The sequence below is a fragment of the Nostoc sp. genome (assembly GCF_036919815.1).
GTDB lineage: Bacteria > Cyanobacteriota > Cyanobacteriia > Cyanobacteriales > Nostocaceae > Nostoc.
The window spans coordinates 1-115,343 of the sequence record NZ_JBALCE010000084.1; the positions used below are offsets into that span (position 1 = coordinate 1).

The following is a 115,343-nucleotide window of genomic DNA, read 5'->3' on the forward strand; positions in this document are numbered from 1 at the left end:
GACCAACCTACGAATACGAAGCGATCGCGCTTGAGCCAGTCGTCTAGAACGTCAAACCACCCTCTACTGGGTGCGCGTCCAACTGCGATGGTCATGAGAGCAAATCTCCAAATGGTTATAAGTACAGGTTGTATCTGTATTATAGATGGCTAGATAAAAGCCTTCTATAAGCAGAAAGTTAACCGGGTTGTTAACCAAGTTTACAATTTTTTACATACCTTTAATCATATTAGGTGCAAATCGCTAATTTTTGTAGGGGATTTCTCATAAAAATTAATTTTTGATCTAGATGAGGTCAAATAAACAAACCGGGGGCTGGGGAGTAGGCTTTCAAGGGTAGGTATGTCAAAATCACCTAGAGTTCAGGAGTCAATACGCTTGGGTTAACGATAATAGTAGGTTGGGTTGAACGAACGCGAACAGCGTCCCCTAGGGAAGTGAAACCCAACAAATGCCCGAAAATGTTGGGTTACCCTGCGGGAGGAAAGCTACGTTCCTCAACCCAACCTACGCAGTCTAGACGCTCAGGGGCAATTCATGTAGCTTTAGCTGACCGCAGGGTATTGCCCCTACCTAAAAATCATTCTTTTTTTTGGGCTATTGTTTGCCTAAGTCCTCGATATGACGAAATAGTTCTTTCCAGTGAGGTTTCCAACATCCTGGTTTGGTTGCTTTGACTATTTTCCCAGCAATCGGAATTCCACAACCTCGGTAAACGATACTTATTGCTATTACTGGAAAGCGATCGCTGCAAGTTGATGCATCTGCCGCTAATGGAAGTAGTCGACTAAAACATTCTGCTCCTTTTTTAAATATTTACCCTTGAAAGCTGCTTCCCCTACTCCCCCTGCTCCCCTGGTTCCAATTTTTCCAGTAGATCAGGGCGGCGATCGCTTGTTCTTTGAATTTGTTGTTCGTAACGCCACCGCGCGATCGCGGCGTGATTCCCACTGAGCAAGACATCAGGCACTTTCAAGCCGCGAAAATTCGCCGGACGAGTATATTGGGGATAGTCCAATAAGCCTTCCTCAAAACTTTCTGCTGTCAGGGACTCAGTTTTGGCCACAGTTCCAGGTAAGAGCCGCACGACGCCATTAATCAAAGCCATTGCTGGAATTTCTCCCCCAGTCAGAATAAAATCCCCTAAAGATACTTCACGAGTTACCAAATGCAGCACCCTCTCATCCACTCCTTCGTAATGTCCGCAAATAATTACTAACTGGTCATAATTTGTCGCCAATTCTTTCAAAAGAGCTTGATTGATTGTTTGACCCTGTGGACTCATCAAAATTACTTCTCTTCGGGGTAGAATCGGCCGCGACTCCACAGCCGTAAAAATAGGTTCTGGCTTCATTAGCATTCCAACGCCGCCGCCGTAGGGTTCATCATCTACCTTTCGGTGCTTGTCAGTGGTAAAGTCCCGTGGGTTAACCAGATGCACTTCGGCAATCTGTTTGGCTAAGGCTTTACCGAGTAGCCCGGAATTGAGAACAGAGTTAAAACAGTCAGGAAAAAGCGTAACTATATCAAAGCGCACAGTTATTCGTATTCGAGGACACTAATCTTAAATTTGAATGTCTAGCAAACACCATCAAGCCGAGGTGGGGTCAAACTCCAGTTAAACTTTATCAATAGTATCTAAAACTACCAGACCTCTTGGATTTTAGATGGAATCAAAAGTTTTTCTAATTACTTAATTTATGTTTAAATGTTGTCACAAGTACATTTAAATTAATAATCATATCAAGTTAACAACTTCCAGGATGCATCGAGCCAGCCTCACGAAAAAGCATAGTCTGATCTGCTCGTCCCCAACCCTAGAGGGGGAATCTAGCCCCTTAAAGACTATTTTGCCCTGCTGCAAGTGGACAGATGAAAAACAAGGCGCTGGCTTTGAGGAAGGGGAACGAACACGTTTAGACTCAGGCAACGCGAGCGTTAAACGAGAATTTGGAGAGTGCCTGACCCTGTTCCAAACTTCTAAAAAGTGTCCTCTCAAAGAAGCCAAGCGCAAAAATCATGGCTGCTACTGATCCTTGTTAAATTCACCTGAAGTTGTTGACAGGAGAAACCAAATGCCGCAATTACAAGCTAAATCGCTAGAAATGAGGACACCTCAAGCAACTAAAACCGCCGTTCTGGTTATCGGAGGCGCAGAAGATAAAGTTCATGGGCGCGAAATCCTACGAACTTTTTTTGGACGTGCTGGTGCTAGTAAGGCTTATATTACAATTATTCCATCTGCCTCACGCGAACCCGCCATCATCGGTGGTCGGTATATTCGCATTTTTGAAGAAATGGGTGCCCAAAAGGTAGAAATTTTAGACATCCGCGAACGAGAACAGTGTGAAGCTTCCCAGATCAAAGCATCCTTAGAAGCCTGTAGTGGGGTGTTTTTGACAGGAGGAGACCAGCTGCGTCTGTGTGGCGTATTGGCAGATACCCCAGCAATGGAAATTATTCGACAGCGTGTCAGGGCGGGGGAACTTACCTTAGCAGGCACCAGTGCAGGAGCGGCAGTGATGGGGCATCATATGATTGCTGGCGGTGGTAGTGGAGAGTCGCCAAATCGTTCCTTAATCGATATGGCAACTGGTTTAGGATTTATTCCCGAAGTAATCGTTGACCAACATTTTCACAACCGGAATCGCATGGGGCGACTGATTAGTGCGATCGCAGCTCACCCCGATCGCTTAGGTATTGGTATTGACGAAGATACTTGTGCAGTATTTGAACGTGATGGTTGGCTACAAGTTATGGGCAAAGGCAGTGTTACAATTGTCGATCCCACTGAACTCACTCACACCAACGAACCCTATGTTGGTGCTAATGAACCGTTAACCGTGCATAATTTACGTCTCCATATCCTCAGCTACGGCGATCGCTTCCACTTGTATCAGCGCACTGTATTGCCTGCTGTACACCGAATCTCCATCTGACGGGATAGAGTATCTGAGGTTACACTGAGTTGACCGCACATTATTATTTCTTGTTGCAGAAAAATGATCAGAATACGATGTAAAAAGAAAAAACTGTTCATTGTAAACAGTTTAGCGGTCAATTTCAGTAAGAAACTAGAATTTTGGTTCCGAATCTCCATCTACCTATTCCCATGAGAATCCTCAAGATCCAGACCTTACGCGGCCCAAACTATTGGAGCATTCGACGCCACAAGCTGATCGTCATGCGCCTCGATTTAGAAACCCTTGGCGAGACACCCTCGAATGAAATCCCCGGCTTTTATGAAGGATTAGTTGAGGCGCTGCCGAGTCTGGAGGGTCATTATTGTTCGCCTGGCTGTCGTGGTGGTTTTCTGATGCGAGTCAAAGAAGGCACTATGATCGGCCATATCGTGGAACACGTAGCCTTAGAACTCCAGGAATTAGCTGGGATGCATGTCGGCTTTGGTCGCACCCGCGAAACTGCCACACCCGGAATTTATCAAGTCGTGATCGAGTACCTGAATGAGGAAGCGGGACGCTACGCTGGACGAGCAGCAGTGCGCCTGTGCCAGAGTATCGTTGATCGAGGCCGTTATCCCAAGGCAGAACTAGAGCAAGATATCCAAGACCTGAAAGACTTCACCCGTGATGCTTCCTTAGGCCCTTCCACAGAAGCGATCATCAAAGAAGCAGAAAAAAGAGGTATTCCCTGGATGTCTCTGGAAGCCCGCTTTTTGATTCAGCTAGGCTACGGCGTGAATCAGAAGCGGATGCAGGCCACAATGACCGACAACACCAGCATTCTGGGCGTAGAGCTAGCTTGCGACAAAGAAGCCACTAAACGCATCCTCGCGGCGGCTGGTGCGCCAGTCCCCAAAGGTACAGTGATCAACTTCTTAGACGATTTGGAGCAAGCCCTGGAATTAGTTGGCGGCTATCCCATCGTCATCAAGCCCCTGGATGGCAATCATGGACGTGGGATCACTATTGATATCAGAACTTGGGAAGAAGCTGAAGCCGGATACGAAGCTGCCAGACAGGTTTCCCGGTCAATTATTGTTGAAAGATATTACGTTGGGCGCGACCACAGAGTACTGGTGGTAAATGGCAAATTAGTAGCAGTAGCCGAACGCGTCCCGGCTCATGTGATTGGCAACGGCAGATCCACGATCGCCGAACTGATTGAGGAAACAAACCTTGACCCAAATCGCGGTGAAGGACATGATAACGTCCTGACCAAGATTGAACTAGACCGCACTAGCTACCAGCTGCTAGAAAGGCAAGGCTATACCCTAAATAGCGTGCCACCCAAAGGGACTATTTGTTATCTCAGGGCAACGGCAAACTTGAGTACAGGTGGTAGTGCTGTAGACCGTACCGATGAAATTCACCCAGAAAATCTCTGGTTGGCACAACGGGTAGTCAAAATTATCGGTTTGGATATCGCTGGACTCGATATTGTCACCACGGATATTAGCCGTCCTCTGCGGGAAGTGGATGGCGTGATTGTGGAAGTTAACGCCGCTCCCGGCTTCCGAATGCACGTCGCCCCAAGCGTGGGTATTCCCCGCAACGTCGCTGGCGCAGTGATGGATATGCTGTTTCCTAACGAGCAATCTAGCCAAATTCCAATCGTCAGCGTCACGGGTACTAATGGCAAAACCACTACTACCCGACTACTAGCACATATTTATAAGCAGACTGGTAAGGTAGTAGGGTATACGACTACCGATGGGACATACATCGGTGATTACTTAGTAGAAGCTGGCGATAACACAGGCCCTCAAAGTGCCCAGGTCATCCTCCAAGATCCCACAGTGGAAGTAGCAGTACTGGAAACGGCTCGCGGTGGCATTCTCAGGTCTGGATTGGGCTTTGAAGCAGCAAATGTTGGTGTAGTATTAAATGTAGCCTCCGACCACTTAGGAATAGGCGATATAGATACGATTGAGCAGTTAGCTAACCTCAAGAGTGTAGTAGCGGAAGCTGTATTCCCTGATGGCTATGCGGTACTCAATGCCGACGATCGCCGCGTCGCCGCCATGTCAGAAAAAACTAAGGCCAATATTGCTTACTTCACCATGAACCCCGACTCGGAATTGGTGCGAAAGCACATCCAAAAGGGTGGAGTCGCGGCAGTATATGAAAATGGCTATTTGTCAATTGTTAAAGGTGATTGGACACACCGGATAGAAAGAGCAGAAAATATACCTTTAACAATGGGTGGACGTGCGCCGTTTATGATTGCCAACGCTTTAGCTGCAAGTTTGGCAGCATTCGTGCAAAACGTCACAATTGAGCAGATTCGGGCTGGTTTGAAGACCTTCCGGGCTTCAGTTAGTCAAACGCCAGGACGGATGAATCTATTTAATTTAGGCAACTACCACGCTTTGGTAGACTATGCCCACAACGCAGCCAGTTACGAAGCTGTAGGTTCCTTTGTGCGGAACTGGACTACAGGACAACGGATTGGCGTAATTGGTGGCCCTGGCGATCGCCGCGACGAAGACTTTGTGACTTTGGGCAAATTAGCAGCACAAATTTTTGATTACATCATCATCAAAGAAGACGATGACACACGGGGACGTTTACGGGGATCAGCCGCCCAGTTGATTATTCAGGGCATCACCCAAGTTAAGCCTGATAGCCGCTATGAAGCAATTCTGGATGAAACTCAAGCGATAAATAAAGGCTTAGACATGGCTCCTGATAACAGTCTGGTGGTAATTTTGCCAGAAAGCGTTACTCGCGCTATTAAGTTAATTAAGCTGCGTGGTTTAGCGAAGGAAGAGACTCACCTACAAAATCCCGGCACAACTATTGTCGATTCCCAAAATGGGATCACACCTTCTTCTGTTGTTAATACCTTGCTGTAGTCAGGAATCAGGAGGAGCCAACGCACTGACTCCTGTATTCTGACTCCTTTTATCATTGTTTTTCTTCTTCCTGATTGGTTTCCTCACTGGGGGTTTTTATCTCCTCCTTAAAACCTCGTAGGGTTTTGCCCAGTGCAGTTCCCAGTTCGGGAATTTTTTTCGGCCCAAAAATTAGAACAGCGACTATGCTAATTACAGCGATTTCTGGCCATCCCAGTCCAAACATATAAATTTCCTCTAAGGCATCTGTAATTAAATATAGACATTCATGGCTCAAATCCGATGAGTTTATCTGTGATAAGCGCTCAACCCTCTTGCAGAAACAGGGTATAAATCAATATAAATATAAAAAAGTCTTTTGTCGTCTTAATTTGAGAAAGCCTTTTTTAAAACAGTCCTAACTGTACTGACTGGTTCTTATCTGCATTTTCTGTCGCTATTGGTGGTAAATCTGCTGGAGGTTCAACAACCAAAGGAGCATTTTCTTCAAATCTCAGTTTTGAGCTTTTGATGTAGTCTTCATCAATTTCAAAAGCTAACCAGCGCCTTTGTAAAGTTTCTGCAACTCGACCTGTCATATTAGAACCAGCAAAAGGTTCTAAAACAATATCACCTAGTTCTGTACAAAGGTTGATGACAAACTCTGGTAAAGCTTGAGGAAATCTTGCAGGGTGTGGCTTAAAACCTTCTTCTTTGCAACGCCTTTGGTAATAATCGTTGGAAGCAGTATTCGAGGCAGAAATTACATTTACGGACTGAATTAAATCTTCAAATAAAGTTTCTTGTATAAGAGTCTGTTGCCCTATTTCTTCTTTGTCTGTACTACAACGTCCATCAATAATATTCGGGGGGATAGCTCCTCCCCTGTCCTTTCCAAATTTATCGGAAATATCATGACCCGATGGCCTAATTTTGGGTTTATAGCCATTCTTCAGAAGGTTTTTCATTGCATCACTATAAGGCTTTAAAACCCTTCTGTTATTAGCTTTAGGATGCGGTTCTTTTGATAGCCACCAAATTGTATTTACCGAATCTTTAACTCTTTCCCTGCGAACTGTTACCCATTCGGCAGGGGTGGGTAGCTTTGCTGGATTATACCAATACAATTCTTGTGCCAGATAAAATCCAAGTCCGCCTTTTTCTTTTGCTTTGCACAAAGCAATAACCAGTTCAAAATGATAAAGAGAACGAACTGGCATCCCCTTAATCCAACTGCCACCTATATCAATAACCAGTGAGCCTGTTGGTTTAAGAATCCGGTAAAAGTGTGCCGCATAATCTTTAAACCATTCAACATATTCATCGGCATCAACATTTCCGTATTCTTTTTTACGAACCAGTGCAAATGGTGGAGAGGTACAAATTAAATCGATACTTTCGTCGGGAATACCTAGCATTAATTCTAGGCTGTTTCCCAAATAAGCAGCACCAAATTTTGTTTCGTAGTAAGGGTTACAATTAAGTCTCATCTAAATTTTGCTAGTACATTTGTACGTATAAAGACAGTATTATCCATAAAAGCATAAGTTTTCCAACTGTTAGCTATTTTTTTTGATCAATTTGCTGGATGAATATAGCGGTTCTCGGCCCTTGTGAGGTACAAGAACCCCACCCCCAACCCCCTAAGAGCAAGCGATGAGGGGGCTATGATGTACCTTATATGATTAGGAAATGCTATAGGGTAATGTGCCAAGTATCTGCACTAATAATAGTACATAAGTTTTATATAGTACATAAGTTCTATATTGAGGATGGTAGAGACAGAACTGAACATTTTGAACAAAGCAATGATCAGCGCAACTAATTTCTAATTGGATTGGTAATTGGCAAACCTAACCAATCGCTTAATTCATTAGCTAGCCATTCCAGTTCCGCTTCAGATTTGATAGCACCACTAATACCACCAAGTTGATATTTTTTTACTCCTACCCAAATATCCAATTGTGCTGGAACGGCAATTCTAGTGCCTTCAGAGTCTTTAGAAAAATGTTTTGGAATGTAAACCAACTTAGTAATACTTTTTCTTGGCGAGGCACGGGGACGATAAAATTTCCAAGCAAACAACTTCCAGGTTAGGGTAATTTGTTCTGGATTCAGGCGTAAACAGATGCGTCCAAATAAATGAAAGAGAAATTTATACACCATGAAAAAGCCAGCACCCCAAAAAGGAAGTGAAAACAAGGCAAAGGGAATGTTGACAGGAAAAGGTGCCGAGAGTGCGCCAATTGTCCAAAATAAGATAAATGAATTCCAGATGATCGCAAATAAACCTGTGAGTACTATTGATGAATCAAAACCAGTCGGTGGAACGATAATTTCTAGAGAATTCCCATTTTTGGTTAGTTGAATCTTACTCCCATCTGGTTTGCCAACACTCAAAGCAGGTGAGTTTGTCAGTTGTGGTTTCTCTAAGGCGGCGATCGCTTGAGCAGCAGAACTCAAACGCCGTTCTAAACTGGGTTCAATCATCCATCTCAACCAATTGCTAAAGCTGGGACTGAGATTAGCCGCTTGTTCAAACTGAATCCGAAAATCCTTTTGGGGTAAATCGGCAGGGTAAGTACCCGTCACTAAATAAATTAAAGTTGCACCTAAACTATAAAGGTCAGATGCTGCAACAGTGCGTCCGCCAAATTGTTCGGGTGGCATATATCCGTAAGTTCCTACCACAGTTCTTGTACCGCTTTCCGTGGCGAGGACAGTCTGCACTGAACCAAAATCTACTAGGTAAACTTGACCGATACTATTACCAGAGCGATCGCCCAATAAAATATTGCTAGGCTTAATATCACGGTGAATTACAGGCGGATACAGCCCATGTAAGTAAATGAGAATCTCTAAAAGTGCTTTGGCTATCTGTTTGACTTCTGCTTCTGTAAAAGTTCGCCCACTTTGTAAGTATTGCTCTAAAGTTTGTGCAGGAATATAAGTTTGTACTAGGGCAAATCCTTTAATGGTTGGTAAATTTACCTCAAAATAGTTTAAATAGCGAGGAATTAAGGGATGTGTTAAGTTTTTTAAAGTTTCGGCTTCCCGCTCAAACAGCTTGAGTGAATCCCACTCAAAGTCACCACCAAAAGAGAGTAACTTAATGACAACTAATTCCTGAGTTTTCAAATCACAAGCTAACAGCGTCCGCCGCCCTGCTTTTTTTCCTAATAGCTGCTGAACTTTGTAGCGATCGCCTAATATTTCGTCAATCATCATGGTTTCTGATAATGCTAGGGTTGAAAAGTTTTTATAGCTTATGGCTTTTCAATTTGGCAAACCGATATCTTTAGTATAATTGCGTAGTTCTATGCCCTCCCAACTTTGGCCTTATATTTCCCCTGGTATTCCCGATGAATTGTTTGAACATTTGCCAGGGATTCCCCTGAGCCAGCGAGAAGTCCGACTACTATTAATTGCCCAACTGCGGCTAAAATCAGATTCTGTGTTGTGGGATATTGGCGCAGGGACGGGTACAATTCCGGTAGAGGTGGGGCTATTGTGTCCAGGCGGACAGATTATTGCCATAGAAAGGGATGAAGAAGTAGCTAATCTAATTAAGCGAAACTGCGATCGCTTTGAAGTCAAGAATGTCGAAGTTATTGAAGGTAGTGCCCCAGAGTGTTTGCATGACCTCAAAGTTGCTCCTCACCGCGTTTGTATTGAGGGAGGACGCCCTATTCAAGAAATTCTGCAAGCTGCTTGGCAGTATTTGCCACCATCCGGTCGGGTTGTAGCCACAGCTGCTAATCTAGAAAGTCTGTATGCTATTTCCCAGAGCTTTTCCCTGTTAAGGGCTAGAAATATCGAAGTCGTCCAGTCTGCGGTTAACCGCCTAGAGACGCGCGGCTTTTCTCAAACCTTTACCGCCGTTGATCCGATTTTTATCCTCAGTGGTGAGAAACTGGATTAGAGAATAGGGCATAGGGCATGGGGCATTGGAAGAGGGGGCAAAGCAAGGGGGAAAACGGAGATGAGGAAGTAGGGGGAGTAGGGAAAACACGGAAGCAGGGGAAGAAAAAATAATTAATTAATGTCCAATGCCCAATGTCCAATGCCCAATGTCCAATGCCCAATGCCCAATGCCCAATGCCCAATGCCCAATGCCCAATGCTCAATGCCCAATATTTAATACTTCTATGCCTTGGTCTCGGATTATTAGTGGAATTGTTGCGATCGCTCTTGCTCTTTCTGTTACCCTTTTGGGGGGTTGGTACTTTACCATCATGTTTGCGGTTATCGTCTTTTTGGGTCAACAGGAATATTTTAATTTGGTGCGAGCCAGAGGCATTACTCCTGCTGCTAAAACCACAATGATTGCTAGCCAAGTCTTGCTGGTGATTTGTACCCTAAATGGCAGTTTAGCTGATGCTGTGATGCCAATAGCTGGCACACTTATTTGTTTTTACCTGCTGTTTCAACCCAAATTTGCCACGATCGCTGATGTTTCCGCTTCTATTATGGGGCTATTTTACGTAGGTTATTTACCGAGTTATTGGGTGCGGTTACGAGCAATTGATAGTGCAGCTTTTAGCAATCTCCCTTTCGGAGGTTACTGGCCTACAACCTGGACAGATTTCTGGGAAAAAGCAAATTCCACTTCTTTACCACAAGGTTTTACAGCAACACTGCTGACTTTTTTGTGTATTTGGGCAGCCGATATCGGTGCTTACACCATTGGCAAATTCTTTGGTAAAACCCGTCTGTCTGAGATTAGCCCGAAAAAAACTGTAGAAGGTGCTGTCTTTGGCATCATCTCCAGTGTTGCCGTAGCCATAGCAGGAGCCGATTATCTACATTTGCCTAAATCCCCCTTCACTGGTTTAGCATTGGGTTTGCTGATTGGCATTGCTAGTATTTTAGGGGATCTTACCGAATCTATGCTCAAGCGGGATGCTGGAGTCAAAGATTCTGGACAATTAATCCCCGGTCACGGTGGTATTTTAGACCGTACCGATAGTTATATTTTCACAGCTCCCTTGGTTTACTATTTTGTGACACTATTATTGCCACTACTTAGCAAATAGGTGAGCTGAGCATTGGGCACTTGTACTGACTTGTACTGACTTGTGCCGAGCGAAGTCGTTCGCGGAGCGTCTCGTAGAGAGGTAGCGACGTCGTTGGCGTGGTCACTGAGCCTTGCCGAAGTGCAGCCTCTCGTAGAGAAGTATTGGGCATTGGTTATTTCTCCCTCATCCCCCTTATCTTCCCCACTCCCATTCGGCTACGCTCACGGCAAGCCCACTCCCCACTCTTGTTTCGAGAGGCACCAGATCATTTAAAATAGGTTATTAGTATTTTTTAATCCGTAATCATCAAGGATTAACGTTAATCCGTCCACGGCACACCAGCTTGCCTGGGATCAGCGTTAGTTCTTGGATATCGACATCTGAGCCAAGATCCAGATTGTACTCATGATTGTCCTCTAATATATCTCCCTGGTCGGGCTTGATTGGGATATGTGTTACTTGCAACTCATGCCCACTGATTAACCGTAAGCCCAGACAAATCTCTAAAGGTGTGGTTTCACTATTGGTTCCTCTCATGCCTCGGAGTATAATTTGATTATTCTCAAGGATAATTTCTTGCCAATTAATTGGTTGTAACTGTGGGCAATCTGTTGGTAAAACCTTAACCAATAGATCACTCAAAGCAGTAGATAATAAGTCAGATGAGAGAGAAGCATTCAGATCCTTCTCGTCTACGATCAAATCGCCAACTACTGGTACTGTTTCTAACAGTCGCAAAGGTTGTCCCTTGAGTACCGAGCCGATATTTATCCGAATATTTTCTGCCATTAATTGAATTTGTGTAATCAGGAGACCTTGATAAACTGCATGAGTAGCAAAAATAGATACCGAAGGGATGCGCCCAGAGATAATTTGGCGATCGCTCGCTTTCATCTCCACTTTTAATTCCGATATTTGGCTGACTTGCGCTCTTAACCACAGCTTTAATGCTGTTGTGAGTACCTGCGTAATTATGCGGATTTTACTTGGATTTGTTGGTGGAAAATTTCGCTCTGGCATTTAACCAATTTAATTAAACAAGCTTTAAATGTAACATTTATGCCTACTCACTACAAAATGCAAATATCATTTAATTGTTAACAGTAAATAAGCAATTTCCACATGGAGGCACGGTTACAAAAAATTCTCGCTCAATGGGGTATTGCCTCACGTCGGGAAGCCGAAGAAATGATTAGGCACTCACGGGTACGGATCAATGGAGAATTGGCACATTTAGGTCAAAAAGTTGATCCCCAAAAAGATGCGATCGCAATCGATGGTAAACCCATATCCGTAAAGCACCGTCCGGCTTTAATATATTTATTGCTACACAAACCTGCGGGAGTAGTTTCGACTTGCGACGACCCCCAGAGCAGACCGACAGTTCTGGATCTACTACCTAAAGAATTACGAGAAGGTTCCGGTATTCACCCAGTTGGACGTTTAGATGCAGACTCTACAGGAGCATTAATCCTGACAAATGACGGAGAACTGACATTTGGACTAACCCATCCACGTCACAGTATTTCCAAGACATATCGTGTTTTGGTCAAAGGACATCCTCCAGAAGCAGTACTACAAATGTGGCGCCAGGGTGTGATGTTGGAGGGTAGAAAAACTAGGGCTGCTAAGGTACAGCTAATAGAACATTGTGCCGAGCAAAGCTTTTTAGAAATAGTGTTGCAGGAGGGAAGAAATCGCCAAATTCGCCGTATAGCCCAACAGTTAGGATACCCAGTAATCAAACTGCATCGGACTGCGATCGGTTCAATTCAATTACAAACTTCAAAAGAACCCTTTTTAGAGGAGGGTAAATATCGTTTCCTCAAAGATGATGAGATTCACTTTTTGCAAGAGCAAATAATACAACCTAATTATTGATTCAGTGGAATTAAGGAGCGTCAGCAGGCATGAAATGGCCAAGAAAGAAAAATAATCACCAGCCACCACTTTCATTAGAGCAACAACGATCTGAAAAGTTGGCAGAATTAGGCGCTAGACTTTTGGCATTGCGTCAAGCACAAGGCTTATCTTTAGAGCAAGTGGTTGTATTGACCAGGATTCCCCGGCGATTATTGCAGGCGATCGAAGAAGGTAATTTAAAGGAACTGCCAGAACCAATTTATATTCAGGGTTTGATCAGGCAATTTTCCGAAGCACTCGGCTTGAATGGAGTAGAATTTTCTGGCACTTTTCCGATCACTTCTACACCAGTAAACTCCCAAGGTATAGGGAATATTTCACCCCTGAGTCAATTACGTCCAATTCATCTTTACTTTCTTTACATATTGCTAATTTTCTGCTCTGTAAATGGCTTATCTCAGTTATTAAATAATGCTGTACTACAAGCAAGTAATAGCCAAAACCAGCCGTACCAAAAACAAAAGTCCGGTGTTAAACCAGAAATAGCCCAACGAAAAGAGCCAGTTGAGGTTGAACCGATCAGCGATCGCCTTAGCAAAGTCCACCAGGGACAGGCTGTACAGATTGGTGTCACCTTGAAAGCGTCATCTTGGATTCGCGTAGTAGTCGATGGCAAAACCGAGTTTGAAGGTATTCTGCCAGAGGGAACTCACCGAACTTGGAAAGCCCAACAGCAACTGACAGTGAAAACTGATAATGCTGGTGGTGTATTGATGAGCGTCAATCAAGAGAAAGCTAAGGAAATGGGAGAGCCGGGGAAAGAGGAAGAAATTAGGATTGCTGCTAAACCTAAGTTTTGAGATGAGGAGGACAAGGAGGACAAGGAGGCATTTACTCCTCCCTCTTCCTTGTCTTCCTTGTCTCCCTTGTCTCCCTTATCTCCCTTGTCTCCCTTATCTCCTCACTGGGCTTGTGGGGCGCGTCCATTAAGTCTGGTAAGAACTTTTAAGCGATCGCCTAATTCCTCTGTCAACCCTGCTGTTTGATAGCGCCACTCCCAGTTCCCCTCAGCAACACTGGGAAAATTCATCCGCGCTTCGTTTCCTAATCCCAAAATATCTTGCAAAGGAATAATCGCTTGGTTGGCTATGGAACTCAAAGCTAGGCGAATTAAATCCCAGTGGATGCCTTCAGGACTAATAGAACCTAAATAAAGCAAGAGGTTTTGCTTTTCGTTGTCGTTAGCGGAATTGAACCAGCCTACAGTTGTGTCATTATCGTGAGTGCCGGTGTAGACTACAGCATTTCTGGGGTAATTGAATGGTAAAAAGGGATTAGCGGGATCAGAACCAAAGGCAAACTGCAAAATTTTCATCCCTGGAAATTCATACTTGTCTCGCAGCGCTTCTACCTCTGGTGTAATTACTCCCAAATCCTCGGCTAAAACGGGTAGTTTGCCCAACTTCTGCCTAATCACTTCAAAAAAAGCATCTCCAGGCGCTTGGACCCATTTGCCATTCATAGCAGTTTCTTCACCTTGGGCTACTGACCAATAAGCCTCGAAGCCCCGAAAGTGGTCAATGCGAATTATATCTACATAATCCAGCATTGCTTCAAAGCGCTGTACCCACCATTTAAAATCTTGTTTTTGCAATTCCTCCCAGTTATAAACGGGGTTTCCCCACAATTGACCGGTGGCGCTAAAGTAATCTGGTGGAACTCCTGCCATTTGGGCAGCAGCTCCTGTCTCTTTGTCTAAGCAAAAGATGTCGGGATGCGCCCACACGTCAGCGCTATCATGAGCTACATAAATGGGGATATCGCCGATAATGTCAATGCCGCGCATATTGGCGTAGCTTTTCAATTCTGACCACTGGCGGAAAAACTCAAATTGGATGAACTTGTAATAAAAAATCTCTTCCTTGAGCCGATCCTGTACTTGATCCAATGCTTGGGGATCACGCTTGACAATTTCTGGCTCCCATGTATACCAGTTTCCATTGTCGTTGGCATCTTTGAGCGCCATAAATAAGGCGTAATTATCTAGCCAATAGGCTTTACTGTCGCAAAAACCCTCAAACTCTTTATGCTGGATAGGCGTAGCATTGACTCTAAAGTTTTCACAGGCTTTTTTGAGTAGCCCAATCTTAATCGGCACAACCTGCTCGAAATCTACCTTTTCTACCGGAAATCCTGGTAAATTTGCAAAGTCTTCTTCAGATAGCAAACCGTCTTCTAAGAGTTTTTCGGGGCTAATTAGCAGGGGATTTCCCGCCATTGCGGAGTAGCACATATACGGAGAATTGCCGTAGCCAGTCGGACCTAACGGTAAAACTTGCCAATATTGTTGATGGCTCTCTTTGAGAAAATCGATGAAGCGATAGGCTTCTAAGCCTAAATCTCCAACGCCAAATCGACTGGGAAAGGAGGTAGGATGCAGCAAAATGCCACTGGATCTAGGAAAAGGCATATTTAACCTGAATTATGGGAAGAAGCGATCGCATCAATCTATCACGGAACAGTATTTGCAGGGTAAATCAAGTAAACTCATGTTGATTGTCATTTGTCTTTGGTTGATTAACTAATGACTAATACTTCTCTACGAGAGGCTGCGCCAACGGCTTCTCGTAGAGACGCTACGCGTAGCTTGCTTCCCCGAAGGGGTACGCTCAGTACAAGTGACCAATGACTAATGACTAATAACTATGACTTACCGAAATCCTACACCGACAGTTGATATCATCATTGAATTAGTAGACCGACCTCATCGGCCAATAGTGTTAATTGAAAGACATAATCTACCTTTAGGTTGGGCTATTCCTGGTGGTTTTGTGGATTATGGGGAATCTGTAGAAGTGGCGGCGCGGCGAGAAGCTGAGGAAGAAACGGGTTTGCAGGTGGAGTTGGTTGAACAATTACTGGTGTATTCTGACCCCGATCGCGATCCCCGTCAGCATACTATTAGTATTGTGTTTTTAGCGACAGCTACGGGAGAAGTTGTGGCTGGGGATGATGCTAAGGGTGTAGGAGTTTTTGAGTCTTGGCGTGTGCCTGGTAATTTATGTTTTGACCACGATCGCATTTTGCGCGATTATTGGCGATATCGACATTATGGGATACGTCCGAGGTTGGGGTAAGAGGAACGAACCGCCAAGACGCCAAGGACGCCAAGGAAGAGGGGAGAGGAATACCTGTGACACAAAGTTTTTGTGATTATACTGTGTCAATGGTATTTAAAGGTGCATTATGGATGCTGAAACACTTTTGGAGAAATATGCCGCAGGGGAACGGAAATTTCATTCTGCAAATCTTAGAGGAGTTGACTTTAAAGGTGCAGATTTAACTCAGATAGAGCTACACAAAGCAAATTTAAATGGGGCAGATTTGAGTGATGCAACGTTAATAAAAGCTAACCTTTGGCAAACAGGCTTTTCCAGGGCATCCCTAAGAAGTTCAAATTTGATGTGGGTGCAAGGTGAATCAATTAATTTAAGTTGGGCAGACCTTAACCATTCAGACCTAAGTTATGCAAATTTGACTGGAGCAAATTTGACTGGAGCAGACTTGACTGGAGCGAACTTTACTCAGGTAAAACTAACTGGAGTAAATTTTCAAGGTGCAAATCTCCATAAAGCTATACTCCGGGGAGTTAGTTTAGAAAAATCTAATTTGTCAGGAATAAATTTAGCTGAGGCCGATTTAGTTGGGGTATTCCTAGAACAAGCAAATCTCAGAAACACCTGTCTAAAAGGAGCAAATCTAGAAAGAGCCTGTCTTTCAAATGCAAACTTGATGATGGCAAATTTTAATGGTGCAAACCTGAAGAAGGCAAATCTAACGGGGGCAAATATCTATGGCGCAACTTTTAAAGATGCAGACCTGACGGGTGCGATAATGCCAGATGGAGAGGTTTACAAACCGATCGCTTCTGAGGGTGAAATCGGTAAACAGGAAACATCGTTAGAGAAAGTAATATCTATGACCCGTAAAGTAATTAATACTGATAACGCACCCGCACCAGTTGGCCCTTATAATCAAGCGATCGCAGCTTCTGGTCAATTTCTATTCATAGCTGGACAAATTGCCATCGATCCCCGCCTTGGTGATGTCGTCTACACTGATGATGTCAAAAAGCAAACTGAGCAGGTATTAGCTAATCTGGAAGCCATTCTCACAGCATCTGGTGCGACTTTTCAAGATGTAGTGAAAACCACAGTATTTCTCGCTGATATGAATGATTTCGCGGCAGTTAATGCCGTCTATGCTAAATATTTCCCGGAAGACACAGCCCCAGCACGGGCTTGTGTCCAGGTATCGCGCTTACCTAAAGATGTCTTAGTAGAAATTGATGCGATCGCGGTGATTAGCGGTTAGGAAAAATAGAACAATGAGCAAAATTTTAACGGTTACATTTGATGGTTCTGTTTGGCGATGCAAATTCCATATTCCTACTCTAAAAACTCCATCACTTCTTCTAGCACATCCGCTATATGTGGCTTTTCGCAAGCAATTACGTTGTTGAAAAGATGTTTATGGTGCGGAAAGCTAGGCAAGTTAGGAAAGTGTGGTGTACTGTCAAGAAAAATCAGACTATTTTGCTCTTCTTGAAAGTGATAGCGGTAATCGATATATGTAATCTGATTATCTACAATCACAACCCGGATTTCTCAGAGGTGAGAAAAAATCATGGGTGTGAACAAAATTTTACAGGCTTTAATTGATACATCCTAAAATTAGATTCAAAAACCTTTAAAAACCCAGATATGAGAGGCATCGTACCTTGAAAACTGTTCGCGTAGCGTCTCCCCTTCTCTACGAGACGCTACGCGAAGGGAGAAGATAGGGGTTCTGTGCAGGCATGCTTGCACAGGTAAAATCTTTAAGCATCAAGAAAGAAGAAAGCCAAAGTTTTTGGTCTAAACAGTACGGTAGGGCATACCAGTTCTGGCTTGTGTAATCAAGCAAAAAGCTTGCGGACAGAACTACCTCTGGCACGATTGGGCAACGAATCTTGGGTTTGTAGACTTGATAAACCAAGAATCCCACGGCTTAAAGCCGTGGGAGTGTCAAAACATATTATTCCTCAAAAACCTCGGCACTTATCAGTTGGCGACACGATTTTTTGACCGATAAAAGGGACGTTTAACTACAACTGCTGGATAAGCTTTGCCGCGAATTTCGACTTCTAGCTGCTGAGTGACAGTTGCTAACTGGGTGGGAACGTAGGCTAAGGCAATGGGATAACCCAGTGTAGGCGACAGAGTGCCACTGGTAACTTCACCTACAATTTTACCTGTGGATAACACTTGATAGCCGTGACGGGCAATGTTGCGTCCTTGGGTTTGCAAACCTACCAATCGGCGCTGCACTCCAATGGCTTTTTGCTGTACTAAAACTTCCCGACCAATAAAATCGCCTTTGGTATCTAAGTGAACTAGCCACCCCAAACCTGCTTCTAAGGGTGTGATGGTGTCATCGATATCTTGTCCGTAAAGTGCCATCGCCGCTTCTAGCCGCAGGGTATCTCTGGCACCGAGTCCACAGGGGATAACACCAGCATTATGGAGACTTCGCCACAATTCTACTCCCACATCTGGATCTACCATCACTTCAAAGCCATCTTCTCCGGTGTAACCTGTGCGGGCTAGGAAGGCAGGTTTACCTAGTAATGTTGCTTCTAAATGTCCGAAGGCTTTGATTGGTTGTAAGGCTTCTTGCACTAATGGCTGGAGATATTTAATCGCTTTTGGCCCTTGCACGGCAATTAAGACTTTATCTGGTGAAAGGTCTTGGAATTGCACCTTATCCAAGTCAAGGTGTTGCAATAGCCATGCTTTATCTTTACTGGAGGTTGCGGCATTGACTATGATAAATGCTCTCTGTGTCCCAGTGGCATCTTCACCTTGATAATAAACAATGATGTCATCAATAATTCCGGCTTGGGGATTTAACAATACGGTGTATTGTGCTTGACCGGGTTGCAAACGACTCAAGTCTGAAGGCACTAGAGGCTGGAGTTGGGAAATCAGGTTTTTACCTTGGAGGGTAAATTTGCCCATGTGGGAAATATCGAACATTCCGGCTGTATTTCTGACAGCCTCGTGTTCGCGGCTAATGCCACTAAATTGCACGGGCATTTCCCAGCCGCCAAAGCTGGTAAGGCGGGCTTTGAGTTCTACACCCAATTGATATAAGGGGGTTCGCGCCACAGTTTGGGCGTTGTCTTCTTGATTAGCCACGGGTAATTATTTTGCGATCGCACCTCAACATCTATCATCCTACGAGATGCCTTCTAGTTTTACAGACTTGTGTATCGAATTTGGGTATTGGGCACTTGTACTGAGCGTACCACTTCCCTGCGGGACGCTGCGCGTAGCTTGTCCTCCGCAGGAGTACGTGGAAGCAAGCTACGCGTAGCGTCTCGTAGAGAAGTCGTTGGCGCAGCCTCTCGTAGAGAAGTATTGGGCATTAGTTATTCTCCCTCATCCCCCACTCCCTTATCCCCTTGTCCCCTTCTGTAAGCTTTAATAGTTAATGGTACAAGTGTTGAGATTTATTAAGAAGAGATTATGAAATATTGGCAACTGTTAGCTAGCTTTATCTTAGCTATGGTTCTTTTTTTCTTTCCCCTATCGGCGCAAGCTGCAAGTTCTTCGAGTATTACCCGTTCTGTGGGGAATGATGAACTTAAGGGCAAGGATTACTCTGGTCAAAGTTTAATTGGCACTGAGTTTACCAATCTCAAGTTAGAGAATGCTAATTTTAGCAATGCTAACTTACGTGGTAGCGTGTTTAACGGTAGCGTATTGCAGCAAGTAAATTTGCATGGTGCTGATTTTAGTGAAGGCATAGCCTATCTAACAAGATTTAAGAATGCTGATTTAAGTGATGCTGTGTTGACTGATGCAATGATGCTGCGTTCTACTTTTGATGGCGTGGATATCACAGGTGCTGATTTTACGAATGCGATTTTAGATGGCATACAAGTGAAAAAACTTTGTGTGAAGGCAAGGGGTGTAAATTCTAAAACTGGTGTGGATACTCGTAAATCTTTAGGATGTAAGTAAAATCTCACCCCTACTTCTTTAGTGGAGAGCAGGGTGGTTTCATAGAAGCAGAGAAAAACTAAAACTGGGTTTCAAAACCTCTGCCCCCGTGGGGGAGAGGAATGGAAGCGGGCTAAAAAGCCATAACACAAAATCAGAAATCAAGACTTATGTATTTTTCTTTTTTCGTATGAAACCACCCTGCTTCTTCGTTGGTGGAGAGGGGGATATTTTTTTGAACCGCTAAGGACGCAAAGGGCGATCGCGTTTATAATAAAACATTTCCACTCATTTTTAATACTTATAATTCCACTATACTATTATGACGTTTTGATTTATTTATTAGTTTTCGCAATTGAGTAATAATGACTCCAGCAATACCTATTCCAAAAAGCGCAGCAGTCGGTGTTTATTCAGGAATACGTTCACTAATTACTGTAATATTGGGGTCAGTAGCATCACCTGTGAAATACACATAATTAAAAGCGTCTTTATCATTAAGAATACTCGCACGTAAAAACAATCCACTCCACCGAGCTAAAGTTTCAATTGCGATATCTTGAGGGATTGTAGGTGTATTTCTGTCTAGTAATGATCCAGGTGGGTTGTTGGTATTTGTGATACCGTAATGATTAGTACCTGCTAAAGTTATCAAAGTTTTTGGAGGATTTTGTATATTCTCATAAGTTCTATAAGTAATAAAAGGAGGTACTATACCATCCAGTGTTCCTTTTAATAAAGCAATAGCTATTCCCGAATTATTAATAGGAATGTACTCCACGGGTAAAACGTTTGGAGTAGGTGCTAAACCTGTGGCATAAAAGACGCCAGCTACGACTTCACTAGGCAAGCTTGTAGGTGAAGAGCAAAAACGAGGCAGGCAAACATCCGCAATTACAGATAATCCGACACCACCACCAAAGGAATGTCCTAGCAATCCAAGTTTTTGAGTGTTAACAATACCTGCAACAGGTGAATTAGAATTAGAATTTTCTGTTCGCATTTGTGCAAGAACAGCATTGATTTGCTCTGTTTGAGAAAAAAGTCCTTTGCCTAATGGTGGCAGCGTCCGCTCGTTATTGGGTACAACTACAACAAATCCATAGCCAGCTACCGTACTAGCATAATTTGAATAATCTGATTTATCTACATTGGCACCTTGTAGTAACAGTGCAACAGGAAATGAGTAATTATCAGTTTTTAAGTTAGATAGGTTAGGAAAATAAATATCAGCGAGATCATTAGTTGTAGATATATTTGTTGTATAGCTTGTAATATCTGTAAATATAGGAGAGGGATTGAACGTTGTAGCAGTGGCTGTTTTACTCATACTTAATACCACTAATAATGTACCTGGAACTACTGACAAAATTTTAAGTTTCAGCACACTCAGACTCCATCCACACTTGCACATTTATTCTCATTCTAGTAACAAGTATTTTTCTTTTAATAAATAATTTTGAATTACTTTTATGGTGGAATCTTCCTTGAGAGGTGCGTTCGCGTAGCGTGCCGGAGGCGTTCGCTAGTGATATGCTTCTCTTAAAAAGCTGGCATAATTTGCCCGAACCGTCATAGTAGTAGGATGACTTACACCTAAAGTCCGTTCACAAATTCTCAAAGCTTGCTCAAACAGGGGTTTGGCTTTCTTGTAGCGTTTTGTATTACGGTAGAGTGCTGCGAGATTGTTCAGACTAATGGCAACATCGGGATGCTTGTCTCCCAGCAGGCGTTTACTCAGTTCTAAAGCTTGCTGATACAAGGGTTCGGCTTTGTTGTAACGTCCTGTAGATTCGTAGAGTTGTGCTAAATTGTTCAGGCTAGTGCCAACATCGATATGTTCTTTTCCCAGCAGGCGTTTTCTCAGTTCTAAAGCTTGCTCAAGCAAGGGTTCGGCTTCGCTGTAGCGTCCTGTATAACAGTAGAATGCTGCTAAATTGTTCAGGCTAGTGGCGACATGGGGATGTTCATCTCCCACTAGGCGTTTCCACAGTTCCAAAGCTTGCTGATACAAAGGTTCGGCTTCGCTGTAGCGTCCTGTAGATTCGTAGAGTAATGCTAAATAGCTGACATTAGTAGCGACATCAGGATGTTCTTCTCCCAGTAGGCGTTTTCTTAGTTCTAAAGCTTGCTCAAGTAAGGGTTCGGCTTCGCTGTAATGTCCTGTAGATTCGTAGAGCAATGCTAAATTGTTCAGGCTAGTGGCGACATCAAGATGGTTGTCTCCCAGGAAACGTTTTCTCAGTTCTAAAGCTTGCTGATATAAAGGTTCAGCTTCGCTGTAGCGTCCTGTAGATTCGTAGAGTCCTGCTAAATTGTTTAGATTAGCAACGACATCGGAATGTTCTAAACCAAGACGATTTTGAGTCAGTTCTACACACTGTTGTAACCAAAGTTCTGCTTGCTGATAAAGTCCTTGACCTTGATAAAACCAAGTTAATTTAGTAAACAGAGTGATTAAATTTTTATCACCTAAATACTGGGATAGGTGGGTTGCAACTTCTGTAATGTGCGGGATATGTGGAGTGAGGTTGAGAATATCTTCAGGGTTAGGCTGTTGCGGAATTAGCTTTGCTACTTGTAACATCATCACTGCAAATTTAGTTTTTGCTTCATCCGCCTCACTTGACTTATCCAACTTCATTTGGAAAAGTTGCCGAATTAGTGGATTTAGACGATAAATTTCTTTACTTTTCCGTTGTAGCAAATGCAATTCCAGTAAATCAGCTATGGCTTTTTGATTGAGTTGTTGTTTGTCATTTTCTATCGTCTCAACAGATAAGGGAATGTCAGCTAAGGCACACAAACTTAGCAAATAGCCAAAGCTTTGTGCATTCTCATCCAACTGTTCCCAACTCAATTCAAAAGCTTCAGCTAGACCGAATTCATAATCTATCAATGAGTTAACATTGACTACTGTTTCATGTTCCAGTCGCTTTTTCTCTAGCCGCTTCAGCAGTGTTTCCAGAGACAAATCTGGCATTTTATCCAGATATCGCCCCACTAACTCTAACGCTAAAGGCAAATATCCCAAAAATTTACAAATTCTTCTCGCAACCCAAGCTTCTTGTTGCAGTCGTTCCCGAACCACCAGCGATTTTAATAATTTTATCGCCGCCAAGGGTTTAAAGACATCTAATTCACTATTATGTTTCGCCTTCAGGTAAGCTTGTAACTTTTCTAGTTTGCCCCGACTGTTGGAAATAGCTAATTCAGGATAATTCTGGGCGAACTTTTCATATACTTCACCCATCCAGTTTCTAAAAGTAGCAACATCAACGTTTAATTCGCTGGCAAGTTTAGCTTCACTTTTACCTAAGTTTTCAGTCTTAAAATATTTTATAAAAGCTACTGTTTGCTTTAGAGATAAACCATGAGTAGCAGCTTCTTTGGCTAGAAAATTACCCCATTGCATAAACAGCTTGTGAAGTTTATTTTTAATTCTACTTTGTCTACATTTGGAAAGCACCTCTCTTTGGGGTAGAAATACCATTTGCATAGAAACATTTAAAAGCAGTGGTTGCCATTAAACATCGCTACTTGAGCCTTTGAACCTCGAAGTTGAGCCTTTGAACCTCAAGTTTGGCGTTTTGAACTCAAAACAGCTACGCAATGTCTACGACGGGCTACGCCGGAGCAGTATTATTGACTTGACTATTGGGTGTGTGAAGGCGATCGCTGCTAAAATTTAAACTACAACTGTTTTGTAGCATCAATTTGGTGTGATTTGTTTGAAAGGTGCGATCGTTAGCGATATCCTTTTCTTAAAAATATTGCATAATTTCCCCGAACCCTCATTGTATCGGGATGACCTACACCTAAAGCCTGCTCACAAATTTCCAAAGCTTGCTGAAACAAGGGTTCGGCTTCGCTGTAGCGTCCTGTAGAATCGTAGAGTAATGCGAGATTGTTCAAGCTATCGGCGACATTGGGATGGTTGTCTCCCAGTAAGCGTTTGCTTAGTTCCAAAGCTTGCTGATACAGGGGTTCGGCTTCGCTGTAGCGTCCTGTAGAATCATAGAGTGCTGCGAGATTGTTCAGACTAGTGGCGATATGGGGATGGTTGTCTCCCAGTAAACGTTTTCTCAGTTCCAAAGCTTGCTGATACAGGGGTTCGGCTTCGCTGTAGCGTCCTGTAGATTGGTAGAGTACTGCGAGATTGTTGAAGCTATTGGCAACATGGGGATGGTTGTCTCCCAGTAAGCGTTTTATTAATTCCAAAGCTTGCTGATATTGGGGTTCGGCTTCCCTGTACCGTCCTGTAGAACAATAGAGTGCCGCGAGATTGTTCAGGCTAGTAGCGACAGTGGAATGGTTGTCTCCCAGTAAACGTTTTCTCAGTTCCAAAGCTTGCAGATACAGAGGTTCAGCCTCGCTGTAGCGTCCTGTAGATTCGTAGAGTCCTGCGAGATTGTTTAAGCTAGTGGCGACATCGGGGTGGTTGTCTCCTTGTAGGCGTTTTGTCAGTTCCAAAGCTTGCAGATACAGAGGTTCAGCTTCGCTGTAGCGTCCTGTAGATTCGTAGAGTCCTGCGAGATTGTTCAAGCTAGTGGCGACATCGAGATGGTTGTCTCCTTGTAGGCGTTTTGTCAGTTCCAAAGCTTGCAGATACAGAGGTTCAGCCTCGCTGTAGCGTCCTGTAGATTTGTAGAGTCCTGCTAGATTGTTCAGGGTAGCGGCGACATTGGGATGTTCTAAACCAAGACGATTTTCAGCTACCTCTTTACATAGTTTGTACCAAGGTTCTGCTTGCTGATAAAGTCCTTGACCTTTATAAAACCAGCCTAAGCGTGTGAAAGGCCAAATTAAATCCTCGTCGCTGAGATATTGGGATAGGTGGGTTGCAACTTCTGCAAGGTGGGAGATAAAAGGAGTGAGGTTGAAAATATCTTCACGGTTAGGCTGTGGAGGAATTTGCTTTGCGACCTCTAGCATAAGCGCTGCAAAGATTGTTTTCACCTTATCTGCCTCACTTGACTCATCCAACTTCATTTGGAAAAATTGCCGAATTAGTGGATGTAGACGATAAATTCCTTTACTTTGCCATTGTATTAAATGTAGTTTCCGCAACTGGGCTATAGCTTTCTCCCAAAGTTCTTGTTCATCGTCATCTTTTATCCACTCAACAGAAAAAGGAATATCAGCCAAGGCATACAAACTCAGCCAACAGCCTAAGCCTTGTGCTTTCTCATCCAACTGTTCCCAACTCAATGCAAAAGCTTCAGCCACACCATATTCATAACGCATCAATGGGTTAGCCTTGGCGATTGCTTCGTGTTCCAGTCGCTTTTTTTCTAGCCGCTTCCGCAGTGTTTCCAGAGACAAATCTGGCATTATATCCAGATATCGCCCCACTAACTCTAATGCCAAAGGCAAATATCCCAAGAATTTACAAATTTCTCTCGCAACCCAAGGTTCGCTTTTTAGTCGTTCTCTGTCAACCAGCGATTTTAATAATTTCATCGCCGCCAATGGTTTGAGAACACCCAAAGATAATTGCGGCAAAGTTCTATCAAATTTCTCCCGCGTTGTCAGCAATACTTTAAACCGAGGTGATTCTGGGGGTAGATAAGGCTGAACCTGTGTTTTGTAGTCAGTGACATTATCAAACACCAGTAGCACTTCACCTTTTTGCCAATTTTCCCAGCAGTATTTCAGCCTATCTGCTAATTCCCAATCGTCAGGTGCAATTTTGTTGAACTTTAATTCAACAAATCTGAAAATCTGAATTATGACATCTATTCCCTGTGCAGATAACCAGCAAACCCCACCTTGATAATTCTGCAAATGCTGTTTAGCGTATTGGATAGCAATTTCAGTTTTGCCTACTCCACCCATACCCGCCACAGCGACAATTGCAACTTGCCGAGATGTTTGTAATTGCTGGTGCAGTTTTTCTAGTTCCGTTTCACGCCCTACAAATTTTTCAAATGGGACAGCAGGGGGAATATTGTGATGAATTTCTTTAATTGTGGGGTGGGCATCTTGCCCGCCATTATATTTCCTTGTCAGGCAAGCCCGTAACTTTTTTAGTTTGCCCCGACTGTTAGAGGTGGCTAATTCAGGATAACTCTGGGCAAACTTGTCATACACCTCAGCCATCCGCTTTTTGAAAGCAAGAATACCGATTTTCAGTTCTGTGGCAACTTCGGTTTGACTCTTAACTGAGTTTTCAGTCTTTAAACATTCTACAAAAGCTGCCGTTTGCTCTGGGGATAAGCCATCACGAGCAGCTTCGTTGGCTAGAAATTCAGCCCATTGCATAGACAGCTTGTGAGATTTCTTCTCGATTCTACTTAATTTCTACCTTCTCTCTACTTTGTCTCCATTTCTAGGGAATCTCCCCTCTTCAACGCAGAAATATTATTTGTATAGAAACATTTATAAGAGGTTCAGCCGTGAAAATTGTCCTAACAACTCCAGTCAACTCCAATCAAACCACCCAAACTTCGCAATTAATCCCCGCCTCGCCAACATCACTAGACAATCCATCTACCTGGATGCGAGACGGATACAGCCCCACTGAAATTATTCTCGCGGCGGCAATTTTAACTTCATTGTCGATTGGGGGAATTGCCTCTGTGATTGTGGCGATTACGGGTTTAGTTAAAACTTTAGTGCCTGTAATTGTAAGCCCGACAAGGGAAAAAAAGAAGTAGTCAATTTAGAACCAGGGCAATGGAATTCGCGGCTACACATAAGGAAAAATTGAAGGTTTGAAACCTACGTAGGTGGGTTTTGCCTATGTAGACGCGCTTTCTAACCGCCAATTTAATTTACTGTATTCCTTCTGTTTTCTTAGGCTAAGTACAGCATTTCCAAAATTAGTAGCTTTTTTAAACGCAAAGGGACGCAAAGGGGCGCTGAGTTTTGCCAATTTTAATTCGCTATGAAGTTATGAAATTCTGTACTAAGGTGAGTGATTTAATGAGTAGGTGCAAGCAAGTATTTAGAAAAAACTTCAATAAGCTTTATTTCGCCGAGGCTAATTTATCCGCAATGCGTGTAGTTTCTGGCAGGCGATATTTTGTCGTGCAGCGTAATACATAGTCAATCGCTGTCGGTAAACTAATACGATGACCACTGGAGATGTAGAGAGGTTTTACTCCTGTGCGCGATCGCAAAACTGCCCCAATCGTTTCACCCTTATATATCAATGGTTGCTGGCTGCCTTTTGTTTCTGGCAATTCCCCATACTTACCTACCAACAACGATTTGGCTACACCAATTGTCGGCATATCTATAAGTAACCCTAAATGGCTAGCTATACCTAATCTGCGGGGATGGGCAATTCCCTGACCATCACACAGGATGATATCTGGTATTGTTTTAATTTTTTCCAGGGCATCAAGGACAGCTGGGATTTCTCGAAAAGAGAGGAAACCAGGAATGTAGGGAAAGGAAGTAGGACGGCGTGCTAGGCTTGTCTCGATTACTTGCAAATCAGGAAAACTCAATACTGCGACAGCTGCACGGCTAATTGTTCCATCAGCTTCAAAACCCATATCGACTCCAGCAACGTACTGGATAGGTTCTTGGAGTTGATCTTCAGTAATTACCTGATCTTGCAAATTTTCTTGGATAACTATGGCTTCTTCCAGCGTCGAAGGCCAAGCATGATCTCGATAAAACTTCATATTTAAATTTGGAATTAAACTGATTAATATCAATCCTGTTAATTTTGCAATCACAAAACAAGAGTTTTTGATGTTGATACAGGGAAAATTTATTTATTGCAAGAGTCTAGGAAAGACTATCTTTATACTAGATATTTTAGCCCAGGTTAGCTGATATCTTACATCATAATGTTACTTAAGGCTGTGAAGAGGGAATCATGAGGATATAAGTTTATTTTCCTAGATTTTGCCTTTTACTGGTTATGACACAGCCGAATATTCTAAAACTTGCAAAACAGGGAGATGTACAGGCGATCGCATCTCTGATGAACCGCCACCTACACCCCAAAGCTATGACTGCAAAAGTTGCCTTCAAAGATGGTTACTTAGAGGTAATCCTAGAATCTGCTGAAGTCCCAAATCAGCAAATTTTAGTTGCATTTATTCACAAAGGCTTAACGGCTTTAGGGGCTGCATCTGTTGAAATAGTCAAAGTTTATGGACAACAAACGGGTAATCAGTTTCCAGCTTGGAGTCAAGAGTTTGATTTAGGCATAGCAGAAGCTGAACTAGAAGTAGTAGATAATCAACAATTTTCTAGTAATCCTCAAACCCTAACTATTTGTATTAATTTAAGTGGCGATACTGCACGAGGATTAACAAACCAAGATTTTGAAATTATTGCTAATCAAATAGGTACTGATATTTTATCATCTTGCACTGAGGTTTCTATTCAAAAAGTAAGTATTAGTAATGGTAGCTCTGTGATTACAAAAGAACGTTAGTATTTAATTTTGATCATGGATAGGTGCAGAAAAAGAGTCTAAAATTGGGGCTTTTGTAATAAGTTTAATAAATATATGTAAATTTTAAACAGAGGGCTGGAAATATTCTGAAAATGTTGCTTTTACTTGTAAATGGGGAATCCTGAGATAGAAGATATTATCTCAGATTTTGGGATTTATTGGTTATGACACAGCCGAATCTTTTAGAACTTGCTAAACAGGGAGATGCATCGGCGATCGTCAAACCTAGCGGTGTAGTAGAAATCTGTTCTGGAGTTCATTGTTGTGTAATTGCGGCAGGGACTGTCCCACAATTAGAGAATAATGTCAAGATAGCGCGGGCTTTTGTGCCTATTAAGAAGGAAGAATTGACAGCGATCGCTCAACAGACTGCTAATATTTGGGAAGATAGTACATTCTTCCGTAGCTGGACTTAGCCCAACCTTGCACATATTACAGAGTAGATTTTTATCAATCACACTGATAATATTGTGCCGCTTGCGACATATTAAATTGTAATAGCTTCTCCTCTGGCAACTTGTATCGTAAACTAGGCTTAAAAGGCGAAATATTCAAACTGCGAATAATTTCAGCCGCCACAGCCTTTGCTAGTAGCGGTGGTACAGAGTTACCAACTTGCCGAAATCCGTGCCATTTAGTTACATGAAATCTAAACCAATCTGGGTAAGAATGCAATCTCGCCGCTTCCCTAACTGTGATACAGCGCGGCGTAATTGGATGAATCGGTCTAGGAGATGTAAAAGAACCTCTATACTTGTCTGTTCCGGCTCTTAAAGTATTGCAGACACCAGCAGGATGCAGCTTATAAAAACGACTAATTTTTTCTCTCTCGCCTTGTTGAGTGTCCTGAAAACGTTTAATAGTTTCCGCAGAATGTTTTGTTCTTAAACTTGAAGAAAGTATTCGCAAATCATATTCACGTTTGTAAGAATAATCATCGTCCAGGCATTTGATACCGCGAAGTACAAGAGCATAATTACTAGGTTTTCCGTATTCTGCTACAACCCAATTTCTTGTTAGTAAATCTGGATAATTTTCTATTTCCGGTAAATCTCCAATTGCATCCCATACTGTAGGACTCAATGGAATGTCAGATATTTTTTTAGAATTTAAATTATTTGGTAATGCTCGTTTAGTAATCGGTTGAGGGTATTTTGGTAACTCTACATCCTCCCTTGTACCGATGAGAAATAATCTCTCACGAAACTGTGGTACTCCGTAATTTGCAGCGTTGAGAACTTGGTAATTTTCTTCTACTTGATAGCCGTAAATTCTAAACTCGCTAATTAACGTTTGGAGGATTTGTTTATGTTCGCCAACTGTGATCCCCCGGACATTTTCCATCACAAAGAATTTCGGTTTTAGCTCAAAAACCAGCCGATGAAAGTGAAACACCAAAGAGTTTCGCGGATCATCAACAATCCGTTTACCAATTAGGGAAAATCCTTGACATGGTGAGCCACAAATTACCACATCGATTTCGCGAGCGCCAATCTTAGACCGATTCCTAATTTCTTCCCCGGTTGTATCCACAACGCTTTTACATAACACTGAGCAATAAGGGAAGTTAAACTCATGTGTTGCACAGTGGATCGGGTCGATTTCCACAGAAGCCAGCACATCAAAACCAGCTTGCTCAAAGCCAAGAGTCATACCGCCCGCACCGGCGAATAAGTCAACTGCGATCGCTCGTTGTTTTCTCATCTCATGAGCCATAACACCTCAATCTAATTCGTAATTTATAATTCGTAATTCGTAATTACCCTATGGATAAATGCGGCTTCTGGCAAAAACAGATGCTTCGCACTTAATTTTACTCATAAATAAACTGATTGATTCGCTATTTTTAATTACGAATTACGAATTACGAATTACGAATTACGAATTACGAATTATTTGGTCGCATTTGCAAAATTTCTATAGCAGCGCGATCGCACACTCCAATTTCTCCTAAACACTGCCGCATTTCTTCATAATCTAGCAAAGTTTGTTCTCTGCGACTGGGATTGAGTAGCAGTTCCATCGCCGCTTGGATAATATTCTCTGGTGTGGCTTGCTCTTGTAAAAATTCTGGCACAATCGGCTTCATCACTACTAAATTAGGTGGCGATGCGAAGGTTAAAGAACCTTTGAGGATTTTACGAGCTATCCAAGCAGTCAGGGAACTTAGACGGTAAACTACAACTTGCGGCACATTTAACAAAGCAAGTTCTAAGTTCACAGTACCAGATTTGCTAATGGCTAAATCAGCAGCTGCAAAAACTTCCTTTTGTTGACCTAATAAAACTGTAGCCCGCAAACCGTAACGCTTAACTGCCTCCTCAATTGGCTGTCTATAGACTTCCAGCGACAGGGGAATCCAGAAATGAACTTCAGGTAATTTAGCTTGAATAGTTTGGGCAGCTTGAAAAATAATTGGTAAAAGATATTTTAGCTCTTGGTGGCGAGAGACGGGGAGGAGTGCGATCGCAATTTGTTCTGGTGCAATCCCCAATCTTCCACGAGCGACTTGGCGATTAGGAGCGTCTTGCATTCGGTCAACCAAAGGATGCCCTACCCAAATAACTTTTGCGCCTTGTTCCCGAAAATAACGCGCTTCTTGTGGGAAGATTGCCAACAGCTTGTCTGTAAAGCCAACAATCCGGTTAGTCCTACGCAAATTGACTGACCAAGCCCACTCTTGAGGAGCAATGTAATACACCACAGGCACATGTGGTAAGTGCCGTTTCATATAAGTCCCGATTTCCAGATTGGGAGTCATATAATCGATCAGCACCACTAAATCCGGTGGATCTTGCTTTAAAGAAGCGATCGCCTGACGTTGCACCTGGAGAGTCGATAAAATATAAGGCAGCCCTTCTAGAATACCCATTGAGCCAATACTGCTGGTATTGCCCAGTAAAATTGCCCCAGCCTCTACCATTTTTTCGCCACCCAGCGCCACAATCTCTAATTCCAACCTAATCGCCACAGCTTGACGCTTCAGTGCCGCAATTAGCAGCGATCCTTGTAAATCGCCAGATACTTCGCCAGTGCTGATAAATATCCGCATTTGATAATTAGTAATTAGTAAAAATTAGGAGTGAGGAGTTAGGAGTTAAAAATTTAATTCATCAACTCATAACTCATAATTTATGATGTCTAAGCAATTAACCACAATTTCTCAGAACCCCTCCCCGCCAGCTACGCTCTTACTCCCCTCCTCGCTTGCGGGGAGGGGTGCTTTGATTATGGCTAATTCGACAGACATGATATATCTAACATCTCACTATTCATCACTGGCGCCTTTTTTCCCTTTACCGGGAATCAAGCCACGCCTTCCTGACATCTGAGAAAGTAACAAAAAGCGTCGCAGATGCTGCAATTTTTCGCTATCCCCTAACAATTCCAGTTCTTCCAAGGCATCCTTAAAAGACAAATTAGAACGGTAGAGAATGCGGAAGGCTTTTTTCAGCATTTGCAAATCTGCTGAGTCCATACCAGACCGTTTAAGTCCCACAAGGTTGAGGGTTCGTACCCGTGCCGGATTTCCCTCCACTAGCATATATGGGGCTACATCTCGGTCAATACGTGCCATACCTCCCACCATTGCCTGTCTACCAATATGCACAAATTGATGGACACCTAAAACCCCACTCAGCCTAGCGCGTGACTCTATATGGACATGACCTGCCAACGCCACAGAGTTAGCAATCACTACTTGGTCTTCAATCACGCAGTTATGAGCCACATGGACATAAGCCATCAGCAAGTTACCATCACCAATTACCGTCGCTTCACCGGCACCGGTAGCGCGGTTAATCGTAACGTACTCCCGAATCAAATTGTTATCACCAATTTTGACCCAAGTTGGCTCTCCCACAAACTTCAGATCCTGGGGTTCCATGCCGATGGCTGCACCTGTAAAAATCTGGTTTTGCGCCCCAATTTCACAAGGTCCCTCTAGCACTGCATGAGCGCCGATTATTGTTTCGGGACCCACTTTGACATGCGCTCCAATCACAGCATAGGCACCGACTTGCACTGTATGGTGGAGTTCCGATTTTGGATGAATTACAGCAGTTGGATGAATTAGCGTTTTCAAGGGTGAATCTCCAGAACTGTCTTGATAATCCAGCGCCGGACGGGGTTTATGAGGCAGCGTGTTACCCTGGTTAAGAGAGTTATACCGACTGCTGTCCCATCAAGGCAACTGGCGTTGTTGAGCGTGAAGTATTTCAGTGAACGAAAGTGTCGGGCAAAGCAAGTTAAATGTGTTTGTGAGTGCGTCTCGTAGAGAGGGCGTCCAAAATCAAGAAATTATCAGATGCTATAGTGGATTTTTTTTACTGTTATCCTTTTTCAGGATTCAATATGGGCATTTCACGGCTATGCCCATACCACCAAAGCAAACTTTTAGCTAACTAGAGAAAACATTAATTCCCCTTCACAAGCAAGTTGACCGTCAACTTCGGCACGACCTTGCATCTTACCGAAACGACGTTGTTTTACCCATAACAGTTCCACCGTCATTACTAGTTGATCTCCCGGTACGACTTGGCGGCGAAAGCGGACTTTATCGATACCAGCAAAGACGAATAGCCCGCCTTCTCCGGGAGACATTTGAGTTAGAACAATGCCCCCAACTTGTGCCATTGCTTCGACAATTAGCACCCCTGGCATCAGTGGACGTCCAGGGAAATGTCCTAGGAAATGGGGTTCGTTGATAGTGACATTTTTAACGCCAACAGCTCGTTTTCCTGGAACGTAGTCAATTATTTTGTCTACAAGTAAAAATGGGTAGCGGTGGGGTAGTAATTTCTGAATTTCTTCAGATGTGAAAGTTGTTTTAATCTCAGAACTGATTTTAGTCTCATTTATAGCCTGTGGTTCGATAGATGTAGGTGTAGTCGGATCGATGATATTTACTTCAGTGATAATTGACATTGGCCGTGTAGTTGATTTTTCGTCTGAAAGTTGAGTAGGCAGGTGTATATCCAAAGCCTTAATAATCTTAGATTTTAGGCTTTAGATCCAATCCCAAATCTAAAATTTTTTGAGCCAGTTGAATGTGTAAATTGTGACTGGCTTTATATGCTAAGAAATGAGCAGTAGGAAAAGTTCCTAGTAAACTTAAATCTCCCACTAAATCTAAGATTTTATGACGGACTGGCTCATTTGCAAATCTCAATGGTGGATTTAGCCAGCCTTCTGATCCACAAACGAGTGCATTATCCAAACTGCCACCTTTAATTAACCCTGTTTTTTGTAAGTGTTCAATTTGATCCAGTAACCCAAAAGTCCGGGCAGGAGCGATTTCCGCAGCAAAGCTAGCAGAAGCTTTTTCTAGTTCAGCAGTTAGTGACCAACTATGCCATTGATTACCAATGGCCGGAAGGTCAAAATCAATACCGTAACTAAAACGGGTTTCTGGTGCTGGGAGGGCACATACAAAGGCATCCCCTTGATATACCCATATTGGTTCTGTAATAGCCAACGGAACTTGGTTGTTAAGGGGTTGTGATACTAGGCCAACTTGGGTAATGTTGGCTGTCCACAGACTTGCCGAACCATCCAAAAGTGGAACTTCTGGCCCATCAATTTCAATCCGGGCATTATCCACGCCCATACCCGAAAGCGCTGCCAACAAATGCTCTACCGTGCGAACATATACCTCACCCTTGCCCAACTGGGTTGAGAGAACAGTGTGACTAACTGCGGCAACCTGGGCTGGAATGATCGGCAAATCCGGTAAATCCACCCGCACAAAGTAGCGTCCACTTCCCGCCTCAGCTGGTAGTATCCGCACCTGGGTACTCACACCGCTATGCAATCCCACCCCAGTTTGAGTAATTTGGGCTGCTAGAGTGTGTTGTTGCATAACCGAAAAGTCAATATATTTCTTTTAGTATTGTTCATCGTCTGTTTTGGTAAAATCCCTGATATTTCCCTAAAAATGTCATTAATCCCTTTATCGGAACAGTATTGAGGTAAATGTAAAAATTAGCAAGCTAATCCAGAAAAGTTATGAGTTAAGAGTGAGGAGTGAGGAATTAAAACTCATAACTCCTAACTTCTAACTGGTTAAAATCTTTCGCCAATACCAAAATTAATCCGGCTATCACCGTCATTGTTGATACCATAGTCAATCCGAATTGGTCCTAGTGGAGACTGGACGCGAACGCCGAGACCATAGCCGTAGCCGCTCCCGTTCTTATTCAGCACATCAGCTGCTAGGGTACTAGTACCCAGATCACTACCGACATCAAAAAATAGTGCGCCACTGACTACTGAAAAAACTGGGAACCGATACTCAACTGATGCTTGCACATAACTGCGTCCACTACCTAATGCTCCTTCTTCATAACCCCGGACGGAGTTGCTACCCCCAAGGGTAAATGCTTCGTAGGGAGGCAAGTCACCGAAAACTGTTCCGGCTTGGAAGTTAAATGCTAGAGTTTGTGCGCCTTTGGAGAAGCTAATCAACTTGATGGGTAAATATTGGCTGTAGCTACCCCGTAATCTGGTGAGGAAAATGCTGCCTAGTCCCACGGGGATTGACTGATCGATTCCAAGGCGGAGATAAGAACCCTTGGTAGGTTGCAAGGGGTTATTACGGAGATCGCGCTGTACGCCTAGTTGCAATAGCACCAAGTCGTCTTCACCTGAACCAGACAAGGTAAGTGGAATTTCTTGGCTGATGCGGGTACCATTATTATCATCAAATATCGCTCCTGTTTTTCTGAGATTGCCATCAGCATCACGGGCGGAAACTCGTTGATACTGTAAACCGGCTGAGGCACTCCAGACGGAAGTTTTGTAGGGATTGGAGGACAGGGGACGGCTAAAGGTGACACCACCACCTAGACGGAGAATCCGGGGGGTATCCTGAGAATCTGTATTAGTGGGATTCTTTGGGTCAAATGTTCTAATGTCCTGATCTTTGCCATCAAAAATCAAGGAAATGGAACTGCGGCGAAAAAGATTGACCGTGTAGGAAGTCCGATAGGGATCTCCGGCGATCCAGGGGTCTGTATACCGCAGGTCAAACAGCAGTTCCCGCTCTCCCACCTGTACCTCTGCACCCAGTTTTTGGTTCCTACCGTTCAGGTTTTGCTGTTGATAGCTAACCGTGCCAAATAGTCCACTAGCAGAACTAATCCCTGCCCCAGCAGCAACAGAACCACTACCGCGTTCAGCTACATTCACTACTACATCTACCTTGCTGGGGTCACTACCAGGGTCAAGGGAGACATTCACATCTTCAAACAGTCCCAGTCCATACACGCGCTGTAGGTCTTTTTGCACTGTGTTGCGGTTGAATACTTGTCCTGGCTTTAATTCCAATTCTCGTGTAATGATGTAATTTTGCGTCCGTCCGCGAATTGGTTGTCCCTTCTCGTCTGTCTCCTGACCATCTTTATTGCGGAACCGGACTCTAATATTTTCTACTACCCCTTCTGCTATTTGCAAGGTGACAATTCCGTTTTCAGAGACTTGGGGCGCTCCAATTACGTTGGCTAGCACGTAACCTTGGTCTTGATATCGCTTGTTTAACTGCTTGATGCCTTCCTGCAAGTCGCGCAAGTTGAGGATTTTGCCATATTGCTGGCGAAAGACTTCATCTACAGTATTAAGTGGTAGTACGGAAGCAACACCAGTGCCAGGATTGGCTTGTACTTGTACCTTGGTGAGGACGGGGTTAGGCTGTACAACAAAGCTGACTCGCACTCCCAAGGGGGTATCTTCTGGCGCCGCTTGGACGTTGGAGAAGAAGCCAGTACCAAAGATGGCGTTAATATCTTCTTGCAGTTGGCTGCGGGTTGTCGTTCTTCCTGGTTGGGTACGAATTACTTTGTAAACTTGGTCTTCTAGTTCTGGTGATAGTTGCCCAGCCTGGGATTTAACTACTACTTCCGATACCAGTACGCGGGGGTCATTGGCTTCTGGGGCTGGGTTGGGTTGAGTATTTCCCGGAGTTGTCGGTGGGTTAACGTTCTGCGGATTTGGAGTCGCGCCTGGGTTTGGGGTAGGTGTTCGTTGTTGACTAGCTGGGGGTGGAATGTCTGGAGCGGCTGATGGTTCGGGAGTTGTGGGTAATAAAGGTTGCGTTGTCGGTGGATTGACATTTTCTGGGACTGGAGTAGTCTCAGGAGTTTGGAAAGGTGTTAGTTGTTGACTACTTGGGAGTGGAATGTCTGGAGCGGCTGATGGTTCGGGAGTTGTGGGTAATAAAGGTTGCGTTGTCGGTGGATTGACATTTTCTGGAACTGGAGTAGTGTCAAGAGTTGGCGAAGGTGTTTGTTGTTGACTAGCTGGGGGTGGAATGACTGGAGCGGGAGATAGCTGTTGAGTAGGGTTGGGATTTATTATTTGAGGAGTTTGTGCAGTTGTTGGCGTTGTGGAGGTTGGTACTATTACCTTTGGTGTCGCTCCGGCGTAGCCCAGAGCAGGCATCGTGGCTCGATTGGCAGGGTAAATTGTGACAACGGGGGATTGTAGATGTTCCGCCTCTGTAACCCCTGTAAGATTAGGTCGAGATTTTAAACTCTCACTAGTGTAACGCTGACCAGTGTCCTTTTCTGGCTGCTGATTTGTTCCTAGTGTCAAAACTTCTGTTGTCTGTTTTGAACTGTTGGCGGTTTCTGCATTTGCACTCAGTGAGCCGCCCAAAGGGACTGTAATTGCTACTGCTGCCAGCAATACGGGAGATAAACGCATTTTACTTATGATTCCTATTCACGACCACACACACCATCACAAATTTGTCATTTGTCATTTGTCATTTGTTATTGACTATTAGTGACAAAGGACAATCCACACGAGTTTAATTGATTTTTACCCACTTAACTATTACTCTCTACTGCTTTTAGCACTCTTTGTAAAACTTCCTGGTAGGCATCCTCTACATTTCCTAAGTCTCGGCGAAAGCGGTCTTTGTCCATTACCCGGCGGTTTGAGTCTTCTTCTGCGGTATCCCACAAACGGCAGGTGTCGGGGCTAATTTCGTCTGCCAAGAGCAACTGCTGTTGTGAGTCCAAACCAAACTCTAGTTTGAAGTCTACTAGGGTAATGCCGCACCGTTGCCAAAAGTTACGGAGAAATTCGTTGATTTGCAATGCTAGATGGATAATTGCGTCTACTTGTTCCGCAGTAGCTAGTTCTAGCAGGTATAGGCGATCGCGTGTCAACAAAGGATCTCCTAACTGATCGTTTTTGTAATAAAACTCAACCAAAGGCTGTTTCAGAATTGTACCCACTGCTAACCCTGTCTGTTGACACAGACTGCCAGCAGCAATATTTCTAATCACTACCTCTAAGGGTAAAATCTTTACTGCCTTCACCCGCATCTGATTCGGGGCAGGGCTGTCGATAAAGTGAGTCTTTATACCATAAGCCTCCAACTGTTTAAAAAGCTGGCTGGAAATGCTACAATTAATTTTTCCTTTCCCTTGGATGCTGCCACGCTTTTGGGCGTTAAACGCCGTGGCATCGTCTTTAAAATCAGCCAACAAGACTTCCGGATCGTCCGTTGTATAGAGAATTTTCGCTTTGCCTTCGTATAACTTGGAATTAACAGACATGGTGGCAGGTAAAGTTCTAGGCGATGAACCAAAGGTTGTCCTTTGAGGCTTCACCATTTTATCTTTAGTTATTAACTATTAGCCATTGGTGATTATTTAAGAGGACGTCGGGCTGACGATAATTGGCCAAAGACGCCTAATGACTGAGTGGGGAATCTCACTTCTTTACTCAGAACTGGGACGGGCTAAACGCCCCGCTAGCGCTAACGGAACTGTTTTACCCAATGCCCTCTTGTTGGTAACTGAATCAGTAACCTGTTGCCAAAGATTGAGAACTTAATCTCTAACTTTTAACAGAGGACAATTGGCTTTGGTTTATAGTATGTTTGCCTAAGTGCTTTGAACTAAAGTATTGTAATAGTTATTACTAAATATTTGTAGCAACTACGATTATATTTTGTATAGTTTGTCACTCACGGTTTCCATTGAAGTTAATTACAATCCGAACTTCATAATTTAAGATGAGATAAATTGACAACCGGGAGGAAAATCAAATATTCTCTCTAGTTACTTTAGGAGGAAGTTTTTTTTGTAACATTTATAATATAAGTATTTCAAGCTTGATCCTTTAGTCTCAAAATCTGAATTAACCAATTCCCGCATCAGCGATTGGAAAAGGAGTTGGATGATTTGATTTCCCCCAGTCTGACAAAAGAAAGATTAGGTTAGCTAGTAATTCAGCTTTAGAGATTTAAACAGAAGATGAGTTGAATAAATTGGAGAACAAAATGGTAAATAAGGATGATTTTCTGTTTCCTCGTGGTCGCTACTACGGTCAGGTAAAGCCAGAAAACTTGGTTTTTAATGCAAATCTACAGGAATTTGCCCAACGAGTCAGCTACATTTGCAACTTAGAAACAGGTGGAAAACTGCCTCCAGGTCAAGCTTACGAACAAATAAAGGATTTATGGAAACAGTTGAAACGCTCAAAAAAAGAGCTAAGAATTGGCGAAGACCCGTTTCAGGATGACCAGGGGGAGGTTGAACCTAATTCATAATTATTAATTCATAATTAAAAAGGGTTTGTACTCAGTGCAACTACCAAGAAGTCCTATTTTAGTTGGGGTTTAAAAGATACCATCCCAGGGATCTGGGGGCGGCGCTTTTTGATAATTATGCGCCCGTTCTCGGTGGATATCAACAGCTTGGTCTTGGGGCTGGATGCATTTGGCGGCTTCAAAACAGGCGATCGCTCGTGAGAAGTTGCGCGATAAATAAGCCGAGTCTCCAGTATGATAGTGAAACAAAAACTCTTGGATTTTGGCATCTAAGGGAATAGTGCGATCGCTAATTAAGGGACTGACAAATAAAAAAATACTCAACTACTGATTGTGGGGTGGGCGATACGAGCGCCCTAGCCAAAGCAGGGCTTTTGGGACCACTCCCCTATTTTGTCAACTGTTCAGAAAATATCACCTTTTGATAGTAATCTTGTAGCTGCTTAGTGGCAGCTGCCCAACCCCAATTTTCTGCTTCCTGGCGAGCATTTTGACGGATGATGTCTCGTTGTTGTTTTTGTTCTAAGAGGCGAACAGTGGCAGCTAACGCTCCTTGAACATCTGCTGTTGGCTCAAAAAGATATCCATTTACCCCATCTGTGACAATATCGGGAATTCCCCCCGAACGGGCTGCTACCACTGGACAGCCAGCAGCCATCGCTTCTAGTAGTACTAAGCCTAATGTTTCTGTACGGGAAGGAAACATAAAGGCATCAGCACTTGCAAAGGCAGAGCCTAACTCTTGCCCCATAAGATACCCAACAAAATAAGTGTTTGTGTCAGCAAAGTGTTTTTGCAATGCTTGACGGTGTGGACCATCCCCAACCAATGCCAACCGCGCTTGGGGAATTGCCTCTAAAATTGGTTTGATGCGCTCAATTTCTTTTTCAGCAGAAAGCCGCCCAACGTAAAGTAGCAATGGACTTTCTGGATGATTTTGCGATAAGCGCGATCGCATCTCTACACTAGCTAAATCTGGGTGAAATAATTCGGTATCCACCCCACGCTGCCATAAATCTACACGTTCAATACCGTGTGCTGTCAGTTCCTCAATCATTACTGTTGAGGTACACAGATTCAAAGCTGCTTGATTATGAGCGCCTTTCAGCAATTCCCAAAGAAGCCCTTCCAGCATCCCCAAGCCGTAATGCTGGAGATATTGGGGTAAATGCGTATGGTAAGACTCCACTAAGGGTATTTTGAGAATTTTGCTATAAAATATCCCAGCTAAACCCAAAACTGCTGGATTCACGACATGAATAACATCTGGCTTAAACTCTTCTAAAACATAACCAATGGCTGGGCGGGGTAATGCCATTTGCAATTCTGGATACAATGGCAGAGGAAAGCCACTAACGCCATAAACTTTAGCGCCTTTGTATTCTGTGATGCCTCCATCAGGTGCAATCACCAGCACTTGATTACCACTGCGCTGTAAATGATCAACAGTATGGCGTAGGCGCGTTACAATGCCGTCAACCTTGGGTAAAAAGGTTTCGGTAAATAGAGCAATTCTCATATAAAACTATTCAGTACAGGCAAATAATCCCAGCTTAAGAGTGCATTTTGCTCTTAAACACAGAGTAAACTGTCTCGTGTGCTGTAATCAATTCTGCACAATCAAAATAACTGTAATAAAGGGCAAATTTAGTAATAGCTGGACGATAGACCTGATAAATAATAATTGATTGGTCGTCATATTGTGCTAAGAGATGACGACCAGTTTTAGACCTGCGATTTAGCGGGGTTTACCCTAATTTCTGTGCCAAGAGACTTTCGGCATAATTTGTTTGTGATCAACTCGTTTCTGATACTTGATGGCAAAGTTTAACAGAGAATCGAGCAAAGAATCAGAGAGCAAGTGAGGCTGTAAACCTAAATCGAGCAATTTAGTGTTTTTAGCGTTGAAATAATGTTCTTCTTTCTCGACTCTGGGATTATCTAGGTGATTGATTTCTACATTCAATCCCATAGCGTTACCAGCTTTTTTCACCATCAATGCCAATTCGCCGACGCTGAATTGTTCGGTAAATTGGTTAAATACCCGGAATTCACCAGCCTCGGCAGGGTTAGCGATCGCTAATTCCACACATCGGACTGTATCCCGAATATCCAAAAATCCCCGAGTTTGTCCACCTTTACCATAGACGGTTAGGGGGTGTGCGATCGCTGCTTGAATACAAAAGCGGTTCAGTGCTGTACCAAACACACCATCGTAATCCAGCCGATTAATCAATAATTCGTCCATCCCCGTTTCTTCGGTTAAGACGCCATAAACTACACCCTGATTTAAATCCGTTGCCCGCAATCCCCAAATCCGGCAAGCAAAGTGGATGTTATGACTATCATGGACTTTGCTTAAATGGTACATTGAACCGGGCTGCTTGGGATAAGGTAGGGTATCCTTGCGTCCATTGTGTTCAATGGTGATATACCCTTCTTCTATGTCGATATTGGGTGTACCGTATTCACCCATCGTTCCCAACTTCACCAAATGACAGTCTGGGAAATCTTCCCGCATGGCGTACAACAAGTTCAACGTACCAACTACATTATTGACCTGGGTAAGAACTGCATGTTCACGGTCAATCATCGAAAATGGAGCCGAACGCTGTTCACCAAAATGCACTAGGGCATTTGGCTGAAATTGATGTAACGTTTTATGAAGAAATTCGTAGTTAGTAATATCGCCGATGAACAAGTCAATAGATTTGCTAGTCAAATCTTGCCAGCGCTGGAGACGTTGCTGAATTAGTGCGATCGGCGTGAGAGTTTCGACACCCAATTCATTATCCCAGTGCCGCCGCACCAAACTATCTAAAATTCCAACTTCATAACCTCGATTGGAAAGGTAAAGAGCAGTTGCCCAACCGCAATACCCATCGCCACCAATAACCAGGACTTTCATCTTAACCAGTTTTTACTCGCTGATAGCTAAATCTATCAGGTTTCTGTCCCATCTCACTCATCATTCTGGGGGAGATGAGAGAAATTCTCCTAACTCCTAACTCAAGATTTGGAAATCCGATACTGCTGGGCAATGTAATAAAACAAACGATAGTAATCTTGAAATTCTTGGCTCTTGCTTCGTCCTTGCCAGTAGTATTTTACTTGACTCTGAGTTAGCGTTAGTGTCATCGAACCTACTCGTTGATCAACTTCTACAACCATTACCCCAGATACTCCTTGGGTAGTCTGAAAGTTAGATTTTATCTTTTTCATAGACTCTTGGTCTGTAGAAATCGAATTTGGTAGCTGATGACTTGCCCACCCTCGAATTTCCACCGAGTTATCCTGTAGCGCAATGAACGCAATTCCATCATCGTTTTCTGGGGCTGCTAAAGAAGTCCAGTTACTCGGATATGGAAATTCAAAGCCATAACGGGAGTTGCTATAAGTTTTCCAGGCGATCGCTCCGGCGTTAAAATCATTTGCAGTACAACCCCACAGAATTATAAACAGGGCAATGGCTCCGCTAACGCTGGCGGCAAACCGATAAATTCTTCGCCCCAAACTACAGATTTTATTAGCAGTAGCCATTTACGTTACACATTTTGTCAAAGTCACTGATTTTATAGAAATACCAGAAACTCAGATCGATACCTTCCTTAATTTACGAGTTATTCCCAAATCGGGAAATTGCACCAAAAGAGCGCTCACTAAAAATTCAATATTCTTTTCAGCATATTTACCATTCTCTTTTGAGTTAGCAGTAGAGGAAGCTGAGAGTAAGTGCTTTATCACACAACTCATGTACAGTGCATCTCAGACAGGCGAACTAACTTTGGAGCTTTTTCACTTCCAAACGAACACATCTTTGCAATTTCCACCAAATCTTTCTGTAATTTGCATCGGTAAGCCAAATGACCAAAAACCACCAGATATTGATGTTTCCGGCTTACCAGATTCGGATGTGGCTTCTCGCATCCACGCGCAAATTTGGGTGAATGGGGATGAATACCATATCACCGATTTGAGCAGTTCTAATGGTACATATATTAATGGTGTAAAACTTCAGCCTCAAGTTTTTTCTCCCCTGCAACCGGGAGACAGAGTTTCCCTTGGGCAGGGAGACAAAATAACTTTTATGTTTAGAGTGCAGGAACACTCTGCATCTCCCACAAAAAATCCTCCACCAAACTCCGCACCAACAAAAATTACAAATCCTGCGATCGCTAAACAAGAGGAAGATCAAGTAGTCCTTGCCAGTAAGCTTATTGGCTTAGGGCTAATCCTAGCAGGGATTACATTTTTAAGTACAAGCATTTATATCAGTGTTTATTTACGCAGCACACCTGGAATTTTGCTGTGTATGGGAGGTGTAGTAGCTCTGAATTGGGGTGGGCGCGATCATCGGAAACTGCTGGGATGGGTGTTGATTGGGATCGGAATTGCTCTGTTTATTGGCAGTGGTGTTGTAATCGGCTCAGTTTCCCTTTTTTCTATGCTAGTGTCATTCGCTGGCATCTCCTGTGGATATCAATTGTTTACAACCGGCAAGGTGTTCAACTTTAATCCACTGACGCTCCAAATAATGAAAAAATAAGCCAAGTCAGGCAATCATTGCTTCATGGTTAATTGGCGATCGCTAATTCCAATCAAGGTTTCAGGCTTAGAATCCGTAAGTCCTGATTAATTCTCAGAGGTTGGTAGTCAGCGATTTTTCACTCAATTAAACAGCATTCCAGCCCCAAGTGTAAACAAATGTAACAAAAATGGCGTTAAAACGCTTTGCCGTCTTGACAAGCAAGAAAAGAACCGATAACTTATATACATACCCGGGTAAGACCGTTAAAGAGTTATATGCAAACGCAAACTAAGCAAAAGGTCACTTTGTATTTATCGCCAGAGTTGCACAGAAAACTGAAGATTCGTTCAGCAGTCGATTCTGAACCAATGTCAGAGCTTGCCGAACGTGCCCTCGTGTTTTACCTGTCTAATGCAGAATTGGTTGACGAGGTAGAAGATTCTTCTTATGGGCGGACTCATAGAGTTTATTCATGTCCAACTTGTGATAGCTCACTAGTCTTACGTGATGGGGAACTGGTTGCTTTGGGCAATCAACCAGGAGTAATTGGTCAAAAACATCTTTCTATTGATGAGGAAGATGCAACCAATCCTAAGGGTGAGGAAGAATTAGTTCCTTGCTAAATAGATAGATAGGAATTATTCATGATTCGGTTGTCTTTACCAGAAGCAATGTCTCTACTGTCTCTATAAGGTCTCAAGTAGGTCGAAGTATGAAAGAAGAGCTCAATATCCTAATTCAAGCTCAATACCCTTTAATCTACCTTGTTACCTCCGAGGAAGAGCGGGCCGAGCAAGCAATATCTACGATCGCCCAGTTGTTAAAGCCCCAGCGCCGAGTATTTATTTGGACAGTAACACACGGGATTGTGGAGTATGGTCAACCCCGGAATGTCACCCAACATAATACGGTGTCTCCAGAGGCGGCAATTGAGTGGATCATCCGGCAGAAAGAACCAAGTATATTTATTCTTAAAGATTTACATCCATTTATAGATGCGCCTGCAACCAATAGATCGTTGCGTGATGCGATCGCTAGCTTCAAAGGTACGCAAAAGAATATCATTTTGATGTCGCCGATGCAGCAAGTACCTATAGAACTGGAAAAAGAAGTTGTCGTTCTCGATTTTACATTGCCAGATATGGCTGAGTTGAATAAGGTATTAACTCTGCATATAGAGCAAAATCGTGGTCGGCGGGTGACAACAGAAGCCAGAGAAAAACTTCTCAGAGCCGCTTTGGGTCTAACTAAAGATGAAGCTGAGAAAGTCTACCGTAAGGCACAGGTAACTACAGGGCGTTTGACCGAAGATGAAGTAGATATCGTTTTATCTGAGAAAAAGCAACTAATTCGGCGCAATGGGATCTTAGAATATATTGAAGAAGATGAAACCATTGATGCTGTAGGTGGCTTAGAAGAGTTAAAAAGATGGCTCAAGCAACGCTCTAACGCCTTTACAGAAAGAGCGAGAGAGTATGGTTTGCCTCAACCAAAGGGGATGTTAATTCTCGGAGTTCCCGGTTGCGGTAAGTCATTAATTGCCAAAACTACTTCCCGGCTGTGGGGTTTACCACTGTTGCGGTTGGATATGGGGCGAGTCTACGACGGCTCAATGGTGGGACGAAGTGAGGCAAATCTGCGAAACGCCCTGAAAACAGCAGAATCTATTTCCCCAGCGATTTTGTTTATCGATGAATTGGATAAATCCTTTGCTGGTAGTGGAGGTTCCTCTGATTCTGATGGGGGGACTTCCAGTAGAATCTTTGGTTCTTTCCTCACATGGATGCAAGATAAGAAATCACCAGTGTTTGTGATGGCAACTGCCAACAGAGTAGAACGCTTACCTGGCGAATTCTTGAGGAAAGGACGCTTTGATGAGATTTTCTTTGTGGATCTGCCAACACCGGAAGAAAGGCAGCAGATTTTCAATATTCACCTGACGAAACGCCGTGAAGACATCTCTCGATTCGATCTTGAGCAACTAGCTAAGATGTCTGATGGCTTTTCTGGGGCAGAAGTTGAGCAAGCGATCGTTGCGGCAATGTATGAAGCTTTTGCCCAAGATCGGGAGTTCACCCAACTAGATATTATTGCTGCACTGAAGGCAACATTGCCGCTGTCTCGAACGATGCAAGAACAAGTAACGGCTCTGAGAGATTGGGCCAGACAGCGCGCACGCCCCGCAGCATCCTCCGTAGCTGAATATCAGCGAATGGAGTTTTAAAAGCTTTCCTCTGCCATCCCAGGGGGAAAGGCTAGCTCCCAATGCTAGCAGTTATAAGAAAAGCCGCATCCTGTTAAGCGCGGCTTCGCCGAAAACAAACCGTTGTCGTTTTTCTCAATCTTCTCATTGGAGGAAACCCAAATGTCTCACTTTAGCACCCTGCGTACCAAGATCACCGATGCCGAAATCCTCAAGGCTTCCTTGCGCGACTTAGGTATCAGCGTAAAGACTGAAGCTGATGTCCGTGGTTATAACGGTCAGCGCGTCCGTTCTGACATCGTAGCTATGTTGGATGGCGAATATGACCTCGGCTGGTCTCGCAACAGCGATGGTTCCTTTGACCTAATTGCTGACTTGTGGGGAGTTGCTAAGAAGCACAACCAAACCGAGTTGATCAACTCAATCAACCAAAAGTATGCCGTTAACAAAACTTTGGCTGAAGTAAAACAACGCGGTCTGCAAAACGCCAATGTGAAGTTGGTATTGCAATAACAATTTCTCTGCGCGTTCCCAAAGCTGCACGGGTTAACTACATAAATAGCGGTTAACCCGCTTTTTTATCGGGACTGAGATTTATTTCTCAGTCCCGATTTTATATGAAAATCTCATATTCACGTTTTAGAAAAATTTAAGGATAACAAAATGGCACAACTTCAATTAATACATATTAAAAATAAACTGAATAAAAAATTAATAAACTTAATTGATATGTCAGATTATGTTAAAAAAACTGAAGAAGAAAGAAAAAAAGCTTGTTTATCAAGAAGTTATGCTGCTTACAGCTTAGTAAGTCTTGCTTGTGCTACAGAAGAAGAAGCTGCACAAACTATTGTTGATGGTTATAAGGATAATGGAATTGATGCAATTTATTATGAAGAACAAAAAAATACTCTTTGGTTAGTTCAATCGAAATGGATTGAGTCAGGGAAAGGAGAACCTGACACAGGAGAGGTAGGGAAATTTATACAAGGAGTAAAATATGTTATTGGGTTTAAATTTAGCAAATTTAATCAAAAAATTAAAAACAAGCAAGTTGAATTAGAAAAAAATCTTAATAATTATGATGTGAAAATAAAAATATGTCTTTCTTATACTGGTTCAAAACTAGGAGAAAACAATTTGGATTTATTATCAGAATTTATAACTCAAGAAAATAAAGCAGGTGAACTGTTTTTTTTGGAAATATTTTCTTTAGCAGAAGCTCACGGTGCTTTATCAAAAAGCCTCAATAAGTCTATTAACCATGAACTAAGATTAACAAATTGGGGTTTGAATGAAGAACCATATAAAACATGGTATGGACAAATTGATGCTGAACAATTAGCAAAGTTGTGGATTGAAAATAAAGAAAATTTATTTTCTAAAAATATCCGAAGCTTTGTTGGTTTAACAGATGTAAATGATGGTATTCAAGATACTCTTTTACATTCTCCAGAAACATTTTTATATTTAAATAATGGAGTTACTGTTTTATGTACTAAAATCCAAAAAACTGCTAAGGGTGGTTCTTCTGATAAATCTGTCGGAGATTTTTATTGTGAAGGAATATCTATTATTAATGGCGCTCAAACAGTAGGAAGTATGGGAACTGCTTATCAAACAAATTCAGAAGAAGTTAAGAAGGCAAAAGTTTTTATAAAGTTAATTTCGTTAGAAAATTGTCCTCCAGACTTTGCTTTAAAGGTTACTAAATCTACAAATACTCAAAATAAAGTTGAAAATCGTGATTTTATTTCATTAGATAGTTTACATGATAAATTACAAAAAGAATTTGCATACGAAGGAATTAATTACCATTATAAAAGAGATGAACATGAATACTCATCAGATGATCAAAACTGTACTTTAGATGAAGCTACTATAGCACTAGCTTGCGGTTTAAAAGACTTACGTTACGCACATATAGGGAAAGATAAAATCGGCAAGTTATGGGAGGATGTTAATAAACCTCCTTATACAGATATTTTTAATTCAAGAATTTCAGTAGACAAAATTTGGAAAATGATTAAAATAAGTCGGGTGGTAGATAATAAACTTTCCGAAAAGAGTTCAATAAACGAGGATTTCAGAGCAACTTGTATTTTTGGAAATAGATTCATTCTTCACATGGTATATCAATATATAGGTGAAAATAATTTATTTTTATCTCAGGCTAACTTTGAGCAATACTTTAAAGATGAATTACCGTTAATTAGATAAAGTTATTGAAAAAACCCTAGAAGCTGTTTATGCCGAGTATGCAGGTAAAATAATTTACCAAGTATTTAGAAATTTAGATAAGTATAGAGTATTAAAAGAGAAAGTATTAGAAATTTTTCCACCCAATATTTAAAAAGATGTGAGTTTCACGGGTTTAATTAGATACTTCTCCAAGTTGTTATTAGCAGATGTAGGAGGTTTATAAAACATATTGTTTTGTTGCTCGTCACCAAACATGACTTAAATCCAAAACAAACCCAAGTAGCAACAGTGTCTTAGGGTTATCTAATACCTCAACCGCAGGATTGCAAGGATAAATAAAAACTTGGCGTTCTTTTCTATCAATTAACCAACCAAGTTGCGTCCCATTATCTATATACTCTTGCATCTTGTCTTGCAAAACTTGTAAGCGATGCCTACGGCGGTAAACTACGCTTTCAGAACACAATTGAATCACAAACTAGTATAAACTTTTTTCGCAGTTCGAGTTAATGCATCCATTTTTTAGCTGAGGTACAAGTTATGAATATCACACTAAAGTCAGAAATAGAGCAATTTATTCAAGCGCAAATTGCAAGTGGTAGATTTGCTAGTGCAGAGGATGTGATCAATGAAGCTTTTAAGTTGCTTCAAGAAAGAGAACGGCGAATTGAAGAATTACGCCAAAAAATTGCTGTAGGAACTGAACAAATCGCTAAAGGACAAGTAACTGATGGCGAAGTTGTTTTCGCTAGATTTCAAGAAAAAATTCGGAAAATTGCTGAAGAGTCTGAAGAATGAGTAGTTATTCATTTTCAGATGAAGCAATTCAAGATTTAGATGAAATTGGTGAATATATTGCTCGCCGTAACGCAAAAGCAGCTAGTAAGCTTTTTGATGATATTCGTAAAAAGTGTAAGTTAGTAGCAGATTTTCCCAGTATGGGGAAAAGTTATAGAAGACTTGTAACGAATCTGCGCGGTTTTGTTGTGGATGATTACATTATATTTTACTATACCAGCGAGGATGGAATTTTTGTTACTCGTGTTGCAAGTGGTTATAGAGATTTAGAATCTTTGTTTGAAGATGAGGAATAAATTTTTAGCTATTTAACTGTTAAACACTATTAAATTCTTGAATTTATGACTTTAAATCTTCACGCCATGTAAAAATAATTTGCTCCTCAGCTTGCCTAAATTCAATATTAAATTTATCAAATACAACTTCTCGCCCTAAAAGCAATTGTTCTCCGCCTGTATTGGTTTGCAACCATGCTACTGGAGTAATAAAATTGTGTTCGTCAATTGTCATTTCGACATTACGTAAAACATACTCAACTCTACCACCTATCGTTTCTGCCAACAAAGTTGATTCTGAATCAGCCAAAGCATAGCCTAAATCTTGACCAACTTTCAATGAAATTAAACTTAATTCAGCACCAGAATCTACTAACATTGTTGTATTAGATTCTATATCTCTATGTTTTAAAATAACTCTATAATTCGGTTGCCAATCATGGCGAACGACGGTGCGGAAGCGAATTGGTAAAATTTCTATAGAAGCAGTGCGACGGGGAACTAGGTAAATTAAAAAAGGCTGTTTTGCAGCATTACCTAATGCTAAAACTTCGCGTAAGTTTTCGCTGTGAGCAATTATTCCATTTGCATTATAAGCGATATATTGATTTTTATATAAATCTAATAACATCTGGCGGTTACGATTTAACCACTTGAACATTTCATCTGTTTCTCTTTTAGAGGGTGTTGTGTTCATATATTTAATGTTTTCTGTGGATGTGAAATATCTCTGGCACTATTTTTAAGAGTCTGCTGCAAAATGTGAGCTACCAAACCTGACTTAAATCCAAAACAAAACCAGGTAGCAACGCTTCACCGCAAAGGGTTTTAGGATTATCTAATACCTTAACTGCAATATTAGGACGATAAATAAAAACTTTGCGTTGTTTTCTATCAATTAACCAACCAAGTTATGTGCCATTCTCAATAGACTCTTGCATCTTGTCTTGCAAAACTTGCAAGCGATGCCTACGGCGGTAAACTACGCTCTCAAGGTAAACACTTGGTTGAATCTGACCCTAATGTTCAACAAATCTGTGGATTAGAAGCTTGGTTTTCTCTTCCCGGTCAACCATTGAAGACTCCACCACGCTATAAAATAGCATTGCTAACTTGGGGAGCTGTATATGTGTTGATTAATTTGTTGAGTACATTTCTAGTCCCTCTGCTTCGTGGTTTACCACATTTGATTATTTCGCTGATCGTTACCATTATTATGGTTGTACTTTTGACCTACGTTGTCATGCCCAGAGTCAGCCGTTTGTTTAGTTGGTGGCTATATCATAAATCACGAAAAGTTTAGCGATTGAAATTACTCTAACTCAACTCTATTAATCAAGAGTGATTGGATTCCTTTCAACCCTCAGCCATATTAACCAACAGCGAACTCCGTAAATTGTCGTTTAAAGGGGGAGTGAAAAGCTAAAACGATGTCTTTTTTGGGTATACCTCGACTAATAAGTTCATTAGCGATACCTCCTTCGGTACCATCGTGTTGAATCCAAATTTTTTCGTTTTTAATATCTAGATGCAAAACGCAACCATATACACGGCGCTTATTTGACCACCCCGCGTGAACAAGTTGGTAGCGGTCGCGTTCTCTATCAAAAATAATTTCTGCTTCGACTTCTTCGTTGCTGGCTTTGATTTCGCTGTAAGCTAGCAACAGTTGTTGAATAAGTTGACGGTACTGTTCTACTTTTGCCATTTTACGTTCACGAAGTGTGCCGGAGGCATTCGCCTCTTCTTCTGGGTCGAAAACAATCAGCCGAACTTGGTAGCGTTGGATTAATAAGTGTGGCAGTTCTAAAGTAAAAAAAGTCAGCCTTTTTCGGTACTATAAAACTAGCTTACTGCCTACCAAACCTGACTTAAATCCAAAACAAACCCAGGTAGCAACAGTTCACCATAAAGCGTCTTAGGGTTATTCAATACTTCAATCGCAATATTAGGACGATAAATAAAAACTTGGCGTTGTTTTCTATCAATTAACCAACCAAGTTGTGTGCCATTATCTATATACTCTTGCATCTTGTCTTGCAAAACTTGCAAGCGATCGCTCTCAGAACGCAATTCAATCACAAATTCAGGACAAATCGGTGCAAATTTTTTTCGCAGTTCCGGTGATATAGCTTCCCAGCGATCGCGTTTTATCCACGCTGCATCTGGCGATCGCACCGCACCATTAGGCAAAGTAAACCCACCACTGGAACCAAACCCTACACCTGTACCATCTTGCTTTGTCCAAATACCCAACTGAACAATAACGTCAAAGTTATGTTGATCAGTTTCGGAACCGGTAGGGGGCATAATCACTAATTCTCCCCCAGCATTGCGTTCGATACGAAAGTCGCGGTTTAGCTGACAAAATTCATAAAACTGGTCTTCGGTTAGTGCGATCGCAGGTTGCAGCCGCAACACCATTGGTATAATTTCTGTAGCTATAGGTAAGTTAATGGTCATAATTCATATTTTGGGGACTTCACCTGTCTTCACCATATCTCTTGGTGAAAATTTTAAGAGAGGAATATAAATGGGACTTCCAAAAAAAGGGACACGGACAATCTCTGTAGATGAAACAACTTATCAATGGGTTATTTCAAATGATAGTGGCTATATGTGGCTGATCGTTGAGCAAAAGGATACTCAAGGACAGCGACTGTGTGCCGGATTCAGATACCACAATACTTACCTTGATGATGAGGCTGGAGATTGGCGTTGTGTCCTACAGCAACGTTTAATCAGTCCTTCTGTAGTGAAATCAGTTATCTTGTTGGCTCTAAAACGCGGTTGGAAACCAACTCAGGGTAGGCTAGGAATTTTTGGTTTTTGGGCTGATGAAGAGTTCCCGATCGCTCAAGTATCGACATCCCCAGCAGGTATCCCCCTTCAAGAAATGAACATACATTGATCTTAATGAGTACATTACCAATATTGACGGAACTCTCAAATTTGAATAATTTTCAACCACACGGTAGGGGCAATTCATGAATTGCCCCTACTTCAATTCAGTAATGCCAAAATTTTAGGGGTGGTTTCGTAACCACCCCTTTATTCCCCTAATAATTAGAATTTACTTGCAGCCCCCTTAATGGGAAGTTAATTTACTCAGAAATGTTAATCGAACTTTCAACTTGAGAATTAGCCAATGTTGGTGCAGAAAAAATCCGCGAGTACAGACTTGATGGTTGCTGATGGGCAACAACTGGTAAAACTTGACGAGCATGGGCGGCTAATTCCACTGCCTTCACATCATAAGTCTGCGTTGCTAATTTGGGATAGAAACCAATTCCGATGATTGGCAGCAGCAAGCAAGCGGTAATAAATATTTCGCGCGGTTTGACATCAGATATTACAGCATCCAAGTGCAACTCTTCACTCTGCTCACCGTAGAACACTTGACGCAGCATCGATAGTAAATAAATCGGTGTCAAAATCACGCCAACGGCTGATAGCAGCACAACTACAATTTTGAAGCTGGAACTGTAAACATCACTGGTGGCAATACCCAGAAATACCATCAACTCACCCACAAAACCACTCATTCCGGGTAAGGCGAGAGAAGCCATTGAACCAATGGTAAATAGAGCAAAGGTTTTAGGCATTACCTTGGCCATACCGCCCATTTTATCCATCATCAAGGTGTGAGTGCGATCGTAAGTCACGCCAGACAGGAAGAACAAGCTAGCAGCAATCAAGCCGTGGGAAACCATCTGTAGCACTGCACCGCTAATACCCAGTTCTGTGTAGGAGGCAATCCCAATCAGCACAAATCCCATGTGGGCAATTGAAGAGTAAGCCAAGCGCCGTTTGAGATTGGTTTGGGCAAAGGCACAGCAAGCACCGTAGACAATGTTCACTACACCCAAAATCGCTAATACTGGCGCAAAAGTTACATGGGCATTGGGCAACATTTCCACATTGAAGCGGATGAGGGCATAACCACCCATTTTTAACAACACACCAGCCAAAATCATCGAACCGGGTGCTGATGCTTCACCGTGAGCATCAGGTAGCCAAGTGTGTAAAGGGAAAATCGGTAACTTTACCCCGAAGGCAATCAAGAAACCTGCATAAACCAACAATTCCAAGGTTTTGGGGTATTCCTTCATTCCCAGAGCCGCCATATCGAAGGTAAAGGTATCTCCAGAGAAGACAAGTGCAAAACCGGCAATCAAGATAAATATTGATGCGGCGGCGGTGTAAAGAATGAATTTAGTAGCGGCATAACGGCGATTTTGTCCTCCCCAGATGGAAATCAGCAGGTAAACCGGCACTAACTCGATTTCCCACATTAGGAAGAACAGCAGCAAATCCTGGGCGATAAATACACCAAGCTGGGCGCTGTACATCGCTAACATCAAACCATAAAATAATCGCGGCTTGGTGGTAACTTTCCAAGCCGCGAATATTGCGAGGGTATTTATTAAGCCTGTCAGAAGCAGTAAGGGCATCGATAAACCATCAACCCCCACCGCCCAATGCAAACCTAACTCCGGTATCCAAGGATAGTTTTCTACAAGTTGGAGTCTTGAACTCTGAAAGTCGTACTTATACCAAAAGGCATAAATCATCAGTGCAAAGTCGGCAAAAGCAACTCCCAAAGCATACCACCGGATAGTTGTACCTTCTTTGTCTGGGATTAGGGGGATGGCTAAGGCAGCCACCAAGGGTAAGAGGATTATGGCTGTTAGCCAGGGAAATTCAATAGCATTCATCACTTCTGACAATCAATTTGCTTTCTCGCTTTTAGTTACATTGTATTAAGTAATTTGTACTTTTGTAACCTTTGTTGAAGTTTAAAAGATTAAATTTTTGCTTCCAACAGGAATATATACTCATCGAATCTGAATTTATCAGGATAAATAAGAATAAATACTTATCTGATTTTGCCGCTTTCAATTTTAAATGTAAACTTTTGCAACGTCAACAAAAAACAGCAGTTAAAGCCCAATACGCTTGGGTTAAGGGTTAATTCTTTGTCAAAGTCAATTTTTTTAACCAGCCGCCTTCTTTACGAGATGCTGCGCGATCGCGATCGCAAATCCAAAATTGTTTGACAATTGTCCAAACTTCCCCATCTGATCGGACATCGGGAACGGAGATTGTCTTAAACTCAGTAATAAACCAGGAGTCAGAATACAGAATTGAGAATTCAGAATTGGTGAATGCCCTACCCATAAAGCGATAGAGTTTTAATCAGGAAGAATATTTAATACTAGTTTCGCGTACCAAAGACGAAAGCGCGTAGCAGCGCGAAGTACGGTTTTAACCAGTTCTCCCATGCTAGGTTATGACTGGAATTGATTACTTCAGGCAAGCAAAATTATGTTCCCCGATCGCAAAGGGCAAAAAGTACCCAATGTCACTTTCCATACTCGCAATAACAACGACTGGAGGGATGTGACAACCGATGATTTATTTGCTGATAAGACAGTAGTTGTCTTCTCTTTACCAGGTGCTTATACTCCAACTTGTTCATCAACTCATCTCCCTGGTTACAACGAATTAGCTAAGATTTTCAAAGAAAATGGTGTCGATGACATTATCTGTATTTCTGTGAATGATGCCTTTGTAATGAACGAATGGGCAAAGGATCAAGAGGCAGAAAATATTAGACTAATTCCCGATGGTAATGGTGAATTTACTGAAGGCATGGGTATGCTAGTAGATAAATCAGACTTGGGGTTTGGGAAGCGATCGTGGCGCTATTCTATGCTGGTGAAAGATGGTGTAATTAACCAGATGTTTATTGAGCCAGATGAGCCAGGAGATCCTTTTAAGGTGTCCGATGCTGAAACAATGCTCACATACATCAACCCCCAAGCAGTGAAGCCCGAAGTAGTTTCTCTGTTTGCGAAAGTCGGTTGTCCTTTCTGTGCGCGTGCGAAGGCGATGCTCAAGGAAAATGGCATTAACTACGAAGAAATTACCTTGGGTAAGGATATCACCACACGCTCTTTACGAGCAGTTACAGGTGCGACAACAGTTCCCCAAGTGTTTATCGATGGTAAATTAATTGGTGGTTCTGAGGCACTAGAAGCCTACTTTGCTGCTAAATAGGTTTTAGTTGGAGCGCACAGCCGTTACCAAAGTCATGGTATTTTTTACCGCAGCCTAGCCACATCTCCCCGACTTGTCAAATAAGTCGGGGATCTTTTTTCTCAAAAGTCAGCAGTTAACAAATCTTTAGATAAGGAAATGTATTTTTGCCCAGTTACTAAGTACTGATGATATAAAATTGATTCGGATTAAATTTCCATTTATTTAAAATAAAATATGTTTGCCAGAATCCGCCGTCTTTTGAGTCAATTTTTTAGTAAATCAAGGACAATCAACAACGAACCACTGAATAAAGTGAGTTTGATTGTCATTATTTTAATTGATATTTTTATCTTGATTAATGTTTTTACGGGACTGGATGATATAAGCAGATGGTATCTCAGCCCGAACATGGCTTATCCATGTTATTCAGAGTGGCAAGATTACCGGACAAAAACCACTAAAGATAAAGACTATGAAATTGTTAGACTTTCGTTCCCAAATAACCCGAAGTATCAACTCAGTTTTCAGCAAAATTATCAACAAGTCGAAGCAGGACATCTGGGTAAGGTTTCTAAAACTTGCTTGCAATATGCCGATTACAAAGATAAGATTAACAATCCTGAAAAGCAGCAAATCGTCAAAACTATTGATCAGAAACAAGCGAAAATCAGTAGGCTTGAAGAAGACGATCGCACTATTAAAGCCCAATATGACTCAACGCTTTTAGAAAAAATTGCCGGTCAGGATCGTCAACAATCAATTAATCAAGTCAGTGCTGAAAAAGCTAAACAGGCATTAGAACAAAATAATCGCCAAATTTCTACCCTTAAACAGGAAAATTATACTCTTAAAAATGAACTGCTTACCAAACCGGAAAGTATTAGTTTTATAGCCTTTCTTAAAGATGACAATCAATTCCGGGAAGTTGATAAAGGCTATCAAAAGGCGTTATTTTGGTATCCAAGTATCCAGCTTGGTTTTCAGTGCCTCTTTCTTCTCCCATTGATTCTCATTGCCTTATCAGTTCACAAATTTGCTCAAGGAAGAGGATATGGACTCATCTCGCTAATTAGCTGGCATTTGCTAGTTATCTTTTTTATCCCACTCATAATTAAAATATTTGAGTTCCTTCAAATAGGTGCAATATTTAAATTTATATTTGATATCATTAGCGTCATTTTTGTTGGTTTACTTTTCCTGATCAATTATGTTTATATCTTACTGATTCCAATTATTGGTTTTGGAATTATCCAGCTTTTTCAAAAATTTGTCTTTAATGCTAAACTCCAAGCAGCTAGCAGAGTTCAAAAATCATGCTGTGTCAATTGTGCCAAAAAAATTCGACATCTTGATACTTACTGTCCGCACTGCGGTTATTATCAGTACATTGAATGTCAAAACTGTCATAATCTTACTTATAAACATTTGTCGTATTGTAAACATTGTGGAACTTCTCAAGCTTCCAGCAATTTGTAATCAGTGGAGTCGTTTATCAGTATTTTTAACTTAGATATGGAAAAAACGAAAACAGCCAATAAAGAGAGTCAGTCGCCTCTTTCTTTTCTCAAAAACCTGTTGATTGCGCGTTGGCGATCGCTATTATTCCTCTTGATAGGTGTATATTTACCTTTGCAGGTCTTTGAAATCCTGACAGTGAAGGTATGGGAAAATCAAGCTGGCTTTCCGTGGGATGTGCCGATTCTGCTAGCAGTTCATTCTACAGCAAACCCAGAACTGGATGTTTTAGCCGTGACGCTAGCGAGAGTTGGGTTGCCTTGGACGGCCATACCGATTTTAGGTGCGATCGCACTCATATTACTACTTCAAAAACGCTGGCGATCGCTAGCTTATTTACTCACCGCCTCAGTCGGAAGTGTAATCATCAACCGCACAGCAAAGGAATTAATGCATAGAGTGCGTCCGCAATTGTGGCAGTCCATTGCACCTGAGTCTAGTTTTGCATTTCCCAGCGCTCATGCCATGACGAGTGTAACACTGGTAGCAATTTTGCTATTCTTAACTTGGGCTAGCTCTTGGCGCTGGTTGCTTCTGATCTTCGGCAGCTTATACATAATAGCTATTGCGTGGTGTCGTCTCTATCTGGGGGTTCATTTTCCTAGTGACATTCTCGCGGGTTGGATGGTTGCATTAGGTTGGACAATTGGTGTCAGTCTAATTATCAAACCGTATGAAACTAAAACCAAATCTGTAGATGGCGATCGCTGCGCCAACGTCTCTGGCGATCGCCCTGAAGATGAAACTACCTTACTACCTGAAGAAAGAAAGTTGATAACTGAGGAGTGATATTATGTCCGCTTAAAAACTTATTATTTAGGCTGACGCACAGACACGGAAACACGAAAAGATTTTAATGATAAATTGTCCTTCACTAATAAGATAGATTTACATATACAAATTATGGACACAAGATCGCGTTCATTTCTCCTCTTCATTAATAGGGCTAGTAGCGAAACGAATGGAAAATCTGTACTACCACAAAAGTGAGTGTCACAAATAATTTCATTGTTTTGGCAATCACATTGAAGCACGTTAAAGTGAGAAATTGGACTTAAGGATGGATTTATATGCGCTTGCCAATCGCAATTAGTGCCATTTTAGTGGCATCTTTGGGTTTGAATGCACCTGTAATGTCTCAACCTCCTATACAGGTAGCGCAAACACCAGGATTTACTAGTTTCGCCTTTGAACAATTTAAGATTAATTACCGATTATGGAGACTGCAAAGGATCCCTAACTATCGCTATGAATTCACTAGAAGTTGCTATTGTTTACCCAAAGCCACAGAACTAGTGATTATTGAAGTACGGAATGGTGTCACAACTTCTATCACTTCTAAAGAGACTGGTAAACCAGTAGATTCACAATTGTTTCAAAAATACAATACTATTCCTAAACTCTTTAATATCATTAGAAATGCGCTGATTCGGAAAGCGGCAAATCTGACTGTACAATACGATCCGATAATCGGCTACCCAACTCAAATTAATATTGATTATGATAGTCGAATAGCTGATGATGAAATCTTCTTCACAATTAAGAATCTGCAAAAAATCAACTAAATATATAGGACTAACCACTCAACATTACAAGCTAACTGGCGATACAAATCTTTAATCCCTCTCCTTAATAAGGAGAGAGACAGGTTTTGCTATGCAAAACCAGGGTGAGGTTTCTCAGGGGCAATGAGACTTAACCGTAAATTGCCTCATCAAAGACTTGTGTATACACCGTAGATTCCCTAATAGGGAAAGGGCTGGGGGGTTAGGTTTGAGTAAAAGTATTGAAATACACCCAAAAATAAATTACGAGCCTTGAAAAAGGTCATTAATTGAACTTATACTCTGTTTAATTTGTTCTGTCAGAGAAGTTCTTAATAAGTCAAGGGTTTCGGCTGAAAGATTGAGTAATCCCAAAGCATATAATAGGCTCGAAATACCGATAAATAGAGCCAAAAATCTCCCAAAGCAACCGGGATTAATTTCAATAAAACCTAATTTAGATTGCCCAATTACAGCAATCGTTATAAAAACAATTCCTGCTATTAAAAATGTGCTATTTGGAGTTAAATCTGTCATTTTTCTCTTAAGATGCCTCAGCCGAAATTTCCTATTTTTGAACTCCAATACTAAAGCTTTTGTTCATAGTGAGCGGTTTTTTGCTTTATATAAGATTCTCAAGGGCTAGAGATGAGTCGATGACGGAAATGTTCAACGTATCGACTCAAATCGCTGTTAACGATCATCTCATCAGCATTTTTAAAACCCCTAATAATATCATATATTGGTATTAAACTAAAAACGGACGCGCCAGAAAAAAGCTAGATATTGATTTAGCATCTACCTGTTCTCCTTCCAAAATAGCTTTCTCTAATTCTTCGGGAGTCAAAAACACAGTTTCGATATCTTCGTCTTTATCTTGTGGTGGCGGTGTCTCCAGCTTTGACAAATCTCGTGCTAGAAAAGCATAGATAATCTCATCAGAATAGCCAGGAGCTAGGAAAAATTCGCCTAGTTTGTCCCATTTTTGGGCACTATAGCCAGTTTCTTCGGCAATTTCACGCTGTATTGTCTCTAAAGGTTCTTCATTTGGTTCTACAGTTCCCGCCGGAAATTCTAATATCCGTCCCTGAATTGCAAAACGATACTGGCGCACGAGTACAAGTTTACCCTCTGGCGTCACCGGCACTGCTAAAGCACCACCAGGATGACGAATACATTCCCATTCTCCTTCCGATTTATTCGGCAAACGCAAGCGATTTACTTCAAAATCAAACTTGCGTCCTTTATAAAACAAGCGTTGCTTTAGCAGTTGTGCTAATTCTCTACCTAATGGCATAGTAAAATCTGATTATCTGTGAATACTGAGGTGAAATCAGCGTTCTTTTAGATTTAAGGATGGTATTTTTAATTGCCCATCCATAAATGTACCTCAGAACAGTCTACTTGGTTCAGCAGTTCTTTAATAACACACCGAGAAACTGGTTCTATCCAATCTGGGGCAATTTCTGCCAGTGGTACTAATACAAAAGCTCGATCGCGCATTCGTGGGTGGGGAATCTGGAGGTTTGGTGTATCCAAAATTAAGTCATCATATAATAACAAATCTAAATCCAGGGTTCGTGGCCCCCAGCGTTCCTGACGCACACGCCCAAATTGTTGCTCAATTCCTAACAAAATTTCTAATAACTGCTGGGGTAATATTTCTACCTGCAATGTGACGCAGCCATTTAGGTAATCTGGCTGTGGTGGTCCGACGGCTTTAGTTTGATACCAATTGGATCTGGCTTCTAAGAGAATACCTGGGGTTTGGGCTAAAGTCTCGATAGCTGCTTCTAAAATTGTCTGTGAATCGCCGATATTACTACCAAGGGAAAGGGCGCTTCGTCTGGACTTTGCTTCGGAGTAGCCAGGAGTAGGCATTGCACCCTCCTTAAGTAAGCTGTTTTCGGGCTGTCTTGGCGGATACTTTGCTGTACCTGTTGTATAAAATGTCAATAGTTTTTATCTTCCAAATATTTATCATAATTACAGTATTTTTACAAAATTAAATTCACTAAATCTAAAAAACATTATTTTATGGTGAATTTAGTTAATTATTTATAGGATATTATACTAACAGAATGGTAGTACCCTAACCCCAAAGTTGATTGATGGTGCGTTAGATAGTTTTTACTACTTTGAGCGAGGAACTGACGTGGGGAAGCTTACCTCCTGGTTCAAGCGAAGACCAACTAATTTGTGTGACTCTGGACAAGGAGGAACGAATGAGAGCAGCTAACCACCAACACATCTGGCGCAGGCGAGGCAGTTACCGAGCAAAATGAAAATTTTCCCATCTAGGATTAAGTCCAATCAGTCAACTGGCGGTAAACCACTCTATCGTCGCTTATGGTTTTGGGCAGGTTTGGGTGTAAGTGGTGGGATAGTTGCCTTGATCTACGGCATCAGTTTAATAGATCGGACTTTGCCGGATCAGGCGGAGTTGAATGCCGTGTTGAGAGAGCAAACACTGACCATCAAAGCTGCTGATGGCACCATATTAAAACAACAAGGTGAAGCGACCAGAGAACAGCTAAAGCTGGAACAAATACCAGATAATTTAAAAAAAGCTTTTATCGCCTCAGAAGATAGAAGATTTAAACAACATAATGGAGTTGATCCGCAAGGGATTGTCAGAGCGGGTTTGAGTAATTTGCGATCGCAAGGTGTGGTAGAAGGTGGTAGCACCATTACTCAACAGCTAACGCGGATTCTGTTTTTGAAACAAGAACAGACAATCTGGCGCAAACTCAAGGAAGTCCGCCTTGCCCAAAAAATGGAGCAAGTATTAACCAAAGATCAGATTTTAGAGCGTTACCTAAATCTGGTTTATTTGGGAGATGGAGCTTATGGTGTGGCAGATGCAGCCTGGGTATATTTCAGTAAATCACCAGATCAGCTTTCTTTAGCCCAAATGGCAACGATTGCTGGATTAGCTCCCGCCCCCAGCTTATATGCCCCAGACAAGAATCCAGTAGCGGCAAAACGGCGGCGCGACTTGGTATTGCAACGGATGCAAGAAGATGGAGTTATTACAGCAGAGCAAAGGCAGGCAGCGCTTCAGGAGCCACTCACCCTCAAAAGCAGTTTGCCTAAGCGAATGCAAGCAGAATCACCCTACTTTACCAGCTACATCCAAAAAGAATTGCCGAAGTACGTTTCCCCGGATGTGCTAAAAAGCGGAGGTCTAGTAGTGGAAACCACACTAAACCCAACTTGGCAGAAGGTGGCAGACGAGGCAGTAGCTAAAACACTGCGAAATCAAGGACGCTGGGAAAACTTTAAGCAAGCAGCAATGGTGGCCATTGACCCCCGGAACGGTGAAATTAAAGCAATGGTTGGGGGGAAAGACTTTGGTAATAACCAGTTTAATCACGTTACTCAGGCACAACGGCAGCCAGGATCGACATTTAAAGGGTTTGTCTATGCGACTGCGATCGCTAGCGGTAAAAGCCCCTACGATAGTTACGAGGATGCACCCTTTGTTGTAGACGGCTATGAACCGAAAAATTATAGTGAAAACTTCCACGGTTCAATGAACATCCGCGATGCCCTCACCCGCTCAGTTAATATTATTGCGGTAAAGGTGTTGATTGATGTGGGATTTACGCCAACGATTAAACTTGCCCATGATATGGGGATAAAATCTGAACTCAAGCCCACCTACTCGTTAGCACTCGGCTCGAATGAAGTGAATCTCCTGGAATTGACCAGCGCTTATGGCAGTTTTGCAACTCAAGGATTGCATACAGAGCCTCATGGTATTAGCCGGATCATCAACCGTCAAGGCAAAGTTATCTGGTCAGCTAATTTCAAGTCTCAACGCGCCCTTGACGCTGATAGTGCCGCCATCATGACTTGGATGCTACGCAACGTCGTCGAAGAGGGGACTGGTGCTGCTGCTCAATTAGGTAATAGACCGGTTGCTGGCAAAACCGGCACCTCCGATGAAGCCCGCGATTTATGGTTTATTGGCTACATTCCCCAGATGGTGACAGGAGTCTGGCTAGGTAACGATGATAACCACCCCACAGACGGCAGTAGTGGCAGTGCGGCTTACACTTGGCACGAATTTATGGAAAAAGCGGCAGAGGGGATGCCTGTAGAAAAGTTTCCTAAACGACCAAACTTAGAAGACCGTAAAGGCACCATTAAAGCCCAGGCCATCAAGCCTAAACAAATCCTGAATCGTTCTATTCACTCTGATGATGACTCAGAAGGGGAAAGTTCGAGAAATTCTAATTCTGAGGATAGCGGCTCATCCAAAAGACGTAGAAGCAGGAGGAGCTATTCTGAAGATGAACAGCAATCTGGTGATTCTACCCCAAGACGGAGAAGGCGCGATGCCTACGGCGGGCTACGCCTACGCAGCGAAGAATCAAGTTCCAGTAACTCCTCTTCAGAATCATCTACTCCACGGCGGCGAACTAGAAGAGTCGAATCTGATTCTCCCTCGCCTCAAAGAACTCGGCGAGAGTCGCCTCCGGCAAATAGTTCCGGTTCTTCAGGTTCTTCATCACCACAACCATCCTGGCGGGATAGGCTTAGACCTCCTCAGTAATAACAATTTCAAAATTCAAAATGACAATCAAGGTTCTGACTTTTCACGGTATCTGGAAAACCTCTCTCTAAATCTCTCTCCTAAAAGGAGAGAGACTTTGAATTTTCCCCCCTGCTCTTTCCCATGCAATATTAAGTTGCTCAAACTAAACTCCGGGGGGATGTTAGGTGATACGCTCATCTTATATATAGTGTATTTAATACTGTTGAATAATCTTGGAGAATATACTCATGGATTTATTGATGCAAGTAGCAGCACCAGCTATAGATGCTGCTCCTCATTTTCCCTTGGCTTTCACCTTGGTATATGTCGTTGGTTTTATTGCTGCTGTCACCATTGGTTCAATAGCTTGGTACAACTCGAAACGCCCCGCAGGTTGGGAAAGCAAAGAGCGTCCTGATTTTGTGCCGAAAGTTGATAAAGAAGAAACTCCGGGTCTAGGTGAACCGAAGTCAAAGTAGTGATGTTAGCGGATAGCTAGGGTTTAGCCCGTGCTGAGTTTAATAACCAAACTTAAAAATCATCTAAAGACGCGATTCTTCGCGTCTTGTCAACTCATAACTAAGTGTTAGTTTTGCACTTCAACCCAACGGCGGTAAAGCTTTTGAATTTGTTTAAGAAGCAAATTGTGATCTGATTGATCTGAGTCATTCGGCTTCGCTATATCCTGCAATTTGGTCAGGAGTCTGGCTTCTTCGACCGCAACTTCACCATCGCTATAAATTAAGCCACTGATGGCTTCAATCAGATTTTCGCAATCTTCAAGGCTGGGGCGATCGCCTAAATACTCCCGCACCCAGTCATAGCACTCTTTTGGCTCTACAGGAACTAATTCGTACAGCCAAGGCTTAATTTCTGGATCGTTAGCCAAACCCTTTGCTTGAGCTATTTCGCGCAGATATTGCCGTTCTTCTGGCTGGATTTTGCCATCAATCCAGGCTGCTCCAATCAGGATCTTAACTAAGTTTTTTACATTGGAAGGGGAAACCATTACTGACTCCTCTGGTAGATTCAGTCCTCCACAAAATCGTACAATCCCAAACAGTATTCACGCGGAATTATTGGTTTTTCTTAAGCGCACCATAAAAAAGCCATCCATATCCTGTCGATGGGGCCAAACTTTAAACCAACCTTGAGGCGTGGTATAAGCAGAATCAGCAAACTCAAGACCTTTGGGAGACTCAATTTGCCAATCAGGTGACTCAGCTAAAAATGCCGAAATCACTTGTTCATTTTCTGCTGGATGCAATGTACAGGTGGCATAAACTAGTACACCACCAAGCTTGACAAAAGTAGATGTATGTGTTAATAATTCCTTTTGCAGCACCGAAAGTTCCCGGACAGATTCTGGTGTCTGTCGCCAACGCGCATCAGCATGACGGTGCATGGTTCCCAAACCAGAACATGGAGCATCGAGTAATACGCGGTCTGCGGTGTTTTGAAATTGGCTAAAATGACGACTGTCGCCAGTGCAAATTTGAATAGATTGTAAATTCAGCCGTTGAGAATTTTCTTGAAGTTTGCGAAGACGAGAAGGAGTGCGATCGCAAGCCCAAATTTTCCCTTTATCTGCCATTAATTCAGCGATGTGGGTTGTTTTACCGCCTGGTGCAGCACAGGCATCAATTACCACCTCACCTGGTTGGGGGTCAAGTAAATGACCTACCAATTGAGCGCTACTATCTTGTACAGTCCACCAACCCTCTTTGAAACCCGGTAGTTTTTGAATTGACCCAGCACTACCAATCAATCGTAAAGCTTGGGGTAAATGAGGAACGCGTCTCACCAAAATACCAGCAGATTGTAAAGCCGCCTCAACTTCTTCAATTGAAGTGCAAAGTGGGTTGATTCGTAAGTCAATTGTTGGTGATTGGTTCATCCATTCACACAGTTGTTCTGTCTCGGTCAAACCCAATTGTTCTAACCAAACTTGAATCATCCAGTCAGGAAAGCTGTGTAAAATGCCCAAACGTTCCACCTGACTTTTCACCTCATCTGGAACTGAACCTAACCCCCCAACCCCCTTCCCTTGTAGGGAAGGGGGAGAATTCAAAGCCTCTCCCCTTTTAGGGGAGAGGTTTGGAGAGAGGTTTTCCAGATCCCGTGAAAAGTCAGAGGGTTCCACTGGGTTTTCTGGGAGTCGTAACGGATCTGTTTTTATCTTCTCTGCAAGGCGGATGTACTGGCGTAATAAACCGTTAACAAAACCTGTGAGTCCAGAAAAACCGTTTTCTTTAGCGAGTTGGACAGTGGTATTAACAGCAGCTGAAGCCGGAATACGCTCTTGATAGCGCAGTTGATAGAAGCCCAGATGTAAGATAGTGCGGAGGTCTTGTGGTTGTTGATCAGATTTCTTTTTAGCGAGTTGATCAATGAGAGTATCAAGAGTGCGCTGCCTTCTGACACTCCCATAAACCAATTCTGTCACCAAGCGGCGATCGCAATCAGCCAAATTAACTTTTTGCAGCACTCTATCTAGGGCAACATCAGCATAAGCGCCCTTGTGAACATCTCGCAAGGCGATAAAAGCTAGTTGACGGGGGTTTGTCATGGAAACAAGAATCAGGAGTCAGAAGGCTTTTGTATTCTAACTCCTGTACAGACGCGATTAATCGCGTCTCTAATTTCCTATCGAGTCAAATACGGGTCTACAGTGGCGATTTCAAACTCACACGCTCTAGAAACTTGTTCTGCTGGTAATTTTCCAAAGCTGATTAATGGTAAATAACTGTGGTTTGCTATCAGTTCTTTTGCTAATAAGAACCCAGTAATTGTCCAAGTTTGATATTTCCTAGCTTGTTTCCCAATCAGTCGCCCTTTCTTGCCATCGTAATATTCTGGCCATTCATCTGCAATCAGGCGTGGTCGAGCAACTTCAATAGCCTTTTGTGCCAGACTTGTTTTATTAGTTTTTACAGCCGCCGCAGCCAACATCCACATTAAAACTGGCCAACTACCAGCATTATGATACGACCAGGGTATATTTTTGGGGTCACATCCAGTTACAATTCTGTACTCTTCATTTTGCAAAGCTGGGAAACAAATTTTCATTGGCATATCTCCCACCAAGTCATCCCATCGTTCCTCAATCAGAGTCATAATCGCTTGTGACTGTTCTTCGGTGGCTAAGTCTGAAATGATTGCCATTAAATTTCCGAGTGAAAAGAAGCGAGTATCTAACTGCGACGGACCGACATTACCTGCTAGATAACCACCTTTTTTGGGCAGCCACTTATCTAATTCATAATAGGGAACAGAATCTACATATATGTTGAACAAATTAACAGCACCCTTGCCATATTCTTCACTTTTGAAGCGATAAATTGCATTCAAGCGATTAATATCTATCCAATAATGCTGGCGAATATGAGCGCATAAAAGAGGCAACCGATTATCAATCGCTTCAACAATATCGGAATTTCCTTGACAAATTAGCAGTTCACGAGATGCACGCAATGCTGTGTAAAAAAGAACTTGTAGTTCTAAAGGATGCCCATAAATGCCCATACGACGGTCAATCATACAAGCACCATCTGGAACCAACAGCGTTGGGTACATATCAAAACGATTCGCCAAGCAGATTTCCATGATTAACCTGATACCATTTTGGAATTCAGGTTTATAGGCTAGAGAAAAATCATCTGTAGCGACTACATAAGCACGTAACAAAATAATCCACCATAGGCAAGAATCTACGGGTGTAACTCTAGCGATCGCATGTTCACCAAAATCTGCTTCTAAATATTCTTGCCCATTTTCTGATACAACTTTAAAGCTAGCTGGGATTAATCCTCGTCCCGGCTTATATGCATCTAATGCTCTTTCTTTAGGCTGTAACTTTAAGGTTTCTTCTAAGAAATTGCGAACAATATCTGTTCTACCTTTGATTAGAAAAATTAGACCTGAAGAGACAAAATCCCGGACAAAGCACTGATCATAATTGAGTGCCTCTACAGATGCATCATAAGCGGCTACCGTCCCAACCGGGCGTCCTTGATAGTAGAGAATTGACTTTTCTAAAGCTAGCCACGCTTCTTCCACTTCTTTTAAATTTTCAGTAGTTTCCAATTCGTTTGGGTGCATCGCCAGAATAACTCCATAAGGGTTGTGAATTTGCGGTAGATGCGTCTTCATTTATTATTTTTGCTCCTCTCAGCATAGCAAAAACGATTCTTTGAATAGCAAATATAATTGAGAGAAACATTAATCAACTAACAATGAATAAACCTGCTGACAATTATGCAGCTTTATTGTTAATTAATTTGTTTATAATCGATTACTCTTTTGGTTAATTTTGTTGTTCTTCAACGCAAGCAGTAAGATGATTGTTCAAAACAGTCACACAAGATATATTTTTAGATTATTTATTATTCCCTTTCATGTCTGGAATCTTTGCTTTACCAAACAAAAACATATCTTCAGTACTGTTTAGGGTTTGCGTGAAGTTAAAACTGGTTGCAGTATATTTACTTGAGCAGGATTAGTTTTTGACACTAAGATGTCAGATTATTCCCCCATAATCTAATAATTTATAACTTTTTATCAGAATATGCAAGATGAATGCTTGAAAAATTTGAGATATCAATACTTCTGAAGAGTTATATATTTTACCCTAATGAGAGTAGCTTGTCATCGGAGATTGTCCTACCAGTTTAATTTAGTTGGTAACTTATTTATCAAAGTTAATATATTCCACAGTTTTATTGTGGCATCTGTGCTACCACTAATAAGAGTTTGACTGTTAAGACTGATGGCAAGTGTATTCACTGCTCCCAAATGTTTGGTGAGAATGTAGCGCTGTTGCCAAGTTTTGACATCCCAAAGCCTAATAGTTTGATCAGCGCTACCACTTGCAAGGATTTTACCATCGGGACTGATGGTAACAGACAAAACTGCATCTGAGTGTCCATTCAAGGTGAGTTTTATTGTTCCCGTGTTGCGTCCCCAAATTCTAATGGTCTTATCAGCAGCACCACTAGCAAGAATTGCCCCATCAGGACTGTAGGCTACCGAGTTAACAAAGCCATTATGACTGTAGGGAGAGTTTAAATAAAATAATGTCCGGTGAAATTTTCTTGTGTCAATCTGCCAATTGCTGATTTTGCAATCGACACTACCACTTGCGATTTGCTGTCCATCAGGGCTGATAGCAACAGATAAAACGGCCTCTGCTTGTCCAGAGAAGGTGTAAAGCCATTTTCCTGTTTTCAAGTTCCACAGATAAACTTGTCTGTCATCACTGCCACTAACCAAGGTAGTACCATCAGGACTGATTGCGATCGCATTAACTGCCCCTAAGTGACCCTTGAGTGCGCGTACACATCTCCAGGTTTCAGGTAGCCGGGTTATCAGAGATATTCTTTCTGCTTCAATATTGGGAGTAGAAGGTTTAGCGGTAACAAATTCTGATTTGTCATATAACAAAACCCCCTAAACCTTATAGATTTAGGGGGTTTCTTTAAAAAAGACAATCACAATTCAATTTCTATACGCCAGGGTCATAACTCGGTTATACGAGACATAGGATGTTCTGGTGTCTACGTAATATAATATAGCGAATATTATAAGAGTTGTCAATGCCTCAGCCTAAACTAACAGATGATGAGCTAAAAGATATTGTGATGAATTTTTCAGCCGCACGTATGAAACCATATCTTAGCGCTGCCAATAGTAATCACGGCGATGCCATCAGAATATGCCAGATCAATACTCAACTTTGCGAGGCACTGTATCCAAGTCTACATACTTTAGAGATTGCCCTACGTAATACAATCAGCAATGTATTATCAGTTAAACATGGGAATAATTGGTTATGTAACGGAAAAATTCAATTAGAGAGTTTCGACCAGGGCAGTGTTAATACTGCTCTTAAAAAATGCACTCATCATAACTTAAATCAATTAATTCCAGAACTCAGTTTTGGATTTTGGAAAAGCTTAATAGAGAAAAAATATTATGAAATTCCGATATGGCGTCCTTTTTGTAAACAAATATTCAAATATGCTAAATCCTCGGATCTAAATATTAAACAAATACGACCAAAAATAAAAAATATACATTGGTTACGTAACCGAACTTTTCACCATGAACCAATTTGGAATTACCTGCAACTGAATAATATACATAGTTATATTCATTGTTTTCTGAATTGGATTAATCCAAAAGTTAGTGCTTGGCTTAGAGAATATGACCGATTTCCACAAATATATCAAAGTACATCGACACTACTTAAACAAATGAAGGTTTATCGAAATAAAAATCTTCCGTATCTTCATTAAATTCACTAATTGGAAAATCTTTTTTTGTTGATTGTTTATTTCCAGAAAACATACCAAACCGCATTATCTGCTTTTGAGCTTGAGATTTTTTTGGTTCTATAAAAGTGACAATAACACGGCTTTCTGATACATTAGATGGTAATTCTGAGAGTTGTAAGCTGTCGTGCGTATAACTTGCATTTTTTATGGTTTGAAACCCTTGTTGCAACGATAACACTCTGGAAAATTAAAGACGCGACAGCTTATCTTGCCGTTCTTATATACTCCTTCAATAGATTGCAACATTAGTATTTACCAAATTTGTACTCAGATAAATTATAAAGTTAATCCTAAAAAGATGCCGATTTGCTTAAAAACATCAAATTTTTGGGCTGCACTGGCGCTAGGTGCTGGTGTGCATTACTTCCCCATGTTCCAGCTTATCAGCCAATACACGCAGAGCTAATGCTTGAACTCTAGCAACTGCTTCTTCTTGTGTCTGCCCATAAGCCAGTACACCAGGAAAACCAATCACTTCAGCTTATTGCGTCCATCCTCTTCTTTTTCAATCTATATCGTGAAGTTCATAGCCAGTAAAGGTATTGTAATAAAAGCGATTCCTGAATAAAACAAAAAATTTATATGACTTCAGTTGATTCTAGCAAGCACAAAAAAGCCAGAGCCTTAAAACCTACCAGCCGCCGCCCTGCGAAAGAACTCTGTAGCGAGTGCGGACTATGTGATACATACTATATTCACTATGTCAAGGAAGCCTGCGCTTTTATTAATCAGCAAATAGGCGAACTTGAAGCAGAAACGCATACGCGATCGCGCCATCTCGACAACCCTGATGAACTCTACTTTGGTGTTCACCAAGACATGATAGCAGCGCGGAAACAGCAACCAATCCAAGGCGCACAATGGACGGGAATTGTTAGCAGCATTGCCATTGAAATGCTCAATCGCGGCTTAGTTGAAGGTGTCGTCTGTGTGCAAAACACCAAAGAAGACCGCTTTCAACCCATGCCTATCATCGCCCGAACCCCAGAAGAAATACTAGCAGCACGGGTAAATAAACCTACACTTTCCCCGAACCTTTCCGTGTTGGAACAGATAGAAAAATCGGGGATGAAGCGGCTATTAGTAATTGGTGTTGGTTGCCAAATCCAGGCATTACGAGCTGTAGAAAAACAACTTGGCTTAGAAAAGCTGTATGTTTTGGGTACGCCCTGCGTAGATAATGTTAACCGCGCCGGGCTGCAAAAATTCTTAGAAACCACCAGCCGATCGCCTGATACAGTTGTGCATTACGAATTCATGCAAGACTTCCGGGTTCACTTCAAACATGAGGATGGCTCATCAGAAACAGTACCTTTCTTTGGCTTGAAAACAAACCAACTCAAAGATGTCTTTGCCCCATCCTGTATGAGTTGCTTTGATTACGTCAACTCTCTAGCAGATTTAGTCGTTGGCTACATGGGCGCACCCTTCGGCTGGCAGTGGATTGTAGTCAGAAATAACACAGGTAAGGAAATGCTGGATTTGGTCAAAGACCAGTTAGACACCCAGCCAGTAATGTCTAAAGGCAACCGTAAGGAAGCTGTACAGCAAAGCATTCCCGCTTACGATAAAGGCGTTACCCTCCCCATGTGGGCAGCAAAACTGATGGGTGTGGTGATCGAAAAAATCGGCCCCAAGGGTTTAGAATATGCGCGGTTTTCGATTGATTCTCACTTTACTCGGAATTATTTGTATGTAAAGCGGAATCATCCAGAGAAATTAGAAGCGCACGTTCCAGAGTTTGCCAAGCGTATTGTTGAGCAATATAAGTTACCAGAGTAGTGTTTCGCGTTTTTGTGAAATATATCTGAGCCTGCTTTTGCAGGCTTTTTTGTCTAGTGGCAAACTTAGATACTAAAAGTTTCTTGTAAATTAACAACAATCAGAAGCTGATTGTGACTGAATCATCCACACCAAAATACCTAAAATTGGCTCTACTGGGGGAATTAAATATTCAGTTAAATCAATAGTTACAGTGCTGTCCTCTAACTTTAGGAACGTCCACAAGTTACCACTAGTAACACTACCGTAGATAGTAGCAATCGGTTTTTCGTATTTAGAATTAAACCTTTGGGCAGCGATCATTTCAGCGATACATTGTCCTAAACCACCTTTGAGATTTTCCTTCTTGGCTTCCACTATCACCACTGCTGGGGCTTCAATAAATAACTGTTCTGGCGAAAGGCTAATCAGAAAGTCGCAAAATCCCGCCAAGCCAACTTCTGGTTCAACATTAAATTCTTCTCCAGAAAAAAAACTGATTTGTCTGTTGAGTATTTTTCGGACTTCAAACAATATTGGGCTGATAATCAATTCTGATCTAGCTTTCTCAGAACCCATTGCAATTGCTAGCTGGATACTTTCTGCTAAAAATTCAGCCAGCAGAGGACTAGGTGAGATTGATTCTATAGCAGGTAAAAATCGCCCACCTTCTACTAGAGTGAGATTAAAATCTTGTTTTACTTTTCTTAAAGAAAACTCTCTATAGGACATCAAGTGTTTACGAGTGACATCCCCTCTCCGCACTGCGAAGAGGGGCTGGGGGTGAGATTACGCTGGATAAATCCGCAATCTTCTATTTGGTTCTTCGCCAAAACTATGCGACTTGAGGCGATAATGTTCTACCAACTCATGTTGCATTTTGCGGACTTGGGGAGAACGCGGCAATAACTCGACTGGCTGTCCTTTCGGAATCACAATTTGCTCAACAGCAAGTCTGGCTTCTTCCAAGGCATCCATCTCATCATCGCTACCATTGTGCAAAAACAGTTGCAGTTCTAAGTCATCGGCCATCTCTGGATCGTCGATGTTCAGCAACCGCCGCAAACCACGGGTAATTTGGGGAATAGTGCTGGACTTAATCATGTGGATCGGTACATGACGGGCTTTGGCCATTTGGCGTAATTTGGCGTGGTTTTTGACGTGCGATCGCAGCGCTAAAATTGCATCTGCACTATCTATGTCTTTTGTCAATACCACGGGTAAAGTTAGCACGCTAATTACCTGTTCCAGTTGGTGGCGGCTAACCCCGTATGGGTAAACGTGCAGTGGCAAATCTTCACCATTCGGCCCTGGCTGTCTGGTAGCAGCATCCAAATCAATGCTCTCAGAATAATTGAAGGATTCATCCAGCAAACGGTCAAACTCACTGCGTCCAGTCACCCGCTCTACAGGCAATTGCGGCAGTGCTACCATTTGTCCAGATGAACGCCAGCCATTAGATCCATTAGACTGTCGTGTCGGTGGAAAAGATTCCTCCACTGTCGCTAGCTGTCCACCGCGACCGTTGACAACAGCTAACTGCCTTGAAACCGCAACTTTGCCGTGGTCATCAACGCTTCTTGTTTGTGGGGTAGGCTGACGCCCTCGCAACAGATTATCTACTGTGTCAGCAACACTTTCGTGTACTGTCCAACGCTGCCGTTCCAACATTTCCACAGCAATTTCAAAGGTAGGAGGGGCTTTACGCTCCAAAACAGTCTTTTGAGAGCCTCGCCGTCTCGCTTCATCGTCTCCCAGTGTCACAGCTTGGATACCGCCAACTAAATCAGCTAGGGTGGGGTTTTTAATCAGATTTTCGATCTGATTCCCGTGGGCAGTACCTACCAACTGTACACCCCGTTCCGCAATGGTACGAGCCGCTAAAGCTTCCAGTTCCGTGCCAATTTCATCAATAATGATCACTTCTGGCATATGGTTTTCCACTGCCTCAATCATCACCTGATGCTGTTGATTTGGATGAGCCACCTGCATCCGCCGAGCGCGACCAATGGCGGGGTGGGCAACATCACCATCCCCAGCGATTTCGTTGGAGGTGTCAATAATCACCACTCGCTTATGCAGATCATCCGCCAAAACACGGGCTATTTCCCGTAAAGCAGTAGTTTTACCCACACCTGGACGCCCCAGCATGAGAATCGATTTACCAGTTTCTACCAAATCACGGATCATCCCAATGGTTCCGAATACCGCCCGACCAACACGACAGGTCAAGCCAATAATCTTACCCGTGCGGTTGCGGATGGCGCTGATCCGATGCAAAGTTTGCTCAATTCCTGCCCGATTATCTCCGCCAAAGATTCCGACTCGTTGAATGCAATCATCTATCTGTTCTTGAGTAACGGGTACTTCGCTCAGATACTCCGCTTGATTAGGAAAGCGAGCCTCTGGGCGACGACCTAAATCCAAAACCACTTCTACTAAACTATCTCGTTTGGGATGACTCTCTAGTGCTTGTTGCAGGTCTTCGGGCAAAATGTCTAATAACTTTTGGAGATCGTCTGTAATCGTCATGCTTTCTATGGTGACGTTTTTAGAGATAGCGAGGACATTTGCGTGCAGGAGAGCCCGCCCTGAGTAATTTTCAAAGAACGAGCGATTAACGCTCCTGCTGTGATTTGATCTGGGAAACGAGAGAATGGGCAAGTTCTACAGCTTGCCAAAGTAATGTATCATCTTCTTCTAGGCTACCAGTCGCTTTAATATTGGTCTTACTTCCCTCCTTATTCTCTAACTGTTCGAGAATCGGTGACAGCAGTACACGGGCGTAGCTACCGTAGGCGACACCAGAGATGGAGCAGGGGGGGGACAAGGGAGAGGGGGGAGACAAGGGAGAAATTCCCCCTTGTCCTCCTTGTCCCCCTTGTCCTCCTCCCTTCAGCAGTCCCATCGCCTTTAACTTAGCAACGGTATAGCTATTAGTGCCGCCTGCTAACTGCACATATCCCGGTAACTTAGCTGCCAAAACTTTTTGCCCTAATTTCACCGCCGCTATTGTGGTACCATCGCCAATATCACCACTCATGGGACGACCGTCGGTTTGCCAAATTAAAGCACTCTTGAGTGGGGCAATCAGGTCATATACTGCTCTCAGGTAGTCAATCATCCCCTCGCCATCGGGACAGCTGATAGCTAGTAACTTTAGTTGATCAGCCCACGGTGAAATTGCTTGCCATAATTGCTCAAATTCTGCCAACCGCCCGACTTTTGTATGGATTTCTACGGCATCTATTCCCGTTGACATTACCAATGACGCGATCGCTCCCGGCGTTGACATATATGAATTTGTATAAATTATATCATATGGACAAACTGGTATACAACGACCGCAGCCGTAGCACTTTTGTGATAATACTCCCGAAAATTCTTCTTTTATACTGTTAAACACGATTGCTTGTGCCGGACAAATCCGTTCACATGGTCTAGGGCAGTCTGTAGGACACTCAGTAGGATTAAATTCTGCTTTCCGAAAATGAGGATCTTCTCCATCGTTCAGGCTGACCATCAAAAACGGTGAGTTGCCTTGGTAGTCAAAGCCTCGCTTTTGGGCATCCTTAGCAAGAGTTCTGGCTACTTGCAGCGCTGCTTGCGCCGATGCAATCACTGCTGGATCAGCTGCGACATCTATGCAGTCAGCGCCCGCCAAAGTATAGGCTAACGTTAAACTTCTGACTGCCGGCAAATGCTGGAAACTGGCTCCGCAGATCAGCTTGAACCAGTCACCTTGTTTGAGAGATTGTAAAGGGGCGAACAAATCAGTCACATTTCTATTATGCGTTTATGCGACTAAAAATAGTAGTGTGTAATCAAGAAAAAATCCGGATTTCCTAATTAAGGGACTTCCAAGTAAAAAAATAGCCAATTTTGGTAAGCATACTACTGGGCGATTTCATCTCAAACTCAAGAAGAATTAACACAAGCGATCGCTCCTACTGCTCAAAGGGAGTTTTTCCGTTATATTTCTTAATATAAACTTCATCTAAGTTGAGAACCGTAGTTTTTGCCCTCACCCTAAATCCCTCTCCCAGATATGGGAGAGGGACTTTGAAATTCTGGCTCCCCTTCTCCCATATCTGGGAGAAGGGGTTGGGGGATGAGGGCAAATCTTTTTTATCACCGAAGAACTACAGGTTTCAAAATAGACCTGGTTTAGTTATGAATATTCTCACTTACCTACTTATGGAAACGAGATGTTCTCACTTAAGGCTCAGGTTGCTCTATGGGAATTTCGATCACAAATTCTGCTCCTTTGCCAACAGATGAGGTACAGGTAATATTTCCTCGGTGTTTTTGCACGATAATCTGATGGCTAATGGATAATCCTAACCCACTACCTTTGCCTACAGGTTTTGTGGTAAAAAATGGGTCAAATAAACGCGAGCGCAACGACTCTTCTATACCAGTACCATTATCAGCGATCGCAATTTTGACCATATTCAAGTCTGTTACCTCTGTGTGAATCCGAATTTGGGGAGTAAAAGATTGATTCCCCAGTCCCTCTTCTATTGCATCAATAGCATTATTCAACAGATGCATAAATACTTGGTTTAGTTGACTCGGATAACAAGTGATTAAAGGCAAGTTACCATAATCCTTCACTATAACAATTGCGGGACGATCGGCTACTTCCCTGAGTCGATGTTGTAACATTACCAAAGTATTTTCGATGTCTTCATGAATATTTACCCGCTTCATCTCTGCTTCATCATGCCGAGAAAAGTGTTGTAACGCCAGTACAATTTCCCGAATGCGATCAGATCCTCTATACATTGCACCTATCAGGTTTTGCAGATCCTTAATTATAAAATTCAGGTCTATATCTTTGGCTAGTTGCTGAATTTTTGGTGTAGGTTTGGGATATTCCTGTTGATAGACCTCAATCAGATTAACTAGGTCTTGCACATATTCACCAGCATATTGGAGATTACCATAAATAAAACTGATCGGGTTATTAATTTCATGAGCAATTCCAGCCACTAACTGCCCCAGCGCCACCATTTTTTCATTTTGAATCTGTTGAACTTGGGCGGCTTTCAAATTGTCAAGAGCCTGTTGGAGTAAAAAGTTTTTTTCTTGCAGTTTAACTTGCAGCAAACGTAAATTAATCTGATTTTCAATTCGCAACACAACCTCTGCCCCATGAAAAGGTTTGGCAATATAATCTACACCACCAACATCAAAGGCTTTTACCTTATCGACAACATCATCCAGGGCGCTAATAAAAATTACTGGGACTTCAGAAGTTTTCTGATCAGCTTTTAGTTGTTGACAAACTTGATAGCCATCCATATCTGGCATATTGATATCCAGCAAAATCACATCGGGCAAAACCATTTGACACGCAGTCAGCGCCATTTTACCATTTAAGGCTTTGCGAACTTCAAAACCTTGTGCAGTCAACATCGCCGATAAAAGCCGCAAATTATCTGGGGTATCATCGACCACCAAAATATTTCTTTTCTGATGGTTAGGTTGATTAAAATCCATTATTATCAAAAGCTAGGCGTATAATTATTGAGGATAGTAAATGCTTCTTTGAAATCACCCCAAAATTTGTTGATCAATTTCACCAAAATACTTATTTTTAATTTTGAATTGTTAATGTGGAAATATGTCAACCTCATCGCCGAGTTGTAAAATTTTTCCGGCTGACGAAGGGGGTAATTGAGTATTGACACTCAATCTGTAAAAGTGATTAAAAGGCGATGAATCAACCCAATTTGGCAAAGTTCTTTGTCGCTGGGTTGCAAATATTTTTTGAAAGTTTGGGTAAGCTTTCCCTAAGTAAGAATCGCGTGTTGGCACTATACAACGCTGACATGGGTTAACCCCAAAAAAATCCACATCTCCCACTCGAAAGGAGACGAAATCACCTTGTTCACTAAATAGTTGATCTTCCCAAAATGCTGGTACACCAGCAATCTCGATGTTAGCACGCATTCGACGGCGCATTTCATCTACACTTAAACCCGGAAACCAAGAAGCTACTTCTGCCAACGTTGCCGTACTAATTACCGTTGGGCCAAGTGAAAATGTATCGTCAGGAAAACCCATCAGAGAGTTTTGTCCCAATGTGACAGCAAACTCCAAAAAATCACTCAAAGTTGCTTCTAATCCTTGCCGTTCCTCATCCAAATGAAAAATTTTTTGGAAGTCGCAGCCTGGGATTTGCAACGAGATAGTTCTATTTAAAAGTGCAAATTGCGCCCTTAGTAAATGAATTTTAGCATAACGCTTGCCATTGACAAATCTACCCTGTTCATCAATAATAGCAAACTCGCGGTCATGCTGTAGTGCGCCACTGGCAAGAACTCTAGCGTTCTCAACTTCAAGACCATCCAATGACTTAACTGGATACAATAAAATCTTGGCTAGGTAAGGCATCATCGCAATTTTGGATTTTAGACTTTCCTGCGGAACGCTACGTGTAGCTTGCTTCCCCGGAGGGGTACGGCTACGCTTCCGTCGAGCGAAGTCGAGATGCTCAGTCGAACGATTTTGGATTTTGGATTAAAGATTGGTGATTTAGCAGTCCCCAATCTTAAATCTAAAATTCTTTTGTTACTTATCCACCTTACTAATATTGTTAATTATGGATATATTGGTGATTTATCTATTCCGCCAATATGATTTAGAGGCCAGAAGCGAACTACAGCACGTCCAATAATATTCTGGCGGGGGACAAGACCCCAACAGCGGCCATCATAACTGTTGTTCCGATTGTCACCTAGTACTAAATATGAATCGGCTGGTATAGTCTGGAGTTTCGCCAAAAAAGGTGGCTGTGGCCCTGATTGGCAAACATCAATGACTGTGCTTTGCCCAGAACTGAGGTAATTGGATTCTGGAAGGGGTTTGTTGTTGATATAGACTTTGCCATCCTTAAGTTGTACTTTTTCTCCAGGTAAGCCAATTACACGTTTAATAAAAGCATCCTGGTATTGTTCTTTTTGTAGTTCTTGCGTAGGTGAAAATACTACAATATCTCCCCGCTCCGGGTTAGCAAATTTATATTTCAACTTATCGACAATGATTTTGTCTGCCTCCCACTGGTTTGGCGTACCATGCAAAGTCGGTTCCATCGATCCAGAAGGAATCCAGCGTGCTTCAGCAACAAAGGTACGAATTCCCAGAGCTAGAACAATGCTCAATACAATTGTTCTACCTAGCTCTGCGATCCAGGAATTATCAGGTTGTTGACTAGAATTGTTATCAGACACTTGATTATGCATGAAATTACTTAACTGAAGGAAAGATGTAGGTAATTAACTCGCCTAGTGAGACTTTATCTGTTAATCTTAACGGGAAAACTTTAATGGTTACTCCGATCGCAACTCAGTTTAACCTCAAAGCATAGTTCTCTGTAATACATAGCTCTTTGCCTGAACTTTAATTATCCCTATGTCATCTCCACAAATTCTCCTGATTCGCCGCGCTCGCATAATCTTACCCAATGGTGAACTGATGATTGGGGATGTGTTGACGCGCGATCGCCAAATCGTCGAAGTTGCGCCAGAAATCTCCCAAACAGCACTAGCCACTGAAGTTGACGCAGAAGGGTTAACTTTGTTGCCAGGAGTCATTGATCCGCAGGTACATTTCCGGGAACCGGGACTAGAACACAAGGAAGATTTATTTACCGCCAGTTGTGCCTGTGCTAAAGGCGGAGTTACTTCCTTTTTGGAAATGCCCAATACGCGCCCCCTGACAACGACACAGCAGGCTTTAGACGACAAACTAGAACGTGCCTCCCAGAAGTGCTTGGTTAATTATGGCTTTTTTATTGGAGCAACAGCAGAGAATTTACCAGATTTGCTTTTGGCAAAGCCAACACCGGGAATTAAGATTTTTATGGGGTCGATGCATGGTCAATTGCTGGTTGATGGGGAAACAGCACTCTCTGCGATATTTGCTAAAGGCGATCGCCTGATTGCCGTTCATGCCGAAGATCAAGCTAGAATTAACCAACGCCGCCAAGAATTTGCCAATATTCACGATCCAGCTGTTCACTCGCAAATTCAAGATAATCAAGCGGCTTTGCTTGCAACCCAATTGGCATTAAAACTTTCTCAAAAATATCAACGCCGTCTGCATATTCTGCATATGTCAACGGCTGAAGAAGCAGATTTGCTGCGTCAGAATAAACCTAGTTGGGTCACAGCAGAGGTGACACCACAGCATTTATTGTTGAATACTAGTGCTTATGAAACAATTGGTACCTTAGCACAGATGAATCCACCGTTGCGATCGGCCCATGATAACGAAGTTCTCTGGCAAGCTTTGCGCGATGGCGTGATTGATTTCATCGCTACAGATCACGCGCCGCACACCTTAGAAGAAAAAGCTCAAGAATATCCTAATAGTCCTTCGGGAATGCCTGGGGTGGAAACTTCCCTAGCTTTGATGTTAACTGCGGCGATGCAAGGACAGTGTACTGTGGCTCAAGTTGTTAACTGGATGTCGAAAGCTGTAGCTGTAGCTTATGGTATTCCCAATAAAGGAGCGATCACACCTGGTTACGATGCCGATTTAGTGCTTGTAGATTTAAACACATACCGTCCAGTCCGGCGCGAGGAACTTTTAACCAAATGCCGTTGGAGTCCCTTTGAAGGTTGGAACCTAACCGGCTGGGCTACAACCACCATTGTCGGCGGTGAGATAGTTTATGACAAAGGCCAGGTAAATACGCAAGTGCGGGGTCAAGCTTTAACTTTCTTATGAGTCGTGATCGAGAATCGACCTCAACTTTGGTTGTAGCAATCCAGTCTGAGCAAGTTGATTCATTGATTGAAAAATCCCCGTCTCGAAGAAGCGGGGAGTGTCAAAACAAATATTTATTTAAGCTTATGTAGTAGACAAATAACTATACATCAAAGTCATACTTGAACTGGCAAGATTTTCATCTACCAGAGCCAAGACTAGATCAATGCGGTTTGGTTAAAGGTAAAACGCGAAAATTCTTGTTGTTCCTCCTTTACCCTTTTAAGCAAATGTCCTTCAAAATTTTGGCTTTAGACGGTGGCGGTATCCGTGGAATCGTTGCAGCACGAATACTTCAACAAGTAGAACAAGAAATTAGAACCCAGGGTAAAGGAAACTTTTTACATGAATACTTTGACCTAATTGCTGGTACTTCTACGGGTTCAATATTAGCAGGAGGTATTGCTGTTGGAAAGGAGAGTGATCAACTAATTAAATTGTATAAAGAACGGGCGAAAGATATATTTCCGCAGCAGAGAAAAGACCGCTATAAAAACTTACCGCCCATCATAAAATCGATTTTGGATGTACTTTCACCACCTAAATATTCTCATGATGGAATTATTAGCGTCCTCAAAGATGCGTATAAATCTACAAGAATAAAGGATATTGAAAAACCGATTATTTTGATTCTTGCTTACGATACGCTATATCGCAATACAACCTTTTTTACAAATTGTCATCCCGATCTAGGAGACAGATGGTATGATGACTGTTTTTTATGGGAGATATGTACCGCTTCTGCCTCAGCTCCCACTTTTTTCCCACCATATAAATTAGAACCTGTAGATAAAGAAAAATTTGGTGATTGGGAATTTCCACACATTGATGGAGGAGTTTCTGCTAATAACCCGTCTCTGGCAGCTTTGAGTCTAGTTATGAGGATCAGTCAGTCTTCAGTCTCTCCAACAATCAAGCAAAAATATAAACTGGAGAATCTACGATTGGAAGATATTTCTATCCTTTCTATTGGCACCGGTCAAACTGGTGAAGCATATCAATATAAGCAAATAAGCAAATGGAGAGGCTTCGACTGGGCAAAAAATCTTACTAATATCTTTATAGAACCTACATCTGAGATTGGTAGTACAATTTGCCGACAAATCATGGGTGGATACGATTCTAAACGTTACTTACGTCTTCAGTTTGACTTAAATGAGACATTTGAACCGAAGCCAAAAGAGACTTATAAAGATCCTCGGATTATATTAGCTCCAGAAGATCGAAAAAATCGATTTACAGGCGAAAAAGTCAGTGAAGAAATAGATAACACTAGTTCAGAGGTTGTTCAGCAGTTGATAGATACTACCTCTGCATTCATTGATAACGGTCGCACCTATTATACCAGAGACGACTCCGGGCCTCAGACAAAAAATGCGATCGCCTCTTTTATTAGAGATAACTAGTACATCCACGTAGGCATATTTATGTCAACTAATATATAGGACTCATATTTGATTTTTGAAAAAACTCAGTACACATCTATTCCCTTCTCCCCGTTAAGAGTTCCCTACCTACGCAAGTAAGTTCAGTAATCAAATCCGATTCCTATAGAATAAAACATCTCGTATTTCTACATAGCTATCGTAGAAATACAAGATGTTTTATTTAAAGCTTTATTAATATCAGTGTTAATTACAAATGTGAATAAAATAATTTATTACTATTTAAAATTACTTAAATTAATAATTTTTAAACATTTCATAATTCAGTATTTTTATGTATACATTATGACGTTAACTTGAGTATATTGAGTATAAGGAAAAGTTAGACAGCTTCTACAGAACTTGATGTTGTTTAAGTTTTCTCTACTAGCTTTGGCTGCTAAATAATCCAGATTAGTTCTCTTAATCACAGTAGAGAAGCAATCGGGTTAAACCAAGCTGACTAAGTTTTGTGAAAATTCTCATTTAACTCAACAACAGTTTACATTTTCTTAATTGATACACCATCTAAATCAGTTTTTTAACTGATTATTGCAGCAATAAAGCTGCTGTCACAAAATTTTTTCATTTATTTTGGATTGAGATAACAATGTTAGTAACTTACAATGGTGAGCGTGGTAGTGGCAGATAGAACGAGTGTGGAGTTCTCCCTCGACTGTTTGCAGAAATTTTTTCGTATAGTGTTCAAGAAATTAAATCGCGGTAATGACTTCGCTAATGGCACAATTGAATGGTATGAGTTCGACTTGACGAGTGCCCCCATGCCCATAAGTCAAACTCACACTTAAATAACTATCGGGCTTGTAAGGCAATCGTTCCGCCCATTCAACTGCCACAATTCCTGGTATCACCTCAACACCTTCCCAGTAACTTTCTAAATTCAGGGCTGCAACTTCTTGTGGTTCTAAGCGATATAAATCTAGGTGGTAAAGGGGGAGGCGTCCTTCTGTGTACTCATTAATCAGGGTGAAAGTGGGACTGACAATGGGTTCAGCGATTCCCAAACCCTTGCCAATACCTTGAACTAGGGTAGTTTTACCAGTACCTAAATCACCTTCTAGTAAAATTACACTACCAGGGGTCAGGGATTCACCGAGAGTAATACCTAAGTGTAGCGTCGCCTTTGCATCTGCAAGAAAAATTTTCATAATTAGTCATTAGTCATTAGTCATTCGTCATTCGTCTAAACAAAAGACAAATGACAAATGACAGATTTTCATCTTCCGCGATCAGCTCTACCGTACCACCGCAACAAAACTCGTGCTAGCTTCTGCGGATTGTGACGTACAAAACCCGTTTCATCTTCATACAAAACATTAGCTGGAACAATCTTTCGCCCTAGCTGAGTTACGGCTTCTCTATCCAGGAAAACGGGATGGGAGTTTTGTTGGGCGTAGCGGATGAGTGATTGCTCCGAGGGGGATTTGTTGTGTATTAGCACAGCATCAAACAGCCGTCTTTGCCCACAAGCAGCATCAATTGCTCTGATGTGATCGGCAACAGTGTAGTCTTCAGTTTCTCCTGGTTGAGTCATGATATTGCAGATATAAATCCGGGGAGCATCTGTTTGAGCGATCGCATCGGCAATTTCTGGTACTAATAAGTTAGGAATCAGGCTAGTATAAAGGCTACCTGGGCCAATAATGATGTAATCAGCTTCTTTAAGTGCCTTAATCGCTGCTGGCACCGCCGGAGGATTAGCTGGAATGCAGCCAATTTTGACAATTTTACCGCCAGCTTTAGGAATACTAGACTCCCCATTAATCCGGCGACCATCGGCTAATTCTGCCCAAAGGCGAACATCACTGAGAGTTGCTGGTAGTACTTGTCCGCGTACCGCTAGCACTTTGGAACTGGCTGCAACTGCTTGTTCTAAATCTCCAGTAATATCACTCATTGCCGTTAAAAACAAATTGCCAAAACTGTGACCCGTTAACCCATCTCCAGCCCGAAAACGGTATTGAAACAATTCTGTTAATAACTTTTCTTCATCTGCTAGTGCAGCCAAACAATTGCGAATATCCCCTGGTGGTAGCACTCCAAATTCTTCACGCAACCGCCCAGAAGATCCACCATCATCGGCGACAGTGACAATCGCAGTAATATTAGCGCTGTAGGTTTTCAGTCCCCTCAACAACGTAGAAAGTCCTGTACCACCACCAATTACCACTATTTTCGGGCCTCGGTACAATCGACGATGGGCTAACAAGACATCAATCAGTTCCTCTCCGCCTTCCGCTCTAAGTACCTTAGTAATTGAGCCGACAGTGCGAGTTTGCCCCCAAAGCACTAACAGCAAGCCGCCAAGCAGCACCAAAGGGCCACTGATATAGTTGGGTAAGAGGTTGGTGATTACTCCCAGGAAATTCCTAACCAACTCGATCATCCAAAAAATTGGAGTCAACTTAATCCAAATAGCTAACCCCAAACTCGCCAACACTACACCCCCAAGACTGATCAACAACCAACGTTTTACCGATAGTCCAGGGGATAACCATTTGAACCATTGGTTAACCCGATGTGAAGTACGAGAGCGCGACTGCTTTTGCAGGGCGTTGAGGGCTTGTCTGAGAAAACCATTTGACATACCTGATTTGGAGCAGTGCTACAAACAATAATTAACAGAAAATTTAGATCACTTGGTTTAAAACACCAGGCGTGAAACTATTATATTTGTCAATCGCATTAGACTAAGAACAAGTCGTGAAGATTGCCAGTATTCCTAGTTAAACAATAGCCTGGCTTGGTAAAAGTGAATTTAATGGAAAAACGAATTTTAGGATTAGATCCAGGACTGGCAATTTTAGGATTTGGGGCAATTACCTATACACAAATTTCCCACAAAGTACAAGAGACTACAGTAAATATGCTGGATTTTGGGGTAATCAGAACGTCAGCAGATGTCGAAATGGGACAGCGCCTATGTACCTTGTTTGATGATTTACACACCCTGATGGAGGAGTTGCAACCGGATTTGGTGGCGATCGAGAAACTATTCTTCTATCGGATGTCAAGTACAATCGTCGTTGCACAGGCGCGGGGTGTACTTATTTTGGTGTTAGGCCAGCGACGTCTTCCCTACGTAGAGTTTACTCCGGCTCAAATTAAGCAAGCTTTAACAGGCTATGGCAATGCTGATAAGTCAGAAGTGCAAGAGGCGGTGGCGCGGGAGTTGGATTTAGATGAAATTCCCAAGCCTGATGATGCTGCGGATGCTTTGGCGGTAGCATTGACTGCTTCTTATCAGCTGTAGGTGTTGGAGAACTTTATTATTCTTCTACATCAGCGCTTCCCGCTATTATGCAATACAGTTTTTCTTCTTGCCCCTCTCCTAGCATAGCTTTTAGCTTTGAGGATGTACATCATAGCTACCGGAAGTGTTGTATTTTAAAAATTAGCTGTGACTCGAACAATAAAAGACTTCCAAAGAATAAATTACTCAATAAAAATCGGTTTTACCGATGTAGAAGAACCATTTATGAATATGTTTAGCTGTGGTATATGATTATTCTTGTGATGGGTGTATCGGGTTCTGGCAAAACCACCATCGGAAAACTGCTAGCAGACTCGTTAAACTGGGAGTTTAGCGACGCTGATGCTTTCCATTCGCCAGAGAATGTTGACAAAATGCGGCGCGGTATCCCTCTGAGTGAAGCTGACAGGATGCCTTGGTTACAAGATTTGCAAACAGCCATAAAACACTGGCTGCAAGAAAACAAAAATGTGGTGCTGGCGTGTTCGGCTCTCAAAGATAGCTATCGGCAATTTCTGGTATTAGATAGCGATCGCATCAAGCTAGTTTACCTTAAAGGGTCTTATGAGTTGATTCAAATGCGGCTGCAAGAGCGTCATAATCATTACATGAGCGAAAAACTTCTCAACAGCCAGTTTTATACTCTTGAAGAGCCATTAGATACCATATCTATGGATGTTGCACAGCCACCTGAGGTAATTGTCCAAAACATTAGAACGGCTTTGGGAATTTAGCTTATTGGTTACAACCACAAGTTTAAATCGGTGAAGTTATTCAATCCCTACGATTTGTATTCAAAGAACCCTAATCCTCCAGATTGCCAAAAATTAAAGCCTTACTGATGATCAGAAATAAGCGCAGTTGACAAGCATATTATAGTCAACCCTGAAAATAAGGCAACAGGATTTAAAAGTAAACATTTCCCTCCTACGGTATTAAATTTTGTGAATTAAACTTAAGTAAAATATGTTAAGTTTTTTAACCTATACCTAAGCTGAAAACTACTTAACTTTCGCAAAGACTCCAGGAGGAAAAGTTTAAACTACATCGAGATGGAATAGTTTCCTTGACTTTGTAAAGTTCGATAAACGGGGATCATATTTGGAATAATACAGGTTAAACTAAAATTCATGTAAAACAGAATACAAATTCACATTGATAAGATCAGATTCTACTAATTTTAGTTAAAAGCCGTTTTTAACTCACGCACTTGCAAATGTATGATCACCAAAAAATGTGAGTTTTTGATGTATTGTAGTGTTACTACTATTGCTTGAAAAAACAAAACATCTAATTTAGGACAATTAATAGCGCTAACTCAAATCACGTCAAATTATAACACGTTTGAGAGGAGTTTAAATTGCCAAAATCAGCAGTGCTGCTAGGTGATATCTAAAGTTTTCAGACTTATCTCATATTGTTATAACTTGGCAATTTTATATTCTACTGGCCTTTTTAAAATATAAATATGTTGTTATAAATAGATGAATATGAAGAGAATTTTACTCATAGTTGGCATATTATGTTTCGCGGTTTTTAGTTGTACAAATGGCGCTCAAAATGACAACACCGCCATCAATACTAGTGCAGAAAATAAAATTGCCACTGGGAATAAAAAATTACGAGCGGTTGGCTTCACCGTTGGCGATCTAAGTAACCCTTTCTTCGTAGTTATGGGACAAGCAGTTGAGGCAGAAGCGAAGAGAATTGGCGGAAAAGATGTTACCGTTATTGTAGCTTCCAGTGCTTATGATCTCAACCAACAAGCTAATCAAATTGAAAATTTCACTGCTGCGAATGCTGACATAATTGTTTTGAATGCTGCTGATAAAAGGGGAATTAGACCAATAGTTGAAAACGCGAAACGAGCAGGTAGAATTATCATTGCCGTAGATACAGGTGCTGAGGGAGGTGTGAACGCCACCATCACTACTAATAATGTCCAAGCTGGAGAAGTTAGTTGCAAATATATTGCTGACCGCCTCCAAGGTAAAGGCAATGTAGTAATAGTTAACGGGCCGCCGGTGGACTCAGTAATTCAGCGAGTTAGTGGCTGTGAAAATGTATTATTCAAATATCCCAATATCAAAATCCTCTCTAAAAACCAGAATGCAGATGGTAGTCGGGATGGAGGACTCAGAGTTATGAGTGATTTGCTTACAACCTTTCCGAAGATTGATGCTGTTTTTGCTATTAACGATCCGAGTGGACTTGGCGCAGAACTAGCAGCAAAGCAAGCACAACGTAAAGATTTCTTTATTGTAGGGGTTGATGGTGCGCCAGAAGCAATTACTGCGATCGCAGCTAAAGATGGTTTATATGCGGCGACTGCTACTCAAAATCCACGAGGGATGGCTCAAAAAGCAGTTCAGGTTGGCAACGACATCTTAAATGGGAAAAAACCTAAGTCACCTACCATTTTGATTCCAGTTAACTTGATCACAAAAGATAATGTCAGCACAGAAAAAGGCTGGTAAATAATAAAATTTGTTAATTTGCGATTGAAAATTATGTCTTCTGATCTGAATCCTTTGGTGCATTTGTAAAGTTTTTGCACATACCTATAATGTACGGCGGTTTTCATTTAATTTAAATAAAAAACCTAACCCCCAGCCCCTTCCCTACTAGCGTTGGGGAGTAAGACTCAAAGCCTCTACCTTTTTAGGAGAGAGGAATGGAAGCAAGGTTAAAACTCTACTGCACCCAATTGAGAACCGCTATGTATGTGCATCAGCGAAAAGTCTGAGCGCCGATTTATAGCACTCAGAAATTTAAGAGACAGTCTCCATCAACTAACGTTAATAACAAACTATGAAAATATCTCTTGCCCATTCCCCACTCCCTATTTTCAAACTAGTATTCAGCTTTTAAAACATGATTTTGTGATCAGATATAAGTTGATTAATTCCTAACTCACGATGCCTATCTTGGGCTGCGCCTACACGATTTTTAAATTGTTTTTAGAGGCTTTGCTGATGACAACGACTATTGAAAATTCATTTCCTGATGCACCAACCAGCGCCCCGGTCTTAGAAATGCGAGGGATTACAAAACGATTTCATGGTGTATCTGCACTCCAAAATGTGAATCTGACGATTTATCCGGGAGAAGTTCACGCCCTTATGGGTGAAAACGGAGCAGGCAAAAGCACATTGATGAAAATCCTCGCAGGGGCTTACATTGCCGATGAAGGAGAAATTCTGATCAATGGTCAACCACTGAAAATTACTGATCCGGCGACAGCACGCAAATCGGGTATTAATCTCATTTATCAAGAACTGAATGTTGCACCTAATTTAACCGTTGCCGAAAATATGTTTATGGGTAGCGAGTTGCGGCGAGGTCAGTTTTTAGACCGCAAAGGTATGCAACTGGAAGCAGAGGAAGTGCTGGAAAGCCTTGGAGCCAATTTTACAGCGCAGACTGTGGTTGGTAGCTTATCGATCGCAGAACAGCAGCAAGTAGAAATTGCACGAGCGCTGAAGGATAAAAGCCGCGTTTTGGTGATGGATGAACCAACAGCCGCCCTATCTGACCGCGAGAGTGAGCATTTATTTGAGGTAATTCGCAAACTGCGGCGTGACGGCATTGCGATTATTTACATCAGCCATCGGATGGAAGAAATCTATGCCTTAGCTGACCGAATTAGTGTGCTGCGTGATGGTCAATATATTGGCAGTCTCACACGCAGTGAAATTTCTCCCCAGCGATTGGTGCAAATGATGGTTGGTCGCTCCATGCAAGACTTTTACGAACATCAACGACAAATGCATCCTGGCCCAGTGGTGCTGGAAGTCAGAAATATGAGCGACGCGCGTCAGAAGATTGAGCGGGCTAGTTTTGAAGTTCATGCTGGAGAAATTGTCGGTTTAGCCGGGCTGGTTGGTGCAGGACGCACAGAACTATCTCGGCTGATTTTTGGTGCAGACCGCAAAGCCAGTGGTGAAGTATTCTTGAATGGCAAAAAACTGGAAATTAATACGCCCAGTGATGCGATCGCGGCGGGAATTGGCTACGTCCCAGAAGACCGCAAAGACCAAGGTTTATTTCTGGAGATGAGCGCCCGCAAGAATATTGCTATCAACACACTCAAGCAGGATGCAAAAGTTGGAATTGTTAACTGGAGTTCAGTTAATCGGCTGTCAACAGAGGCGGTGGAAAACTTTAATATCCGCCTGGCTAATTTGGAAATTAGAGCGCTGGATCTTTCTGGTGGTAATCAGCAGAAGCTACTGTTAGCGCGGTGGTTAGCGATTAAACCGAGAGTACTGATGTTAGATGAGCCGACACGCGGTGTAGATATCGGTGCCAAAAGCGAAATTTACCGAATTATGAGCGAATTGGCAGCGCAAGGTGTAGCTATTTTAATGGTTTCCAGCGAACTAGCGGAGATTGTCGGCATGAGCGATCGCGTCTTAGTGATGCGAGAAGGACAGCTAGTAGGCGAACTGAATGGCAGTCTTGGTAAAGAAATCACCCAAGAAAAGATTATGCATTATGCAACTGGAGCATCGGAGGTATTAGCATCATGAGTCAAACAGTCAGACCGCCTGGCAAGAAATTAGCCAACAATCCCACATCCGGCAACCGCAAATCAATTAGCACTCTATTGGAAGTTGCGGGTATTCTGCCAATCCTAATAATTATCTGCATCTTATTTACATTCCTTTCTCCCAACTTCCTCACAGTCGGTAACATCGTTAATATCTTGCGTCAGTCATCAATCAATATTGTGCTGGCGACAGGAATGACCTTTGTGATTCTCACCGGAGGTATTGACCTTTCAGTTGGGTCAATATTGGGTGTTTCTGCCGTAGTTGCCTTGCTGGTATCACTACTGCCGGCTTTAAGTTGGGCGGCTGTGCCTGCTGCATTGCTGGCAGGATTGCTTTTAGGCTTAGTCAATGGCGCTCTGATCACCTTTTTGGATGTGCCACCTTTTATTGTCACCTTGGGTTCACTTACTGCCTTGCGGGGTGTGGCCTTTTTGGTTGCCAAAGGGACAACCCTGATTAACCCGGACATCAATTTTGCTTGGGTGGGTAATAATTATGTCGGTCCCCTGCCGTGGCTAGTGATAATTGCGCTACTGGCTATAATCGCTAGTTGGTTTGTGTTGCGGCAAACTGTTTTAGGAGTGCAGATATATGCTGTCGGTGGTAACGAGCGGGCAGCCAGATTAACTGGGATAAAAGTTAATCATGTGTTGCTATTCGTCTATGGTATTAGTGGATTACTAGCAGGTTTAGCCGGAATCATGAGTGCTAGCCGTCTTTATAGTGCTAGTGGCGTATTAGGTCAGGGTTACGAATTAGATGCGATCGCATCTGTTATTCTTGGTGGAACCAGCTTTACAGGCGGTATTGGTACCATTGGTGGCACACTTCTAGGTGCATTGATTATTGCTATTCTCAACAACGGTTTAACCTTGTTGAACCTATCTTACTTCTGGCAACTAGTCGTCAAAGGACTAGTAATTATTTTGGCAGTAACGATTGATCGGTTACGCAGACGTTCCAGACGGTAAAGAATTAATTTCTTTGGGAATTGGGCATTGAGAATAGAAAATGAGCCTTTGAACTCCATTAATGAACCTTGGAACTCCATTAATGAGCCTTTGAACTCCATTAATGAGCCTTTGAACTCCATTAATGAACCTTTGAACTCCATTAATGAACCTTGGAACTCCATTAATGAACCTTTGAACTCCATTAATGAACCTTTGAACTCCATTAATGAGCCTTGGAACTCCATTAATGAGCCTTGGAACTCCATTAATGAACCTTTGAACTCCATTAATGAACCTTTGAACTCCATTAATGAACCTTTGAACTCCATTAATGAACCTTTGAACTCCATTAATGAGCCTTTGGTTTCTACTCTCCTACCCCCCACTCCCCAATGCCCAATGCCCAATACTTCTCTACGAGAGGCTGCGCCAACGACTTCGCTCAGTACAAGTGCCCAATCCCCAATCCCCAATGCCCAATATATAAACTATGTCTTCCACTACTATTCGTCGTAAATCCAACACGTTTTATGTAATTTTGATTGCTGGTGCTGCTGCTCTCGGCGGCTTTCTGTTCGGTTTTGACACTGCTGTAATCAACGGCGCGGTTTTATCTCTAGCAAAAGCTTTTAACACCAGTAGTTGGGTAACAGGGCTAGCAGTGTCCCTAGCGTTGCTGGGATCTGCGGTAGGAGCCTTCTTTGCTGGACAGATTGCAGACCGTTATGGTCGAATCAATGCAATGGTGGTCGCTTCGGCGCTGTTTACTATCAGTGCCATTGGCTCTGGGATGGCCTTCACTATCTGGGATTTTATCTTTTGGCGAGTATTGGGTGGGATTGGAATCGGCGTTGCTAGCGTCATCGCCCCAGCTTACATTGCGGAATGTTCTCCCGCCCATTTGCGGGGAAGGTTAGGATCTCTGCAACAATTAGCGATCGTAGTGGGAATTTTTGTCGCCTTATTGAGCGACTACTTTATTGCTGTGTCAGCAGGTTCAGCAGACTCGCCGTTTTTGTTTGGGGTTGCAGCTTGGCGCTGGATGTTTTGGACAGCAGTCCCGCCAGCCGTATTCTACGGGATGATGGCTTTAACAATTCCTGAGTCTCCCCGTTACTTAGTTGCCAAAGGACGAGAGCCAGAAGCTGTTAACGTTCTCACCAAGATTTTGGGGGGTGACGTGCTGCCAAAAATTGAAGAAATTCGGCAGACAGTGCTTCGAGAACGCGAGCCTAGATTTTCTGACCTGTTGGGCAGAAGTGGTGGACTCCTCCCCATTGTTTGGATAGGAATAGGCTTATCTGTATTACAGCAATTCGTTGGTATTAATGTAATCTTCTACTACAGCAGCGTTTTGTGGCGTGCCGTCGGGTTTTCCGAAAAAGATTCTCTAACAATCACGGTGATTACAGGAGCCGTAAATATTATTACAACACTGATTGCGATCGCCTTCGTGGATAAATTTGGTCGTAAGCCCTTGCTCATACTAGGGTCGGTTGGCATGACCTTGACTTTAGGAACAATGGCTTCTATTTTTGGCACTGCTCCCCTGGATGCTGCTGGGAATCCCAATCTCACCGGAAGCGCAGGTACGGTAGCTCTCATCGCAGCTAACCTCTATGTGTTTTGCTTCGGTTTCTCCTGGGGGCCAGTAGTTTGGGTGCTGTTGGGAGAAATATTTAATAACAAAATTAGAACTGCTGCACTTTCAGTTGCTGCTGCGATGCAATGGATTGCGAATTTCCTCATTTCCACAACATTTCCTCCCATACTGCAATATTTCGGTCTAGGTTCTGCCTATGGACTCTATACAATTGCGGCAGCTACCTCATTCTTTTTCATTCTCTTTTTTATTAAAGAAACCAAAGGAATTGAGTTAGAAGATATGTAATTGGCATTCATCTAGTACCCCAAGGCAGAATTAAAAATTAAAAATCAATACAGTATCAGCATTTCATTGATTTGGAATGGGTGGTTTATTTACGCTGTACTGTACTAGTACAGTACGGCGTAATTTGTAATTCTGATCACCCAATACAGTTTGAGCCAAAAGTCATAGCGTGGCTTTAATAGGACTTACGCAAAAATTGCTAAAAAGCTTAATTTTAGGACTTACGCACTGTACAAATGCATCGTGATGTACATTAACGATTTTGAGGTTGTTTTAGGCTTTTCTTAATTATCCTGCGATCGTAAATAGGGCTTGCTGTAGGGACACAGCATTGCTCATTGGTGTCAACTTAACGTGAAAACCTTCCTAGAACCAGCTTTTATAGATTATCTCGTTCCCAGTCGGAGACTGGGAATGCCGTTCTAGAGGCTCCGCCTCCCTCGCTGGCGGCAGAGCCGCCAGGAGTAGCATTTCCAGCCAGAGGCTGGAAACGAGATTTGAAAGGCTTTTAGCTTAAGTTGACACCTATGAGCATTGCTGTGCCCTTACGAAAGATATGCTTTTTAACCATTCATATTTGGTATTTCTTGTCAATGCGTAAGTCTTCAATTATTTTTAAGTAATAAGCCAATGTTAAAAATTCTTTTTCATAGTTTTTTTCTCCTATGTTTGGCAATTCCAGCAGTTTGGGCAGTACCTCCAGAAGATGATTCTAATGGAGCAGATGCTAATAGGAATTTGCAGGGACAAGTCAATTCTGTTTCCCAGTTTTCCGATATTAAACCGAGCGATTGGGCATTTCAAGCGCTGCGATCGCTAGTGGAACGTTATGGCTGTATTGCAGGTTATCCTGACGTAACCTATCGCGGCAACCGTGCTTTAAGTCGTTACGAGTTTGCAGCTGGTTTAAATGCCTGCTTAGACCGGGTGAATGAATTAATTGCTGCGGGTAGTAGCGATTTAGTCAAGAAAGAAGATTTGGCAGTGCTGCAAAATTTGCAGACAGAGTTTGCGGCAGAATTAACAACTCTGCGTGGGCGGGTGAATACGCTGGAAGCACGGACAGCAACCCTGGAAAAACAGCAATTTTCTACTACTACCAGGTTGAATGCTCAAATTATTACTGCCATTAGTGATAGCTTTGGTAATCGGGTGGGTGGCGATCGCGATGAATCCCGTCTCTACTTTGCAAATCGCAGTCGTCTCAACTTTGAGAGCAGTTTCACAGGCAAAGATTTGTTGCGAGTTCGGCTAGAATTTGGCAACTTTGTGAATTCCAATGGTGCAAGCCAAATTGCCGCAGCAACGGGTACAGGGATGACACGCCTGAACTTCGATTATGACAGCAATGATACACTTTTCGTTCCGCACATTCGTTACTACTTCCCAGTCAGTGATTCTCTTAACTTCGTTGTTGGTCCCACAGGCATTGGTTACACCGATATTTCAACCACCGTCACTCCTGCCACAATCGCTGACGACGGCAATGGGGTTCTTTCACTTTTTGGGTCATACAGTCCCTTATTCCGGCGAGGTGGCGGGGGTGCAGCCGCTAACTGGAACATTACCAAAGACTTGATTCTCACCTTAGGCTATTTAGCAAGCAGTCCCAATGTCCCATCGGCTAGCAACGGCTTATTTGATGGCGGCTACAACGCCCTGGCGCACCTAGCCTATTACGGTAAGCAAGGAGCTATTGGTGTCGCCTACTCTCATGGCTATAGCCCTGCTGGAGTAATCGATCTCGCAGCTGGGACGGGTAGTGCCTTGTCAAACGCTCCCTTTGGCAACAACATTGCTACTTCCAACGATATTGTCGGCGCACAGGGATTCTATCGCTTCTCCCCGAATTTCCAAATCCACGCTTGGGGTGGATATATCTGGGCAAATGCCAAAAACTCTGGTTTGAGTGATATTTCCAATGGTAGGGGTGGAACAGATTCTCTATTTGTGAACAGTGGTGACAATGCCAATGTCTGGTTTGGGGCAATTGGGATGTCGTTTCCTGATGTGGGGGGTAGGGGTAACTTGCCAGGAATTCTCTTTGGTATACCGCCGCGTGTCTCTAACAGTGATGTCCGTCAAGACCGAGACAACGCTTACCATATCGAAGCATTCTATCGTTACCGACTCAACGATAATATTTCAGTAACTCCTGGTTTTTGGGTGATTCTCAACCCGGAAAACGACAGCAGAAATGATACGCAGTATGTGGGTGTGATTCGCACAACCTTCGATTTTTAACCGAATTAGGACTTACGCAAAACTACACACGGTAGGGGCAATTCATGTAGCTTTAGCTGACCGCAGGGGATTGCCCTTACCTAAAAATCGTTATTTTCAGCTATTGTTTGCGTAAGTCCTGATACAAATGAAGGGTTTGGAAATATAAAACTTTCAGGTACCCTGAAGTTGATATATAAAAGAGCCATTTTCAAATGACCATTTACTTTTATAAAGTTTGGCAGCCTTATGGCTGTTTTTCTAACTTTTCTCCCCACGGCATCCACATCCAGAATACTTACTGGCCAACGGTTGAACATTATTATCAAGCGCAAAAGTTTGTAGGTAGCACAGATGCGGCAATTATACCCCTCATCTATGCCGCCGCCGCCCCAGAAGAAGCTGCCGCTTTGGGAAGATGTAGCGATCGCCAACTTCGTCGAGACTGGAATTTAGTCAAAACTCAAATTATGCGAGAAGCTGTACTCAAAAAGTTTCTCACTCATGCTGATATTAGAGAAGTTCTCTTGAGGACAGGCGATGATATTTTGATTGAAAACTCCCCAACTGATTCTTTTTGGGGCTGTGGTGCGAATAAAACCGGTCAAAACCATCTCGGTAAAACTCTCATGAGTGTGCGTGAAGAAATCCGTAATTTACTATCTTTAACAGTCATTTACGAATAGTTTAATCAAAATAGTTAGATTCAACATAAAATCAGTAATTAGACGGGGAATGGTAAAATTACCTAGCCAAAAATATTTGAAAAATTTGCCAATAATTTAGTTATTTTTTTGAAAAAATCTTCTAGCGGTTCTCAGGTGTATGAAGTACATATCAAAACCTCACACCCAATCCCTCTCCTTACCAAGGAGAGGGGAGATATAGCCATTTTCAATTTGGTGAGGTACAGGTATGCAGACAGACCTAACCCCCTTCCCAACGCGGGAAGGGGGAAAAATTCAAAGCCTCTCTCCTAAAAGGAGAGAGGTCAAAACTGTACCTCACCCAATCGAAAACCGCTATAAACCACAGCTTTATCGGGATGAGGTTATGGTCTACCTGATTCTTATTAGTAAAGGCTATAATTAATTAAATGAATGGGCAAAAATGATCACAACATATTCTTATTTTAAAGTATTCATGAAGTAATAAATTGAGTGATATCACTGAAATAGGTTGATGATTGAGAATATAAAATTAATGGGTGTCTCTGATTAAGATTTTATGAATTTTAGACTTGAGAGGCTCTTTGGAAACTATTTGGTGATCTACTTACCAAAGGGTTTTAGATTCTACTAAATCAACTTTGTCAAGCTACGGCGATCAAGCAAAATCTCGGATAATTATCAAATATCCTCTGATCCATTTCCAAAAATATTTGCAACAGATGTACGCCCGTAGCAACGCATTTGTAACAGGAATTTTGGGAAATGGGATGAAAACCAAGGCAGTGACAATTACAAATAAAATTATACTTCCGTCATACTGCATACAAACAATGACAATTACCGATAAACCAAACAAGTTGCAGCAAAGCTTAGACCAAGAAAGTTTACTGCACAAGATGACAACACAGATCAGGCGATCGCTCGATCTCCAAGAAATATTAACGACTACCGTTAGCCAAGTGCGTTTATTTTTGGATGCAGATCGGGTGAAAGTATATCGCTTTGGTGCTGATGGTAGTGGTGAAGTCATTGCTGAATCTATTTATGAGGAACGTCTGCCATCCTTATTGGGGCTACGCTTCCCAGTTGATGATATTCCAGAAGCCGCCAGAGAGATGTTTTTGTTAGTCGGGCAACGTTCGATTGTGGATGTGGCAAACGGCAAGATCGGGCTATCACCTCTACAGTCAGAAGAAAGTGGCAAACGTCTAGAAACTAATATCCACTATCGGCAGGTAGACCAGTGCCATATTCAATACCTAAAAGCAATGGGCGTGCAGTCTTCGTTAGTAATACCAATTTTACATTCCGACCTCCAAGAACAATCGGCACAGCCTAAATTGTGGGGATTATTGGTAGCTCACCACACTCAACCGCGAGAGATTTTGAAGGGGGAACTAAAAGTATTGCAGGAAGTTAGTGACCAAGTAGGAATAGCGATCGCTCAAAGTAATCTACTCACCCAAGCCGTCGCCAAGCAAGAGCGAGAAGCTACTATTAACCGAGTTACCACACTATTGCATAAACTACCGACAATTCAATTGCAGAAAGCGCTAGAAGAAATTATTACTGCCTTGGGTGGAGTAGGCGCCAGGCTTTACATTGAACAAAGTCGGGAATTATACACTTGGGGCGACCAGCCGAAACTCCCCTATGAGGGAGATAACAGTATTATTGAACAGCATCTGATATGGCAAAACTGGATGGCTGAGTGTAAACAAGGTCATATTTGGGCAACCGATGACCTCTACAAAGAACCACGTTTGCGAGTTTTGGCTTTAGCGTTCCGTTCTACTCAAATTCGCGGATTCATGGTGATTCCCCTACATTACCGCGAAAAGTTTATTGGTGTATTAAGCATTTTTCGCCCTGAATTTGAAACAGAAATCTTGTGGGCGGGACGATGTGAAGAAAATCGGCGACAACTGTTACCCCAGCTTTCCTTTGAGCTTTGGCGAGAGCAAAAAAAAGGCCAAGCATCTGAGTGGAAACCGGAAGAAATCTTATTGGCGCAAGCTTTATCCGAGCATTTCTCAATGGCAATTCAGCAGCACAAAATGTATAAACAGGTAGAATCCCAGAATGCCAATTTAGAATTGCTGGTGCAAGAGCAAACTGCTGAACTCGAAAAATCATTACTGACTACCAAAGTACTCAAGCAAGTTACAGAGCAGATTCGCCGCACATTAGACTTGCAGACAACCCTGCAATCCATCGTTCGGGAAGTCCGTCCCCTGCTAAATTCAGACCGAGTGCTGATTTTTGAACTGAAGAGTAAATCAGTCATTGTGGAAGAGATTAATGGCAATTGGCAGTCCGTTTTGGGATTGAATGCACCAGCAGAATGCTTTCCTGATGAGTATACGCGTCTATCTTTTCAGGGCAAGGTACGGGCAAATAACAACGTTTCAACCGCTGCTTTAAGTGATTGTCATCGAGAGTTTTTGCAGAGTTTACAAGTGCAAGCAAACTTAATAGTTCCGATTAATATCGGTCTGGAACTATGGGGCTTAATAATTGCCCATCAGTGTGATGCTCCCAGAAATTGGCAGGATGCAGAAATTGATTTATTGGAACAGTTAGCAGATCAGGCAGCGATCGCCCTTCAACAAGCACAACTCTACGAACAAACCTCTTATGCCGAAACTGAAGCCAGAAATCAAGCTGCCCGATTAGAGTATACCCTACATGAACTCCAAGAAACACAGTCAAAATTGATTCAGACCGAAAAAATGTCCAGCTTAGGACAGTTGGTGGCGGGTGTCGCCCACGAAATCAACAACCCCGTTAACTTTATCTACGGGAACCTGTGCCATGCCAGTGACTACACCGAACAACTGCTAGAAATTTTAAGTCTCTACCAGCTACACTATCCGCATCCCCATAGTGAAATTAGGACTGCGATCAAAGAAATGGACTTAGAATTTTTGGTAGAAGACCTCCCGAAAATGATCACCTCAATGCAAGTAGGAACCGATCGCATCCGTTCAATAGTGCTGTCATTACGCAATTTTTCTCGCTTAGATGAGGCTGAAAACAAGCGCGTTGATATACATGAAGGCATTGACAGCACCTTATTAATTTTGCAACATCAGCTGAAAGCAAATGCTGAATTTCCCGGCATTAAGGTAATCAAAGACTATGGCAACATAACAGGGGTGCAATGTTATGCTGGCCAAATGAATCAGGTATTCATGAATATTCTTAGTAATGCCATAGATGCCCTGCGAATGGGGACGGAAGATAAGGGGGACAATGAGAATAACCCATGCCCAATGCCCACTATCCAGATTTCTACTAGAATCTCAGCAGACAACTGTCGTCTGTTGATTCGTATTAGTGACAATGCATCTGGAATGACTGAAGAGGTGAAAAAGCGAATTTTTGACCCGTTTTACACTACTAAACCTGTGGGCAAGGGTACAGGACTGGGACTGTCAATTAGCTATCAGATTATTGTCGAAAAACATGGTGGAACAATGGAGTGCATTTCCGAACCTGGCAAAGGTACAGAGTTTTGGATTGAGATTCCCACTAAACCTCCAGCCAAAATAGTTAACTAGATGATGCACCATCCTGCGGCTTTGAGTGCGAGGTTGATTTGGCTCACCCTTTAGTGTACAAATTAATCATGGTATGCTTTTAACAAAATAGGTCGTTTCCGGCTTTGATGATTTTAAAAGTTTGGGTGTTGTTGTGTTTAAAGAGAAGGCTGAAATAGGGACTCCTCTGGGTGTAAGATTATACGAAGTTGAATAGCGAGAAATAGTTTAAATAGCGCCTTATGTCAATTATTGCGCTCAGAGCGTGGTATCTACAGGATTACGAGCCGATTCCAGAACTGGAAAAACGTCCGCCAGACATTCGCTTAAGCAAAAAAAGCCTGCTCAAATCAGCCTTGCGAGCAGACTTTTTAGAAGAAAGTGATGAAGTTAACAAATCAACTTGGTTTGGGCGCTATCTGGAAGGGGAAAATATTGAATTTTATATTGAAGGTAGTGGTGGCTATTGCGTCGCTAACATTGATTTAATTAGCCATGAAATTTATTTCACCAAGCAGGCGGTGTTGGCTCAGTTAGAACCAACGATTTTTTTATCCTATCAAACTGAGTATGCCGCAGCGACGAATATTCTCAGAGAAGAACTGCGAAAAAGTTTAGATAGTTTAAACTTGCGATCGCGCCTTCCCCTAACATTAGTAGAATCCTCTCGTCCCAGTGGTGCTACTGTCCGAATTAACCGCACAATCATGCGAAAAATCCGTAAGAGTTTGTTATTTATCGCTGACACCACGCCCATTGCTAGCATTGATGGTAAAGAAACCCCTCAACTAATTCCGAGTCCGAATGTCTGTATTGAGATTGGCTATGCCATCCAAAGTAAACGATCTGAACAGATTCTATTAGCGCACATGCAACGCCCCGACTTTGAAGGGCAATTTCCCTTCGACTTACCGACACAGCAAATTTTGCAATTCCAAGACACCACAGAACTGAATCAAATTCTCACAGGAACCATTGAAAATCAGTTAGCACGATTCAAATTGTTTTTTTGAGCAAGATGATCGGGAGTGGGGAATGACAAATGCTCAACCTTAAAATAAACGAACAGGCTTTTTTTCCAGCTTAGAACTAATCGAGCTTACCCGATCAACCAGAGAAATCATGTATTTATAATCTGGTACTTGTCCATTGGGTACATACCCCACTTCTTCAGCTAAACCTGAAGGCGAATCACTCATTACTTTCCTGATCAACTCTTGACGATTAAGTTCTACATTAGGCCCAATCAAGACCACACCTAATGGTACATAGTGAGGGTCTTTAAATAGTATGCGGAATTCGGTTGGGTCTAACTGTGAACCGTAGAGACTTAATTCAGCCTCCGAGACAGCACAGGCGATCGCTTTTCCTTCAGCGACCAATTGCAGCGCGACTTTGGGTGTGGGTGCAAAGAGTATTTCTGCCAGTGTTGTACCATAAAGATTGTAAAGTGGAAAATAATATCCTGTTGCAGAACCTAACTGCCCTAAAGCGACTGTTTGACCTTGTAGTTGTTTCAAGTTGGTTATGGGATTATCTTTGCGAACAACGAAAACTGAACGTAAATTACTAATACCTATTAAAGGAAACAGAGGAACATATTGATAGCGTGCGATCGCAATAGCCGCTAAACCCGGTGGAGCAAATACCAACGACCAAGCACGAGCCTCAAGACGCTCAACCGCTCTATTTTCATTAAAAGCAGGCTCTAGCTGAATATAAGCATTTGTCTTTTCACCCAAGTAACTATTAAATTTAGCATATTGGTTAATTATCTGTTCGCCTCCACCATAGTTGATCACACCAACAGTTAACGTGCCCTCAAACTCCTTTGGTGATTGGCAAGCAGCAAATGTCAAACCTAACAGATTAAACAGAAATAAACGACGGGGAAATCGCAAAAACATCACTAATTATGGTTAAAGAAATAACTTAGCTTTCAGGAATCATTTAGATCAGCTTGACTACTGCCTAAATAGGTTATACTACAGAAAAATATTAATATTTATTTAAATATTGTTGAAGTGCTTTCTAACAAATATAAATAAATATTAGACCAATTCACATATCACCTTCGTTGCTTAGGTTATGTTAAACAACATTACGTTAAAAAACTTAAAAATAGGTGCTAAATTTAACTTACTTTTAATATTAGTTTTCATAGCCAGTATTGTGGGAAGTGGCGTTGCCTTATCCAGTGTACTTCAAAAGGGAGCGCAAAATGAAGTGGCTTCTCAAGCGCAGATTCTCATCCAAATGGTGAACTCAGTTAGAGATTATACACAAAATCGGATAGATCCCCTATTAGAACCTAGACTAGACACTAACGCAACATTCATGCCTGAAATAGTACCAACTTTTTCTTCTAAAGAGGTTTTTGAGAATTTTCGGAAAAAGCCTGAATATAAAAACTTTGTTCATAAGGATGCAACACTTAATCCAACCAATTTAGCAGATAAAGCTGATAATTTTGAAACTCAAATTGTAGAGCGTTTTCGCAACGAACCTAAAACTCTAGAAATTACAGGGTTTCGTAACTTCTCAGAAGGTGAAGTATTTTACATTGCACAACCATTAAAGATTACCCAACCGAAATGCTTGCGATGTCATTCTACACCAGATAAAGCTCCTAAGAGTCAGTTGGTAAATTATGGCTCGGAAAATGGTTTTGGTTGGCAACTCAATCAGATTGTTTCTGCCCAGATAATCTCTGTTCCTTCTCAAGATATTTTTGCTAATGCCAAACAGACTTGGACATTGATAATGGGGCTTTTAATTACGATCTTTGCGATCGTAGTTTTCTTAATTAACTTCTTAATCAAAAAATATGTGATTCAGCGCATCAGAAGAATAGAGAAAATAGCCCAAAAAGTTAGCATTGGTGATATGAGCGCTGATTTTGAAGAAAGTTCTAATGATGAAATTGGCGGGTTAGCAGAAGCATTTAATCGGATGAAAGCTAGCTTAAAAATAGCTCTGGAGATGCTGAATAACCAGAGCTAACACCATTTTAGATTTTAGATTAAGTAAGTCGGCAATAAAATTTCAATGTATGCAAACAAATGTTTTCCAAAATTGGGATGAGTGAAAAAATTAAGAAAGTAGGCGCTGCTGAAATTGCAAAGCTTTTTGAGCTTCAGGAATTTGTGATGCTAAAACTTTCACAAATTCTGCACGAGAAAGTTGTCCAGAAGACCTAACAGCTTTTTGGATTAGGAACGTAGCTATTGGGCCAATTAAATCAGCTAACTCCTGCTCGCACTGATCCACAAAGCTATCGCTGATTAATTGAGGTTTCTGGTTTGATAAATTATTTGACTTAATTTCAGATTTAACAGTAAGTTCATCTATTAGAGTAGATTTCTCTAGGATAAACATTGTTTTCTTCTTAAAATAAATTTGTTGATTTCCTCGAAGATGAAAGGCTAATTGATTAATTAATTCTTCCAAATTGGACGCTGAAGCCGTAACTTGTCGTAGTAATCTTGGGGCAACGGGGCCAACAAATTCTAAAAGAATCATTTCTAAGCGGCTGTAATTTTCCGCAGACAGAATAAAAGGAGGCGGATACCCAATTGAGTTTTGTTGAGAAAGTGAAGTTTGAGGCGGTTGTGTAAAAGATGGTGGTTGAAGTGATTGTGATTGGGCTTCTACTTTAGTATCAAGCTCCTTAAGCACCCCCAGAACTTCAGCCGCAGACTGATAGCGGTGTTTAAAGTGGTGTAGCACCATTTTAGATAGCACAGATGCTAACTCAGAACTGACGTTAGCTTGATGCTGCCAATAAATTTCTCCTGTATCTGGGTTTTCCTCAAAGTTTATCGGATGTAACCCCGTCAGCAATTGGATAGCAATCATGCCCAAGGAATAAATATCGCTATTGGGGCGCGGCCTACCTTGCCCCTGTTCTGTAGACATATATCCTGGAGTGCCAATGATAATAGTAGCGCCCATTTGCCCTGGAACTGTAAGCAGTTGACTTTGGACTTGTTTGACAGCACCAAAGTCAATCAGCACTAGCTTGCCGTCTTGTTGCCGCCTAATTATATTGTCCGGCTTAATATCTCGATGAATAACATTCTGGCTGTGGATAAATTGCAGAATACCCAACACCTGTTGGAGCAGTTGAATTATTTGATTTTCTGTCCAAGGTTGATTGGGGAACAGTTCTGCTTTTAGAGTATGCCCTTCAATTAACTCTTGCACCAAGAAGAACTCTTGGTTGTCTTCAAAATAGGCTAAAAGCCGAGGAATCTGGTCATGGTTGCCCAGTTGTTCTAGTGTTTCTGCCTCACTGTTAAATAGCCGTCTAGCAGTTTCGAGAAATTTAAGGCTACGAGTGACGAGCTTAAGATGTTTGACAACGCATTTCGGGAAACCTGGCCGATGATTATCTTGGGCTATGTAGGTTTGACCGAATCCCCCTCTACCTAAGACCTGGAGAACTTGGTAACGTCCGTCTAATAATTGTCCTAACATTGTGTAACTTGCCTAAGTCCTCAAATTAATCTTGGCACAACTACCAGCTTTGACAAAGTTTATTGAGAAACAAAGTAAGTAGGTAGTGCTGAAATTCCAAGGTTTTTTGAGGATTATACTACAAGTTCATGACTTTCTAAACTTGAGACCGGCTTGCTGCCATATTATTATTGAAGCTTTAATTCCTCAAAAATCGGTATTTACCCAATTTTTGAAGTACTTGCCGATTAAGAGACTACGGTAACTTCTTCCTGTGCAGTTTTATTTACAAAGTAGGTAATTTCCCTAAAGCTCAATTTATCGGCTAGTGGTGGTAGAGGAACTTCCGCCATTTTGGAATTCGGATCAACACGATAAGTAACGCTACGGTAGATTAAATTATAAGCTAGCCCAAGTTGAGGATCAGGTAGGTGGGTTTTGTCTCGTGTAGCCAAGCCAGTGTAGAAACATCATGCTGAATTCTGTTTTGATAAATTAGACTTTTCAAACAGATTTACGGCTAGGACATTTATGGTGTCCTAGCCGTAAATCTGTTACAAACCAGTTTGTATTACTAACAGCTTTGCTCATACCCGAAAATGCGATCGCATTCCCTAGGGGCGCTGTTGTCCATCGCAGACTTTTAAGGGCGAATGCATTTCCGGGCGAACAAAGAGCTGACTAGACAAACTTGAAGTCTCTGGAGAAGCTGACATTAGTACTGTCTTGAACGTTAGCAATTAAGTCATTGCCATAGTAAATTTGTGTGTCTAGAGCCGAACTGCCACTATAGTTTGCATACCCAAAAGAGTATTGACTAGAGTTACCAATGGTTTGAATGTAATCAGAAGTGTCCCACTCAACAAGGGTAGCGTAACCCAAACCTTGGTATGAAAGACCCCAGGAACCGCCAAGAATGAAAGTATCAGAACCAGTACCACCAACCAGAGTGTCGTATTCTATGCCACTAGTTGCATAGCCGTCAAGGCGGTCGTTGCCAGCCCCACCATAGAGGATATCATTGCCAGCCCCACCATAGAGGCTGTCGTTGCCAGAGTATGTTGGATTCAAACCGCCATAAAGGACATCATTACCTTGTCCGCCGTAAAGGTTGTCATCCTGATTGCCGCCGTACAATGTATCGTCGCCATCATAACCATACAAAGTATCGTAGCCGTCGTAGTCATTGTAGCCAGAGCCAAAGCCGGAACTAGGATAGCCGTAGATCAGGTCGTTACCGCTGGTGCCATAGAGTGTCTCGCTGTACGAGGTGCCGTTAATAGCCATTTGAGTTTATCCTGAGAATTTGTGTTTTTGATTTGTCAATAGATTTAAGTCTGCCCTTTCAACCCATTCAACTCAACCGAAACTTACAAACTTAAGAACGAACTTAAAGACTTCTTAACCTCAATCTTCCTAAGCTAGACACAGCAATTATTTGAGCCACTGCCAAACTTAATTTAACTTCCTTAAGATCGGCAGAACCCATCTTAACTTCAGTATCTACAATTACAAAACTTCACCGACCCTCTCGCAAATATCCTGTTGAAGTTGTAACGAACAGAAGAATTGCGATCGCTTTCCAGAGAATTTGTGGATAGGGTTGATCGCCGCAATGAAGAGTGCTGAGTTCCTCGGCTTAGAGTACTGAGTTAAAAGACCACCCGCTTTCTTGTGGGGTATCAACCTACCTCTTGAGTCAAGAAGATTCCGCCACGCCACTTGCGGGCGGGGCTTGTACCAAGTACATAAGTGCTGAGTAGTTTTTTTACTTGACTCAACTCAGCATTTAGCACTCAGGACTGAGTGTTGTCAATGTTTCAATATCAGCGATCGCGGGTTTAATCACCATCCGTAAAATTACTTAACATGGATGGGAGAAGAAAGCAAGTAACATAAAATTAGCTGAATAGATTCGCTCCATTCAGTCTTTTAATTCTTACCTGCTTGCGGTCTGAAATAGTGTTTTACATCTAGTCATCTCCTATTTGTTGCCGGATCTTTCCGATGCACTACAGACGGTCATGCTTATCCATAAAAAATACTATCTATATTTATAACCTGTGAGGTTTCCCATGAAGTCCCAACAAAAGACCCGTAGACGTGGTGTAATGCTAACGCCCCAAGGATTGCAGAAACTGCAAGATGCAAAATCTCAATCAGAAAGTTATGAAAATTTCGATAAACATTACACTTGTGAAGTCTTAGGCTTTCGCATGGGGTTAGACCCAGATACAGTAGCAAAGGTATTTGCCTGTGAAGTGGGGGTAGATCGGCAAACCCTGAAGTCCTGTTTCCAAACATTCAACCTACAACTAGAACCTAATGACTATCAGTTCCTGAATCCGCATATCAAGCCCCAGGAAGGCTATACAAAAATTCAAAATCGAATTGATTGGGGAGAAGCACCAGATGTATCCCTTTTTTGCGGACGCACCGAAGATCTGGCAACCCTGAAGGGCTGGATTTTAGCTGAATCTCCTACAAATCAGCCAATACCCTGCCGTCTCATTACCCTATTGGGCATGGGTGGGATCGGCAAAACCTGGTTATCAGTGAAGCTCGCTCAACAACTTCAAGATCAGTTTAAGTTCGTGATTTGGCGATCGCTGCTCCCAACTTTTCCAGTTAACGATCTCCTAGCAGACCTGATCGGCGTTCTATCCGATAGAAAAGAAACCGATCTGCCAGAACCATTCAATCACAGAATTTCTCGGCTGATTCATTATTTGCAACGTTATCGTTGCTTACTGGTTTTAGACGGTGCTGACAGATTTCTCCAAGAATGTGCTACCCCAGAAATTATTTATAGAGACTGCATCTGCCTCCACCACACAACCACCGGGGAGTACTGCCAGTTGTTAAGGAGAATCGGAGAAGCTACCCATCAAAGTTGCTTAATCTTGACCAGTCGTGTCAAATCCCATCAGATCACCCCGCTTGAAGGAAAGACACGACCTGTGCGAGTATTCTGTCTCCAAGGATTACAGGTTACAGACATACAAGAACTTTTCAAAACAAAAGGAACCTTTAGAGGAACGCCAAACGCCTGGAATCGATTAATCAAATCCTACGCAGGGAATCCCCATGTTTTAAACTGCATTGCCACAACGATTCAACAATTATTTGATGGCAGCATCACGGAATTTTTAAAACAAAAAGTTACAGTTTTCGGTACAATTCTCAAGGATTTAGACCGAGAATTTGAATACCTGCCGGATGTAGCCAAAGCAACGATTCAATGCATGGGACTCAATCCTCAACCCATTTCTTTTTCACAGCTACGAACAAAGATACCATCCTCCGTTTCATCCCAAGAACTCCTGGAAACGTTAGAACTACTACAAGTGCGATCGTGGATTGATACCAAATCAGGTTTGTTGTCTCTCCATCCGATGATGATTGAATATGTCAAATCTTTTATTATTGACCAGAAGATCACCAAATTTCCGCCGAGCGTATTTCTGGATCAAGAACATCAACGTCAGGTAGCAAGCTAGACCTGCCAGGGGAACATTCCGTCTAGGGCTTGCTTCTTTGAGTTCATTACCCCTTTTTTCGCAAATTTTTAAGCACTATTACTTATTGACAAATTATTTATGACCTTAAGCTGTCAAGGATGCCCTCCAAATCCCCTGCTCCCGTATGCTTACCCTTTTCATTCGGGGGTTAGGTGGTTAACAATGGGTTGAATGTTTTTTAAATGATTCAACCTTATGACTAGAACTGCAAATGAATATGCCGTATTCCTCCTACTGGAAAGCGGCCACCGGGAAGAAGTACGTTTTCCGACTATTCAAGAGTTTCAGAAGTGGTATAGCGGCGAACTTGTGCCAAAGTCTGCTTCTAATGACTTTATTAGCGTCCCGATCAAAAATATTCAAGGTGAGTATATGGTAGTAAGACCCTCTCGGATCGTGGCAATCCGGGTAGAACCCATTTTTAGTTCCAGTGTTGAAAGATTCAACGAATGATCAGAAAAACCCTTACTTTGCTTTCCTTGAGTCTGGGAATTGCCGTTATAAACCCTCTCTGGGCGGCTGTTGCTCAGGTTCCTAACTTTCTGCCGTTGCCAGTACCCATAACTCCTGGTTTCCCACCTCTGCCAGTACCAAGCACTCCTGAGTTAACGCCACCGCTAAAACCAATCGCGATCAGAACCGATTGTACGCTCCGGCCGACTTGTTTGGGTTGGGATGACCAAATTTGGGGTCAAATAGGTAAAACAGGCGTTGGCGCTTCGCCCACCGGAGGCGATCGCAATGCGTTGTTGGCTTCCATTGATAACAGTCTGTTTTACCTAACAAAGAGTGGGGCGATCGCAGCATATCAAAATTATCCAGTAAAGGAAATTACCCTTGATCGCGTCCGCCGAAGTTTGCTACGTTTCCGCCAACTCGTTCTCAGTTCTAAGTCAGCAGCCCAACTACAAGCCGATGTCCGCCGTGAGTTCGTCTTCTACCAATCGGTGGGCAACGATGGCAAGGGTACTGTTAAGTTCACTGCTTACTACGAACCTGTTTATACCGCTAGCCGTGTCAGGACTTCAATATATAAGTATCCCCTTTATCGCCTACCACCTGATTTTGACCAATGGTCTAAACCGCACCCAAAACGAATTGATTTGGAAGGGAAGGATGGTTTACAAGGGAATAAGAGCAAATTACGCGGTTTAGAACTGCTTTGGTTCCGCGATCGCCTTGACGCATACATGGTACATATCCAAGGTTCTGCCCAAATTAAGTTAACTAATGGCAAAACAACGTCAATTGGCTATGCAGGTGGAACTGATTACCCCTGGACTAGTATCGGCAAAGAACTAGCAAAAGATGGCAAACTTCCCCTGAATGGATTGACGCTACCACGGATGATTGCTTATTTCCGGCGATACCCGCAGGAGTTAAACAACTATCTGCCACGCTGGCAACGATTTGTTTTCTTCGAGGAAACTGGTGGTACCGGAGCTGCTGGTAGTATTCATGTGCCAGTGACAGCAGAACGTTCCATTGCTACAGATAAATCTCTCATGCCACCCGGAGCGCTAGCGCTGATTTACAACTCATTTCCCTATTTAACCAGTCGTGGCAAACTAGAGAATCGTACCGTCAGCCGCTTTGTGCTTGACCAGGATACAGGAAGCGCCATCAAAGGCCCGGGCCGAGTGGATTATTTTATGGGGTCTGGTAAACTAGCAGGCGATCGCGCTGGCATCACAGGCGGCAATGGTTCATTATATTATTTGCTGCTCAAAGAATAGGTATTGGGGCATTGGGGATGAGGGATTCCCCTTGTCTCCCCACTCCCCACTCCCACCTAATACGGCGGATAAGCAAAATCATCTTCATCAGCATAAACGTAAGAGTTGGAAACTCCTGCCATTGCCAATTTAGGCGTTTCTGATTTGACAGGTTCCTTGCCAAAATCTTTGTATTCTTCAAAAGTCTTGCAAATCATTGCAGACTCAAGAGAATCCGAAGCAATTAAATATTCTGTTAAAGTGCCTACCGTCGGATGTTTGTAGTCTACAGTTGAAGCTACCAGAACTGTATTTGGTTCAATACCTCTTTCTTCAGACTCAATTATCGGGCAAAAAATCCCGTGAGCATGGAACAAAGGACCTTTTGGTGTCAAAGGTTGCTTGCGGTAAACAGCATAAGCTTTTTCTAGTTCAGCGACGAATCCACTAACTACTTTGCCTTGTTGATATTCGCAGTAAGTTTTGCTGAAACTCGCTCCGGCGGCACCATTAAGAGTTAGTTGTAGTGGTGATTCATGTAAAAACTTTTTATTCTCTCCCACTATAAAAATTAAATAGCGAGTAAAGGTTTTAAATTTAAGTTTGTCTGCTAAAAAAGCATCATAATTCTCTTTGAGCGTACCCAGTTTTAGACCACTTTCCCGGTCTTTGACAGACAATGGCCCCCGACGCACTAGAACCAAGTGTGGAGTAGTGGTAATAAAAACCGTTTCGACTCCAGAGCTAAATTCATGCTCCACTTGCTGCCAATTATCATCTGGCACAAAGCCGACAGCATTGGCATTATCTACCTTAATTGCCAAACCGTGAGATTGTATACCATCTGTGCCATACCGAGGATTAATCATCTGACACCAGGGGATGACTTGAGAAGGCGGTGCATTAAATTTCTCGTCTTCAAAGTCGAAATTAGCAGATGCTTTCATCGTTTTAGGCTATCAAAGTGTATTCTTGAACAAGTTTATCGGCTGGGTGCTGAGGAAAGGAGAGCCAGTTATGTGCTGTGGTTCCCAAAGTTTAGGAACTCAAACTGGCGTAGTAGTTTTTCCAGAGTAAAGCAGAATCAATCTATCTTGCAATCCCTGTTTCGTTTTTTAACAACAGATTTTCACTTTGGCATCCTTAATTTCAGTGCGTTGAAACGCACTTTAGCTATTAGCCCGCAATTTATTGCAGGGCGGGAAAGCAACGCAAAACGAGGTTATGAATACTTTTTGCTCCTCCGGTGATTAAATTAAGATCAGCCAACTAATTTAAACTCAAAGCGGCGAGAGTCTTTAAATCAGGCACTTCTAAGTCAGGTTGACTTACTGCTGATCCGGTGGGACTAACTCCTTTTTGATCTCCGCGACGGTTTACCCAGACTGTTGATAGTCCCACAGATTTAGCTGTAACGATATCGTGATATACACTAGCAGCAACGTGTAATATCTGCTCTAGCGGCAAATCAATTCTCTCAATAGCCACTCTGAAGTTGTTTAAAGAGGGTTTGTAGCTTTTTGCCTGTTCTGCTGTGATTATCTGGTCAAATTCTACCTCCAAGTGCTTTGCCGAGAAAGCAAAGAGATCGTCATCTACGTTTAAGATAATTACCAGTTTAAACTTTTGCTTTAAAGCTCTAAGTGCTTCAAGTGTATCGGGGAAAGGCAGCCAATGCTGAATCGAATCAGCAAGTGAATTTAGTTCGTCAGCAGTTGGCTCAAAACCAAATCGCTCACCAAATTTTTGGACTACTCTGTTCAAAACTTCTCGATATTTGATATATTCTCCTTTTTCCAGTTCTGCTTCAAATTCAGTAAAAAGTTCTAGAATTTGCTCGTCATCAAAATTAGTGTTATGTGCTAGCAGAAGTGGCTTTAGTACCCCTAAGATGCCGTTCTCCCAATCAATTAGGGTTCCGTAACAATCGAAAGTTAAAGCCTTGTACTGATTAAAGTTAATCATATTTTTATACTCCACAGCTTGATTAATTGTGTTCAGTTTTCACAAATCAAAAGACCGATGAACTCAGCTGCGATCGCCACACTGATAAATATTCATTCTTTGCGTCGCTCCCTACCCATTAATTGTTAATTGATAGCCGATTATTATGGCATTTAGTTAATTCTATATCATCAATATTTTTCCAGATCTCAAATTAATTGTAAACTCGCTTTCTTTACCTCGATAACCAAGATTATATTGGCGTCATGTCTATTTTATTGTTCTGATTAAATTCATAATTTAAGCTTAATTACAATCAATTTAAAATTAACAATGTTTAAGAAAATCTTAACCTAAATTTGTACTAACTTTAACTCAACCTTTGCTTACGCTGTATGTCTTAGTAAGAAGATTATGTAGTAACTATAGTAAAGTACTGTATTACTATCGGGTTTTAGATGTATCGTTACCATTAGCCCAGAGTCAGAAGTCAAATTGGAGGTTCTTACGAGTTGGTGTTGACTGCATTAAGGATTGGAGATTTATGAAACTGCAAGTGACCCAATTACATATACTCTGAGCCAAATTAACTGGAGCGTAGACCGATGAGACGCACAGGTGCTGCTTGGATAGCGGAAAACTAGGTGTCTACGCCGACAGCATGACATTTGGGTATTTTCTGTGGAGTTTTCTTAACTTACTTGAGGAGTAGAAATGCTTGAGGCGATCGCTGTTGCTTGGTTATTACTGTTTTTTGGCGATTTTCTATCTACATTCATTTACCACGTACCCGAGCACGTTTTTGGTAGCCTTCATTTAAAAACGCACCACTCCTGGAAAAAGGACTTCCGCCACTACGCTATTTTGACTTTTAATCCCCAGGTTCTTTTAGATGGTATCTTGGGAGCTTTGCCTTATGTACTCATAGCAGTAGCCCTGTGGTCTTTCTCTCCCATCGGCGTGATCTCTGGATTACTGCTTGGTCAGTTTCATGTTTGGTGGAGACACATAAGTGTATTGGGTTGGCAAACCCCAAAGCCGATAAATATTTTATGTCAAATTCTATTTATTACTACTCCTGAGAGACACTGGTTACACCATCACAAAACTAATTTAGGTTTCGGTGATATTTTCACCTTCTTTGAACAACCTGCCCAAATTTGGTTACGGTGGCTTCGGTTACTCAGACTTCGTTTTCGCTACTCTCGGATCTAACTGAAGCTACCGCTTACCTAAATACTTTTAAGGTGAATTTTAGTAATAAATTTACCATAGCCGTTGGTTGAGCGGAGTCGAAACCAACGTAGTCAAAACTCGTCAAAATAGGTATTTTTTTAATCCGAAATCACCTAAAAGTAGCAAAATCAGCTGCGATCGCCGCTGATTTTGCTACTTTATTCTATGTTTTGCCAGAGAGGGGATTATTCAGTCTCAAAAAAGTTTTACACTGAGCTTGTCGAAGTGCTGATTCCCAATTTCCGAGTAGTAGCAACAAGAGACATCAATTGACCATAGATTTAAATCTATGCCTTTCTCGAATTATGAAAGCTTTATTTATAGTTTTTCTAGAACTAATCAAAAATAGGACTTACGCACAATTCTACGGAATAACGTAGACGCTTCGGCTTGCCGCAGGCTACCACAGAGGCGCAGAGAAGGCAGTGCATTGCGGGGGTGGAGGAGTTTGTAGCAACTGGCGCGACACAGAGAAATCAGAGTTTGAGAGATATTTTGCGTAAGTCCTAAAAAAGTAAGCGAGTTACACAGACAGAACGACGCCTCTGGTAAGGAGTTTAAAGGTATTTACTACCGATCGACTTCGCTGTTATATCGCCAATGTTTTTGGGAAAACTAATCTTAATTAGTAAATTATTATATTGCTAGATTTTTATGACAATTCCTTTCTTTTCTGAAGATACTGGGCGTAGCTTGCTGATCCAAAGGGGTACGGATAGCTACGGTGAAGAAGGCAGGAGGTGGTCACTGAGACACGTCGAAGTGCAGGAGGTGGTCACTGAGCCACGTCGAAGTGCAGGAGGTAGAGGGTTGCAATACAGTGTAGTTAACTCTTGGAAATACTATGCGAACGGGCTTTATCAACAGACGCGATCGCAACTGGTACAAAGTGAGAAAATGTCTGTCTTGGGAGACTTAGCCACAGAGGTGGCAGATAAAATTAATAACCCGGTTGGCTTGAATGCGGTCAATTTGCAACCTGCTGCTTATGAGGTGTTTTATGTCCGCAGTTAGTCTCAGAAAGATTCTCAACAAAAAAGAGTTGCCCTCTCTCCTTCATAACTTAGTCTACCAGCTCAACATGGCGATTGATGTTGAACTGTTAGACGGCACGAAACTAATTAGCATTGGGGAGCAAACTGGGCAAAACCGATATCCAATCGAGGTGCCAGGAGAAATCATCGGTTGGGTTGTTGGGGGAGAACAGGTAACTCTACTTGCGACTTTGCTCTCATTTCTGGCAAAGCAGGAAGCTGAGAAGAAAGAACTGGCTATAGAATTGCTGGAGCGATACCAAGAAATTGATTTGTTTGAGGATATCTCGACTAAACTCACAACAAGTTTAGATACGCGACAGATTGCCCAACTTGTGCTTCAGGAATTGAGTAAATTAGTTGAATCCTCTGCGGGGATGATTCTGCTCCTCGGTCCAGATGCAACTGCATTTGAAATCATTGCCGAATTTGGAGTTTTTTTTGACCACAGTCAGCCGGAACCGGGTAAGGGGATTATTGGCAACATTGTGCAATCCAACCGAGCAGAACTCATCAATGATATGCAAGCCGATCCTCGGTTAGAAGGGCAAAAAAACGTTAACGCAATGATTTGTGTACCGTTGCGAGCCAAGGAGCGGGTACTGGGAGCGATCGCTATTGGAACCTCCAAAACTGACTCATACAAGGCAGAACACCTGAAACTTGTGAGTATCTTTGCCTCTCAAACTGCGATCGCGATTGACAAAGCTGTAATTTACGAGCATAGCATTCAAGTAGCCATCCAGGCAAAAGCCCAGACACAGAGACTTCAGCAAGCTCTCCATGAATTGCAATTGGCCCAAACCCAGTTAATCCAAAGCGAAAAAATGTCCAGTCTAGGACAACTCATTGCCGGAGTTGCCCACGAAATCAACAACCCGGTTAACTTTATTTATGGCAATTTAAAATATGTTGCCGAATACACCAATGACTTGTTGCACCTGGTGCAAGAGTATCAGAAATTCCTACCTGTTGCTCCTTTAGAGTTGGAATCAGAGTTAGACAAAATCGATCTGGAATTTATCATGGAGGATCTCCCGAAACTACTGAATTCGATGAACGTGGGCACTGATCGCATTGTGGAAATTGTGCAATCTCTGAAAAACTTCTCCCGCCATGACGAAGCCGAAATGAAAGCCGTCAACATCCACGATGGCATCGACGGAACGCTGATGATTCTTCACCATCGCCTGAAGGCAGATGCTTGTCGTCCGGTAATTGAAATTATGAAAGACTATGGCAAATTTCCCCTAATTGAATGCTACCCCGGACAGTTGAATCAGGTATTTATGAACATCCTGGCAAATGCCATTGATGCTCTAGAGGAGGGAATGATCAATAAAAAAATATCTCCCCCTACTGCCCAAATCACTATTCGTACTGAAGTCCTTGACAACCAGTTTGTAGTGATTCGCATTGCCGATAATGGACCAGGGATGAAGGAGGATGTGATTCGATGCATTTACGATCCCTTCTTCACCACAAAAGAAATTGGCAAGGGAACCGGATTGGGTATGGCAATCAGTTACCAAATTATTGTGAACAGACACCGGGGATTTCTCAAGTGCCGTTCTGCGCCAGGTGAAGGGACAGAATTCTGGATTCAGATTCCAATAAATTGTGCATTGGTGGACGCTGTTGAAGAACAGAATAGCACCTCTGCCTCGCCAACTCCCACTCCCGATGCCGACGGCTTCATTCCATCAACAACTCCAATGCTCAAACCGAGGGATTTGCTAATCCGCCATAATCAACTGATTCAGCGACTTTCAGAGCAGAGTCCAAACCTGGGAGCTACATCACCAGAGCAAATTTACCAGATGTTTCAACGTAACCCAATTTCCTTAAAGCTTTACGCCACTTTGTTGTCGTGGTTCAGTTGTCCTAACCATACCCACATCGACGACTAAGGAAACTTCAATCATGTTTAAGCAACTTGATGAATATAACAGTCAGCTATTTGAACAATGTCCTGTTGGGCTAATACTGTGCCGAACAGATGGGACACTAATTAACATCAACCCCGCCTATGCTGCCATTTTAGGGCGCACTGTTCCAGAAACCCTGAATCTTAGCTATTGGCAAATTACTCCTGAAAACTATGCCGCCGCTGACCGAGCTACCCTAGAGAACCTAGAACAAACTGGTCGCTACGGTCCCTATGAGAAGAAGTTAATCCATAAAGATGGGCATCTGGTTTCAGTCAGGATATCTGGACTAATAATTGAGAAAGATGGGGAACGACTGATCTGGTCTAATGTGGAGGACATCAGCGACCTTCGACAAGCCCAGCAGGAACGCCAACAGACTGAACAAATCCTGAAACAGAGTGAAGCCCGATACCGCTCTCTAGTAACCGCTACTACACAAATTGTCTGGGTATCTACACCAGATGGAATTTGCTTTGAACTGGCAAGCTGGATAGCCTATACAGGTCAAAGTCTAGCGGAAGCTGAGAATGGGGGCTGGATTGATGCCGTTCATCCTGACGATCGCGCCTATACCGGAGAAGTATGGAGTGCTGCTGTGGTAAACCGGAGTATGTATCAAATTGAATACCGAATTCGTGGCAAGGATGGCAACTATCGCTACTTTTTGGTCTGGGGTGCCCCCGTCCTAGAAGAAGACGGCAGTGTTCGAGAATGGATTGGTACCTGCACTGATATTCACGATCGCAAGCTGGCAGAAGCCGAAAAGCAGTATCTCGAACAACGGTATCGCTCTTTAGTAACTGCCACTTCCCAAATGGTCTGGGTGGCTACACCTGAAGGACTGGCGGTGAGCCGTGAAATGCCTACCTGGTTAGCATACACAGGTCAGAGTGCAGCTGAAGTCGAGGGTTTGGGCTGGCTCGATCCGATTCACCCCGATGACCGTACCCACACAGCCCAAGCCTGGAATAATGCTGTGGCGAATCAGAGTCTCTTTCAAACTGAATACCGGATCTGTGGCAAAGATGGCATCTACCGCCATTTTTCTATGTGCGGTACCCCCGTCTTGGAAGCAGACGGTAGCATCCGCGAATGGATTGGTACCTGCACCAATATTCACGATCGCAAACAGGCAGAAGCCGAAAATCAGCGTCTCATGGATATGTTGAATCATTCCAGCGATGCGATTATTGTCCGCGACATGAGCGAGAAAATTTTGTACTGGAATCAAGGTGCAGAAAGGCTCTATGGCTGGACTCGTGATTTTGTGAAAGGCCAATACATCCACACACTTCTGAAATCAATCTTTCCAAAACCTTTAGAAGAAGTTTTATCAGAGTTTCTCCGGCAGGGTACTTGGGAAGGAGAACTGGAACACATCACACGCGATGGCAGAGCGATCACCGTTCAAAGCGGCTGGACTTTGCAACGAAATTTATCCGGTCAACCCTGCGCCATGCTGGAAATCAATACCGACATCACTGCCCGCAAACAAGCAGAAATCGCTCTGCGGCAACTGAATCAAGAACTGGAAATTAAAGTTGTCGAGCGGACGGCTGCCCTGCAAAATACCCTAGCAGAAGCGCAGGGATTAAATGCCATTTTAGATAACTTAGCAGATGGTTTGTTAGTGGCAGACACCGCAGGACAAATCACCCACTTTAATCCTGCCTTTTTAGCCATGTATGGATTGACAGCTACCGCCCTCAAAGCTAACTACCGAGAACTGCCCATCG

The 115,343-nt window shown here is 42.4% G+C and carries 102 protein-coding genes and 3 pseudogenes (1 of these 105 running past the window's edge); 52 read left to right on the plus strand and 53 right to left on the minus strand.

Translation table 11 applies throughout. The annotated features are described in order from the left end of the window. Nucleotides 1-838: 838 nt before the first annotated feature. Nucleotides 839-1,537 (minus strand): tRNA (guanosine(37)-N1)-methyltransferase TrmD, encoded by a 699-nt coding sequence (trmD, locus tag V7K15_RS19615; RefSeq protein WP_334907861.1) that lies wholly within the window; start codon nt 1,535-1,537, stop codon nt 839-841. A gap of 538 nt (nt 1,538-2,075) precedes the next feature. Between trmD and V7K15_RS19620 the strand changes: the two genes are divergently transcribed. Beyond that, a complete protein-coding gene (locus V7K15_RS19620; RefSeq protein WP_334907863.1) occupies nt 2,076-2,939 on the plus strand; it encodes a cyanophycinase in 864 nt (287 codons plus the stop codon). Between the two features lie 173 nt (nt 2,940-3,112). Further along, nucleotides 3,113-5,818, plus strand: a complete 2,706-nt coding sequence (cphA, locus tag V7K15_RS19625) for a cyanophycin synthetase (protein ID WP_334908069.1) — start codon at nt 3,113-3,115, stop codon at nt 5,816-5,818. Between the two features lie 52 nt (nt 5,819-5,870). Here cphA and tatA read toward each other — a convergent pair whose 3' ends face one another. From tatA to V7K15_RS19640, 3 genes are all read right to left on the minus strand, one after another. Continuing rightward, nucleotides 5,871-6,044 (minus strand): twin-arginine translocase TatA/TatE family subunit, encoded by a 174-nt coding sequence (gene tatA, locus V7K15_RS19630; RefSeq protein WP_334907865.1) that lies wholly within the window; start codon nt 6,042-6,044, stop codon nt 5,871-5,873. A gap of 160 nt (nt 6,045-6,204) precedes the next feature. After that, nucleotides 6,205-7,287 (minus strand): DNA-methyltransferase, encoded by a 1,083-nt coding sequence (locus tag V7K15_RS19635; protein WP_334907867.1) that lies wholly within the window; start codon nt 7,285-7,287, stop codon nt 6,205-6,207. Nucleotides 7,288-7,618: 331 nt separating this feature from the next. Then, a complete protein-coding gene (locus V7K15_RS19640) occupies nt 7,619-9,022 on the minus strand; it encodes a serine/threonine protein kinase (RefSeq protein WP_334908071.1) in 1,404 nt (467 codons plus the stop codon). Between the two features lie 94 nt (nt 9,023-9,116). On the opposite strand from V7K15_RS19640, the gene cbiT reads away from it, so the two are divergent. Together cbiT and V7K15_RS19650 are read left to right on the plus strand one after the other, a co-directional pair. Beyond that, on the plus strand, nt 9,117-9,719 hold the full coding sequence (gene cbiT, locus V7K15_RS19645) for a precorrin-6Y C5,15-methyltransferase subunit CbiT (RefSeq protein WP_334907869.1): 603 nt from the start codon (nt 9,117-9,119) through the stop codon (nt 9,717-9,719). Between the two features lie 226 nt (nt 9,720-9,945). Beyond that, nucleotides 9,946-10,833 (plus strand): phosphatidate cytidylyltransferase, encoded by an 888-nt coding sequence (locus tag V7K15_RS19650; protein WP_334908073.1) that lies wholly within the window; start codon nt 9,946-9,948, stop codon nt 10,831-10,833. Nucleotides 10,834-11,121: 288 nt separating this feature from the next. On the opposite strand, the gene V7K15_RS19655 is transcribed toward V7K15_RS19650, so the two are convergent. Continuing rightward, nucleotides 11,122-11,835 (minus strand): LmeA family phospholipid-binding protein, encoded by a 714-nt coding sequence (locus V7K15_RS19655; RefSeq protein WP_334907871.1) that lies wholly within the window; start codon nt 11,833-11,835, stop codon nt 11,122-11,124. Between the two features lie 102 nt (nt 11,836-11,937). Here V7K15_RS19655 and V7K15_RS19660 point away from each other — a divergent pair, with 102 nt between their 5' ends. Both V7K15_RS19660 and V7K15_RS19665 read left to right on the plus strand, forming a co-directional pair. Next, a complete protein-coding gene (locus V7K15_RS19660) occupies nt 11,938-12,696 on the plus strand; it encodes a pseudouridine synthase (RefSeq protein WP_334907873.1) in 759 nt (252 codons plus the stop codon). Nucleotides 12,697-12,725: 29 nt separating this feature from the next. Beyond that, the gene (locus V7K15_RS19665; protein ID WP_334907875.1) at nt 12,726-13,538 is read left to right on the plus strand and encodes a helix-turn-helix domain-containing protein; all 813 of its coding nucleotides are present in this window, start codon (nt 12,726-12,728) and stop codon (nt 13,536-13,538) included. Nucleotides 13,539-13,639: 101 nt separating this feature from the next. Here V7K15_RS19665 and malQ read toward each other — a convergent pair whose 3' ends face one another. After that, a complete protein-coding gene (gene malQ, locus V7K15_RS19670; protein ID WP_334907877.1) occupies nt 13,640-15,148 on the minus strand; it encodes a 4-alpha-glucanotransferase in 1,509 nt (502 codons plus the stop codon). Between the two features lie 235 nt (nt 15,149-15,383). Between malQ and V7K15_RS19675 the strand changes: the two genes are divergently transcribed. Both V7K15_RS19675 and V7K15_RS19680 read left to right on the plus strand, forming a co-directional pair. Next, nucleotides 15,384-15,815 (plus strand): NUDIX hydrolase, encoded by a 432-nt coding sequence (locus V7K15_RS19675; RefSeq protein WP_334907879.1) that lies wholly within the window; start codon nt 15,384-15,386, stop codon nt 15,813-15,815. A gap of 109 nt (nt 15,816-15,924) precedes the next feature. Continuing rightward, a complete protein-coding gene (locus tag V7K15_RS19680; RefSeq protein ID WP_334907881.1) occupies nt 15,925-17,052 on the plus strand; it encodes a Rid family detoxifying hydrolase in 1,128 nt (375 codons plus the stop codon). Nucleotides 17,053-17,126: 74 nt separating this feature from the next. Here the strand turns inward: V7K15_RS19680 and tumE are convergent, their stop codons facing one another. Together tumE and gcvT are read right to left on the minus strand one after the other, a co-directional pair. Further along, on the minus strand, nt 17,127-17,333 hold the full coding sequence (gene tumE, locus V7K15_RS19685) for a toxin TumE (RefSeq protein ID WP_334907883.1): 207 nt from the start codon (nt 17,331-17,333) through the stop codon (nt 17,127-17,129). 447 nt (nt 17,334-17,780) lie between these two features. Further along, nucleotides 17,781-18,917 carry a glycine cleavage system aminomethyltransferase GcvT gene (gcvT, locus tag V7K15_RS19690; protein ID WP_334907885.1) on the minus strand — a complete coding sequence of 379 codons (1,137 nt, stop codon included), beginning with the start codon at nt 18,915-18,917 and terminating at the stop codon, nt 17,781-17,783. A 330-nt stretch (nt 18,918-19,247) separates the two neighbouring features. Between gcvT and V7K15_RS19695 the strand changes: the two genes are divergently transcribed. Next, entirely contained in the window at nt 19,248-19,745 is a 498-nt protein-coding gene (locus V7K15_RS19695; protein WP_334907887.1) for a pentapeptide repeat-containing protein, read from the plus strand. 388 nt (nt 19,746-20,133) lie between these two features. Here the strand turns inward: V7K15_RS19695 and V7K15_RS19700 are convergent, their stop codons facing one another. Both V7K15_RS19700 and V7K15_RS19705 read right to left on the minus strand, forming a co-directional pair. Then, nucleotides 20,134-21,111, minus strand: coding sequence for an alpha/beta hydrolase family protein (locus tag V7K15_RS19700; protein WP_334907889.1), 978 nt, complete (start codon nt 21,109-21,111; stop codon nt 20,134-20,136). A gap of 138 nt (nt 21,112-21,249) precedes the next feature. Continuing rightward, nucleotides 21,250-23,139 carry a tetratricopeptide repeat protein gene (locus tag V7K15_RS19705; protein WP_334907891.1) on the minus strand — a complete coding sequence of 630 codons (1,890 nt, stop codon included), beginning with the start codon at nt 23,137-23,139 and terminating at the stop codon, nt 21,250-21,252. A gap of 154 nt (nt 23,140-23,293) precedes the next feature. On the opposite strand from V7K15_RS19705, the gene V7K15_RS19710 reads away from it, so the two are divergent. Further along, complete coding sequence (locus V7K15_RS19710; RefSeq protein WP_334907893.1) at nt 23,294-23,416, plus strand: hypothetical protein; 123 nt, start codon at nt 23,294-23,296, stop codon at nt 23,414-23,416. A gap of 55 nt (nt 23,417-23,471) precedes the next feature. Here V7K15_RS19710 and V7K15_RS19715 read toward each other — a convergent pair whose 3' ends face one another. Then, nucleotides 23,472-25,988 (minus strand): tetratricopeptide repeat protein, encoded by a 2,517-nt coding sequence (locus V7K15_RS19715; RefSeq protein WP_334907895.1) that lies wholly within the window; start codon nt 25,986-25,988, stop codon nt 23,472-23,474. Between the two features lie 134 nt (nt 25,989-26,122). On the opposite strand from V7K15_RS19715, the gene V7K15_RS19720 reads away from it, so the two are divergent. Further along, a complete protein-coding gene (locus V7K15_RS19720; RefSeq protein ID WP_334907897.1) occupies nt 26,123-26,383 on the plus strand; it encodes a hypothetical protein in 261 nt (86 codons plus the stop codon). A 312-nt stretch (nt 26,384-26,695) separates the two neighbouring features. Here the strand turns inward: V7K15_RS19720 and nfi are convergent, their stop codons facing one another. After that, complete coding sequence (nfi, locus tag V7K15_RS19725) at nt 26,696-27,361, minus strand: deoxyribonuclease V (protein ID WP_334907899.1); 666 nt, start codon at nt 27,359-27,361, stop codon at nt 26,696-26,698. 242 nt (nt 27,362-27,603) lie between these two features. Here nfi and V7K15_RS19730 point away from each other — a divergent pair, with 242 nt between their 5' ends. Together V7K15_RS19730 and V7K15_RS19735 are read left to right on the plus strand one after the other, a co-directional pair. Beyond that, complete coding sequence (locus V7K15_RS19730; RefSeq protein WP_334907901.1) at nt 27,604-28,125, plus strand: hypothetical protein; 522 nt, start codon at nt 27,604-27,606, stop codon at nt 28,123-28,125. A 185-nt stretch (nt 28,126-28,310) separates the two neighbouring features. Next, nucleotides 28,311-28,562: a hypothetical protein gene (locus V7K15_RS19735; RefSeq protein WP_334907903.1), complete on the plus strand. Its 252-nt coding sequence runs from the start codon at nt 28,311-28,313 to the stop codon at nt 28,560-28,562. 34 nt (nt 28,563-28,596) lie between these two features. Here V7K15_RS19735 and V7K15_RS19740 read toward each other — a convergent pair whose 3' ends face one another. From V7K15_RS19740 to purC, 7 genes are all read right to left on the minus strand, one after another. Beyond that, complete coding sequence (locus tag V7K15_RS19740) at nt 28,597-29,850, minus strand: DNA cytosine methyltransferase (RefSeq protein ID WP_334907905.1); 1,254 nt, start codon at nt 29,848-29,850, stop codon at nt 28,597-28,599. A 181-nt stretch (nt 29,851-30,031) separates the two neighbouring features. Next, nucleotides 30,032-31,198: a lipid-A-disaccharide synthase gene (lpxB, locus tag V7K15_RS19745; protein WP_334907907.1), complete on the minus strand. Its 1,167-nt coding sequence runs from the start codon at nt 31,196-31,198 to the stop codon at nt 30,032-30,034. 216 nt (nt 31,199-31,414) lie between these two features. Next, nucleotides 31,415-32,230 carry an acyl-ACP--UDP-N-acetylglucosamine O-acyltransferase gene (gene lpxA, locus V7K15_RS19750; RefSeq protein ID WP_334907909.1) on the minus strand — a complete coding sequence of 272 codons (816 nt, stop codon included), beginning with the start codon at nt 32,228-32,230 and terminating at the stop codon, nt 31,415-31,417. Between the two features lie 311 nt (nt 32,231-32,541). Further along, complete coding sequence (gene fabZ / locus V7K15_RS19755; protein ID WP_334907911.1) at nt 32,542-33,072, minus strand: 3-hydroxyacyl-ACP dehydratase FabZ; 531 nt, start codon at nt 33,070-33,072, stop codon at nt 32,542-32,544. Nucleotides 33,073-33,139: 67 nt separating this feature from the next. After that, on the minus strand, nt 33,140-34,006 hold the full coding sequence (gene lpxC, locus V7K15_RS19760; RefSeq protein WP_334907913.1) for a UDP-3-O-acyl-N-acetylglucosamine deacetylase: 867 nt from the start codon (nt 34,004-34,006) through the stop codon (nt 33,140-33,142). Nucleotides 34,007-34,209: 203 nt separating this feature from the next. Continuing rightward, nucleotides 34,210-36,846 carry a BamA/TamA family outer membrane protein gene (locus tag V7K15_RS19765; RefSeq protein WP_334907915.1) on the minus strand — a complete coding sequence of 879 codons (2,637 nt, stop codon included), beginning with the start codon at nt 36,844-36,846 and terminating at the stop codon, nt 34,210-34,212. A 125-nt stretch (nt 36,847-36,971) separates the two neighbouring features. Continuing rightward, the gene (gene purC, locus V7K15_RS19770; protein ID WP_334908075.1) at nt 36,972-37,709 is read right to left on the minus strand and encodes a phosphoribosylaminoimidazolesuccinocarboxamide synthase; all 738 of its coding nucleotides are present in this window, start codon (nt 37,707-37,709) and stop codon (nt 36,972-36,974) included. A gap of 728 nt (nt 37,710-38,437) precedes the next feature. Here purC and V7K15_RS19775 point away from each other — a divergent pair. Next, entirely contained in the window at nt 38,438-38,707 is a 270-nt protein-coding gene (locus V7K15_RS19775; RefSeq protein ID WP_334907917.1) for a DUF7219 family protein, read from the plus strand. Between the two features lie 69 nt (nt 38,708-38,776). Here the strand turns inward: V7K15_RS19775 and V7K15_RS19780 are convergent. The 4 genes and pseudogenes from V7K15_RS19780 to V7K15_RS19795 all read right to left on the minus strand — a co-directional run. Next, nucleotides 38,777-39,004 (minus strand): annotated as a pseudogene (locus V7K15_RS19780) (hypothetical protein); the annotation flags it as partial. 91 nt (nt 39,005-39,095) lie between these two features. Continuing rightward, the gene (locus V7K15_RS19785; protein WP_334907922.1) at nt 39,096-40,226 is read right to left on the minus strand and encodes a glycosyltransferase family 4 protein; all 1,131 of its coding nucleotides are present in this window, start codon (nt 40,224-40,226) and stop codon (nt 39,096-39,098) included. Nucleotides 40,227-40,460: 234 nt separating this feature from the next. Beyond that, entirely contained in the window at nt 40,461-41,615 is a 1,155-nt protein-coding gene (locus tag V7K15_RS19790) for an NAD-dependent epimerase/dehydratase family protein (protein WP_292801022.1), read from the minus strand. A gap of 101 nt (nt 41,616-41,716) precedes the next feature. Continuing rightward, nucleotides 41,717-42,247: a hypothetical protein gene (locus tag V7K15_RS19795; RefSeq protein WP_334907924.1), complete on the minus strand. Its 531-nt coding sequence runs from the start codon at nt 42,245-42,247 to the stop codon at nt 41,717-41,719. 211 nt (nt 42,248-42,458) lie between these two features. Here V7K15_RS19795 and V7K15_RS19800 point away from each other — a divergent pair, with 211 nt between their 5' ends. From V7K15_RS19800 to V7K15_RS19820, 5 genes are all read left to right on the plus strand, one after another. Beyond that, nucleotides 42,459-43,253, plus strand: coding sequence for an FHA domain-containing protein (locus V7K15_RS19800; protein ID WP_334907926.1), 795 nt, complete (start codon nt 42,459-42,461; stop codon nt 43,251-43,253). Nucleotides 43,254-43,510: 257 nt separating this feature from the next. Further along, nucleotides 43,511-43,858, plus strand: coding sequence for a hypothetical protein (locus tag V7K15_RS19805; protein ID WP_334907928.1), 348 nt, complete (start codon nt 43,511-43,513; stop codon nt 43,856-43,858). Between the two features lie 89 nt (nt 43,859-43,947). After that, the gene (ycf46, locus tag V7K15_RS19810; protein ID WP_334833681.1) at nt 43,948-45,459 is read left to right on the plus strand and encodes a stress-responsive protein Ycf46; all 1,512 of its coding nucleotides are present in this window, start codon (nt 43,948-43,950) and stop codon (nt 45,457-45,459) included. A gap of 141 nt (nt 45,460-45,600) precedes the next feature. Further along, nucleotides 45,601-45,951: a DUF1257 domain-containing protein gene (locus V7K15_RS19815; RefSeq protein ID WP_012407317.1), complete on the plus strand. Its 351-nt coding sequence runs from the start codon at nt 45,601-45,603 to the stop codon at nt 45,949-45,951. A gap of 150 nt (nt 45,952-46,101) precedes the next feature. Continuing rightward, nucleotides 46,102-47,658 carry an AIPR family protein gene (locus V7K15_RS19820; protein ID WP_334907931.1) on the plus strand — a complete coding sequence of 519 codons (1,557 nt, stop codon included), beginning with the start codon at nt 46,102-46,104 and terminating at the stop codon, nt 47,656-47,658. Nucleotides 47,659-47,884: 226 nt separating this feature from the next. On the opposite strand, the gene V7K15_RS19825 is transcribed toward V7K15_RS19820, so the two are convergent. Beyond that, nucleotides 47,885-48,115, minus strand: coding sequence for a Uma2 family endonuclease (locus tag V7K15_RS19825; RefSeq protein WP_442949701.1), 231 nt, complete (start codon nt 48,113-48,115; stop codon nt 47,885-47,887). Between the two features lie 65 nt (nt 48,116-48,180). Here V7K15_RS19825 and V7K15_RS19830 point away from each other — a divergent pair, with 65 nt between their 5' ends. Next, complete coding sequence (locus V7K15_RS19830) at nt 48,181-48,438, plus strand: type II toxin-antitoxin system ParD family antitoxin (RefSeq protein ID WP_334907933.1); 258 nt, start codon at nt 48,181-48,183, stop codon at nt 48,436-48,438. Then, the gene (locus tag V7K15_RS19835) at nt 48,435-48,734 is read left to right on the plus strand and encodes a type II toxin-antitoxin system RelE/ParE family toxin (RefSeq protein ID WP_334907936.1); all 300 of its coding nucleotides are present in this window, start codon (nt 48,435-48,437) and stop codon (nt 48,732-48,734) included. Before V7K15_RS19830 ends, V7K15_RS19835 begins: the two co-directional genes overlap by 4 nt. A 43-nt stretch (nt 48,735-48,777) precedes the next feature. On the opposite strand, the gene V7K15_RS19840 is transcribed toward V7K15_RS19835, so the two are convergent. Next, nucleotides 48,778-49,410, minus strand: a complete 633-nt coding sequence (locus V7K15_RS19840; RefSeq protein ID WP_334907938.1) for a retropepsin-like domain-containing protein — start codon at nt 49,408-49,410, stop codon at nt 48,778-48,780. A gap of 70 nt (nt 49,411-49,480) precedes the next feature. After that, nucleotides 49,481-49,675: pseudogene (locus V7K15_RS19845) on the minus strand (Uma2 family endonuclease); the annotation flags it as partial. 26 nt (nt 49,676-49,701) lie between these two features. Between V7K15_RS19845 and V7K15_RS19850 the strand changes: the two are divergent. After that, nucleotides 49,702-50,016 (plus strand): annotated as a pseudogene (locus tag V7K15_RS19850) (antibiotic biosynthesis monooxygenase); the annotation flags it as partial. A gap of 69 nt (nt 50,017-50,085) precedes the next feature. Here the strand turns inward: V7K15_RS19850 and V7K15_RS19855 are convergent. Then, nucleotides 50,086-50,421, minus strand: a complete 336-nt coding sequence (locus V7K15_RS19855) for a XisI protein (protein WP_334907940.1) — start codon at nt 50,419-50,421, stop codon at nt 50,086-50,088. Nucleotides 50,422-50,570: 149 nt separating this feature from the next. Further along, complete coding sequence (locus V7K15_RS19860; protein WP_334907942.1) at nt 50,571-51,176, minus strand: Uma2 family endonuclease; 606 nt, start codon at nt 51,174-51,176, stop codon at nt 50,571-50,573. A gap of 70 nt (nt 51,177-51,246) precedes the next feature. Between V7K15_RS19860 and V7K15_RS19865 the strand changes: the two genes are divergently transcribed. Next, complete coding sequence (locus tag V7K15_RS19865; protein WP_334907944.1) at nt 51,247-51,624, plus strand: hypothetical protein; 378 nt, start codon at nt 51,247-51,249, stop codon at nt 51,622-51,624. 193 nt (nt 51,625-51,817) lie between these two features. Here V7K15_RS19865 and V7K15_RS19870 read toward each other — a convergent pair whose 3' ends face one another. Together V7K15_RS19870 and V7K15_RS19875 are read right to left on the minus strand one after the other, a co-directional pair. Continuing rightward, entirely contained in the window at nt 51,818-53,431 is a 1,614-nt protein-coding gene (locus V7K15_RS19870) for an NAD(P)H-quinone oxidoreductase subunit 4 (RefSeq protein ID WP_334907947.1), read from the minus strand. 253 nt (nt 53,432-53,684) lie between these two features. Beyond that, nucleotides 53,685-53,894, minus strand: a complete 210-nt coding sequence (locus V7K15_RS19875) for a hypothetical protein (RefSeq protein ID WP_334908091.1) — start codon at nt 53,892-53,894, stop codon at nt 53,685-53,687. A 147-nt stretch (nt 53,895-54,041) separates the two neighbouring features. Between V7K15_RS19875 and V7K15_RS19880 the strand changes: the two genes are divergently transcribed. The 4 genes from V7K15_RS19880 to V7K15_RS19895 all read left to right on the plus strand — a co-directional run bounded on the left by V7K15_RS19880 (nt 54,042) and on the right by V7K15_RS19895 (nt 57,838). Beyond that, complete coding sequence (locus tag V7K15_RS19880; protein ID WP_334907949.1) at nt 54,042-54,776, plus strand: redoxin family protein; 735 nt, start codon at nt 54,042-54,044, stop codon at nt 54,774-54,776. A 216-nt stretch (nt 54,777-54,992) separates the two neighbouring features. After that, nucleotides 54,993-56,234 carry a hypothetical protein gene (locus V7K15_RS19885; protein ID WP_334907951.1) on the plus strand — a complete coding sequence of 414 codons (1,242 nt, stop codon included), beginning with the start codon at nt 54,993-54,995 and terminating at the stop codon, nt 56,232-56,234. 36 nt (nt 56,235-56,270) lie between these two features. Further along, nucleotides 56,271-57,062: a phosphatase PAP2 family protein gene (locus V7K15_RS19890; protein WP_334907953.1), complete on the plus strand. Its 792-nt coding sequence runs from the start codon at nt 56,271-56,273 to the stop codon at nt 57,060-57,062. 281 nt (nt 57,063-57,343) lie between these two features. After that, entirely contained in the window at nt 57,344-57,838 is a 495-nt protein-coding gene (locus tag V7K15_RS19895) for a DUF6174 domain-containing protein (RefSeq protein ID WP_334907955.1), read from the plus strand. A 243-nt stretch (nt 57,839-58,081) separates the two neighbouring features. Here the strand turns inward: V7K15_RS19895 and V7K15_RS19900 are convergent, their stop codons facing one another. The 3 genes from V7K15_RS19900 to folK all read right to left on the minus strand — a co-directional run bounded on the left by V7K15_RS19900 (nt 58,082) and on the right by folK (nt 59,698). Next, nucleotides 58,082-58,354 (minus strand): hypothetical protein, encoded by a 273-nt coding sequence (locus V7K15_RS19900; protein WP_334907957.1) that lies wholly within the window; start codon nt 58,352-58,354, stop codon nt 58,082-58,084. Nucleotides 58,355-58,565: 211 nt separating this feature from the next. Further along, nucleotides 58,566-59,114, minus strand: a complete 549-nt coding sequence (locus V7K15_RS19905) for an NUDIX hydrolase (protein WP_334907959.1) — start codon at nt 59,112-59,114, stop codon at nt 58,566-58,568. Nucleotides 59,115-59,182: 68 nt separating this feature from the next. Next, on the minus strand, nt 59,183-59,698 hold the full coding sequence (gene folK, locus V7K15_RS19910) for a 2-amino-4-hydroxy-6-hydroxymethyldihydropteridine diphosphokinase (RefSeq protein ID WP_334908077.1): 516 nt from the start codon (nt 59,696-59,698) through the stop codon (nt 59,183-59,185). A 400-nt stretch (nt 59,699-60,098) separates the two neighbouring features. Between folK and V7K15_RS19915 the strand changes: the two genes are divergently transcribed. Then, the gene (locus V7K15_RS19915) at nt 60,099-62,378 is read left to right on the plus strand and encodes a transglycosylase domain-containing protein (RefSeq protein WP_334907960.1); all 2,280 of its coding nucleotides are present in this window, start codon (nt 60,099-60,101) and stop codon (nt 62,376-62,378) included. Nucleotides 62,379-62,608: 230 nt separating this feature from the next. Next, nucleotides 62,609-62,839 (plus strand): photosystem II assembly protein Psb35, encoded by a 231-nt coding sequence (psb35, locus tag V7K15_RS19920; protein ID WP_334907962.1) that lies wholly within the window; start codon nt 62,609-62,611, stop codon nt 62,837-62,839. 107 nt (nt 62,840-62,946) lie between these two features. On the opposite strand, the gene V7K15_RS19925 is transcribed toward psb35, so the two are convergent. From V7K15_RS19925 to V7K15_RS19940, 4 genes are all read right to left on the minus strand, one after another. Further along, nucleotides 62,947-63,369: a tellurite resistance TerB family protein gene (locus V7K15_RS19925; RefSeq protein WP_334907964.1), complete on the minus strand. Its 423-nt coding sequence runs from the start codon at nt 63,367-63,369 to the stop codon at nt 62,947-62,949. A 57-nt stretch (nt 63,370-63,426) separates the two neighbouring features. Beyond that, on the minus strand, nt 63,427-64,929 hold the full coding sequence (locus V7K15_RS19930; protein WP_334907966.1) for a 16S rRNA (cytosine(967)-C(5))-methyltransferase: 1,503 nt from the start codon (nt 64,927-64,929) through the stop codon (nt 63,427-63,429). A gap of 77 nt (nt 64,930-65,006) precedes the next feature. Continuing rightward, nucleotides 65,007-66,461 carry a glycoside hydrolase 100 family protein gene (locus tag V7K15_RS19935; RefSeq protein WP_334908079.1) on the minus strand — a complete coding sequence of 485 codons (1,455 nt, stop codon included), beginning with the start codon at nt 66,459-66,461 and terminating at the stop codon, nt 65,007-65,009. Between the two features lie 561 nt (nt 66,462-67,022). Further along, nucleotides 67,023-67,802, minus strand: coding sequence for a WD40 repeat domain-containing protein (locus tag V7K15_RS19940; protein ID WP_334907968.1), 780 nt, complete (start codon nt 67,800-67,802; stop codon nt 67,023-67,025). Nucleotides 67,803-67,954: 152 nt separating this feature from the next. Between V7K15_RS19940 and V7K15_RS19945 the strand changes: the two genes are divergently transcribed. Then, nucleotides 67,955-68,656: an Abi family protein gene (locus tag V7K15_RS19945; protein WP_334907970.1), complete on the plus strand. Its 702-nt coding sequence runs from the start codon at nt 67,955-67,957 to the stop codon at nt 68,654-68,656. Between the two features lie 382 nt (nt 68,657-69,038). On the opposite strand, the gene V7K15_RS19950 is transcribed toward V7K15_RS19945, so the two are convergent. Beyond that, complete coding sequence (locus V7K15_RS19950) at nt 69,039-69,170, minus strand: type II toxin-antitoxin system HicB family antitoxin (RefSeq protein ID WP_334907972.1); 132 nt, start codon at nt 69,168-69,170, stop codon at nt 69,039-69,041. Between the two features lie 107 nt (nt 69,171-69,277). On the opposite strand from V7K15_RS19950, the gene V7K15_RS19955 reads away from it, so the two are divergent. Next, a complete protein-coding gene (locus V7K15_RS19955; protein WP_334907974.1) occupies nt 69,278-70,477 on the plus strand; it encodes a Coenzyme F420 hydrogenase/dehydrogenase, beta subunit C-terminal domain in 1,200 nt (399 codons plus the stop codon). Nucleotides 70,478-70,567: 90 nt separating this feature from the next. On the opposite strand, the gene V7K15_RS19960 is transcribed toward V7K15_RS19955, so the two are convergent. The 6 genes from V7K15_RS19960 to lepB all read right to left on the minus strand — a co-directional run bounded on the left by V7K15_RS19960 (nt 70,568) and on the right by lepB (nt 77,706). Further along, nucleotides 70,568-71,188: a hypothetical protein gene (locus V7K15_RS19960; RefSeq protein WP_334907976.1), complete on the minus strand. Its 621-nt coding sequence runs from the start codon at nt 71,186-71,188 to the stop codon at nt 70,568-70,570. A 57-nt stretch (nt 71,189-71,245) separates the two neighbouring features. Next, complete coding sequence (locus V7K15_RS19965; RefSeq protein ID WP_334907978.1) at nt 71,246-72,988, minus strand: R3H domain-containing nucleic acid-binding protein; 1,743 nt, start codon at nt 72,986-72,988, stop codon at nt 71,246-71,248. A gap of 85 nt (nt 72,989-73,073) precedes the next feature. After that, a complete protein-coding gene (gene ldpA / locus V7K15_RS19970; protein WP_334907980.1) occupies nt 73,074-74,237 on the minus strand; it encodes a circadian clock protein LdpA in 1,164 nt (387 codons plus the stop codon). Between the two features lie 437 nt (nt 74,238-74,674). Then, nucleotides 74,675-75,961, minus strand: coding sequence for a hybrid sensor histidine kinase/response regulator (locus V7K15_RS19975; protein ID WP_334907982.1), 1,287 nt, complete (start codon nt 75,959-75,961; stop codon nt 74,675-74,677). Nucleotides 75,962-76,072: 111 nt separating this feature from the next. Then, on the minus strand, nt 76,073-76,858 hold the full coding sequence (locus V7K15_RS19980; RefSeq protein ID WP_334908081.1) for an MOSC domain-containing protein: 786 nt from the start codon (nt 76,856-76,858) through the stop codon (nt 76,073-76,075). Nucleotides 76,859-77,064: 206 nt separating this feature from the next. Continuing rightward, nucleotides 77,065-77,706: a signal peptidase I gene (lepB, locus tag V7K15_RS19985; protein WP_334907984.1), complete on the minus strand. Its 642-nt coding sequence runs from the start codon at nt 77,704-77,706 to the stop codon at nt 77,065-77,067. 169 nt (nt 77,707-77,875) lie between these two features. Here lepB and V7K15_RS19990 point away from each other — a divergent pair, with 169 nt between their 5' ends. Together V7K15_RS19990 and V7K15_RS19995 are read left to right on the plus strand one after the other, a co-directional pair. Further along, nucleotides 77,876-79,195, plus strand: a complete 1,320-nt coding sequence (locus tag V7K15_RS19990) for a dihydroorotase (RefSeq protein ID WP_334907986.1) — start codon at nt 77,876-77,878, stop codon at nt 79,193-79,195. Nucleotides 79,196-79,464: 269 nt separating this feature from the next. Further along, on the plus strand, nt 79,465-80,640 hold the full coding sequence (locus V7K15_RS19995) for a patatin-like phospholipase family protein (protein WP_334907988.1): 1,176 nt from the start codon (nt 79,465-79,467) through the stop codon (nt 80,638-80,640). A 731-nt stretch (nt 80,641-81,371) separates the two neighbouring features. Here V7K15_RS19995 and tsaE read toward each other — a convergent pair. Then, nucleotides 81,372-81,827 carry a tRNA (adenosine(37)-N6)-threonylcarbamoyltransferase complex ATPase subunit type 1 TsaE gene (gene tsaE, locus V7K15_RS20000; protein ID WP_334907990.1) on the minus strand — a complete coding sequence of 152 codons (456 nt, stop codon included), beginning with the start codon at nt 81,825-81,827 and terminating at the stop codon, nt 81,372-81,374. A gap of 68 nt (nt 81,828-81,895) precedes the next feature. After that, entirely contained in the window at nt 81,896-83,266 is a 1,371-nt protein-coding gene (locus V7K15_RS20005; RefSeq protein WP_334907992.1) for a gluconeogenesis factor YvcK family protein, read from the minus strand. A gap of 174 nt (nt 83,267-83,440) precedes the next feature. Between V7K15_RS20005 and ruvC the strand changes: the two genes are divergently transcribed. From ruvC to V7K15_RS20035, 6 genes are all read left to right on the plus strand, one after another. Further along, nucleotides 83,441-83,932: a crossover junction endodeoxyribonuclease RuvC gene (gene ruvC, locus V7K15_RS20010; RefSeq protein ID WP_334907994.1), complete on the plus strand. Its 492-nt coding sequence runs from the start codon at nt 83,441-83,443 to the stop codon at nt 83,930-83,932. 248 nt (nt 83,933-84,180) lie between these two features. Next, nucleotides 84,181-84,666 carry a gluconokinase gene (locus V7K15_RS20015; RefSeq protein WP_334907996.1) on the plus strand — a complete coding sequence of 162 codons (486 nt, stop codon included), beginning with the start codon at nt 84,181-84,183 and terminating at the stop codon, nt 84,664-84,666. A gap of 30 nt (nt 84,667-84,696) precedes the next feature. Then, nucleotides 84,697-84,774, plus strand: coding sequence for an inositol oxygenase family protein (locus V7K15_RS20020; RefSeq protein WP_334908083.1), 78 nt, complete (start codon nt 84,697-84,699; stop codon nt 84,772-84,774). Between the two features lie 648 nt (nt 84,775-85,422). After that, the gene (locus V7K15_RS20025) at nt 85,423-86,409 is read left to right on the plus strand and encodes an ABC transporter substrate-binding protein (protein WP_334907998.1); all 987 of its coding nucleotides are present in this window, start codon (nt 85,423-85,425) and stop codon (nt 86,407-86,409) included. Between the two features lie 498 nt (nt 86,410-86,907). Continuing rightward, a complete protein-coding gene (locus V7K15_RS20030) occupies nt 86,908-88,464 on the plus strand; it encodes a sugar ABC transporter ATP-binding protein (protein WP_334908000.1) in 1,557 nt (518 codons plus the stop codon). Further along, nucleotides 88,461-89,459, plus strand: coding sequence for an ABC transporter permease subunit (locus tag V7K15_RS20035; RefSeq protein ID WP_334908002.1), 999 nt, complete (start codon nt 88,461-88,463; stop codon nt 89,457-89,459). The genes V7K15_RS20030 and V7K15_RS20035 overlap by 4 nt, the downstream gene beginning before the upstream one ends. Here V7K15_RS20035 and V7K15_RS20040 read toward each other — a convergent pair. Continuing rightward, nucleotides 89,375-89,914, minus strand: a complete 540-nt coding sequence (locus V7K15_RS20040) for a hypothetical protein (RefSeq protein ID WP_334908004.1) — start codon at nt 89,912-89,914, stop codon at nt 89,375-89,377. The two genes, V7K15_RS20035 and V7K15_RS20040, sit on opposite strands and share 85 nt — an antisense overlap. Before the next feature lie 17 nt (nt 89,915-89,931). Here V7K15_RS20040 and V7K15_RS20045 point away from each other — a divergent pair, with 17 nt between their 5' ends. The 5 genes from V7K15_RS20045 (at nt 89,932) to V7K15_RS20065 (ending at nt 98,781) form a co-directional block, all read left to right on the plus strand. Continuing rightward, complete coding sequence (locus tag V7K15_RS20045) at nt 89,932-91,332, plus strand: sugar porter family MFS transporter (protein WP_334908006.1); 1,401 nt, start codon at nt 89,932-89,934, stop codon at nt 91,330-91,332. 630 nt (nt 91,333-91,962) lie between these two features. Continuing rightward, the gene (locus V7K15_RS20050) at nt 91,963-93,576 is read left to right on the plus strand and encodes an iron uptake porin (protein ID WP_334908008.1); all 1,614 of its coding nucleotides are present in this window, start codon (nt 91,963-91,965) and stop codon (nt 93,574-93,576) included. A gap of 194 nt (nt 93,577-93,770) precedes the next feature. Then, nucleotides 93,771-94,241 carry an NADAR family protein gene (locus tag V7K15_RS20055; RefSeq protein ID WP_334908010.1) on the plus strand — a complete coding sequence of 157 codons (471 nt, stop codon included), beginning with the start codon at nt 93,771-93,773 and terminating at the stop codon, nt 94,239-94,241. Nucleotides 94,242-95,056: 815 nt separating this feature from the next. Beyond that, complete coding sequence (locus V7K15_RS20060) at nt 95,057-97,789, plus strand: GAF domain-containing sensor histidine kinase (protein WP_334908085.1); 2,733 nt, start codon at nt 95,057-95,059, stop codon at nt 97,787-97,789. A gap of 221 nt (nt 97,790-98,010) precedes the next feature. Next, nucleotides 98,011-98,781: a hypothetical protein gene (locus V7K15_RS20065; RefSeq protein WP_334908012.1), complete on the plus strand. Its 771-nt coding sequence runs from the start codon at nt 98,011-98,013 to the stop codon at nt 98,779-98,781. Nucleotides 98,782-98,820: 39 nt separating this feature from the next. Here V7K15_RS20065 and V7K15_RS20070 read toward each other — a convergent pair whose 3' ends face one another. Then, nucleotides 98,821-99,675 (minus strand): phosphate/phosphite/phosphonate ABC transporter substrate-binding protein, encoded by an 855-nt coding sequence (locus V7K15_RS20070; RefSeq protein WP_334908014.1) that lies wholly within the window; start codon nt 99,673-99,675, stop codon nt 98,821-98,823. A 181-nt stretch (nt 99,676-99,856) separates the two neighbouring features. On the opposite strand from V7K15_RS20070, the gene V7K15_RS20075 reads away from it, so the two are divergent. Then, the gene (locus V7K15_RS20075) at nt 99,857-100,771 is read left to right on the plus strand and encodes a Tll0287-like domain-containing protein (protein WP_334908016.1); all 915 of its coding nucleotides are present in this window, start codon (nt 99,857-99,859) and stop codon (nt 100,769-100,771) included. Between the two features lie 90 nt (nt 100,772-100,861). On the opposite strand, the gene V7K15_RS20080 is transcribed toward V7K15_RS20075, so the two are convergent. From V7K15_RS20080 to V7K15_RS20090, 3 genes are all read right to left on the minus strand, one after another. Next, nucleotides 100,862-102,247 carry a serine/threonine-protein kinase gene (locus V7K15_RS20080; protein ID WP_334908018.1) on the minus strand — a complete coding sequence of 462 codons (1,386 nt, stop codon included), beginning with the start codon at nt 102,245-102,247 and terminating at the stop codon, nt 100,862-100,864. A 227-nt stretch (nt 102,248-102,474) separates the two neighbouring features. Next, entirely contained in the window at nt 102,475-102,681 is a 207-nt protein-coding gene (locus tag V7K15_RS20085) for a hypothetical protein (RefSeq protein WP_334908020.1), read from the minus strand. A gap of 226 nt (nt 102,682-102,907) precedes the next feature. Further along, nucleotides 102,908-103,513, minus strand: a complete 606-nt coding sequence (locus V7K15_RS20090; RefSeq protein ID WP_334908022.1) for a calcium-binding protein — start codon at nt 103,511-103,513, stop codon at nt 102,908-102,910. A 788-nt stretch (nt 103,514-104,301) separates the two neighbouring features. Between V7K15_RS20090 and V7K15_RS20095 the strand changes: the two genes are divergently transcribed. The 3 genes from V7K15_RS20095 to mltA all read left to right on the plus strand — a co-directional run bounded on the left by V7K15_RS20095 (nt 104,302) and on the right by mltA (nt 107,483). Beyond that, nucleotides 104,302-105,726, plus strand: a complete 1,425-nt coding sequence (locus V7K15_RS20095) for an NB-ARC domain-containing protein (RefSeq protein ID WP_334908024.1) — start codon at nt 104,302-104,304, stop codon at nt 105,724-105,726. 216 nt (nt 105,727-105,942) lie between these two features. Beyond that, a complete protein-coding gene (locus V7K15_RS20100) occupies nt 105,943-106,200 on the plus strand; it encodes a hypothetical protein (protein ID WP_334908026.1) in 258 nt (85 codons plus the stop codon). Then, nucleotides 106,200-107,483, plus strand: a complete 1,284-nt coding sequence (mltA, locus tag V7K15_RS20105; RefSeq protein WP_334908087.1) for a murein transglycosylase A — start codon at nt 106,200-106,202, stop codon at nt 107,481-107,483. Before V7K15_RS20100 ends, mltA begins: the two co-directional genes overlap by 1 nt. Nucleotides 107,484-107,539: 56 nt before the next feature. On the opposite strand, the gene V7K15_RS20110 is transcribed toward mltA, so the two are convergent. Further along, the gene (locus V7K15_RS20110) at nt 107,540-108,409 is read right to left on the minus strand and encodes a DUF5895 domain-containing protein (RefSeq protein ID WP_334908028.1); all 870 of its coding nucleotides are present in this window, start codon (nt 108,407-108,409) and stop codon (nt 107,540-107,542) included. A 322-nt stretch (nt 108,410-108,731) separates the two neighbouring features. After that, nucleotides 108,732-109,427, minus strand: a complete 696-nt coding sequence (locus V7K15_RS20115) for a haloacid dehalogenase type II (RefSeq protein ID WP_334908030.1) — start codon at nt 109,425-109,427, stop codon at nt 108,732-108,734. Nucleotides 109,428-110,120: 693 nt separating this feature from the next. Between V7K15_RS20115 and V7K15_RS20120 the strand changes: the two genes are divergently transcribed. From V7K15_RS20120 to V7K15_RS20135, 4 genes are all read left to right on the plus strand, one after another. Beyond that, the gene (locus V7K15_RS20120; RefSeq protein WP_334908032.1) at nt 110,121-110,621 is read left to right on the plus strand and encodes a fatty acid hydroxylase; all 501 of its coding nucleotides are present in this window, start codon (nt 110,121-110,123) and stop codon (nt 110,619-110,621) included. A 675-nt stretch (nt 110,622-111,296) separates the two neighbouring features. Further along, a complete protein-coding gene (locus V7K15_RS20125; protein ID WP_334908034.1) occupies nt 111,297-111,656 on the plus strand; it encodes a hypothetical protein in 360 nt (119 codons plus the stop codon). Next, entirely contained in the window at nt 111,643-113,586 is a 1,944-nt protein-coding gene (locus V7K15_RS20130; RefSeq protein ID WP_334908036.1) for a GAF domain-containing sensor histidine kinase, read from the plus strand. Before V7K15_RS20125 ends, V7K15_RS20130 begins: the two co-directional genes overlap by 14 nt. Nucleotides 113,587-113,599: 13 nt before the next feature. Then, nucleotides 113,600-115,343 carry the 5' portion of a PAS domain S-box protein gene (locus V7K15_RS20135; RefSeq protein WP_334908038.1) on the plus strand. 1,127 nt of this gene lie beyond the right edge of the window, so only the first 1,744 of its 2,871 coding nucleotides appear in the window; the start codon lies at nt 113,600-113,602; the stop codon falls past the right edge of the window.

Coding starts and splice junctions, on each gene's coding strand:
- V7K15_RS19620 (WP_334907863.1), top strand. CDS start 2,076: ATGCCGCAATTACAAGCTAAATCGCTAGAAATGAGGACACCTCAAGCA.
- cphA (WP_334908069.1), top strand. CDS start 3,113: ATGAGAATCCTCAAGATCCAGACCTTACGCGGCCCAAACTATTGGAGC.
- tatA (WP_334907865.1), bottom strand. CDS start 6,044: ATGTTTGGACTGGGATGGCCAGAAATCGCTGTAATTAGCATAGTCGCT.
- V7K15_RS19635 (WP_334907867.1), bottom strand. CDS start 7,287: ATGAGACTTAATTGTAACCCTTACTACGAAACAAAATTTGGTGCTGCT.
- V7K15_RS19640 (WP_334908071.1), bottom strand. CDS start 9,022: ATGATTGACGAAATATTAGGCGATCGCTACAAAGTTCAGCAGCTATTA.
- cbiT (WP_334907869.1), top strand. CDS start 9,117: ATGCCCTCCCAACTTTGGCCTTATATTTCCCCTGGTATTCCCGATGAA.
- V7K15_RS19650 (WP_334908073.1), top strand. CDS start 9,946: ATGCCTTGGTCTCGGATTATTAGTGGAATTGTTGCGATCGCTCTTGCT.
- V7K15_RS19655 (WP_334907871.1), bottom strand. CDS start 11,835: ATGCCAGAGCGAAATTTTCCACCAACAAATCCAAGTAAAATCCGCATA.
- V7K15_RS19660 (WP_334907873.1), top strand. CDS start 11,938: ATGGAGGCACGGTTACAAAAAATTCTCGCTCAATGGGGTATTGCCTCA.
- V7K15_RS19665 (WP_334907875.1), top strand. CDS start 12,726: ATGAAATGGCCAAGAAAGAAAAATAATCACCAGCCACCACTTTCATTA.
- malQ (WP_334907877.1), bottom strand. CDS start 15,148: ATGCCTTTTCCTAGATCCAGTGGCATTTTGCTGCATCCTACCTCCTTT.
- V7K15_RS19675 (WP_334907879.1), top strand. CDS start 15,384: ATGACTTACCGAAATCCTACACCGACAGTTGATATCATCATTGAATTA.
- V7K15_RS19680 (WP_334907881.1), top strand. CDS start 15,925: ATGGATGCTGAAACACTTTTGGAGAAATATGCCGCAGGGGAACGGAAA.
- V7K15_RS19695 (WP_334907887.1), top strand. CDS start 19,248: ATGAAATATTGGCAACTGTTAGCTAGCTTTATCTTAGCTATGGTTCTT.
- V7K15_RS19705 (WP_334907891.1), bottom strand. CDS start 23,139: ATGCAATGGGGTAATTTTCTAGCCAAAGAAGCTGCTACTCATGGTTTA.
- V7K15_RS19715 (WP_334907895.1), bottom strand. CDS start 25,988: ATGCAATGGGCTGAATTTCTAGCCAACGAAGCTGCTCGTGATGGCTTA.
- nfi (WP_334907899.1), bottom strand. CDS start 27,361: ATGAAGTTTTATCGAGATCATGCTTGGCCTTCGACGCTGGAAGAAGCC.
- V7K15_RS19730 (WP_334907901.1), top strand. CDS start 27,604: ATGACACAGCCGAATATTCTAAAACTTGCAAAACAGGGAGATGTACAG.
- V7K15_RS19735 (WP_334907903.1), top strand. CDS start 28,311: ATGACACAGCCGAATCTTTTAGAACTTGCTAAACAGGGAGATGCATCG.
- V7K15_RS19740 (WP_334907905.1), bottom strand. CDS start 29,850: ATGAGAAAACAACGAGCGATCGCAGTTGACTTATTCGCCGGTGCGGGC.
- lpxB (WP_334907907.1), bottom strand. CDS start 31,198: ATGCGGATATTTATCAGCACTGGCGAAGTATCTGGCGATTTACAAGGA.
- fabZ (WP_334907911.1), bottom strand. CDS start 33,072: ATGTCAATTATCACTGAAGTAAATATCATCGATCCGACTACACCTACA.
- lpxC (WP_334907913.1), bottom strand. CDS start 34,006: ATGCAACAACACACTCTAGCAGCCCAAATTACTCAAACTGGGGTGGGA.
- V7K15_RS19765 (WP_334907915.1), bottom strand. CDS start 36,846: ATGCGTTTATCTCCCGTATTGCTGGCAGCAGTAGCAATTACAGTCCCT.
- purC (WP_334908075.1), bottom strand. CDS start 37,709: ATGTCTGTTAATTCCAAGTTATACGAAGGCAAAGCGAAAATTCTCTAT.
- V7K15_RS19775 (WP_334907917.1), top strand. CDS start 38,438: ATGGTAAATAAGGATGATTTTCTGTTTCCTCGTGGTCGCTACTACGGT.
- V7K15_RS19785 (WP_334907922.1), bottom strand. CDS start 40,226: ATGAGAATTGCTCTATTTACCGAAACCTTTTTACCCAAGGTTGACGGC.
- V7K15_RS19790 (WP_292801022.1), bottom strand. CDS start 41,615: ATGAAAGTCCTGGTTATTGGTGGCGATGGGTATTGCGGTTGGGCAACT.
- V7K15_RS19795 (WP_334907924.1), bottom strand. CDS start 42,247: ATGGCTACTGCTAATAAAATCTGTAGTTTGGGGCGAAGAATTTATCGG.
- V7K15_RS19800 (WP_334907926.1), top strand. CDS start 42,459: ATGTACAGTGCATCTCAGACAGGCGAACTAACTTTGGAGCTTTTTCAC.
- V7K15_RS19805 (WP_334907928.1), top strand. CDS start 43,511: ATGCAAACGCAAACTAAGCAAAAGGTCACTTTGTATTTATCGCCAGAG.
- ycf46 (WP_334833681.1), top strand. CDS start 43,948: ATGAAAGAAGAGCTCAATATCCTAATTCAAGCTCAATACCCTTTAATC.
- V7K15_RS19815 (WP_012407317.1), top strand. CDS start 45,601: ATGTCTCACTTTAGCACCCTGCGTACCAAGATCACCGATGCCGAAATC.
- V7K15_RS19820 (WP_334907931.1), top strand. CDS start 46,102: ATGGCACAACTTCAATTAATACATATTAAAAATAAACTGAATAAAAAA.
- V7K15_RS19830 (WP_334907933.1), top strand. CDS start 48,181: ATGAATATCACACTAAAGTCAGAAATAGAGCAATTTATTCAAGCGCAA.
- V7K15_RS19835 (WP_334907936.1), top strand. CDS start 48,435: ATGAGTAGTTATTCATTTTCAGATGAAGCAATTCAAGATTTAGATGAA.
- V7K15_RS19840 (WP_334907938.1), bottom strand. CDS start 49,410: ATGAACACAACACCCTCTAAAAGAGAAACAGATGAAATGTTCAAGTGG.
- V7K15_RS19855 (WP_334907940.1), bottom strand. CDS start 50,421: ATGGCAAAAGTAGAACAGTACCGTCAACTTATTCAACAACTGTTGCTA.
- V7K15_RS19860 (WP_334907942.1), bottom strand. CDS start 51,176: ATGACCATTAACTTACCTATAGCTACAGAAATTATACCAATGGTGTTG.
- V7K15_RS19865 (WP_334907944.1), top strand. CDS start 51,247: ATGGGACTTCCAAAAAAAGGGACACGGACAATCTCTGTAGATGAAACA.
- V7K15_RS19870 (WP_334907947.1), bottom strand. CDS start 53,431: ATGAATGCTATTGAATTTCCCTGGCTAACAGCCATAATCCTCTTACCC.
- V7K15_RS19875 (WP_334908091.1), bottom strand. CDS start 53,894: ATGGGTAGGGCATTCACCAATTCTGAATTCTCAATTCTGTATTCTGAC.
- V7K15_RS19880 (WP_334907949.1), top strand. CDS start 54,042: ATGTTCCCCGATCGCAAAGGGCAAAAAGTACCCAATGTCACTTTCCAT.
- V7K15_RS19885 (WP_334907951.1), top strand. CDS start 54,993: ATGTTTGCCAGAATCCGCCGTCTTTTGAGTCAATTTTTTAGTAAATCA.
- V7K15_RS19890 (WP_334907953.1), top strand. CDS start 56,271: ATGGAAAAAACGAAAACAGCCAATAAAGAGAGTCAGTCGCCTCTTTCT.
- V7K15_RS19895 (WP_334907955.1), top strand. CDS start 57,344: ATGCGCTTGCCAATCGCAATTAGTGCCATTTTAGTGGCATCTTTGGGT.
- V7K15_RS19900 (WP_334907957.1), bottom strand. CDS start 58,354: ATGACAGATTTAACTCCAAATAGCACATTTTTAATAGCAGGAATTGTT.
- V7K15_RS19905 (WP_334907959.1), bottom strand. CDS start 59,114: ATGCCATTAGGTAGAGAATTAGCACAACTGCTAAAGCAACGCTTGTTT.
- folK (WP_334908077.1), bottom strand. CDS start 59,698: ATGCCTACTCCTGGCTACTCCGAAGCAAAGTCCAGACGAAGCGCCCTT.
- V7K15_RS19915 (WP_334907960.1), top strand. CDS start 60,099: ATGAAAATTTTCCCATCTAGGATTAAGTCCAATCAGTCAACTGGCGGT.
- psb35 (WP_334907962.1), top strand. CDS start 62,609: ATGGATTTATTGATGCAAGTAGCAGCACCAGCTATAGATGCTGCTCCT.
- V7K15_RS19925 (WP_334907964.1), bottom strand. CDS start 63,369: ATGGTTTCCCCTTCCAATGTAAAAAACTTAGTTAAGATCCTGATTGGA.
- V7K15_RS19930 (WP_334907966.1), bottom strand. CDS start 64,929: ATGACAAACCCCCGTCAACTAGCTTTTATCGCCTTGCGAGATGTTCAC.
- V7K15_RS19935 (WP_334908079.1), bottom strand. CDS start 66,461: ATGCACCCAAACGAATTGGAAACTACTGAAAATTTAAAAGAAGTGGAA.
- V7K15_RS19945 (WP_334907970.1), top strand. CDS start 67,955: ATGCCTCAGCCTAAACTAACAGATGATGAGCTAAAAGATATTGTGATG.
- V7K15_RS19955 (WP_334907974.1), top strand. CDS start 69,278: ATGACTTCAGTTGATTCTAGCAAGCACAAAAAAGCCAGAGCCTTAAAA.
- V7K15_RS19960 (WP_334907976.1), bottom strand. CDS start 71,188: ATGTCCTATAGAGAGTTTTCTTTAAGAAAAGTAAAACAAGATTTTAAT.
- V7K15_RS19965 (WP_334907978.1), bottom strand. CDS start 72,988: ATGACGATTACAGACGATCTCCAAAAGTTATTAGACATTTTGCCCGAA.
- V7K15_RS19975 (WP_334907982.1), bottom strand. CDS start 75,961: ATGGATTTTAATCAACCTAACCATCAGAAAAGAAATATTTTGGTGGTC.
- V7K15_RS19980 (WP_334908081.1), bottom strand. CDS start 76,858: ATGCCTTACCTAGCCAAGATTTTATTGTATCCAGTTAAGTCATTGGAT.
- lepB (WP_334907984.1), bottom strand. CDS start 77,706: ATGCATAATCAAGTGTCTGATAACAATTCTAGTCAACAACCTGATAAT.
- V7K15_RS19990 (WP_334907986.1), top strand. CDS start 77,876: ATGTCATCTCCACAAATTCTCCTGATTCGCCGCGCTCGCATAATCTTA.
- V7K15_RS19995 (WP_334907988.1), top strand. CDS start 79,465: ATGTCCTTCAAAATTTTGGCTTTAGACGGTGGCGGTATCCGTGGAATC.
- tsaE (WP_334907990.1), bottom strand. CDS start 81,827: ATGAAAATTTTTCTTGCAGATGCAAAGGCGACGCTACACTTAGGTATT.
- V7K15_RS20005 (WP_334907992.1), bottom strand. CDS start 83,266: ATGTCAAATGGTTTTCTCAGACAAGCCCTCAACGCCCTGCAAAAGCAG.
- ruvC (WP_334907994.1), top strand. CDS start 83,441: ATGGAAAAACGAATTTTAGGATTAGATCCAGGACTGGCAATTTTAGGA.
- V7K15_RS20015 (WP_334907996.1), top strand. CDS start 84,181: ATGATTATTCTTGTGATGGGTGTATCGGGTTCTGGCAAAACCACCATC.
- V7K15_RS20025 (WP_334907998.1), top strand. CDS start 85,423: ATGAAGAGAATTTTACTCATAGTTGGCATATTATGTTTCGCGGTTTTT.
- V7K15_RS20030 (WP_334908000.1), top strand. CDS start 86,908: ATGACAACGACTATTGAAAATTCATTTCCTGATGCACCAACCAGCGCC.
- V7K15_RS20035 (WP_334908002.1), top strand. CDS start 88,461: ATGAGTCAAACAGTCAGACCGCCTGGCAAGAAATTAGCCAACAATCCC.
- V7K15_RS20045 (WP_334908006.1), top strand. CDS start 89,932: ATGTCTTCCACTACTATTCGTCGTAAATCCAACACGTTTTATGTAATT.
- V7K15_RS20050 (WP_334908008.1), top strand. CDS start 91,963: ATGTTAAAAATTCTTTTTCATAGTTTTTTTCTCCTATGTTTGGCAATT.
- V7K15_RS20055 (WP_334908010.1), top strand. CDS start 93,771: ATGACCATTTACTTTTATAAAGTTTGGCAGCCTTATGGCTGTTTTTCT.
- V7K15_RS20060 (WP_334908085.1), top strand. CDS start 95,057: ATGACAATTACCGATAAACCAAACAAGTTGCAGCAAAGCTTAGACCAA.
- V7K15_RS20065 (WP_334908012.1), top strand. CDS start 98,011: ATGTCAATTATTGCGCTCAGAGCGTGGTATCTACAGGATTACGAGCCG.
- V7K15_RS20070 (WP_334908014.1), bottom strand. CDS start 99,675: ATGTTTTTGCGATTTCCCCGTCGTTTATTTCTGTTTAATCTGTTAGGT.
- V7K15_RS20075 (WP_334908016.1), top strand. CDS start 99,857: ATGTTAAACAACATTACGTTAAAAAACTTAAAAATAGGTGCTAAATTT.
- V7K15_RS20080 (WP_334908018.1), bottom strand. CDS start 102,247: ATGTTAGGACAATTATTAGACGGACGTTACCAAGTTCTCCAGGTCTTA.
- V7K15_RS20090 (WP_334908022.1), bottom strand. CDS start 103,513: ATGGCTATTAACGGCACCTCGTACAGCGAGACACTCTATGGCACCAGC.
- V7K15_RS20095 (WP_334908024.1), top strand. CDS start 104,302: ATGAAGTCCCAACAAAAGACCCGTAGACGTGGTGTAATGCTAACGCCC.
- V7K15_RS20100 (WP_334908026.1), top strand. CDS start 105,943: ATGACTAGAACTGCAAATGAATATGCCGTATTCCTCCTACTGGAAAGC.
- V7K15_RS20110 (WP_334908028.1), bottom strand. CDS start 108,409: ATGAAAGCATCTGCTAATTTCGACTTTGAAGACGAGAAATTTAATGCA.
- V7K15_RS20115 (WP_334908030.1), bottom strand. CDS start 109,427: ATGATTAACTTTAATCAGTACAAGGCTTTAACTTTCGATTGTTACGGA.
- V7K15_RS20120 (WP_334908032.1), top strand. CDS start 110,121: ATGCTTGAGGCGATCGCTGTTGCTTGGTTATTACTGTTTTTTGGCGAT.
- V7K15_RS20125 (WP_334908034.1), top strand. CDS start 111,297: ATGACAATTCCTTTCTTTTCTGAAGATACTGGGCGTAGCTTGCTGATC.
- V7K15_RS20130 (WP_334908036.1), top strand. CDS start 111,643: ATGTCCGCAGTTAGTCTCAGAAAGATTCTCAACAAAAAAGAGTTGCCC.